Here is a 113,519-nt window from a genome sequence, read left to right as displayed (position 1 = left end):
GCCGTTTACACGGTGGTCTCCGATCTCGACGTGTCCGTCGTCCTGCGGCAACTGGTCGCCGCGGCCGTCCGCCTCGCCGACGCCGAATACGGTGCGCTGGGATTGCTGCCGGACGATGACGGCGTCGAACGGCGGCTGGCCGAATTCGTGCAGGTCGGCATGGACGAGGCGACCGTGCGGCGGATCGGGCACTGGCCGCAGGGCGGCGGCGTGCTCGGCGCGGTCCTCGCGGGCGAGGACCCGGTCCGGCTCACCGACCTCACCACCCACCCGGCCTTCGAAGGCTGGCCCGCGGGGCATCCCGACATGCGCAGCTTCCTCGGCGTGCCGGTGCGGATCCGCGGGCGACTGCTCGGCGACCTGTACCTCGCCAACAAACGCGGCGGCGGGCGGTTCACCGCCGAGGACGAGCGGATCATCGAGGCGCTCGCGGTCATCGCCGCCGCGAAGATCTCCAATGCGCGCATGCACGAGCAGGTGCAGCTGGATGCGATACGGCGGCAACGGGATTCGATCAAGATCGCGCTCATGGAGGACCGCGACCGCATCGCCCGCGACCTGCACGACACGGTCATCCAGCGGATCTACGCCTCCGGACTCGCCCTGCAGGGCGCACTGCGGCTGGAACCCGCACCCGAGGTCGCCGAACGACTGGAACGCGTCGTCACCGCGCTGGACGAAACCATCCAGGACATCCGCGCCACTATCTTCTCCCTGCAATCCGCCACCGGCGGATCCGGCGGATTACGCAGCGAGATCGCCGAATTGGTGACCACCGCGGCCCGCCACCTGGGCTTCACCCCGACCCTCCGCCAGCGCGGCCCGATCGACACCGCCGTCCCCGAGGAAACCGGCCGGCAAGCCGTGGCCGTCCTCCGCGAATCACTCTCCAACGTCGTGCGGCATGCCGACGCCACCCGCATCGACGTCGCCGTCACCGTGGATCCCGACGAACTACGCATTTCGGTGGCCGACAACGGAATCGGCGTCGGCGACGCCCACCCCCGCGGCGGCCTCCGCAATATCGCAGACCGCGCCACCGCCCTCGGCGGCATCCTCGAACTCGGCCCCGGCCTCGACAACCGTGGCACCGCCCTCCTCTGGCGCGTCCCTATCCGCCGGGACTGAACAGGCGGCCCGGGCTCGGACCGATTCGCCACGTACGGAACACAGCGGCCCGGGCCGTGAAGGCCCGGGCCGCTGCGGGTTACCGGTCGAGAGTGGGCCACCGTCTGCGGACGGAGTGGCGATGGTGCGACGAACCGGTGGGTCAGTACTGGTGGCAGGTGTCGACGACCTGGCTCAGCTTGGCGCTGAACTCCGGGTTGGCGGTGGCCGAGACGCCCGCCTTCTGCTGATCGGCGACCAGCTGCTGGAAGGCAGCGCGGCGCTGATCGGCCGGCTTCTCGTACGCGGCCTGAATCGCGGACTTCTGCGCCGGAACCGCGTCGAGCTGCGCGGCCGTATCCGGCGCCACCTGATGCAGTGCGGCGTCGACCTGCGCGAACGAGCAATTCGAGCTCAGCAGCGGTTCGAGATCACCCATCGGATCGGCAGTGGCGGCGCCCGCACCGAAAACCGCGGTGGCGACGGCGAAACCGTAGACGGCCGCCGCAGCGCCGATTGCGTACCGCGTACTGATCAAATTCATGAACGAAACCTCTCCTACCTCTGGATCAGTGGTTGGCGACCGGACCACGGCTGGACCGGACAGGAGAGTATCGGAGCGGAGTCCCGATCGGATTGGTCCGAAACACACGCGATTACGCCACCCCCTGCGAACAAGGGGCGGCGTGATCGGGTCGGGTTGTCGCCCCGCCGAGGCAGGGGCGGTCGAGCGGTTCCCGTCTAGTTGGCCGGGTTCGCTTGCGCCGCCTGGGTGGGCGGCACGGCCGGCGGCGGCGTCGGGACCGTACTGGTCTTGTCCGCCCACTTGGTGGTGCCCGCGGGCGCGTTGAGGGTGTTCAGCAGGTCGAAGCCGGAGGCGATCAGCGTCGGGCCGCCAAGGGCCACGGTGCCGATGATGCCGCCGACGCCGGCGCCGGTGACGAGCCCCGCGACACAGCCCGCGGCAATGGTCGCCACACAGCCGATGGTCGCGCCGAGCGCGGTACCGATGAAGGTACCGACGGCGGTCGCCAGACTGAACTGGGTGGTGAAGTCGTTCTGCGCGCGCTGGTTCTCCAGCTGGGAGGCGATCGGCTGCACCGTGACCGGCTGCGTGAAGGTCAGACCGGCCGGCTTGTCCGGGGTCAGGCGCAGCACCGTGCCGTTCTGCTCGACGGCCGGCTTCACCGGAATGTCGATCGGGCCCAGGTGGACCTCGAGCGGCAGCGTGAGTAGCACGTGGCCGTCATCGTCCTTCACATCGACCACGTTCACGACCTTGGCCGGATCGACAGGCGTGCCGTCCGCGGCGACGGCGACACCGTCGCGCTGCGCCAGGCGTTGCGTACCGCCCGCGGCCAGATCACTGTCGAGAGCCTGAGATAGTGCGAAGGTGCCGCCCTTGAGAGTGGTGACGACCGTCTTGTCCACCAGCTTCGCCGAATAGGCGATGTGCGGGGCAGGGGCGGGGTCGGCAGACGCCGAACCGGCCAGGACGGTCGATGCTGCCCCCTGAACTACGAGGGCGCCGATCACCAGGGAGGCTGCCGCGGTGGTGCTGCGGAACTCCATGCGGTATCCAATCCGATCATCAGGTGTAGGGCAGATCCAAACAGTGGAGCTTAACGGAGACCGTGGCATCCAGAACTGTTGGATCGCAATATGTCCGGTCTAAACAATCGATCAACTATCCGAGAATTATTCGCCCGCGGGGGTTAGCCACGGCGTCGCCAACTCTAACGCCCGGCGATACATGTGTCCGGGGAACGAGGCAGACTTCAGGAATGAGCCTCAGGTACAGCGCCGGCGTCCTCCTCTTCCGCCGATCCCCCGACCTGGAAGTACTGATCGGCCACATGGGCGGCCCCCTCTGGGCCCGGAAGGACGCCTCCGCCTGGTCCATCCCCAAGGGCGAATACGAACCCGTCGACGAGGAACCGCGCGCCGCCGCCGCCCGCGAATTCGGCGAAGAGCTGGGCCTTCCCGTCCCCGCAGGCGAGTGGATCCCGCTCGGCGACGTCGAATACGGCTCCGGCCGCAGCCGCAAACAGGTCACCGTCTGGGCCGTCGAAGGCGACCTCGACCCCGCCGACGTGGTACCCGGCACCTTCGAAATGGAATGGCCCCCACGCTCCGGCCGCAAAGCCGAATTCCCCGAAATAGACCGAGCCGCCTGGTTCACCCCGGATATCGCCACCGAAAAACTCGGCAAAGGCCAGCGCCCATACCTCGACCGCCTCATCGCCCACCTCGCCCTCTGACCCCCGACCCGCGAGCGGGCACTGGTGGTGGCGGCTTCTCGCGAAACGCTTTCACCAGTGCCCTCTCGATCCTTGCCGCATCAGAGGCGGGGGTCGACGGGTTCGGTTTCCAGGGCCAGGACGGTGAAGACGGCCTCGTGGACGTGCCACAGGGGTTCCGCGGCTACGAAGCGGTCCAAGGACTCCAGGCCCAGGGCGTATTCGCGGAGGGCCAGCGAGCGCTTGCCGCCCAGGCCGCGTTTCCGCAGCTGACGGAGATTTTCGGGGCGCAGGTACTCCGGGCCGTAGATGATCCGGAGGTATTCCGGGCCACGGCATTTCACTCCGGGCTGGACCGGGCGGCCGCTGCGGGAACCCGTGCCCGCGACCAGGGAACCCAGTGGTTTGACCACCATGCCCTCGCCGCCGGCCGTGGTGAGCTCGGTCCACCAAGTGGTTGCTGCGGATTCACTGTCCGGGTCGGACAAATCGACCAGCAGGCGCCGGGTGGGGGTGAAGAGCTCCGGGTCGGCGGCGACCAACCGGTCGATCCGTTCCAGGTGCCAGTCGTGTTCGCGCACGGCGTAGTTCACGCCCTCCGCCGCCAGGAGCTGGAACGGGGCCAGGCGGACACCGTCCAGACCGTCCACCGGCCAGCAGTACCGGCCGTACGCGGTGGTGAAGGCCGCCGCGTCCGCCCGGCGCGCGGACGTGCGCTCGGTGAGGTCACCCACATCCAGGCCACGAGCCGCCGCGGCCGCCAGCATTTCGGCGGCCGAACCCAGTGTGGCCCGCGCCGCGGCGCCGACCGCCGCGTACTGATTGCGCAGCAGTCCCATGGCCTTGGCCGACCACGGCATGAGCTCGGTGTCCAGCAGCAGCCAGCCGGTGTCCAATTCCTCGAACAACCCGGCCCGCTCGGCCGCCGCCCGCACCCGCGCCAGCAGCGCCTCGGTCTGCTCCGGTGAATCGAAGAACGGGCGGCCGGTGCGGGTGTACACCGCGCCCGTACTGCCGTCCGCCACACCGAAACGATCCCGCGCCGCCGCCTGCGATCGCGAAACCGCCACGACCGCACGCGAACCCATGTGCTTCTCCTCGCACACCACCGTGCCGACACCCTCCGAGCGGTAGTACTCGAAGGCCTCCGCCGGATGTTCGAGCAGGCCGTCCAGCGTCGTGGTGGCACACGGCGACATGGTCGGCGGCAGGTACGCCAGCCAGCGCGGGTCCACGGCGAAGCGGCTCATCACCTCGAGCGCCGCGGCGGCCGCGTCCTCCTGCACGCCGACCCGGCCCAGGTGGCGGGTCTCCACCACCCGGCGGCCGGTCACGTCGTCCAGGTCGAGCACGCCCGGATCGCGGTGCACCACACCGGAACTCGTGACGAAACCCGGCGCCTCGAGCGGACGCACCGGCTCGAACCACACCTGCTCGGCGGGCACCGACACCGGCTCCCGCTCCGGGTACCGCAGCGCGGTCAGCTTGCCGCCGAACACCACACCGGTGTCCAGGCACAGCGTGTTGTTCACCCACACCAGCTCGGACATCGGCGTGTGGCCGTACAGGACCAGCGCCTTACCGCGGTAGTCATTGGCCCACGGGTAGCGCACCGGCAGTCCGTATTCATCTGTCTCCCCGGTGGATTCGCCGTACATGGCGAACTCGCGCACCCGCCCGGAGGCGCGACCCTGGTACTGCTCCTTCAGGCCCGCGTGCGCGACCACCAGCTTGCCCTCGTCGAGCACGTAGTGACTGATCAGGCCGCGCATGAATTCGTGTGCGGCCTTGCGGAACTCCGGCTCCTCGGCCTCCAGCTGCGCCAGCGACTCGGCCAGGCCGTGCGCCACCTTGACCTTGCGGCCGTCCAGTGCGCGCACCAGCTTGAACTCGTGATTACCGGTGACGCACAAGGCGTTTCCGGCAGCCACCATGCCCATGACGAGCCGCAGCACGCCGGGAGTATCCGGCCCACGGTCCACCAGGTCGCCGACGAAGACCGCGGTACGGCCCTCCGCATGCTGGGCATCCACCGGGCGGCCGGCGGCATCGCGTTCCAGCGTGTAGCCGAGCTCGCCCAGTAGCGTCTCCAGTTCGGAACGGCAGCCGTGGATGTCGCCGATCACGTCGAACGGGCCGGTGAGCTCGCGACGGTCGTTCCACAGGCGCTCATCCGTGAGGGTCGCGGCCTCGACCTCCTCGACCCCGTGCAGTACATGCACCTTCCGGAAGCCCTCGCGCTCCAGGAATTTTGGGCTTGATAGGCCTCCGCCCAGGCTCCGCCGCAGATCCCGCTGCTGACGGGACATCACGTGCGGGCCCAGATCGGCGCGATCCAGGCGCAGCGCATTGCGCTCCACACAGACCTGCTCCGGCACGTCCAGCACGATCGCCACCGGCAGCACATCGTGCGCACGCGCCAGCTCGACCAGCGCCTGCCGTGCCTTCGGCTGCACATTGGTGGCGTCGATGACCGTGCGCAGGCCGCGCCGCAGTCGCACCCCGGCCACGTGGTGCAGGAGTTCGAAGGCGTCGTTGGTGGCGCTCTGATCGGCCTCGTCATCGCTGACGAGACCGCGGTACGCGTCCGAGGACAGCACCGCCGTGGACCGGAAGTGCTTGTGCGCGAACGTCGATTTCCCGGAGCCGGAACTGCCGATCAGCACGACCAGCGAGAGCACCGGGATGGACAGCTCAGCCATTACGCGGCTCCTTTCTCATCGCTGTCGTTCTGTTCGGTGGTGATTCCGTTGTGTTTGGTGAAGACGGCCATTTGGGTGGACGCACCCCGCTCCGCGTCCTCGGGGCCGACCGGCTCGAATCGCACGGCGTAGCCGTACCGCTCGGCGACCCGGTGCGCCCAGTCCGCGAATTCCGCACGGCTCCACTCGAACCGGTGATCGTGATGCCGGAACGTGCCCGGCGTCATGCCCTCGTAGAGCGCGTTGTACTCGCTGTTCGGCGTGGTCACGAGGACGGCGCCCGGTGCGGCGGAACCGAATACGGACTGCTCCAGCGCGCCGAGCCGGTTCGCGTCGACATGCTCGATGACCTCCATCAGCACCGCCGCGTCGTAACCCTGCAACGAGGCATCGGTGTAGGTGAGCGCGCCCTGCCGCAGGGTGACCCGCTCGGCCTGCCACACCGGCAGCCGGCGCAGTCGCCGCTGCGCGATCCGCAGCGACATGACCGACACGTCCACCCCGACGATCTCATTGAACGAGCGGTCCGTCACCAGCTCGCGCAGCAGCGCACCCGGCCCGCAGCCGAGATCCAGCACCCGGCTCGCGCCCACAGCGCGCAGTGCGCCGAGCACCGCCGCACGCCGCAGCACCGCCAGCGACGGCGGCTTGCCCGGGTCGGGTTCCGTTGCCGCGGTGGTGGATTCGCCCGCCTCGTCGACCGTATCGTCCACCGCGCCCAGCTCCTCCGGCTCCGCATCGTCGAGTTCGGCGAGGCGGGCCAGCGCGACCTGCACCAGAGAATGCCGGCGCGCCAGATAGCGCTGGGTGATCCAGGCGCGCTCCGGGTGACCCGGCAGCCAGGACTCGCCCATGCGCAGCAGCTTGTCGATCTCGGTGGCGTCCAGCCAGTAGTGCTTCGAACCGTCCAGCACCGGCAGCAGGACATAGAGGTGCGAGAGCGCGTCCGCCAGCCGCAGGGTGCCGGTCAATTCGAGTCGCACATAATGCGAATCGCCCCACTCGGGGAAGGCCGGATCCAACGGCAGGGGAGTGGCCGTGACCGTCCAGCCCAGCGGCGCGAACACCCGCTCGGCATACTCCGGCCCGCCCTTGCACGGCACCGCCGGCAGTTCGATACGCAGCGGGAGCGCGGTCCCGGCCAATTCCGGTCGCTGCGCGCAACGCCCGTGCAGGGCGGACCCGAACACCGTGGAGATCGCCACCGCCAGCAGCGACGACGCCGCGTACGGGCGATCGTTCACATACTGACCGAGGCTGAATTCGGTCGTGTTCCGGGACTTTCCGCGGACCAGGCGCACCGGATCGATTTCCAGCAGCAGCGCCGCCGTGCACCGTTCCTCGTCGGCTTCGGGATAGAACACCTGCGCCACCCCGTACGACTGGTCGAAAGTCTGAATGCGCGAAGGATTCTTGTGCAGCAGAAAGCCGAGATCGGTCGCCGCCCAGGCGGCGCCCTCCGGTCGCGTACAAGAAATCGTCAACAGCATCCTGAGATGCTCCCGTACGCAGAAAGGCCCCGCAAACCATTTCCCGTCCAGGAAATTGGTGTTGCGGGGCCCTTCGAGTCGTCAGCGGCCGAGTTGCGCCTGGAAGATCTCCTGATTGAAATACGCCTTGGCCTCGACGATCAACCCGTCCGCGCCGAGTTCGTACACATTGATGCCGGACCAGTTCACGGGTACACCGGTGACCGACACCGCCGCGCCGCTCCAGGACACCGCGACCGAACGACCGACGGTGTGCGCCTGGTGCGGGGTGAGCCCGAGGAACGGACTGAAGTTCGGCAGCACCGAGGCAATGAATTCCCGGATTGCCTTGCGGCCCAGGATCGGTGGCTTCCCCACCGGATCGTGGAAGACGCCGTCCTCGGCGAACGCGGCCGCCCAGCTCTCGGCATCGCCGGACTGTGACGCCCGGAAGAACTGCAGCACCGCTGCGGGCATGGCGGGCATGGTCATGATTGCTCCTTCGAACGGGTACTGCGGAACCGCCTGTCGTAGCGGCCCGCGAGGGGGAGGACGAGACAGCCGAGCGCGGTCAGCGCGGCCTGGAGAGCGCACACGGCGAGCCAGCCCCCCGCGGCGTAGCAGGCCGCTCCGAGCGCGGCGCAGATCGCGCCACTCAGGAAGACCGAGACCATGTACACCGTGTTCGCGCGGCTGCGCGCCGCCGGGAGGTACTCGAAAATCCTGGCCTGATTGGCGATCTGGCTCCACTGCACCGCTATGTTCGCCAGCACGATCGCCACGATCATGGCCGGTAGCAGGTGGCCGCCGAGCCCGTACGCCCCGGCCGCCGCCAGCATCAGCGCCAGTGCCGCGGCGATGATCGGCACCGGTCCGCGCCGATCGATGAACCGCCCGGCCCACGGCGCGGCGATCGCCCCCGCCAGCCCGAGCGCGCCGAACAGCGCCGCCAGCGCGCTACTGAACCCGTACGGCGCGTGCGTGAGTACCAGCACCAGCGAGGTCCACGTTGCCGTGTACGCCCCGAACAGCAAGGCATGCAATGCGCACGAATGCCGCAGCGCCGGTTCGTGAACGAGCAGCCGCGGCAGCGAGGCCAGCAGCGCGGGGTACGCCGGCGGGACGTGCTCGGCCGTGCGGGCCGTTTCGGATACCGCCGTGCCGATAGCGGCCTTCGCGCCTGGCCACGGCTCGGTCGCCGCAGCGCCGGCCGTGGTCTGGACGGTGTGGCGCGCGGTCGCCTTCGTGCGCCGCGGCTCGCGCGGGAGCAGCATGACGGTCAGTGCGCCGGTGGCCGCCGTCAGGAACGCGGCCAGGACGTAGGCTGCCCGCCAGCCCAGCAGGTCACCGACCGTGCCGCCGATCACGCGGCTGCCGATCATGCCGGTGAGCAGGCCGATCTGCATGCCGGCCACGACGGAGGCGCGCCGATCGGGCGTGGCCAGTTCGGCGGCGAGGGGGACCAGTACCTGCGGAATGACGGTCGCGCCGCCGATCAGGGCGGTCGCGGCGGCGAGCAGGGCCAGGTCCGGCGCGGCGGCCGCCAGCAGCAGGGCGGCCACGGTCACCGCCAGCAGGGTCGTCACCAGTGGCCGTCGGCGGCGCACGTCGCCGAGCGGGACCAGGAAGAGAATGCCTGCGGCATAACCGAATTGGGCGCACGTCACCACGATCCCGGCCGCCGAGGCGGTGATCCCGAGGCTGCGGGTGAACAACTCCAGCAGGGGCTGGGCCAGGTACACGTTCGCCACGGTGGCGCCGCTGCAGACGGCCATCACCGGGAACAGCAGCGAACGGGCCCGGCCGGCGCTGGGCGGGCCGATGTCCGGCGGGGTCTGGTGGCTGTGCTGCTCGACGGGCATCGACATCTCGGATCCTTCCGATCGAACTAGTTAGTTCGGAACAGTAGGACGTGACTCGAGCGGCTGTCAAACGAACCAGTTCGTTACAATCGCGGCGTGGCATACGATTCGGCGGCGACCAGGGAACGCATACTCACCGCGGCGGCAACCGAATTCGCCGCTTACGGCGTGGCCGGGGCTCGGGTGGATCGCATCGCCGCCAATGCGCAAGCCAACAAACGCGCCATCTACGACTACTTCGGTGACAAGCAGGCGCTCTTCGCCGCGGTCCTGGAAAAGCTCATGAGCGACCTGGCTCAGGCCGTCCCACCCAGCGAGGACCTCGGCGATTACGCCGGGCAGCTCTTCGACTACCACCGCGCCCACCCCGAGACCCTGCGCCTATTGCTCTGGGAGGCATTGGAACTCGGCGACGACCCCGTCCCGGACGAGGAGAACCGCACCCGCCACTACTTCGAGAAGGTCGCCGCCGCCGAAGCCGCCACGACCGGCGTCGACCCGCGTGACCTGCTGTTCTTCACCCTCGGCCTGGTCGGCTGGAGTATTGCCATGCCGCAACTGCGCCGCATGATCCTCGGCCCGGATCGGAGCCTCGACGACCTGCGCCCCGCCATCGCGGGCGCGGTCGAGCGACTCGCTGCCACGCCCGGCCCCGCCGAGGACTGACACGCCGTGTAGGTTTCGGCGGCGCCGTAAATCCTTGCGGCAGCACCCGATTTCCGGCAGACGGAATCAGACTCGGCGAACAGGAGCGGGAATGCGTGTGGCAGGCACGATCGGCGTGATCGCGGCAGCGGGACTGCTACTTACGGGCTGCAGCAGTAGCAGCAACGACAGCAAGTCCGATCCGACCTTCACCGTCGCGCTGCCGCAGGCCAACGGCAAGGACTGCTCGATCAAGGTCGAGGGCGGATTCGGCCAGGCCCCCAAGATCGATATTCCGGACGGCTGCGAACCGCCGAAGGACCTGTTCACCAAGGACCTCGTCACCGGCACCGGGCCCGGCGCGGCCGCCGGACAGGCACTGAGCACCAACTACACCCTCGTCACCTGGTCGGACAAGAAGAAGCTGGACAGCTCCTTCGACCGCGGTCAGACGCTGCCCCTCAAGCTGGGCGCGGGCCAGGTCATCCAGGGCTGGGACAAGGGCCTCGCCGGCATCCAGCAGGGCACCCGCCGCCTGCTCGTCATCCCGCCGAACCTCGGCTACGGCGACACCCCGCCCCCCGGCATGCACCCGGGTGAGACGCTGGTCTTCGTCACCGACGCCGTCAAGGTCGGGTAACCAGCAGCAGCCCGCCATCACCTGAGACGCGAACCCCCGCACCAGCCGGGATTCGCCTGCCTCACCAGGGCGACCGGTCGACCGACCGGCCGTGGCCCCGCACTGCTGCGCGACCGGTTACACGGCCCTGGGGGCCGTCAACTAACCTGGTCGGGATGCGTTGCGGGGGGAACCTAGACGTCAACCATGAACTACGAACAAGGAGCATGTCCGTGAAGAGCACCGTCGAGCAGCTGAGCCCGACTCGGGTCCGCATCAATGTCGAGGTGCCCTTCGAGGAGCTGAAGCCGGACTTCGACAAGGCGTACAAGGCGCTGGCCTCGCAGGTTCGTATCCCCGGCTTCCGCCCGGGCAAGGCCCCGGCCAAGCTTCTCGAGGCCCGCCTCGGCCGCGGCGCCGTGCTGGAGCAGGTCGTCAACGATGTGCTGCCCAAGCGCTACAGCGAAGCCGTCACCGCTCAAGAGGTGAAGGTCATCGGCCAGCCGGAGATCGAGATCACCAAGATCGAGGACGGCCAGGAACTCGCCTTCACCGCCGAGGTCGACGTGCGCCCGGAGATCACCCTCCCCGACTACTCCACCCTGAAGGTGGAGGTCGACCCGATCGAGATCACCGACGAGGACATCGACCAGCAGCTGCAGTCGCTGCGGCAGCGGTTCGGCACCCTCAAGTCGGTCGAGCGCGCCATCGAGAGCGGCGACTTCGTCTCCATCGACCTGTCGGCCACCGTCGACGGCGCCGAGGTCGAAGAGGCCTCCACCACCGGCCTGTCCCACGAGGTCGGCTCCGGCCAGCTCATCGAGGGCCTGGACGAGGCCCTCATCGGCCTGAAGGCGGAGGAGTCCAAGGACTTCACCTCCACCCTGGTCGCCGGCGAGCACGCCGGCAAGGAAGCCGTCATCACCGTCAAGGTGGGCTCGGTCAAGGAGCGCGAGCTGCCCGACGCCGACGACGAATTCGCCCAGCTGGCAAGCGAATTCGACACCATCGGCGAACTGCAGGACGACCTGAAGACCCGCGTCGAGCGCGTCAAGAAGGTGCAGCAGGCCGGCGAGATCCGCGACAAGGTGCTCGAGGCGCTGCTCGCGGCCGTCGAGATCCCGCTGCCCGAGAAGGTCGTGCAGGCCGAGGTCGACGCCGTCAAGCACGACGCCGTCCACGGCTTCGACCACGACGAGGCCAAGCTGGCCGAGGCGCTCGAGGCCGAGGGTTCCTCGCTGGACGAGTTCAACAAGGACACCCAGGAAGCCGCCGAGAAGTCGGTCAAGACCCAGCTGCTGCTGGACGCCGTCGCCGAGGCCGAGAACACCCAGGTCGGCCAGGACGAGCTGTACGAGCGGATCATCTTCCAGGCGCAGCGCTACGGCATGTCGCCCGATCAGTTCATCCAGCAGATCCAGCAGGCCGGTCAGCTCGGCGCCGTCTTCGCCGACGTCCGCCGCGGCAAGGCCCTCGCCGGTGTCGTCACCCAGACGGTCGTCACCGACACCGCCGGCAACGCCGTGGACACCGCCGAAATGTTCGGCACTCCGGCCGAAGAGGCCGAAGAGGTTTCCGCCGAGGAGCTCGCCGAGGTCGCCGACGCCACCGAGGCCGAAGCGTAATAGCGTAAGTTTTGCGCTGTGAGCGAAGCAGGGCGGTACCGGGAGTTCGGTGCCGCCCTGCTTCGTTAGGGTTTGTGTCAGCGCTGGAACTTCCGAAGTGATCAGTAGGGGCTTGTAACCGAGCCGTTGAGAGAGGGCAGGTATCCGTGACAATTCATCAGGCAGGGGTGCGTATGACATCCGGGACTGCTGGTCTGAACCTCAGTGATTCGGTGTACGAGCGCCTGCTGCGCAACCGCATCATCTTCCTGGGCACGCAGGTCGACGACGACATCGCGAACTGGCTCTGCGCGCAGATCCTGCTGCTGTCGGCCGAGGATCCGACCAAGGACATCTCGCTCTACATCAACTCGCCCGGTGGATCGGTGACGGCCGGCATGGCCATTTACGACACCATGCAGTTTGCCGAGTGCGATATCCGCACGGTCGGTATGGGTCTCGCTGCGTCGATGGGTCAGTTCCTGCTCGCCGCGGGCACCAAGGGCAAGCGCTACGCGCTGCCGCACGCGCGGATCATGATGCACCAGCCGTCGGCCGGCATCGGTGGTTCCGCCGCCGATATCGCCATCCAGGCCGAGCAGTTCGCCTACACCAAGCGTGAGATGAACGAGCTGCAGTCGCAGTTCACCGGCAAGTCCGTCGAGCAGGTGACCGCCGACGCCGACCGCGACCGCTGGTTCACCGCGGCTGAGGCTCTGGACTACGGCTTCATCGACAACGTCGTGTCGCACGCGAGCCAGACGAACGGCAACTAGGTCCGCAGCCCACCACACAGACTTTGGAGACATCTATGTCCAACATGATCGATCCGCGGGCCGCGGGCATCACCTTCGCCGCCGCCGGCGCCCAGCTGCCGCAATCGCGGTACATCCTGCCGTCCTTCGTCGAGCACTCGAGCTTCGGCGTCAAGGAGTCCAACCCGTACAACAAGCTGTTCGAGGAGCGCATCATCTTCCTCGGCGCGCAGGTGGACGACACCTCCGCGAACGACATCATGGCGCAGCTGCTGGTGCTGGAATCCCTTGACCCGGACCGCGACATCACCATGTACATCAACTCGCCCGGTGGTTCCTTCACCGCGCTGATGGCCATCTACGACACCATGCAGTACGTGCGCGCCGATGTCGCGACCGTCTGCCTGGGCCAGGCCGCCTCGGCCGCCGCCGTGTTGCTCGCCGCGGGCGCCCCCGGCAAGCGGGCCGCGCTGCCGAACGCCCGGGTGCTGATCCACCAGCCGTCCACCTCGGGCGGTATCCAGGGTCAGGTTTCCGATCTGGAGATCCAGGCCGCGGAGATCGAGCGCATGCGTCGTCTCATGGAGACCACGCTGGCGCGGCACACCGGTAAGGACGCGGATGTCATCCGCAAGGACACCGATCGCGACAAGATCCTCACCGCGCACGAGGCCAAGGATTACGGCCTCATCGACACGGTGTTCGAGTACCGCAAGCTCAGCGCTCAGAAGTAGTTCGCACGGCGCGCAGGAAGTTCGCGAGGCGGCGGGATCGTCAAGGGTCCCGCCACCTGCGGCAGGGGTGAGAACACACACTGTCCGTCGAGAAACGTGCCCAACTTGTCGACCTCGGTCGCGTACAGCGGGTACGGTCACTCTAGGGACCTTTGCTCGTGGTTGTCGGCTCTGCCTTTGGATAGAAAAAGCCGAATCGCCGGATCCGCAAACTCAGGGGTCGCGGCTTACGCTCGAAGAAGGCAGCTCGCCGGCAGCCGGGGACAGACGGTTGCACGCGGACAAGGAAGTAGGGACCCAGGAGATGGCGCGCATCGGTGATGGCGGCGATCTGCTCAAGTGCTCGTTCTGCGGAAAGAGCCAGAAGCAGGTCAAGAAGCTCATTGCGGGACCGGGGGTGTACATCTGCGACGAGTGCATCGACCTGTGCAACGAGATCATCGAAGAGGAACTCGCGGAATCGAGCGAGGTCAAACTCGATGAGCTGCCGAAGCCGCAGGAGATCCGGGACTTCCTCGAGCAGTATGTGATCGGGCAGGACCCGGCCAAGAGAACCCTGGCGGTCGCGGTCTACAACCACTACAAGCGAATTCAAGCCGGCGACAAGGGCCGCGACTCGCGCGGCGAGGCCGTCGAGCTGATGAAGTCCAACATTCTCATGCTCGGACCGACCGGTTGCGGCAAGACCTATCTGGCGCAGACGCTCGCCAAGATGCTGAACGTGCCCTTCGCGATCGCGGACGCCACGGCGCTCACCGAAGCCGGTTATGTCGGTGAGGATGTCGAGAACATTCTGCTGAAGCTGATCCAGGCCGCCGACTACGACGTGAAGCGCGCCGAGACGGGCATCATCTACATCGACGAGGTCGACAAGATCGCCCGCAAGTCGGAGAACCCGTCCATCACCCGTGACGTGTCCGGTGAGGGCGTGCAGCAGGCGCTGCTGAAGATCCTGGAAGGCACGCAGGCGTCGGTGCCGCCGCAGGGCGGTCGCAAGCACCCGCACCAGGAGTTCATCCAGATCGACACCACCAACGTGCTTTTCATCGTCGCGGGTGCGTTCGCGGGGCTGGAGCGGATCGTTCAGGATCGGGTCGGCAAGCGCGGCATCGGTTTCGGTGCGGAGGTGCGCTCGAAGTCGGAGATCGACACCGCCGATCACTTCGCGGACGTGATGCCCGAGGATCTGATCAAGTACGGTCTGATCCCCGAGTTCATCGGCCGCTTACCGATCGTCGCCTCGGTCACCAACCTGGACAAGGAATCCCTGGTCCGGATTCTGGCCGAGCCGAAGAACGCGCTCGTCAAGCAGTACGTGCGGCTGTTCGAAATGGACGGCGTGGACCTGGAATTCAGCCAGGACGCGCTGGAAGCCGTTGCGGACCAGGCGATCCTGCGCGGCACCGGGGCGCGTGGCCTGCGGGCCATCATGGAGGAAGTCCTGCTGCCGGTCATGTACGACATCCCCAGCCGCGATGACGTGGCCAAGGTGGTCGTGACCGCCGAGACCGTCAACGACAATGTGCTGCCGACCATCGTGCCGCGCAAGCGTCAGTCCGGTCCGGAGCGCCGCGAGAAGTCGGCGTAACCCTCCGCTATGACGAACGGCCCTGCGAGATCCTCGCGGGGCCGTTTTTCTTTGCCTGTCAGAGCTGATGTGGGGATCGCCGTTGATCCTCGGATTCGCCTTTGAATCTTTTGCTCCGCTACTCCGGAAATCGGTGCGTGGACTTCACCTGTTACGACGGTGCCGCGGGCCGGAATTCATCGGCGGCGGGGGAATCTCAGCGTGAAGGGCGCCGGCTCGGGCACCGGGATGCGTTCCCGCGGCGCCACCAGCAGGCAGGCCAGGCCCAGCGCCGGAAGCGCCAGCGCACCAATGAGACTGCAGACGAAACTGGTCGTCCCGAGGTCGGCGGGCCGGTGGAAGAGGTGGTAGATGAAGTGCGGCACCCCGAACACCACCCACCCGAGCCCCGCGATCCGGGCCACCACACTGTCGCGGAACCACAGCGCGGCCGCGGTCATCACGCCCATGGCGAGGAAGAACGCCCCCACGTCACCGGTCAGGTGATGGTTGTAGGGGCCGTCCACGCTCACCCAGTGCACCCCGAATCCGGGGAAATTGTCATAGAAGGACATCGGCCCGAAGATGGCCCACAGCCCGATGATGATCGCCTGGGCCGCGAGTATTCCCAGCATGATCCAGAGCGCCACCCACCGCCGGCGGTTCATCTCCAGCCGCATCCGCACGTGCACGCCATCCCCCGTGCCCCGCAACGAGATCCGCATCGGCCCTCCCACCTCTCCCGGCTCGACTTGCAGTCACCGTAGAGCGGCGGCGGGCGCCGGGCAAGAGCCCGCGCCCGGCGCTACGTCGTCAGATGTCTTCCATCCGCATATCGTCCGGCCCCCAGTAGGCCTTCATGCTGACGATCTTCCCCTCGTCGTCGAATTCCATGATGTCGATGGGCGACAACGTCATCTGCTTGTCCCCGAACTTCGTCACCAGCGTGAACGACACCGCCGCGTGCTTCCCCGCCGACCGCACCGCATGCAGCTCGGTGCTCCGCTCGAGGTTCTCCAACGTCGCGTACATCTCCCGAATGGCGTCATGCCCCACCCGAGCCGCACTCCCGATCGGATCCTCCACCACAGCCCCCTCCGCATACAGCGAAAGAATCTGCTCGGTAGGCCCCGACCCCACCAACTTCACATACTGTTCCGCCACGTCACGAGGCTGCGCTGCCATGAGAACTCCCAACAAATTGAAACCCGTTCCACCCGCACCCTAGCAGCCGATCATCCCCGAAATCCCCCTCGACCCCACTCTCCGAGACCGGGAATCTCAGCGCTTTACGCGGTCTGGGGTGGAGTAGATGTTCATGGTGTTGCCGCGGAGGAAGCCTATGAGGGTGAGGGTGGTTTCGGTGGCCAGGTCTACGGCTAGGGAGCTGGGGGCGGAGACTGCGCCCAGGAGGGGGATGCCGGCCATGGCGGCTTTTTGGACCAGTTCGAAGGAGGCTCGGCCGCTCACCATGAGGATCAGGTTGGGGGAGAGGGCGTTTTCGCGGAGGGCCCAGCCTATTACCTTGTCTACGGCGTTGTGGCGGCCGATGTCTTCGCGGACTGCGAGGGCGGTGCCGTCGGGGGTGAAGAGGCCGGCGGCGTGTAGGCCGCCGGTGGCGTCGAAGACTTGCTGGCGGGCTCGTAGTTCGGTGGGGAGTTTCGCGAGGGTATCGACGTCTATCAGTGGAGTCGGATCGGGTAGAGGGTGGGGGAGGCGGGTGCGGACTTCGTCGAGGGCGGTTTTGCCGCAGAGGCCGCAGGCGCTGTTGGTGAGGAAGTTGCGGGGGGTGATGGGGGTCGGGTGGCGGAATTGGATGTCTAGGACGTTGTAGGTGTTGCGGCCGTTTTCGTCGGTGCCGGCGCAGTAGCGGGCGGTGACTATGTCCTCGCGGGAGGTGATGAGGCCTTCGGTGAGGAGGAAGCCGTGGATGAGGTCGATGTCGGCGCCGGGGGTGCGCATGGTGACCGTCAGAGACTTTCCGGCGGTGCGGATTTCGAGGGGTTCCTCGACGGCGAGGGTGTCGGGGCGTTGGATGGCGCCGGCGGGGGTTATGCGCAGGGTGGGGCGGCGGGCGGTGACTCTGCTCATGCGGTGTGCACGTGCCGTTCCAGGCGGATGGTGACGGCCTTGGAGACGGGCGTGTTCGAGCGGCGGGCCACGTGGTCCAGGGGCACCAAGGGGTTGGTTTCGGGGTAGTAGGCGGCGGCATTGCCGCGGGGGGTGGCGTAGGAGACCAGGCGGAAACCGGTGACGCGGCGCTCCTGGGGAGCGGCGTCGGGGGATTTCTCGTCGGTCCATTCCGAGATCAGGTCCACGAGATCGTCTTCCGCGAAACCGAGTTCGGCGATGTCCTCCGGGTTCACCAGTACGACGCGGCGGGCATTGTGGATGCCGCGGTAGCGGTCGTCGAGGCCGTAGATGGTGGTGTTGTACTGGTCGTGGCTGCGGAGGGTCTGCAGGATCAGGCGGCCCGCGGGGACCGGCAGCCAGTGCAGGTCGTTGACGGCGAAATTGGCCTTGCCGGTGCTGGTCCGGAATTCGCGGGCGTCGCGAGGCGGATGCGGGAGCTGGAAACCGTTGCGGCCGCGCACCTTCGCGTTGTAGTCGGTGCAGCCGGGCACGACATCGGCGATGGCGTCGCGAATACGGTCGTAGTCGCGGCGGAAGTCCGCCCACGGCACCGGATGTGCCGGACCGAACAGTTCCTGCGCGAGCTCGCACACGATGGTGACCTCGCTGCGCAGCTGATCGCTGACCGGCTGCAGGCGGCCGGTGGACAGGTGCACCATGGACATCGAATCCTCCACCGAAACCTGCTGGCGCACACCGTCTTGCAGGTCATCGTCGGTGCGGCCCAGGGTCGGCAGGATCAACGCGGTCCGGCCGTGCACGACATGACTGCGGTTGAGTTTCGTCGACACGTGCACGGTGAGTTCGCAGGCGCGCAGCGCGGCCTCGGTGACATCGGTGTCGGGGGTGGCGGAGACGAAGTTGCCGCCCATGCCGAAGAACACCTTGGCGCGCCCGTCCCGCATGGCGCGAATGGAATCGACGGTGTCCCAGCCGTGTTCGCGCGGGCTGCTGATGCCGAACCGCTTGTCCAGCGCGTCGAGGAAGGTGTCCGGCATCTTCTCCCAGATGCCCATGGTGCGGTCGCCCTGCACATTGGAATGCCCGCGCACCGGGCACACGCCCGCGCCGGGCTTTCCGATCATGCCGCGCACGAGCAGCAGGTTGGTGGCCTCCTCGATGGTGGCGACGCCGTGCACCTGCTGCGTCAAACCCATTGCCCAGCAGATGATCACGGCCTTGGACGAGGCCAGCAGCGCCGCGGTCCGATCCAGGTCGGGACGGGTGAGCCCGGTGGCCTCCTCGACCACGGCGAGGTCGACCGCCCGCATCTGCTTCTCGTATTCGGCGAATCCGGCGGTGTGCGCGTCCACGAAGGCGCGGTCCATCACGGTGCCGGGCGCCCGGTCCTCGGCCTCGAACAGCAGTTTGCCGAGCCCCTGGAATAACGCCATATCGCCGCCGAGCCGGATCTGCAGGAAGTCGTCGGCAATGGTGGTGCCGCTGGTGAAGCCCTTGATCGTCTGCGGGTCCCGGAAGCCGATGAGCCCGGTCTCGGGCAGCGGGTTGACCGCGATCACCTTGGCGCCGTGCGCTTTCGCCTCGCTCAGCGCGGACAGCATGCGCGGGTGATTGGTGCCCGGATTCTGCCCGGCCACGATGATGAGGTCGGCCTTCTTGAAATCGTCGATGGACACCGAGCCCTTGCCGATGCCGATGGACGCGGTCAGTGCGGCGCCGGAGGATTCGTGGCACATGTTGGAGCAGTCCGGCAGATTGTTGGTGCCGTAACTGCGGACGAGTAGCTGGTAGAGGAAGGCGGTCTCGTTGGCGGTGCGGCCGGAGGTGTAGAAGAGCGCCTCGTCGGGCGAGTCCAGTTCGCGCAGCTGGTCGGCGATGATCCGGTAGGCGTCGTCCCAGGCGATGGGCGAGTAGTGGGTATCGCCGGCGCGCAGCACCATGGGGTGGGTGAGCCGCCCCTGCTGGCCGAGCCAGTACCCCGACTTTCCGGCGAGCTCCTCGACCGAGTGCGTGGCGAAGAATTCGGGTGTGACGGTCCGCAGCGTCGCCTCCTCGGCAACCGCCTTGGCCCCGTTCTCACAGAACTCCGCCGGCCGCCGCATACCGGTCGGTTCCGGCCAGGCGCAGCCCGGGCAGTCGAAACCATTGCGGTGATTGACCCGCGCCAGCGTGCGCGCGGTCCGCAGCACGCCCATCTCCTCGACCGCCCGTTCCAGGGCCACGGTCACCGCCTTGACCCCCGCCGCCTGCGTTTTCGGTGTGGTGACCGAGAGCGCGGATTCGTCGATATCGGCTTTCGGGGCGGCGCGATGCATGGTGACCATTGTCCTCTCTGACGCACAGCTGTCCGGGCGGACCCCTTCGATCGTATGTCCGGTTTCGCCGGAGCCACGAATGTTGCACACGGCATCCAGCGGGTAACGCCTGAACCGGATGGCCCCGCAGGCGGGCCGCCGGACTTACCATCGAAATCAGCGAGGTCACACCGGATGACCATCCAGGCGCACCCCGCCGCAACATGCGCACTCACCCAGCGAGGGAATCGGCGTGGAGGTGCGTACGAATGACCGACGGGGGAGCAACCGAGGCGGACATCGCCCGGGTGCGGGCAGCACTACCGGAGTACGACGTCGACCGTCCGGCCGGGCGTGGCGGATGCGGGGTCGTACTGGCCGGACGGCAGCGACGATCGGGCCGCAGGGTCGCGATCAAGCAACTGCCTGCGCAATTCGCGGCCGAGGCCGCGGTACGGCAGCGATTCGAGACGGTCGGGCAGGCGTTGACGGCGTGGGAACACCCGCATCTGGCGCCTGTGTACGAGTGCGTCGAACATGAAGGCCTGTACCTGCTGGTGAGTGAGTACCTGTCGCGCGGGACCGTCGAGAGACGGTTCAGCACAGCCGGTTTCGACGCGCCCGCGGCCGTCGCGGTGGCGCTGTCGGCCGCCGCGGGGCTGGATGCGGCGCACCGGCGCGGGGTACTGCATCGCGCGGTGAAACCGGGCAATCTGCTGTTCGCGGCGAACGGCACACTCAAACTCACCGACCTCGGTATCGCCGAGATCGTCGGCGGTGACGAGACGCCCGCGACCCGCGCCGGTGAAATCGTCGGCACGCCCGCGTATCTCGCCCCGGAACAGCTGCTCGGCCTGCCGCTTTCGCCCGCCACCGATGTGTACGCGCTGGTGACCATGCTCTATCAGCTGCTGGCCGGGGTGCTGCCGTTTCCGCCCGGCACCGACCCGCTCGATGTCCTGTTCGGCCACGCCTACGGTGATCCGGCGCTGCTGTCGACGGTGGCGCCGGCGGTCCCGGCGCCGATCGCCGAGACCGTCATGCTCGGCCTCGCCCGCGACCCGGCCGAGCGTTTCGACTCCGCCGAATCCTTCGGCATCTCCCTCGCTGACGCCGCAGCACACTGCTGGGGCACGAATTGGCTGCTGCCCGTCGGTATTCCGGTCCTCGGCGCGGACACGATAGTCGCCGCAGCCACCGGTATCTTCCGCGGCGGCCGGCCGCAGCCCCGGGATCCGGACGCACCCCCCGAACAACCTCGTAGCACCCTGCCTACCGGGACGCAGGCAGGTGGGAAAGGCACGAGCAAGCCGAGCAGCACGCGGGTGCGGCCGCGGCAGCCGTTGCGGCAGGGCGGGATTCGGCTGGTGGACGTGCAGCCGAACGACCTGGTCCCGGCGCAGCGGCTGGTGGCCCTCCCGTCGCCGCGGCTGCCGTTCGTGATCGCCGCGGTGCTGGCGGTGGTGGCGGTCCTGGTGGCGGTGTTCGGGCTGGGGGTGGGGCCGACGCGGGCCGCGCCGCCGATCGGATTGATCCAGGTGAACGGTGTCGATCCGGCGCGCGTGGATCGGGTTCCCTTGGATCTGTCGGAGCCCGTGCTGCTTTCGGTGAACGGCACGACCGCGGATTCGGCAGAGCTGTCCCTCGATGTGCTGGGCGTGAACATCGGCGATGTGAGCACGCCCTTGTCGCCGGGCGGGCCGGGTGTCGCGACCGCGCTGCCGGTGCCGCTGGATCCGCATGTGCTGGCCGGTGACGTCACAGCGGAGATCACCTTGTCCCGCAATGGATCCACGACCGCGGTCTACCGGTTCCCGGTGCATACCGCGCAGCGGCCGCTCATCACGGTGACGGCGGTCGGTGTGCTGCTGTTGATCCTCCTGGCCGTCGTCTACGCCGAGGCGTCCGTGCGCGGTTTGTGCGGTGGTCGGGCGGGCCGGGCCGCGACGGTGGGGCTGTCGGTGAGCACCGCGTTGCTGGGCATCGGCGCGGTGGGGGTGAGCTGGATTCTGTTCGGCCGTGAACCGACACTGGTCGCGCTGTTGCTGTGTGCGGTGGTGGGCGCCGGGGCCGGCGTGGTGTCGGCGGTCGGCTGCCGTCGGGTGGGCCGGCGGTACCGGTATGTGCGGGCGCGGCCCGCGGCTCGGTGAATCTGGTCGTTCGTTGCGCAACACGGGGTGTGGACCGATATACCGAGGAATGTCATCGGCGGCGGGTGACGGCGTGGAGGGGAGGGCGCGGAGATGGTGGGGCGGCCACTGATCGAGATACGGGAATGGGGTCGCCCAGCGCGACGGAAGGAACTGGACGGTCCCCTCATATTCGGGCGGGAGGGCGCCCACGAATCACTCGCGGACAGCGGCGTTTCCCGCCGGCACCTGCGCCTCGTCCCCACTCCGACCGCTCTCTCGGTCGTCGACCTCGGCAGCCGGAACGGCACCACCGTCAACGGCCTCACCCTGTCAGGACGCCGGGTGCTCACCACCGGCGACGTCGTGCGCCTCGGCCGCAGCGAAATCATCGTGCTGCACACACCCACGGCCGAACCCGCCGAATTCGACGCCGACGAAACGTATCGCGGAACCCAGGGCGCCACCGCACCGCCGCCACCCGTCGACCGGCCGCCGTCGCGCGGCGTGCGCTGGAGCGAACGCATCCTCGGTATCGACTCCACCGGCACCCGGAATCTGTTCCCCGCCTTCACCGAACTGCCCTCGCGAGTGCCGCTGCCGGTGTGGCAGGCCGTGCGGGTGGTGAGTATCGCGGCGTATTTCACCGTCATCGTGCTGCTGTTCGTGCGGCCCGCGGCGGGGTTGTTCGTGTTCTTCAAGGTGATCGCGCCGCTGTTGCCGGGACTGTTCCTCATCGCACCGGGTTTGTGGCGCAATGTGTGCCCGCTGGCCGCCACCAATCAGCTGCCGCGATTGCTGCGGTTCAGTCGCGCCGCGACCGTGCCGAATTGGTTCCAGCAGCGCGGGTATCTGATCGCGGTGTTGTTGTTCTTCGGCATTGTCGGGTCGCGGCTGGCGGGGCTGGATCGCAATGGAATCACCACCGGTGCGGTGCTTTCCGCGGTCATCGCGGCCGCGTTCGCGGGCGGGGTGGCGTTCAAGGGCAAGAGCGGCTGGTGCAGCAGCATCTGCCCGTTGTTCCCGCTGCAGCGCGCGTACGGGCAGACGCCCTTCGTGACCGTGGCCAACAATCACTGTCAGCCGTGCGTGGGATGCGCCAAGAACTGTTTCGATTTCAAACCGCGCGCCGCCTATCAGGCCGACCTCGCCGACCCGGACCGCGGTTGGAGCGCGCCGCGCAAGCTGTTCGCGGCGGCGCTGCCCGGGTTCGTCATCGGGTTCGTGGTGGTGGCGGGGAATCCGAATATGGTGCTGCCGCAACGGTTCGTGGTGCTGGGGCTGGCGATGGTGGTCGCCGTGGGGTTGTTCTTCGTGGTGGAAGCCGTGACCTCGGTGAGTCAGGCCATGCTGTCGGCGGGGTATGCCGTGGTGGCGTTGAACGCTTTCTACTGGTTCGGGGGCACGGTGCTCGCCGCGTCCTTCACCACTGTGACAGGGGTGGCGGCGCCGGGGCTGCGGTGGGTGATCAGTGCGGTGGTGCTGGTGGCGACCGCGTTGTTCCTGGCCCGCACCAGGGTCAGCGAACTGCAGTACGCGCTCACCACCGGGGCACGGACCGCGCCGGTGCTGCTGCCCTTTCCCCGGCCACGCGCGCCGCAGGAAAAGCCCGTTGCCGCAGCGGCATCCGTGCTGTTCGAGCCCGGTACTGCGCGTCTGCCCGCCGAGATCGGCGCGAGCCTGCTCGATATCGCCGAGCAGGGTGAGCAGCCGGTGGAGGCCGGTTGCCGGATGGGCGTGTGCGGCGCGGACCCGGTCGCCGTCCTGGAGGGCGCGGACCGGCTGTGCGAACCCACCGCCGATGAACGGAACACGCTGCAGCGACTCGGATTCGCGGACAACACCCGTATGGCGTGCTGTGCCCGGCTCACCGGGGGTGAGGTCCGGGTATCCCTCACCCCGGAACCCGGTCGCGGAAATACCGCCACCCCTGTGCATTTCGATCGTGCTCTGGTGAGTGTGGTCGTCATCGGTAATGGGATCGCGGGCGTCACGGCCGCCGATTTCATCCGGCGCGGCCATCCGGACTGCGAAATCCATCTGATCGGACGGGAATCGCACGGCTTCTACAATCGGATGGGCATCTCCCGGTTGGTGTACGGGCGTTCCGCCATGCAGGGCCTGCACCTGCTGCCCGACCAGTGGTATACCGATCATCAGGTCACGCCCTGGCTCAATACCCTTGCCACTCGCCTGGATCCGCGCGCCCAGCGCGTGCATCTCGGCACCGGGGATGTGCTGCCCTACGACCGCCTGATCCTCGCCATGGGCGCGGCCGCCGCCCTCCCCGAGATCGAAGGACTGGATCGGCCCGGCAGTTTCGTACTTCGCGAAGCCGCCGACGCCCTGCGCATCCGAGCCTACGCACAACGGCATTCGTGCGCTCGCGCCGTGGTGGCGGGCGGTGGACTGCTCGGCCTCGAGGCCGCGTACGCCCTGCACCAGCTCGGCCTGCAGGTCACCGTCCTGGAGCGCGGAGACCGCCTGCTCGGCAAGCAACTCGACCAACGCGCCTCGGCGCTCGTGCACGCGCACTTCGCCCGCGCGGGCATCGTGGTCCGCACGCACGCCGAAACTGACCGCCTCGTGGGCGATCCCGGCGTCAAAGGTGCCCTCCTGAAATCCGGTGCGACCCTGCCCTGCGAGGTGTTCCTCACGGCCACCGGTATCCGCCCGAATATCGAACTCGCCCGCCGCGCAGGACTTCCCGTCCGCCGCGGCATCCTCGTCGACGACCACATGCGCACCGCCGCCCCGCACATCTACGCCGCCGGCGATGTAGCCGAACACCGCAACCAGGTCCTGGGCCTTTGGCCCATCGCCGCCGACCAGGCCCAGGCGGCCGCCGTCAATGCCCTGGGCGGCGACCATCCCCTCACCGCCGAAACGCCCGCCACCATCCTGAAAGGCGTAGGCCTGGAACTCTTCACCATCGGCCGCGTCGACCCGGCCCCCGGCGATGAGGTGATCGTTCTCGACGTCCCCCGATCCCACTCCTATCGCCGCCTCATAATCTCCAGGGACCGCGCCGTGGGCGCCACCATCCTCGGTCACCACCCCACCGATGTAGCCGCCGCTCAGCAGGCCATCCGCACCGCCACCCCCATCCCACCCACCGCCCGCCCCGCTCTCCACGCCGGCGATTGGTCCGCGCTCCGATAACACCTGCCGCGCAGGCCGGTGATGGCCCTCCACGGCGATGCGGATCCAGCCGATGCGCGCGAGTTGTCACGCGCTGCAATGACTGCGGCCGATGCGCGCGGCAGATCGACCTACGCCGTGACGAAGAGGCCGCTGATCGTTCCGTCCGGCGGCGCCGGCGTCGCACGGATCGAGGTCCGTGCGCTGCGGTCCGTGGGAGATCAGGCGGGGCCGAGGTCGGTGCGGTAGGTGAAGATGCGCTCGCCTATTCGCAGGCTCCAGCCGCGCTGGAGTTCGACGGGGCGCTGTCCGACGCGCATCCACTCGGCGGCACCCGGCGCGGCCATGAAGGTGCCGCCGGGGGTTCCGGCGTCGCGCACGAAAACCGTTGCGCCGCTGACTGTCAGATGCGCGTGCACGCGGGAGACGTGGCGGTCGCGGGGTATCACGATGGGCGAGGCCTGGGCTCGCCGCACCGAATCGTCGATCATCGGGTCGCGGCCGATCACGTATGGCCGATCGAGCGGATATCGCGCGCCGTCCGGGCTGACGAGTGCTCCGGCCTGATACGCGACCGTTTCCATGGGTGCCGCGCCCGCGGACCGCGCTGCCGGCTCGGCAGGCGATGCCTGCGAGGGCTGCGGTGCCGGCGCAGGTTGCGGTGCCGGTGTGGACTGCGGCCTCGGGGCGGACTGCGGTGGAGGCGTCGACTGATGTGATGGGATGGGTTGCGGTGCGGGGTGCGGGCCCGGCGTGGATTGTGGTGCCGGCGTGGGGGATTGCTTGCCATCGTCCTCCGCGGCGGCGGCCTCGGCGTCGAAGGCGGCGGTGGGTGGTTGATCCTCCGGATCGGGGCGGCCCTCCCGGGCGGGCTTGCTCGACCTCTGGTTGTCCGGATGTCGCGGTGTCCGCGCCGGTTCGTCGGATTTCTCCGGCTTCGATTTCGCCGCATCCGTTGATTTGCCCGGTTCGATCGCCGCTGTCGCGGGCGGGTCGTCCGCCTGCACGGCGGGGGCTTGGGGCATTTCGGTGCCGCCGACCGGGAAGGTGGCGGCTCGGCGGTCGTAGACGGGTGGCGGGTCACCGGCCTGCCTGCCGGATTGGGGTGGGGCGCTGGGGGATTGGATAGGCACGCGGATCGGTTCGGAGCCGAAGCGGGTGTGGGAAGGGGTGGGGAGTGGGGCTCGGCGCGTGAGGTCGGCGGCGGAGGGTTGCGGGGGATAGAGTTCGGGGCTGGTGTCGGAGGGTCTGCGCGGGCGTCCGCTCAGCCCGGTTGCGGGTGCGTGGAGGACGAATCCGCCGGCGGAGGCCACTCCCGCGCGCAGGTCGGTGTGCGGGATCGAGCTGGCGGCGGAGCCTTCGGTGCTCACCGAGATGCGGCGCACCGGGTCGCGGATGATTTCGTCGGCCCAGGTCATGGCGCGTTCGCCGGAGAGTCGACGCGTGCCTTCCGGGCCTTCGACGACCGCCAGGACGGGACCGTGCAGCAGCACCAGGATGCCGCCCGCGGTCGGCGCCACCACGCCGAAGGCGGGAGGCTGTCCAGAGCCGCCGCTGAATACCGTCGCCGCCAGGCGTTGGGCGATGGCCACGCCCGGATCGGCGGCGGTGGCCGCGGTTTCGGCCGCGCCCAGAATCCGTTCCGTGGAGGGGCTTTCGCCCGCGACCACGATGCACACTGCTCCGAATCGCGCGACCAGGCCGTCCCCGCGCGTCAATGCGACAGTGGTCGGTATGCGTCCCATGCGCGCCTCCCTCTCCCGGCGCTCGCCATATCGCAGCCAAGCATAGGACCGGTGGCGTTCGGGCGGTACGGGCCGACGCGACTCGCCAGATTGTGGCAATACGCCTCGCGGGGGCGCATCGGGCGGAAGGATCGGGGCATCGTGCCGGCGCACCGGGCCCGGCAGGACCGACGAGGACCGCACCATGACGGGCACGATCATCAGGAACAGGACTACGACTCCGGCACTTCGCACCCGCCGCCTGCGGTATCTGACCGGCGCGCTCGGCCTGTCCGGGCTGGCCGCCGTGACGGTGTGCGCCGCGCCCGCGCAGGCCACCGCGACCCGGGTCGGGGCGGAACCCGGCATCAGTTTCGGGATGGCGTCGAATTTCGGGACGAGTTGCTCGTACACGATCAACGGTTACGTCGACGATCCGACGACCCCGGTCGTGTTCTACGACAATGGGATTCCCTTCGCCTGGTCCGCGCCGTCGGGCTGGCTGGCCCAGGTGCCGTGGACGCCTGCTACTCCCGGCCGGCACCGCATTCAGGCGGTCCAGCACAGTCAGCCGGGTCCGGATGTCTTCCCGTATGTCGATGTGCACGTGGGTATGGGCCTGAACTCGGGGTCCGGCTGCCTCGTCATCAACTGACGCGCACCGGGAATGCGCTGGGCGACAGACCGGTTGCTTCGATCCGAGCAGAGGAGTCGAGAATGGCGCAGACACGGGCCCTGGTACTGGGCGGCGGAGGCGTGGCCGGAATCGCCTGGGAAACCGGGGTCATCGCGGGACTCGCCGACGCCGGAGTCGACGTCACCGGCGCCGACCTGCTGCTCGGCACCTCCGCCGGGGCGAATGTGGCCGCCCAGGTGGGCAGCGGACTGCCCCTCGAGGAACTGTTCCGGCGGCAGACCGAACCCGCCCTGCAGAGCCGCGAACTGGCGCCATCCGGCAACCCGCTGCTCGACCTCGGCACGCTCTGGGGCGAAATCGTCGTCGAAGCCGCCGGTGATCAGGCGAAAGTGGGCCGCCGCCTGGGTGAACTGGCCGGCGCCGCGCATACCGTGCCGGTCATCGCCCGCTACGCCGTCATCGAAACCCGCCTGCCCGTACACGATTGGCCGGACCGCACCGTGCGGGTCGTCGCCGTCGACGCCGATACCGGCGAACCGCAGATCTTCGACCGCGCCTCCGGCGTATCGCTGATCCACGCGGTGGCAGCCAGTTCCGCGGTGCCGCTGGTCTGGCCCGTGGTCCCGATCGGCGGCGCCCGCTACATCGACGGCGGCGTCCGCTCCAGCAGCAATTCGGATTTCGCCGCGGGCCACGACCGCATCCTCATCCTCCTACCCACGCCCGACCCCCGCGTGGACGAAGAAGTAGCCGCCCTCACCGCCGCCGGCTCCCGCGTCGTGGTGATCGCCCCGAATGAGGCCACTTTCGCCGCCATCGGCGACAACCCCCTCGACCCCGCCACCCGCACGCCCGCAGCCGAAGCCGGCCGCGCCCAGGGCCGCGCCGAAGCGGCTCGCATCGACCGACTCTGGAACTGACGAAGTCCTACTGCTCGAAGGCGGCCTTGGCGGCGGGTTCGGCGGCGCGGCGGTCGTCTTCGACGAGGCCGATGCGGGTGCGGCGGTCCAGCAAGTCGTCGATGTCCAGGGCGCCCTCGGCGCGGACGGCGAAGACGAATTCGGCTGCTGTGACATCGATTCCGGGGGCCACCGGCGCGGCCAAGGCCGGATCGCGCTCGGCGAGCTCGAGGATGGCGGTGGCTTCGCTGCCGTAGCGTTCGACCAGGCGGGCCGGGGCCGGGATGCGGTCGCGGGCCGCGCCGGAGACCGCGCCGACGAGGGGGAGACGCTTTGTGCGGCAGGGGGATGCGGTCAGGTGGGAGTGGGTGACGGCCGCGTCGACGGCGTCCTCGGCCATCTTGCGGTAGGTGGTGAGCTTGCCGCCGACCACCGTGATCACGCCGGTCGGCGAGGTCAGGACGGCGTGCTCGCGGGAGATGTCGGCGGTGCTGTCGCCGCCGGTGCGCAGTAGTGGGCGCAGGCCCGCGAAGGTGCTGCGGATGTCGTTGCGAGTCAAGGGTTCCCGCAGGACGGTGTTGACGGTGTCGAGCAGGAAATCGATCTCGGAGTCGGTGGCGTGCGGCACGTCCGGCACCGGGCCGGGCGCTTCCTCGTCGGTGAGGCCCAGGTACACGCGATTGTGCGCGGCGGGGAACGCGAAGATGAAACGACTGGTACTGCCCGGAATCGGCACCGTCAGCGAGGCCGTGAGCCCGCCGAAGGCCGCGGCGTCGAACACCAGGTGCGTCCCGCGTGAGGGCCGCAATTCGATGCTCGGATCCACCTGATCGGCCCACACGCCGGTCGCATTGATGACCGAACGCGCTGTGACGGTGAGGGTTTCGCCGGTCAGCTGATCCACCAGTGTGGCCTGCTCACCGGAAACCTCGGTCGCCGCCACGCGCGTGAGAATCGATGCCCCGTGCGAGGCCGCCGTGCGTGCGATCGCCACCACCAGCCGCGCATCGTCCACCAGTTGCCCGTCCCAGGCGAGCAGTCCGCCGCGCAGCCCGGCCCGCCGCACGGTCGGCGCCAGCCGCAGCGCCTCGGCCGCCGCCACCCGCCGCGACCGCGGCAGCACCGACGATGAGGTCCCGGCCGCCCGCCGCAGCACATCACCGGCCACGAATCCGGTCCGCACCAGCAGCTTCTGCGCCGCACCGATATTCGGCAGCAGCGGCACCACCTGCGGCAGTGCCCGGGTGAGATGCGGTGCGGTGCGGGTCAGCAGGATGTCGCGTTCCACCGCGCTCTCGTGCGCGATGCCCACCCCGCCGCTGGCCAGGTACCGCAGCCCGCCGTGCACGAGTTTGGAACTCCAGCGGCTGGTGCCGAACGCCAGGTCGTGCTTCTCCACCAGTACCGTGCGCAATCCGCGCGCGGCGGCATCGAGGGCCACACCCACCCCGGTGATACCGCCGCCGATCACCAGTACGTCGATGGCCGCGCCGTCGCCGAGCGCCCGCAGTTCCCGCTGCCGTCGCGCGGCATCGAGCACGGAGTCGGAGTGGACTGAATTCCCGGTCATGGGGAGACCTTTCGACGAGGCGGAGAGCTATTTGCTGGGAGCCAGGTAGGCGTGGAGCGCGTGCGCGAGTTCGGTATCCAGCTGGCCGGAATCGAGGACGGGCGCGATGGTGCCGGCCGATTGCACCGCGGACTGCCCGATGAGCAGCACCATGCCCGCCATGCGTTGCGGATCCCCGGCGCGAATCGACCCGTCCGCCTGCCCTTCCCGGATCCCGTCGCCGAACAGTTCGAGCAGCGCCCGCTGATTGCGGCCGAGCCGTTCGAACACGTACGTCAGCATCAGGTCGGCGTCCGCGCGGAAGATCTTGGCGAAGAGCGGGTTCTGCCGCATGGTCGCGCCGCCGCCGACGATCGCGCCGACCAGTCGTTCGCGTGCGCTGCCCGCGGCGGGCACGGCCTCGGCGATGATCTCGCGCAGTTCCCGGACCAGCAGGTCGGCGACGAGTGATCCGGTGTCGGGCCAGCGCCGGTAGACGGTGGGCCGGCTGACGCTCGCGCGGCGCGCGACTTCGGTGAGGGTGGTGCGGCGTACGCCGAATTCGGCGACGCAGGCGCGGGCCGCGTCGAGGATCGCCCGATCGACGGCGGAGGGGGTTTCGGTCGAGGTCACGATTGCCACCACCGGAGAGTAGTTCCGTTACTGCTTGACATTATATGTCAGACTGTAACGCATGGTCGACACTCGAGCAGCCTCCGCATCGACAGCAAACCCGGGCGAGCCGCAAGCCCGCGCGAGTATGGTGTGGGACGCCTGGGGCTCCCCGTCCGGACACAAACCGCTCCCGGAACAGATCCGGGGACTGCTCGGTCAGGTGTTCGGGGTGTCCGGTGAGCCGGCGACCCGTCGCGATGAGGGCGACGTGCCGCTGCGCGCATCGGCCCTCACCCCCGAACAGCACGCCGGGCTCGTCGCGGTGGTCGGCGCCGGCAATGTCTCCGCCGATCACCGCGATCGCCTGCGGCACGCGGGCGGCAAGTCGACCCCCGACCTGCTGCGCCGCCGCGCGGACGGGGAACAGGACGCACCCGACGCCGTACTCTTCCCGGCCGATCACGCCGAAGTCCTGGCCCTGCTGGAGTACTGCTCCGCCCATGCGATCGCCGTCGTCCCGTTCGGCGGCGGCACCAGCGTCGTCGGCGGACTCGACCCCGTGCGCGGCGCCTTCGACGCCGTACTCGCCGTGGACCTGCGCCGCCTCGACACCCTCACCCGGGTCGACCCGGTCAGCAGCACCGCCACCCTCGGCGCCGGCCTCACCGGACCGCAGGCCGAGGAACTGCTGGGCGCACACGGACTTTCGCTCGGCCACTTCCCGCAGAGCTTCGAATACGCCAGCATCGGCGGTTTCGCCGCGACGCGCTCCTCGGGTCAGGCGTCGGCCGGTTACGGCCGCTTCGACGACATGATCCAGCACCTGCGCATCGCCACCCCGCAGGGCACCCTCGACCTCGGCCGCGCTCCCGCCTCCGCCGCCGGACCCGATCTGCGCGAACTCTTCTCGGGCTCCGAAGGCACCCTCGGCATCATCACCGAGGTCACCCTGCGCGTGCACCCCGTCCCCGAGACCACCGCCTACCAGGCCTGGTCCTTCCCCGACTTCGCCACCGGCGCGGCGGCACTGCGCTCGGTCATCCAGGCCGGCGCCGCCCCCACCGTCATGCGCCTCTCCGACGAGGCCGAGACCGGCCTGAACCTGGCCCGCGCCGGCGATATCGGCGGCGCACCCGTCGGCGGCTGCCTCGCCGTCACCACCTTCGAAGGCACCGCGGCCCATGTCGCGGCCCGCAGCGCCGAGGCCGCCGGCCTGCTGGCCGCCGCCGGCGGCACCGCGCTCGGCGAAACCCCCGCCAAGGAGTGGGAGCACGGCCGCTTCTCCGCCCCCTACCTGCGGGATGCGCTGCTGGACGCCGGAATCCTCTGCGAGACCCTCGAAACCGCCACCAGCTGGTCCAATCTCGCCGAACTGAAGGCGAAAGTGACTGCGGCGCTCACCGAATCGCTGGCCGTGCAAGGCGCTCCGGTGCTGGTCATGTGCCATATCTCGCACACCTACCCGACCGGCGCCTCGCTGTACTTCACCATTGTCGGCAAGCAGGCCGACGACCCGATCGCCCAGTGGGCCCAGGCCAAGCAGGCCGCCGGTGACGCCATCATCGCCGCCTCCGGCACCATCACCCACCATCACGCCGTCGGCGCCGATCACCGGCCGTGGATGACCGCCGAGATCGGCGACCTGGGTGTCCAGGTGCTGCGCGCGGTGAAGCAGACGGTCGACCCCGCCGGAATCCTCAACCCCGGGAAGCTGATTCCGTGACCCAGATCAGATCGGTCGCCCTGGTGACCAACCCGCTGTCCGGCCAGGGCAAGGGCGAACAGGTGGCCCGCGAGGCCGCGCGGCTCTTCGCGGCCCGCGATATCGCCGTGAACGAGATTCTCGGCAGCTCCGCGGCCGATACCGCGCTGCTGGTCCGCAAGGCGCTGGCCGACCCGGCCACCCGGCCCGACGCCGTGGTGGCGGCGGGCGGCGACGGACTGGTGTGCGTCACCCTGCAGGCCCTGGTAGGCCAGGGCGTGCCGCTCGGCCTGGTGCCCGCGGGCACCGGCAATGACCTCGCCCGCGAGGTCGGCGTCCCCGACGAGACCGCCGCCGCGGTGGACGTGGTGCTCGGCGGCCGCACCCGCACCATCGACCTCGGCACCGTCGAAACCGGTGATTCGAGCACGCCGATCTGGTTCGCCACGGTCACCGGCACAGGTCTCGACGCGCGAGTGACCTTGCGGGCCAACAGCATGCGCTACCCCAAGGGGCCGCTGCGCTATACGGTGGCCGCGCTGCTGGAGCTCGCCGGCAAGCTCGACGTCCCCTACCGCATCGAACTGCAGGGTTCCCCGGATCATCCGGACGGCACCGTCATCGAACTGGACGCGGTCATGGTCGCGGTCGGCAATACCCGCACCTACGGCGGCGGCATGCTGATCTGCCCCGATGCGCTCATCGACGACGGCCTGCTGGATCTCACCGTGGTCGGCGCCATGTCGCGGTTCGACATGCTGCGCCTGCTCCCGACCTTGTCGTCGGGCAAGCGCATCGATCATCCGGCCGCGGTCGGCTACCGGGCGGCCACCATCACCCTCACCGCCCCGGGCGCCCCGGCTACCGCGGACGGCGACCCTGTCGGCCTGCTGCCCGCCACCTTCCGTACGCACGCGGGTGCATTGGACGTCCTCGTACCCTGAGCGCGATTCCCTGCGCGCCGATCCGCGCATACGACTGCGCCCCTCGCCGAACAGGCGAGGGGCGCAACGTCTTCAGGGTCTCACCACTGCTGGAAGACGATCAAACCCTGCGTATCGAGCAGTACGTCCACCTGCCCGCCGGGCCGGGATGCGGCTTCGCCGACGATGTCGTTCAGTCCGGCGTAGACATTGGAATTGTCCTGGGGGAGAGCGGAATCCGGCTGAATGCCCACGGTCACCGCGGAATGCGGGACGAACCGATCCACGAGTGCGGGCAGCGGGCTGTTGGCCAGCGATTGGGTTTCCCCGTGTGAGAGTTCCAGTCCGTAGGCCCCGAACTGCGGAATCGCGATCGGTGTTGCGGCGGAGGCGGTTCCGGCCGCCAGCAGTCCGGCGGCGGTGGCAGTGGCGAGAGCGGCGGTGACGATGAGGACGCGAGCACGCATGATGACTCTCTTTCCCTCAGCGAGACCGGATCGGCCTGCGGTGGTGGAGGTGTCTCGGAACTGCGTATGGGAAGTGGTAGCGACTGGCGCCAGCCGGACACCAAGGACACACCAGCGGCGATAGCCGTGACAAGAGGAATGCCGCCATGCTCACGAAGCACGGGTCCTGTGATCCAGGACACGGCCTCCGACCGGGCGATCCGCCAAGGCTAGGCGTGCCGGGCGACGAGCAGGTGGCCGGGGATGGGCTTCCGGTCCAGCGTCCGCTGTTCCACGGTGAGTCCCGCGCTCTCCAGCGCGGCGACCACTTCCGGGACCGGTCGCAGCCGGAATCCGTGTGCGGTGAAGGGCATCCGCGCCATGGTGTCCGGATCGCCGATACCGATGACAGCCCGCCCTTTGGGCCGCAGTACTCGCGCCAGCTCGGCGCAGACCCGGTCCAGTTCGGGCACGAAGTACACCGTATTGAGGGTGATCACCGCATCCAGTGACGCATCGTCCAGCGGCAGTTCGGTCAGCGAGCCCTCTTGCACCCGCAGTCGCCCGGTGGCGATATCGCCGCGGAAGCGTGATCCGGCTCGTTCCAGCATTTCCCGGGACAGTTCGACGCCGATCACCGACCCGTTCGGCCCGACGCGATCCAGCAGCAGTGAAATCCCTGCCCCGCCACCGAATCCGAGGTCGGCCGCCACATCGCCCGGCGTCACCTCGGCGGCCGTGACCGCGCCTTCGATCATGAAGAGGTTCGCGCGATCCAGTAGTCGCGCCACCACGCTCTTCCCGAGCAGGCCGTGCGGCTTACCGAGTTGCCCGGCGACGGTGGACATCACCTTCGTGACAATGGCGTTCACATCCTGCAGGTTACCGCCGATTCTGCGCGGGGGCTGTGTGAAATCACAGTGGAAAGCGGTCGGTTCTGTGCGCTCGATGCAACGTGGATGCAACGAATTGTGCTCTAGCCTGGCGCATTTGGGCCGGAAGCTGAGAATTCGATGTGGGTTCGGAGAAGCTGCGCGAAAAGGCGGTAATCTAGCCTTCGAGGGCGGGGTTCTCGGTGTCCCTCATCCGCCGAGAGCCCCGCTCTTCGGCTGTGTAAAACCCGGTAGGGACCGTCGAATCACAGCAATTAGAATCGCACGGTGACCAGCGCAGCCTCTGAGACCCCACGCAATCGTGCCGATGCCCTCCCCAAGAGCTGGAACCCCGGCGAAGTAGAGGTCGACCTGTACGAGGGCTGGGTAGCCGCTGGATACTTCACCGCCGACGCGAGCAGCGGCAAGCCCCCCTATTCGATCGTGCTCCCGCCGCCCAATGTGACCGGCAACCTGCACATGGGTCATGCCTTCGATCACACCCTCATGGACCTGCTGACCCGCCGCAAGCGCATGCAGGGCTACGAGGTGCTGTGGCTGCCCGGCATGGACCACGCCGGCATCGCCACCCAGTCCGTGGTGGAGAAGCAGCTCGCCGTCGACGGCAAGACCAAGGAAGACTTCGGCCGCGAACTCTTCATCGAGAAGGTGTGGGACTGGAAGCGCGAGTCCGGCGGCGCCATCCAGGGCCAGATGCGCCGCCTCGGCGACGGCATCGACTGGAGCCGCGACCGCTTCACCATGGACGAGGGCCTGTCCCGCGCCGTGCAGACCATCTTCAAGCGCCTCTTCGACGCGGGCCTCATCTACCGCGCCGAACGCCTGGTGAACTGGTCGCCGTCGCTGGAGACCGCCATCTCCGACGTCGAGGTGAAGTACGAGGACGTGGACGGCGAGCTGGTCTCGCTGCGCTACGGCTCGCTGAACGACGATGAGCCGCACGTGATCGTGGCCACCACCCGCGTGGAGACCATGCTCGGCGACACCGCCGTGGCCGTGCACCCCGACGACGAGCGCTACCGGGCCCTCGTCGGCACCACCGTCTACCACCCCATCACCGGCCGCCAGATCCCGATCGTGGCCGACGACTACGTGGACCCCGAATTCGGTTCCGGCGCAGTCAAGATCACCCCCGCGCACGACCCCAACGACTTCGAACTCGGCCTGCGCCACGGCCTGCCCATGCCCACCATCATGGACAAGACCGGCAAGATCGCCGACAGCGGAACCGAATTCGACGGCATGGACCGCGTCGAGGCGCGGCTGAAGATCCGCGAACGCCTGGAAGCCGAAGGCCGCGTGGTCGCCCGCAAGTTCCCGTACGTGCACAGCGTCGGCCACTCCGAGCGCTCCGGCGAACCCATCGAACCCCGCCTGTCCATGCAGTGGTGGGTGAAGGTCGAGACCCTCGCCAAGGCCGCCGGTGACGCCGTCCGCGAGGGCGACGTGCAGATCTACCCGGCCGGCCAGGAACCGCGCTGGTTCGACTGGGTCGACAACATGCACGACTGGTGCATCTCACGCCAGCTGTGGTGGGGCCACCGCATTCCCATCTGGTACGGCCCCGAGGGCGAAACCGTCTGCGTCGGCCCCGACGAGCAGGCCCCCGAAGGCTGGGTGCAGGACCCGGACGTCCTCGACACCTGGTTCTCCTCCGGCCTCTGGCCCTTCTCCACCATGGGCTGGCCCGACGCCACCCCGGAACTGCGGAAGTTCTATCCCACCAGCGTCCTCGTGACGGGCTACGACATCCTGTTCTTCTGGGTGGCTCGCATGATGATGTTCGGCATGTTCGTGTCCGACGACCCGGTCATCAATGCCGGCAAGGACGCGCAGCAGAAGCAGGTCCCGTTCGAGGATGTGTTCCTGCACGGCCTGATTCGCGATGAATTCGGCCGCAAGTACTCCAAGTCCAAGGGCATCGGCGTCGATCCCCTGGAATGGATCGACGAATACGGCGCGGACGCAACCCGGTTCACCCTGGCCCGCGGCGCGCAGCCCGGCTCCGACCTGTCGGTGGGCACGCCGCACGTGACGGCCTCGCGCAGCTTCATCACGAAGCTGTTCAATGCCAGCAAGTTCGCGCTCATGAACGGCGCCGCGCCGGGCGAACTGCCCGCCCGCGACACCCTCACCGACACCGACCGCTGGATCCTGGACCGCCTCGACGAGGTGCGCGGTGAAGTGGACGCCGCGTTCGACCGCTACGAATTCGGCAAGGCCTGCGAGGCGCTCTACCACTTCGCATGGGACGAACTCTGCGACTGGTACCTGGAATTGGCGAAGGTGCAGTTCGCCGAGTCCGAGGAGCGCGCCGCGAGTACCCGCATCGTGCTCGGCAATGTGCTGGATTCGGTGCTGCGCCTGCTGCATCCGGCGATCCCGTTCGTCACCGAATCGCTGTGGCAGGCACTCACCCAGGGCGCCGAGGGCGAATCCATCGTCATCGCCGAATGGCCGCAGGCCAGCGGCATCGCCACCGATGCCGTGGCGGCCCAGCACATCTCGGACCTGCAGAAGCTGGTCACCGAGATCCGCCGCTTCCGCAGCGACCAGGGTCTCGCCGACAAGCAGAAGGTTGCGGCCAAGCTGATCGGTATCGGCGACGCCGGTCTGTCCGGTCAACTTGCCGAGATCGCCAACCTGGCCCGGCTCACCGATGCGGAGGCCGATTTCGCCGCGACCGCCTCGCTCGAGGTGCGCCTCGCCGGCGGCATGGTGACGGTCGAGATCGATACCTCCGGCACCGTCGACCTCGAGGCCGAGGCGCGCCGCCTCGAAAAGGACCTCGCCGCAGCGCAGAAGGAACTGGCCGGCACCACCGGTAAGCTCGGCAACGAGGCCTTCCTGGCCAAGGCCCCCGACGATGTGGTGGCGAAGATCAAGGCGCGCAAGGAGATCGCCGAGTCCGAAGTCCACCGTATCCAGGCCCGGCTGGCCGAGATCGCGAAACTGGCGGAGCGCAAGTGAACGACGAACCCGAACGTCAGCAGTACGCGCACGACATCCCGCTGACCACCGGCACCTCGCCGGTGGATCTGGCCGAAATGGCGCTGGTCGAGGCCGAACTCGACCAGCGCTGGCCGGAAACCAAGATCGAGCCGTCGCTGGCCCGCATCGCCGCGCTCATGGATGTGCTGGGCTCGCCCCAGCAGAGTTACCCGTCCATCCACATCGCGGGCACCAACGGCAAGACCTCGGTCACCCGCATGATCGACTCGCTGCTCACCGCGCTGCACCGGCGCACCGGGCGCATCACCAGCCCGCACCTGCAGCTGGCCACCGAGCGCATCGCCATCGACAATGCCCCGATCACCCCGGGCCGCTATGTCGAAACCTTCCGGGAACTGCAGCCTTTCGTCGAGATGATCGACAAGCAGTCCGAAGCGGCGGGCGGCCCGGCCATGAGCAAGTTCGAGGTGCTCACCGCCATGGCCTACGCGGCCTTCGCGGAAGCCCCGGTGGATGTGGCGGTCGTCGAAACCGGGATGGGCGGCCGCTGGGACGCCACCAATGTGATCGACAGCCAGGTCGCCGTCATCACCCCGATCGGCCTGGACCACACCGAATACCTGGGCCCCGACCTCACTTCCATCGCGGGGGAGAAGGCCGGGATCATCAAGAAGGCCCGCGAGAACGAGCTCGTCCCGGTCGATACCGTGGCGGTCATCGCGCAGCAGGAGCCCGAGGTCATGGAAGTGCTGCTGCGCCGCGCCGTCGAGGTGGACGCGGCTGTGGCACGCGAAGGTTCGGAGTTCCAGGTGCTCACCCGCCGCGTCGCCGTCGGCGGGCAGGTACTGGAACTGCAGGGCCTGGGCGGCGTCTACGAGGACATCTTCCTGCCCATGCACGGTGAGCATCAGGCCCGCAATGCGGCGCTGGCGCTGGCCGCGGTCGAGGCGTTCTTCGGTGCGGGCGCCTCCCGCCAGCTCGATATCGACGCCGTGCGAGCCGGTTTCGCGAGCTCGGTCAGCCCGGGCCGGATGGAGCGCATGCGCAGCGCGCCGACCATCTTCCTCGACGCCGCGCACAACCCGCACGGGGCGGCGGCGCTGGCGGCCACGCTGACAAGCGAATTCGACTTCCGCAAGCTGGTCGGCGTGATCGCGGTGCTGGGCGACAAGGACGCCGGCGGCATCCTCGATGCCCTCGAACCCGTCTTCGACGAGATCGTGGTCACCGAGAACGGTTCTCCGCGCGCCATGCCCGTGGACGATCTCGCCAACCTCGCCGTGCAGCGCTTCGGTGACGAACGGGTCGCCGTCGCACACGATCTCGCGGATGCCATCGAGACCGCCATCGCGCTCGCCGAAGGGGGAGAGGATGCTGAACTCATCTCCGGTGCGGGCATCGTCATCACCGGATCGGTCGTCACCGCCGGTGCTGCCCGGAGTCTGTTCGGAAAGGATCCCGCATGACGGACCACGCTGACGGTGGTGGCAACGCCGAGGCCGAGGTTCCGCCGCCCGCGACCGACCCGTGGAAGGGCCTGCGCGGTGTGATGGCGGGAACGTTGGTCCTGGAGGCCATCACGGTCCTGCTGGCGTTGCCGGTGATCAGCGCGGTCGGTGGCGGCCTGAAGTGGTGGTCGATCCTCTATGTCGTGGGTCTCGCCGTGGTCATGTTCCTCGGCGCGGGTCTGCAACGCCGGTCCTGGGCGATCCCGTTCAACCTCGCCCTGCAGGTCCTGCTGCTGCTCGGTGGTTTCATCCACCTGTCGATCCTGGTCATCGGCGTCGTCTTCGTCGCGGTATGGCTGTTCATCCTCTTCCTCCGCGCGGACGTGAAGAAGCGCATGGACGCGGGCCTGCTGCCCAGCCAGCGGATACCCGGCGCGTGAGCGTTCGTGGCTTCGGCGACAACTGGTTTCGCTGCGACCGGGGTAACTCGTCGGGTACGACCAAAATCGGTTCGGCACCCGGCCGCCGGCCCGCATGCATGACCGGCTACGGCTCCCAGGCCGTGCGCTGAAGTTTCGGGGAGGCGGTACCGGGTTTCGGGGAGGCGGTACTGTTGCGCCGTGACTGAGCAGACGTTGGTACTCATCAAGCCGGACGGCGTGGCCCGGGGCCTGGTCGGGGAGATCATCACCCGCATCGAGCGCAAGGGTCTGAAGCTCGCGGACCTGAAGCTCGTGAACGTGTCCGAAGAGCTCGCCGCCCAGCACTACGCCGAGCACGCCGAGAAGCCGTTCTTCGGCTCGCTGATCGAATTCATCACCTCGGGCCCGGTCCTCGCGGCCGTGCTCGAAGGCCCCCGCGCCATCACCGCCTTCCGCCAGATCGCCGGCGGCACCGACCCGGTCGAGAAGGCCGTCCCGGGCAGCATCCGTGGCGATTTCGCCCTCGAGACCCAGTACAACCTCGTGCACGGCTCCGACTCGCCCGAGTCCGCCAAGCGTGAGATTTCCCTCTGGTTCCCCGAATTCGCTCTCTAGAGCAGGCTCGGGAGTTATACCCCTGAACGCCTTGTCGCAGGAGGTCTGGGGGTCGCACCCCCAGACCCAGGCGCGACCCCGGGCTGCGCTCAGACCCAGCTGAAAGCGGGTCCGAGCCGCCCGGCAGCGGCCGGAAGCGGCCCTCGGAGTCCCGGAAAGACCGGGATCGACCGGCCCCGGACCCGCCAAAAATCGCTTGACGCCCTTCCCGGGGCGTGCGCACGACAGCCCGCCGAGCCGGGCAACCACGCGTCGCGGGCGCGACGCCTCCGGCGCGTGTGGGATACTGGCTCTGGAAGTGGCCGACGCCCGTCATTAGCGGCAGGTGGCTGCCACCTTCGATTGACACCGCGGCACGACGGACGATCATCGCTGCCGCCGACGGCTTCCAAGACTCGGCTGTCGGCTGGCACGCTGGATGAACGCTCGGGCCGTGGAGTTGAGCCAACCAGCCAGGCGCCACGTGACCAGTTAGCCCGAACGACGAGAACAAGGTGATAACGGGCCACACGGCGCGAAGACTTACGATCTCGTGCCCCGGTGGGGTGCGAGGCCAACTAATTGCCCCCGCGTCGGCCGCGGTCACTCTCAGGAGGGACGCGCCCGGGGGCCCGAGGAGAATTCGTGGCCGATCAAGAGCCGCAGGATGCATCGCAGGTGAATGGTGTTGGGGAGGCTTCGGACACCACCGGGGCTGCCGAACAGTTGCCGGAACGGATCCGAGTGCACGCACTGGCGAAGCTGCTGGGAGTCACCAGCAAACGTATCCTGGCCCACCTGACCGAGATGGGCGCGCAGGCGCGTAGCCCGCAATCCAGCCTGGACCGCAATGTCGCCGAATCGGTGCGCGACGCCTTCGGGCCGCGTGACGTCGAATCCGGCGAACCCGTACCGGCGGCGCCCGCGCCGATCGCCGAGACCACCGTCGACGCGGCCATCGCCGCCGGCGACGACCGCGCGGCCGACGAACTGGCCGCCATCGAGGTCGAGGCCGCCGAGGCGGCGATCGCGGACACCGGCACCGCCGCGGCGAAGTCCGTGGCGCCGCAGCAGTCGCTGTTCACCAGCCCGTTCCAGGCGCCCGAGCCGGCGCCCGCCGAGCCGGTGACCTACCAGCCCGCCGCCATGGTGGCCGGGCCGCTGTTCCTCGCGCCGGACGCCACCGCCGTCGAGGAGACCCGCCGCAAGCGCCGGGCCGAACGCAAGGCCCGCTTCGACGAGGCGCCCGAGGAGAAGCCCGTCGCCGCCGCGCCCGTCGAGGACAAGCGTCCGCAGCCGCAGCCGCAGCCGGTTGTCACCGAGGAGACCGCGGCGGACGACGCCGAGGACACCGAGGACGACGGCGACTGGGAGGACGGCCAGGAGCAGCAGCGCGGCGAGAGCGGTTCGCGCCGCCGCCGTCGTGGCCGTCGTGGCCGGGGTCGGGGCCGGGGCGAACAGCACGGCGAGAACGATGCCGATGACGAGGATCAGCGTCCGCAGTCCGAGGACGAGTCGGCCGACTCCGCCGACAACGATGCCGAGGACGACGACGAGTCGGACGCGGTGCCGGAGGGTTCGAGCAGCCGTCGCCGCCGTCGCCGTCGTCGCCGCAAGGGTGGCGAGGACAACGAGCCCGAGGTCGCCGAGGACGATCCGCCGAACACGGTCGTGCACGAGCGGGAGCCGCGCAGCAAGCGCCGCGCCGCCGCGGCCGCTGCCGCCTCTTCCTCCGACGAGGTGCAGGGCATCAGCGGTTCGACGCGGCTCGAGGCCAAGCGTCAGCGTCGCCGGGACGGCCGGGAGGCCGGTCGCCGCCGCCCGCCGATCCTGACCGAGTCGGAGTTCCTGGCCCGCCGCGAGGCGGTGGACCGGGTGATGGTGGTGCGCGAGAAGCACTTCCCCGATCACCCGACGTCCACCACGCAGGTGGCGGTGCTCGAGGACAACATCCTGGTCGAGCACTTCGTGACCTCGACGGGTTCGGCGTCCATGGTCGGCAATGTGTACCTGGGCAAGGTGCAGAACGTGCTGCCGTCGATGGAGGCCGCGTTCGTCGATATCGGCCGTGGCCGCAATGGCGTGCTGTACGCGGGCGAGGTGAATTGGGAGGCCGCCGGTCTGGGCGGCAAGGAACGCAAGATCGAGCAGGCGCTCAAGCCCGGCGACACCGTGCTGGTGCAGGTCTCGAAGGATCCGGTGGGGCACAAGGGTGCTCGCCTGACCACGCAGATCAGCCTGGCCGGTCGCTTCCTGGTGTACGTGCCGGGCGGTACGTCCACCGGTATCTCCCGCAAGCTGCCGGATACGGAACGCAAGCGGCTCAAGGAGATTCTGCGCGATATCGTCCCGCAGGACGCCGGCGTCATCATCCGGACCGCGTCGGAGGGTGTCTCCGAGCCTGAGCTGGCCCGCGATGTCGAACGGCTGCAGGCCACTTGGCGCACCATCGAGGAGCAGGCCAAGAACGGCTCCGGCGCGCCGAAGACGCTGTACGAGGAGCCCGACCTGCTGGTCAAGGTCGTCCGCGACCTGTTCAACGAGGACTTCTCCAAGCTGGTCATCGAGGGCGATCGCGCCTGGACCACCGTCGAGAACTACGTCCGCACAGTGGCTCCCGACATGCTGGCCCGCGTGGAACGCCACGAGAGCGGTGCTGGTTCCCACCCCACCGCCCCCGCCGGCGTCGACGTGTTCGGTGCCTTCCGCATCGACGAGCAGCTGGCCAAGGCCCTCGACCGTAAGGTGTGGCTGCCGTCCGGCGGCACCCTGGTGATCGACCGCACCGAGGCCATGACGGTCATCGACGTCAATACCGGCAAGTTCACCGGTTCCGGCGGCTCGAACCTGGAAGAGACCGTCACCCGCAACAACCTGGAGGCGGCCGAGGAGATCGTCCGCCAGATGCGCCTGCGGGATATCGGCGGCATGATCGTCGTCGACTTCATCGACATGGTGCTGGAGTCCAACCGGGATCTGGTGCTGCGCAGGCTGACCGAGGCCCTGGGCCGGGATCGCACCCGCCACCAGGTGTCCGAGGTGACCTCGCTGGGCCTGGTCCAGATGACCCGCAAGAAGCTGGGTACCGGTCTGGTGGAGGCGTTCTCGACCACCTGCGAGACCTGCCACGGCCGCGGCATCCTGGTGCACAACTACCCGGTGGAGTCCGCTCCGGCCGCCAGCGGCGGTGACGAGGGTGCGGGCCGTCGTGAGGGTTCGCGCCGCCGCCGCAAGGACCGCGGCAAGGACACTGCGGCAGAGGCGGTTCCGGCCGTCGCCGAGGCTCCCGTCGAGGAGCACGACGAGGAAGAGGAGACCAGGGTCGCCGCCAAGCGCGCCCACCCGGTCGCCCTGGCCATGGCCGCGCATCAGGCCGAGGAATCCGCGCATTCGGCGGACGAGGATGCCATCGCCGCCGCCGATGCGGCGAATACGATTCTCGCGGAGGGCGATACCGCGAGCACCGCGGAGGTCACCGCGGCGGTGGGCCGCATCGTGACCGAGGCGGAGAACGCTGCCGCCGAGGCCGCGCTGGCAGTGGGCGCGATCGAGAAGATCGAGGCCGCCACCGAGGCGGACGCGGAAGCCGCTGCGGCACAGGCCGCGACGACTGCCGCCGAATCGGGTGGCGTGGTGTCCGCGCAGACCCTCGAGCTCGCCGAGCCGTCCTCGAACGGGACGGCGGCGCGGGTCGCGAGCGAATCCGCGCGGGCTGCCGGTGCATCCGCGCAGGCTGCCGCCGATGCGGTGGTCGCGGGTGAGGCCGTGGCCGATGCGGCCGAGGTGTCGGTCGTGGTGACCGAGGCGCAGGCCGCGGCGGATGTGCAGACGGCTGCATCGCTTTCCCGTGATGCTGCGTCGCTTTCGGGTGATGCGGCGCCTGCCCGTCGTCCGGGTCGTCGCCGGGTGGCTCGTACGGCGGCCGCTCCGGCCTCCGACAGCAAGGGGGCGGTGTTCGTGCTGTCCAGTTCGGATCAGCCGCAGACGCCGGCCCTCAACCTCGAGGACCTGGCTCCGGCCGAGGTGCCCCCGCGCAGTCGTCCGCGTCGCCGTGCGGCCGGTCGTCCGGCGGGCGCTCCCGAGGGCGGTAACTGACCTGTAGGGCAGAAACGTGAGTGGCCCCGCCGGTTTCGCCGGCGGGGCCACTCACGTCTGTTCCGGGTTCAGGGGAGTTCGTAGTCGAACCAGATCCGGTGGGTGCCGTCCGCGTCGACGAGGAGGTCGCCCTTGCCGGTGATGCCGGCGAGTTCTCCGGTGCCGCTGCCGGTGACGATCGCGAAGTAGCCGTCGGTGCGCGTGGCGCCGTCCGTGGTGGCGGAGTGGACGAAGTTGAAGGCGCCCGCCTTGCCGTCCAGTGTCCCTTCGAAGGACTCCATGGCCAGATAGGTGCCTATCCCCTTCTCCTGGTCGAAGGCGGCGGTGAAGACGGTGGCGGAGCGTCCGGCGATCTCGCCTTCGAAGAGCTTCTCCATGAGCGCCGTGCCGACCGGTAGCCCGGTGCTGATGGCCGGGTCCGGCGCGATATCGGTGGGTACGAAGGATTTGACGTTGAAGGTCCCGCTGGCTCGCATGGGTCAGACCGTATCGGACCTGCTGGTATCTCTCTTGTAAGAAAGCGACAGTTGCTCCGGTCACCCCAGTTTGGAGGGGGTTGGCCTGGTCCTGTAGTCTTGGCCAGTCGCTGCCCCATGCGACGGCACTCTGTTGTGACTAGTGCTGTGAGAGTGGGCCCCGGTTCGGTTTGAGAGCCAACGGCCCCGAGGCGGCGGTGAATACCCCAGACCAGTCTGCGGCGGTTTCCGATGTTAGTCGGAAGCCCGCCGTGTGAGCAGAGTGCCGAGCATTTCGAGCACTCGAACAGAAAGAAGGGCAGCCGACCGATGGCAACGTACGCGATCGTCAAGACCGGCGGAAAGCAGTACAAGGTCGCGGTCGGTGACCTGGTGAAGGTCGAGAAGATCGAGGGTGAGCCGGGCACTGCGGTGTCGCTGTCGCCGGTGCTGCTTGTTGATGGCGCCGAGCTGACCACCGATGCTGACAAGCTGGCGAAGGTTTCCGTGTCCGCCGAGGTCGTAGAGCAGACCAAGGGCCCGAAGATCCGGATCCACAAGTTCAAGAACAAGACCGGCTACCACAAGCGTCAGGGCCACCGTCAGAAGCTGACGGTCCTGAAGGTCACCGGCATCAAGTAATCCGACTTGGGGTTCGTCACCCCGGCACGAGGAGTTTGACATGGCACATAAGAAGGGTGCATCCAGCTCGCGCAATGGTCGCGATTCGAATGCCCAGCGGCTCGGCGTGAAGCGCTTCGGCGGTCAGGTCGTCAAGGCCGGCGAGATCCTGGTTCGCCAGCGTGGCACGCACTTCCACCCCGGCGTCAATGTCGGCCGTGGCGGCGACGACACGCTGTTCGCCCTCGAGGCGGGCGCGGTCAAGTTCGGCACCAAGCGTGGCCGTAAGACCGTCAACATCGTGGTTCCGGAGCCGGTGAACGCCTGACCGGCGCACCGGAGTCCTCTCCACTTACTTCCGAAGCGGGTCAGGGTGTACAACCCTGGCCCGTTTTGTGTTTTTTGATACGCCGGATCACGGCATACGAGTCCTGAAGGAGGATGATCACCGACATGTCCAAATTCATCGACCGTGTCGTGCTGCACGTTCGTGCGGGCAAGGGTGGCCACGGGTGCGCCTCGGTGCGCCGGGAGAAGTTCATGCCGCTCGGCGGTCCCGACGGCGGGAACGGCGGTAATGGCGGGGATGTGATCCTCGAGGTCGACCCGAACGTCCACACGCTGCTGGATTTCCATTTCCATCCGCATGCCAAGGGCGGTAACGGCAAGCCCGGTGAGGGCAGCAACCGCAGTGGCAAGCAGGGTGAGGAGCTGCTGCTGAAGGTGCCGTCGGGCACGGTGATCATGAGCGAGGACGGGGAGGTGCTGGCCGATCTGGTCGGCGCGGGTACCCGGTTCATCGCGGCGCAGGGTGGTCGCGGTGGTCTCGGCAATGCGGCGCTGGTGTCGAAGGCGCGCAAGGCGCCCGGTTTCGCGCTGCTCGGCGAGGACGGCCAGGAGCGGGATCTCGTTCTGGAGCTGAAGTCGGTCGCGGATGTGGGCCTGGTGGGTTTCCCGTCGGCGGGCAAGTCGTCGCTGGTGTCGGTGCTGTCGGCGGCCAAGCCGAAGATCGCGGACTACCCGTTCACCACGCTGGTGCCGAATCTCGGTGTGGTGCAGTCGGGCGATACCACGTTCACCATCGCCGATGTGCCGGGCCTGATTCCGGGCGCGAGCGAGGGGCGTGGCCTGGGCCTGGACTTCCTGCGGCATCTGGAGCGGACCGCCGTGCTCGCGCATGTGGTGGACTGCGCGACGCTGGATCCGGGCCGGGATCCGATCTCCGATGTGGATGCGCTGGAGGCCGAGCTGGCCGCGTATCAGCCTGCGCTGAAGGCCGATACCGGCCTGGGCGAGCTGGCGGACCGGCCGCGCGTGGTCATTCTCAACAAGACGGATATCCCGGATGCGGACGAGCTCGCCGATATGGTGACCGCGGAGTTCGAGTCCCGGGGCTGGCCGGTGTTCAAGATCTCGGCGGTCAGCCGGGAAGGCTTGCGGCCGTTGACATTCGCGCTCGCGCAGATGGTGCTCGAGTATCGCGCCTCGCAGATCGTGGTGGAGCCGAAGCGGCCCGTGCTGCGGCCGGTTGTCAAGGGCGACAGTGGATTCCGGGTCGTGCTCGATCCCGAGATCGAGGGCGGGTTCATCGTGCACGGTGAGCGTCCGGAGCGCTGGGTGGCGCAGACCCAGTTCGACAATGACGAGGCCGTGGGCTACCTGGCGGACCGCCTGGCCCGCCTGGGCGTCGAGGACGAGCTGGTGAAGCTGGGCGCGGAACCGGGCGCCTCGGTGACCATCGGCGATTACGTCTTCGATTGGGAGCCTTCGATTTCCGCGGGCGTGGAGACGCTGCTGACCCGCCGCGGTGTGGATCCGCGACTCGAGCAGACCGACCGTATCGGCGCCGCCGAGCGCAAGCATGCCTCGCGGGTGCGCCGTGGTCTGCTGTCGGAGGACGAGGAGTAGTAGCGCGCGGCGATACCCTCGTGCGCAGTGCGGCGGGCGGGGGTGCCGCGAGTGAGAACGGAAGTGCGGCGATACTTTTCGTATCGCGAGCGAATTGAGGTGTGGTGCAGGTGAGTTCGGGTATCACGCAGGCGGAGGCCGGAGTGACCGGTGCGAGCGAGGTGAGCGAGGCACGCCGGGCGATCGCGACGGCGCGCAGCGTGGTCGTGAAGATCGGCTCCTCGGCGCTGACGAGCCTCGAGGGCGGGCTCGATACCGGCCGGCTGGATGCGCTGGCCGATGCGGTGGAGACGCGTATGCGCGCCGGATCGGATCTGGTCGTGGTGTCCTCCGGCGCGATCGGCGCCGGCATCGCGCCGCTCGGATTGTCCAAGCGCCCCAAGGATCTGGCCACCAAGCAGGCCGCCGCGAGCGTCGGCCAGCTGGCTCTGGCGCACGCGTGGGGCACGTCGTTCGCCCGCTACGGCCGTGTGGTCGGCCAGGTGCTGTTGAGCGCCGGTGACTTCGGCCGCCGCGAACAGCACCGCAACGCGCAACGCACCCTGGACCGCCTGCGCTCCCTGCACGCGATCGCCGTCGTCAACGAAAACGACACTGTCGCAACGGAAGAGATCCGTTTCGGCGACAACGACCGCCTGGCCGCCCTGGTCGCCCACCTGGTCGGCGCCGACGCCCTCATCCTGCTGTCCGATGTCGACGGCCTCTACGACGGCGACCCCCGTAAGGGCGCAGCCAATTTCATCCCCGAGGTCCGCAGCAGCGCCGACCTGGACGGCGTCATCGCCGGCAGCGGCGGCGCCCTCGGCACGGGTGGCATGGCCTCCAAACTCTCCGCTGCCCGCCTGGCCGCCGACGCCGGCGTGCCCGTGCTGCTGGCGGCGGCTTCCGATGCGGCAGCAGCCCTTTCGGGCGCTACGGTGGGCACCGCTTTCGCGGCCCGCCCGGTCCGCTTGTCCGCCCGCAAGTTCTGGGTCCGCCACGCCGCCGACCCGCACGGCGCGGTCCATCTCGACGCCGGCGCGGTCCAGGCCGTCGCCGAACGCCGCCGCTCCCTCCTGGCCGCCGGCATCACCCAGGTAACCGGCCACTTCTACGGCGGCGACGTCATCGACCTCGTCGCCCCCGACGGTCACGTAGTGGCCCGCGGCGTAGTCGCTTACGACAGCGACGAACTCGACTCCATGAAGGGCCGCTCCACCTCCGACCTCCCCGACAGCATGCAGCGCCCGGTCGTCCACGCCGACGATCTCGTGAAGGTCTAGCCGCCGCGCGCCGGCGGTTCGCGGAGCGGAACTGCCTCGCAACGATTTTCGATCCGCGGCGGCGCAGCTCGGCTGCGTCTCGCTTGCGAGGCCGGACGGTGCGGAGAGTGGCAATCGCGCTGTGGATTCGGCATCCGGAATGTGCAGTGTGGGTGGTGGGCACGGATATCCGATGGGAATCCTACTGGGCGGGCGGTTTGGTTTGTGGGCGTGTTGGTGGGCGCGCGGGGGGATGGGCGGGGGAAAGGCGTGGAAAGGGCAGTGGGCGGGCGGGCTGTCCGGCGCATCCTGGAATGGCACCCGGCGCCGCATCGAGATGTGCCCTTCGCCGATAGCGATTGCCTGGATCCGGCGCGGTCCGCCCTTGCCGCGTCGGGCTCGCGGTCCGGTGATCGCCCGCGGCGCCGGGTGTGCCCGCACCGCCGTGGGAGGTAGGTATGTACGTACCGCAACCGGATAACACACAGTTGTGGCGGGCGAGCGGCCGTGACAACAGTTTCGAGATTCGCCCCCTGCTACCCGACTGGCACGAACTGCTGGCCGCCTTCTGCGGCCATATCGGGGACCAGCCCGAGGACCATCCGGTCACGCGCTGGGCCCGTACGCTCGCCGAACTGCATCTGCAGCGCCGCAACCACTCCGGCGACGCCGGTGGCATCGACGAGCTACGCGCGCAAGTGGTCCGCTTCATCGATGAGTGGGTGGCGAATCGGGCGCTGCGGAGGGGTGCAGCGCGTGGTGAGTCCCTGGGGTCGGTGGTGGATGCGATGGCCGCCGCGCATGTGCGCGCGGTGTATCTGCTGAAGACCGTGGAGAAGGTGTCCGACGAACAAGTGCACGCGGCGTGGTTCATGCTGGCGCAGATGGCGGACGGCTGGACCGATCGTGCCGCCCAGGTGGTCACTCCGCACGCCCGCCGCACCGCGTGAGCGCCGGACCGCCACTTCCGGAGACGTCCCGGCCGGCCGAGCGCAGGCTCGCCGGGGCCGCGGGGATGCGGGTCGCCCGAGTGCCGTGATCCGGTGCTCGGGCGGCCCGGCGCGGTGATCGGCGCAGGGGGCCGATCACCGCCCGGGGGTGTTCTTACCAGGCGGGGTGCGCTTCGAGAATGCTGTCGGGCCCCGCGGTGGGGATGATGCGGCTGAGGGTGAAACCGCTGCGCGACAACAGGGTTCCGAAACTGTGCGCATCGCGTTCCCGGCCGGTCGCGTTCACCAGCATTTCGAGATCGGTGAACTTGCCGACGTGCGGGCGCCCGTGCTCGGGCAGCACGATATCGATGAGCAGCAGACGCGCGGCGGGATCCATCGCTTCGCGGACCGTGCGCAGGATGCGTTCGGCGTCTGCGTCGGACCAGTCGTGGATGATGTGTTTGAGCAGGTAGGCGTCGCCGCCCTTGGGCGCGGTCTCGAAGAAGGACCCGGTTTCGATGGTGAGCCGGTCGGCGAGACCGAGATCGGGCAGCTGCATGGCGAGCTCCGCCACCACTTCCGGCAGATCGAAGACCACCCCACGGGTGGAGGGTGTGCGCCGCAGCAGGTCGGTGAGCAGACTGCCCTGTCCCGCACCGATATCCACGATGGTCCCGAACTGCCCGAAGTCGTAGGCGGCCAGCAACGTGTCCACCGAGAGCCCGCTGACGGCGGTCATGGCGCGGTCGAACAGCTCGCCGATCTCCCGGTTGGTGGCCGCGTATTCGAAGAAGTCCATGCCGTCGAGCGCCGGGCCGACCGACTTCCCGGTGCGCACCGCGTCGGCGAGATGCCCCCAATGGGTGCGGTGGTATTCGGATCCGAAGAACAGGAACAGGTCTCGCAGCGATACCGCGCCCTCGCCGCGCAGGGCCTGGGACATCCGGTTCAGCTGGTAGCCGCCGTCCCGCCGCTGCTCGAAGATGCCGAAGCTGACGAGCAGCCGTAGCAGCCGCCGGAGTGCGTCCTCGTCGACGCCGAGCTCCCGCGCGAGCTCACCCGGCTGCCGCGGTCCCCGGGCCAGTGCGTCGGCGATGCCGAGTTGTGCCGCCGCGCTGATGGACTGCGACAGGAAACCCATCATGTGTAGTTCCAGCAGCGCGATGTGACCGGGTACCAGCCGCCGGTGCAGGGCCGCCAGTCCGTCGCGGAACCGGCCGACGGCCCGGACCAGTGGGAGCGGCGGGACCTTGGGTGCTGCGGACGCCATGAGGAACTCCAAAGGGTCGTGTGGCGGCTGCTCGGGGATATGTGGAGGGTACGCGGAATGTAGCTGGCGAATAGCGAAATTCGGGCGCGGGGCGTCAGGCGGAGAAGGCGGCGGCGTTCTCGCGGGCCCACTGGGCGTAGCTGCGGGCGGGAACGCCGAGCAGGGATTCGGTGGTATCGGCCACGGGTTGCGGCGTGTCGGCGAGCGCGGCCCACGCGGTGAGCAGAGCGTCGACGATGAAGGCGGGCATGGTGACCGACATCTGGCGGGCGGCCTGCTCGGGGCTGACCCGGACGACCGGGATCTCGCGGCCGAGCGCCTCGCCCAGCAGCGCGATCTGACGTTCGAAGCTGACCGCTTCGGGTCCGGTGAGACTGACTGTGCGGCCACGCAATTCGGGGCCGGTGAGGGCGGCGACGGCGATATCGGCGATGTCGCCGGGATGGATCATCGCCAGGGCGGCCTGCGGATAGGGGAGTTCCACGGGCTGCTTGTCGACGATGGTGCGGGCCCAGGAGAGGGAATTGGAGTCGAAGCCGCCGGGCCGCAGCACCGTGGTGAGGATTCCCGAAGCGGCGAGGGCCTTTTCGACCGCGAGGTGGCGGGCGCCGATCGGATTGTCCGCCGCGGTGGGGCTGTCGACGGCGGAGGAGGAGAGCAGCACGATGTGGTCGACTCCGGCCGCGCCGGCCGCGGTGACGAAGGCGTCGATCCCGGCGGGCTCGGCGTAGAGGAAGACCTGGCGGACTCCGTCGAGGGCGGGGCCGAAGGTCTCCGGCGCGTCGAGCCGCAGTTCGGCGACCTCGACGCCGGCGGGCACGGTGAGTTCGGCGGGGGCCTTGCTGGCGGCGCGGACCGGCTGGCCGGCGGCGTGCAGCCGGTCGAGGACCGTGCGGCCGACCTGGCCGCGGACGCCGGTGATGAGGGTGGTCATGGTGGATCTCCGTTCCGGAAAATCTATGTCACGAGACAAATAGATGCTGTCATGCACATAATTGGGCGTCAACACATATGTTCACGGAGGCATGCATATGATGTGTCCATGACCGCGAAGGACGAGTACACCGCCGACGAGCTGCTGGATGCCGTGGGCCCGGCGTTCGGCAAGTTGCGCCGCGGCGTCCTGCGCGAGGTGGAGAACCCCATGTCCGCCAAGGACATGTCGCGCACGCTGGTGTTGAATATCGTTGCGGAGCAGAGTGTCTCGCCGGAGACCGAGGTGACGGTCGGCGGTCTCGCCGAGCATCTGTGCACCGATCCCTCGGTGGCCAGCCGCATGGTGACCGACAACATCAAGGCCGGCTACCTGATTCGCGTTCCTTCCCAGCAGGACGGCCGCCGCGCCGTCCTGCAGCTCACCCCCGCCGGTCAGGACCTCATCGCCCGCTTCCGCCGTTTCCAGCGTGAAGCCTTCGAATACATCACCGGCGATTGGCTCGAACATGATCGCCTGGAATTCGCCCGCCTCATGATCCGGTACGTGGATTCGATAGAGCGACTTCGTGATCGCCGCACCGCCCGAGAGGCCGCGACGGACGCGGATCAGGGCTGAGCGGACCCCGCCGGGTCAGGCGGGGGTGGCGAGGGCGAAGGGGAGGACCGCGTCGGCGCCGGCTGCGCGTAGGGCGCGGGCCGCCATGGTGAAGGTCCAGCCGGTGTCGGTGAGGGCGTCCACCAGGAGGATGGGGCCTTCGATGTCGGTGAGATCCGGTGTGTCCCAGGCATTGTGGAGGGCGGCTACGCGGAGGGCCGAGTTTGCGGCGGAGATCGGCGGGAGGTCGGGGCGGAGGGGGAGGACGCCGAGGTCGCGGAGACGGCCCACCTCGGCGAGGCGGGCGGCGAGCGATCGGGTGAGAAGCGGGTGGCGCGGGGATTCCAGAGCCAGGACGGCGGTGGGCCGCTCGGTCCAGGTCCATTCGCGCAGCACGGTTGTGCAGGCGCGGAAGACCTCGTCGGGGACGGGGGCGTCGGGGCCTTCGATGAGGGTGCGCAGGCGCTGGCCCCAGCCGATATCGCTGAGGCGGCCGAGGACGCGGCCGGTCTCGGCGCCGCCGGTGATCTTGCCGGACAGGGAGATTCCGAGTTTGGCCATGCCGGTGGGCCATTGCTTGCGCGGGGCGAGGTCGATGCCGGGGCGGTCCAGGCGGGTGCGGATGGCGGCCAGGTCGGCGGTGTCCACGGCGGTGTCGGCGCGGGTGCCGGTGCAGTTGTCGCAGCGGCCGCAGCCGGGGGCGCCGGCGGTCAGGCCCGGATCGTCGAGCTGGGCGCGCAGGAAGTTCATCCGGCAGGCGGTGGTGGACTGGTAGTCGATCATGGCCTGCTGCTCGGCTTCCCGGGCGACGGTGAGGCGTTCGTAGCGTTCGGTGTCGTAGGTCCAGGGCCGGCCGGTGCCGATCCAGCCGCCGCGCACGCGGCGGACCGCGCCGTCGACATCGAGGACCTTCAACACCATTTCGAGGCGGGAGCGGTTGAGTTCGACCTGCGGTTCCAGGGCGGCGGTGGAGACGGCGCGATCCGAGTCGAGGGCCGAAAGCACCGAGCGGACAATGTGTTCGCGCGGGAAGGCCACCGAGGCGAAGTAGCTCCAGATGCGGCGGTCCTCCGGCCCGGGGAGCAGGATGACCTCCGCGCGGGCCGTGCCACGGCCGGCGCGGCCGACCTGCTGGTAGTAGGAGATGGGGGAGGAGGGCGCGCCGACGTGCACGACGAAGCCGAGATCCGGCTTGTCGAAACCCATTCCGAGCGCGGAGGTGGCGATGAGCGCCTTCACCTCGTTGCCGAGCAACGCGATTTCGAGGGCTTCGCGTTCGGTGGGGTCGGTCTGGCCGGTGTAGGCGGCGACGTGATGGCCGTGCGAGTTCAGTACGTCCGCGAGGTCGTGCGCGGCGGCGACGGTGAGGGCGTAGACGATGCCCGAACCGGGCAGCTCGTGCAGGCGCTTGCTCAGCCAGGCGGTGCGTGCCACGGCGTCGGGGATGCCGACCACCGACAGGTGCAGTGATTCGCGGTCCAGGGTGCCGCGCAGCACCAGTGTGTCCGTGCCGATCTGGGTGGCGACGTCGGTGACGACGCGGTCGTTGGCGGTGGCGGTGGTGGCCAGTACCGGTACCTCGGAGCCGAGATCGGCGATGAGCGTGCGGATCCGGCGATAGTCGGGCCGGAAATCGTGCCCCCAGTCGGAGACGCAGTGCGCTTCGTCGATGACGACGAGTCCGGCGTCGGCGGCGAGCTTGGGCAGTACCGAGTCGCGGAAGTCGGGGTTGTTCAGCCGTTCCGGGCTGACCAGCAGCACGTCCACCTCACCGGCGGCGACGTGCGCGTGGATCTCGTCCCACTCGGTGACATTGCCCGAATTGATGGTTGCCGCAACGACTCCCGCGCGTTCGGCGGCCGCCACCTGGTTGCGCATGAGCGCCAGCAGCGGTGACACGATGACCGTCGGCCCGCGCCCCTGCGCACGCAGCAGCTTCGCGGAGATGAAGTAGACCGCGGACTTACCCCAGCCCGTCCGCTGCACCACCAGTGCCCGTCGCCGCTGCACCACCAGTGCCTCGATGGCGGTCCACTGATCTTCCCGTAGCCGCGCGTCCGGTCCGGCCAGCTCGCGCAGCAGTCGTTCCGCGTCCTCCCGGAGGCCGGGTGCGGTCGAGGTCGAGGTGTCGGAATCGGTCGAGGTCACGCACTCCAGCATGCCCCACCCCACCGACACCCCACCCCCCCGCACCGCAACTTCGCACCCCCGCAACCTCACACCCCGCCCGGCATGCTGCGCCTCCGCCACCGCTGTCGCGTTCGTCCGAGGTCAGCCCGCCGCGGCCAAGTGGGCTTCGACCAGGGTGCGTACGAGGTTTTCGAGGGGTGGCCAGGGGAAGCTGGGGCGGTCCTGGCGGAGGGTGATGAGGCCGTGCAGGGCTGCCCAGAGGCAGGAGGCGGTGGTGGTGGGGTCGGGGCGCTGCGCCCGCGCATCGCGGTGCCCATCCACTACGCGTTCTCCAGCGGCCCGCTCGGTGACCGGATCATGACCAAATCCGATAAGCAGGGCCCGGAGCGTTTCCTCGTTGCCGCAGCGGATCTCGCGCCGGACACGGTGGTGCAAATACTCCCAACCGGACGGTCGCTGGCCGGGTGAAACTCCTGTTGGGAGCGCCTTGATTGCGGTGCAGTCAAGATCGCGCAGAATCCCGCGGCGGGACGGACAATGGGGGTCCGGGCACGAAGGGCGTCCCGGGGGTGCGCAGGGAGACGAGGATGCCGGAGAAGTTCCCATCGCCCGCGGGCTGGTCACCGCCGGGGGCGCAGTTCCGTAGCAAGAGCAATACTTCCAGAACTGTGACCGGGACACTGGTCGGTCTTATTCTCACCCCGATCGGCATCGCGTTCGCCGCGCGCGGCGCCGCCGGCACCAGGCAGTGGGTCATTCTCGGCAATCTCAGCGACCGCCTGGGCTCGACCTTCGAAATCCTGCTGGGCGCATTGATTTTCCTGATCGTGGCGGCGCTGGCCGCCTACTCGCCGCCGGGCACGCTGATCGCGGGACTGGTGTGGGGCGTGCTGCCCGGCGTCACCCATCTGATCTTCCCGGACGACACCTTCCGGTTGATCGGCGATATCCCGAAGATCTCGTCCGATATGCAGGTGGCGTTGTTCCAGTGGCTGCAGACGGGTTTCCCGCTCATTGTCGGCATCCTGCTGGTCGGGGCGGGAACAGCGGCGACCTTGCGCCGCCGCTGAACCACCCGTCCGCGAACCGGATCAGCCCTTCACGCACAGGACCTGGCGGAGCGTGGCAACGATATCCACCAGGTCCGCCTGCACGGCGATGACCTGGTCGATGTCCTTGTACGCCGCCGGAATCTCGTCCACGACCCCGGCATCCTTCCGCGACTCCACGCCCTCGGTCTGCGCGATCAGATCGGCTACCGTGAACTGCTTCTTGGTCGCATTCCGGCTCATCCGCCGCCCCGCCCCGTGCGACGCCGACTGGAACGAGGCCGCATTCCCCTTGCCCCGCACCACATACGACCGAGTCCCCATCGACCCCGGAATGAGCGCGAGATCCCCCGCCCCCGCCCGCACCGCGCCCTTCGCGAGGCATACTATTGAATGCCCTTGTTAGACCGAGCCATTCCGCTTGCGCCAGCGCCTGAGGTTGACACTTTGCACGGTTCTACCGAGTAGCTGCGCGGTCTCTTTGATGGGCCGGTCGAACAGTATCGCGTCTTCCTCGGGCATCCATTTCTTCTGTGTGTGCCCGAATCTGGTTGTGGGCGGTGTCCATTCGAGGATTTCGTTTGCGGCTGCTCGCTTCCGTGGCATTGCAAGTGTGCCTGGCTGGTAGCACCATCGTGCGAGGTCGACTGCGGCTCCGTTGGCGACCATGATGTTGTAGACACCGTCACGGTTATTGCGTCGCGCGGTGCGCTCGACGGCACAGACGGTGCTGATTTCAGCGCAGATGTGCTGTGCGAGATAGGGACTGGCGGTGACGGCGCTCACGAACGGGTAGCCCTTCGCGGTGAATCCGAGTGAGCCGTCGCCATCGATGATGCCACGGAGGTGGTCAGGTCGGGAGTACTCGTAGTCGGGTGGACGGATCGTTTCGGACTTCTTACCGATCGGAACGCCGAAACGCTCGAAGTCCTTGTGTATGGATACTCAGGATCCGAGTGACGTAACCGGTCTTGAAATTCGTGTCGCGTGTTCGAGTGCTGAGAGTCGACTTCCCTGGGATGTGTCTCTGTAGTTCTTCGAGCAACGCTGCGTCACGCTCTGCCGGCTCGATCGATAAGCGTCCCCTTCCTCGTGAATAGCTGGAGTGTGTGCCGTCCGTCTGGAACAGGCCGACCATGTATGAGACCTCTGCGCGAGTCAGATCGAGCATGCCTCGATGATCACCGGCAAGCTCTCGCACGCATGTGCGAGTCTCCGATTCTGTCTGTTTTACGCGGTTTTTCGCGGCGTGTCTTTCGCGGTCCGCGCCTGTGCCTGGTCATCTAGGGGTCGAACCTGTAGCGGCTCAACGAATTTGGCCAGAGCCGCTGCCCGGCGGCCTCAGGGTTCGACGAAGTCGGCGGCGAGGCCGCAGAGTTTCCAGGAGCCTTCGCGGCGGACCATGGTGCCGGTGTAGTCGATGTCCTTGAAGTAGCCGCGGTATTTGTCGGGGACGTTGGTGAAGGCTTCGTGGAAGGCGAAAGTGGCGTTGTTCGGGTCGGTTTGGGTGACGCCGGTGACGGTGTTGGTGAAGCCGGCGGATTTCACTTCGGCGCCGAGGGTTTTGTCGTATTGCGGGGTGTATTGCAGGACGATCTGGTCGATTTCGTCGGCGGTCTCGGGGCAGACGAGGGAGCGGAAGCCTTCCCAGTCGCGGGCATTGGAGGTGGCGGTGACGGCCTTGGTGGTCTGCACCAGGTCGGCGTCGAGGGTGGTGGGGTCGCCGGGTTCGACGGCCCGGTCGGGGGCGTTGAAGACGACGGGTTCGGGTAAGGGCACGTAGCCGGTGGCGGCCAGGTTGCCTTCCAGGAAACGGCGCCAGCTGCCGTCGTCGATCATCATGCGCACGATGGCGGTGATGCGGGTCTGCAGGTCGAGATCGCCCTTGCGGATGCCGATTCCGTAGCGTTCGCGGGTGAAGCGGTGCCCGGCCACGCGCAGCATGCCGGGGTGTTCGTGGGCGAAGCCGGCGAGGATGACGTCGTCGGTGCTGACGGCGTCGGCGGTGCCGGAGATGAGGTCGGCGACGCACTGCGTGTAGGTGTCGCGGGTGCTGAGCTTGACGTCCTGGGCGAAGCTGCGCCGGATCTTGTCGGCGGAGGTGGAGCCCTCGGCGGTGCAGACGGTGCGTCCGTCGAGGTCCTCGGGCCGTTCGATGTCCTTCTCGCTCTGCCGCACCAGCAGGTCCTGCCCGGTCATGAGATAGGGCCCGGCGAAGGAGACGAGTTGCTGGCGGCCCGCGGTGATGGAATAGGAGGCGACGACGAAATCGACTGCGCCGGAGTTCAACAGGTTTTCCCGCTGGTCGGATCTGGCTTCTTTCCAGGTGATGTGATCGGGGGTGACGCCGAGTTTGGCGGCGATATAGCGGGCGGTGTCGATATCGAATCCGTGCGGGGTGCCGTCCGGTGCGCGGACGGAAAGTCCGGGTTGGTCGAATTTGATGCCGATGGTGAGCGTTCGCGGTGGCGGTAGCGGCTGCTGGGGGATCGGGGTTGTCTGCTGGCCGCAGGCTGTCAAGGTCAGACCGGCCGTGAGGGCGACGGCACGGAACGCACGCAGCATCGAACCTGATCTCCTGTCATCGACGCAGTGGAATAACGGGAAGAACAAGCCGGGCCGGGGCGCCGGAATGGCGACCGCTCAGCACATGCGTGCATCCAATCACCCGCGATGACGAAACGTGTGCACATTCGCAATCAGCGTGTGCTGAACATTTGCGGCTAGCGGGTGCGCAACCCGTCGACCATGACGGCGAAGGCGCGGGCGTGAATTCCGGGATCGGCCCCGCCGTCGTGGATGGCGAGGAACAGTCCCTTCAGAATTGCCATCAGATCGTCGATGCCGATATCGGTCCGCACCGCGCCCGCCCGTTGTGCGGCGGTCAGCAATTCGCCTATGGCGCTTTTCATTTCGAAGGTCTGTGCCAGGAAGTCCTGGGCGCGCCGGGGTCCGATGGCGTCGGCGAGGTCTCTTTTGACGCCGCCGTCGGCGGCCATCTGTGCCAGGTAGTCGAAGAACGCGCCGCCCGGGTCGTCGGTTTCGGCGCCCGCCCGCGCGATGGCGGTCATGCGCTCGACGCGGTCGAGCATGGCGGCTTCGAACAGGGCTTCCTTGGTGGGGAAGTGCCGGTACACGGTGCCCGCGCCGACTCCCGCGCGGCGGGCGATCTCGTCCAGTGGCACGGAAATGCCTTCGGTCGCAAAGGCTTCCTGTGCGGCGGCCAGGACGCGGTCGCGATTGCGGCGGGCGTCGGCGCGCAGTGGACGGTCGGTCATCTCCGGAAGCCTACCCGGCCATTGACAAGCGGGGCGAGCGCCCCGAATACTAACCGGGTCCTACGTTCCGTTTTTGGAGGCAGCAATGTCCACTCCCGTAACCACCCCTCGTGACCTGGTCGAACAGCTTTTCACCGGGCTGCCCTCGCGCAATGCCGGCGGTTTCGCCGACCTGATGGCCGAAGACGCGGTGTTCGAATTGCCGTTCCGGGTGCCCGGCATGCCGGCGCGGCTGGAGGGCCGGGATCAGATCCGCGAGTATCTGGCGAACCGCTGGACGGGCATGTCCGGCTTGGAGATCCACGGCATCACCCCGCACATCTACGAGACCACCGATCCCGGGGTCTTCGTGGTCGAGAACGACGTCGACATGACCCGCCCCGGCCAGGAGCGGCGTTCGGTGCGCAGCTCGGTCAATGTGGTCCACGTCCGGGACGGCCAGGTCACGCTGTTCCGCGACTACATGGACACGGCTCGGCTGCTGAGTCTGGCCTTGTCGCAGCTGTGACGGTTATTACCCACCGGATCGCGGACAAACAGTTAGTGCGTTAACTATTGTTGCCCTAACGACGATGATCGAGGAGGGCCGGCACATGGCATCGGAGGCCGAGGATCCGCTGCGGCTGGACCGGCAGGTCTGCTTCGCGCTGGCGGTCGCCAATCGCGCGGTGCTCGCGGTGTATCGGCCACTGCTGGAACCCATGGGGCTCACCCATCCGCAGTATCTGGTGATGCTGGCGCTGTGGGGGGAGGCGCCGATGTCGGTCAAGGACATCGGCGAGGCCATTCAACTCGATTCGCCGACGCTGTCGCCGCTGCTCAAGCGGTTGGAGGCCGCCGGGCTCATCACCCGGCGGCGGGACAGCAACGACGAACGCAATCTCGTCGTCGATCTGACTCCGGAAGGCCGGGCGCTGCGCACCGAGGCGGAGAAGATTCCGCCCGCCGTGGTGGAACGCCTTGGTGTGAGCCTGGCCGATCTGGAGGAACTGCGCGAGGTGCTGAATCGCGTCAACAACGCGGCACGTCGCTCGGTGCCGGCGGAACCGTCGAAGGGAACCCGGAAGTGAAGCGTCCCAACCCCATTCAGTGGATCGGCTACTCCTACGGTCGCAAACTACCCGACGACCTGCGGGATTGGGTCCGCCACGATCTCACCGGAACCTTCGCGCTGCCCCGGCACATTGTGCGCGGGCTGTTCCCGCTGACCCCGATCTTCGCGCTGTTCCTGCTGTTCCCGGGCGAACTGTGGTTGCGCGGCGCCATGATCCTGCTGGCCGTACTACTGGCGGTGTTCTACATCGTGGCCTACATGCCGATGAACCGCGCACACCGCTTGGCGAAACACGGCTTCCCCCAAGACCTGGAGAACCCCGCCCGCGCCACCCGCCGCGCCGCCGAGCGCGCCGCTTACGAGGCGCGCTACCCGCACTGAGTGGTTACTGCGCGTCGGGGCCGCAGGCGGAGGTCACGACATGCGCGGGTTGGGCTTGGGCGCTGCCGAGGTCCGGGAAGGGCGGGTTGCTCTGGCCGAGGCTGGTGACGGCGGCCTGTTCGGCGTCGCCCTTGCTGCCGCCGGTGGCCCAGCCGAATTGGCCGTCCGCGCCCTGGGCCACGGCAGCGCAGCCACCCGTGAAGTGCAGGACTATCTCGCAGTCGTAGTTGGAGCAGTCGCGGATGACGGCGGCGTCGGCGGCGGTCTTGCTGGGCAGGCCCGCGTCGACCACGGCGGAGTTCTTCAGCCGTGAGACCGCGATGGCGCCGTAGTACTGGCCGGGCTGGTCGGCGGCCGCCGTGCCGGCCGCGCCGATCGTGCATCCGACAGTCATGGCCGCGGTGAGAGCGGCCATCCGTGCGAGAGACAAGAGCTTCCCCGAGACATCTGAAGATCAACTGACCTTCGCGATGCTACGCAAATCGGGCGTGCGTGAACAGGTTTCGCGCTGGGATTCGGCTGTGAAGCGGGTGATGCCGTGGTCAGCGGGCCTCGGACCTGGTGTGGGCCAGGGCCCGGCGCAGCGCGTCGAAGGCGGCGGCATTGGCCTGCCGGGTTTCCCGGAGGTGGAAGGCCATGGTCATGAAGCCGTGCACGGTGCTGTCCCAGCGGTGGATCTCCACGGGCACACCGGCGGCCTGCAATCGGTGGCCGTAGTCCTCGCCTTCATCGCGCAAGGGGTCGAATTCCGCGGTGGCGATGTGGGCGGGCGGGAGTCCGGTCAGGTCGGCGACGAGGGGATTGGCGTAGGGGTCGGACCGTTCGGCGTCCGAGTTCAGGTATTGCTGCCAGTACCAGCGGATGTGCGCGGCGGTGGTGAAGTAGCCCTCGGCGTTCTCGGTGTGGGAGCCGTTGTCGCAGAACGGATTCAGCAGCGGATACATGAGCAGCTGGAACACGAGGTCGGGGCCGCCGTTGTCGCGGGCCTGCAGCGCGGCGACGGTGGCCAGATTGCCGCCCGCGCTGTCACCCGCGACGGCCACCCGCTCCGGATCGCCGCCGAGGGATTCGGCATTGTCGGCGACCCAGCGCAGGACGGCGTAGGCGTCGTCGGCGGCGGCGGGGAAGCGGGCGTCGGGTGCGCGTCGGTAGTCCACCGACGCCACGATGACGCCCGCCGCGTTGGCCATGGTGCGGCAGAAGCGGTCGTGACTGTCCAAGCCGCACAGCACGAATCCGCCGCCGTGATAGAAGACCACCACACCCGGTGTCCCCTCGGTATCGAGCGGCCGGTAGAGCCGGACCGGCACCTCGGGCGCGTCCTCCGGGCCGGGCACCAGCCAGTCCTCCACGCCCGCAATGGGAATCGGCTCGATCGGCGCGGCGGGCCGGGCGGCCAGGAAGGCCCGCGCCTCCCCGGCATCGAGCACCTCGGTGCCGAGTTTCGGGAAGGCGGCACTGGCGGCGTCGATGAAGGCGCGCCATTCGGGGGACAGCGGCATCGTGAATTCCTCGGGGAGACCGGTCGATCGGTGGATTACATGCCGCGCGGAATGAACTTGCCCGCGGCCAGACCGCCGTCGACCGAGACTTCGGCGCCGGTGATGTAGGCGGCGGCGTCGGAGGCGAGGAAGGCGACGAGTTCGGCGACCTCTTCGGGCAGGCCGGAGCGTTCCAGCGGGAGGGTGGGGAAGCTGCCCGGGCCGGTGGTCAGGTACGGCACCATCGGGGTGGCGATGGGGCCGGGATAGACGGAGTTGACGCGGATCTGGTTGAGGCCCAGCTCCAGTGCGGCGACCCGGCTCAGGCCGCGCAGGGCCCACTTGGAGGAGCCGTAGGCGGCGTGGTTCATCAGGCCCTCGAGGCCGGACTGCGAGGAGATATTGACGATCGAGCCGCCGCCCGCCTCGATCATGGCGGGGACCGCGGCCTTGATGCCGTTGAAGGCGCCGATCAGGTTCACCTTCAGGATGCGTTCCAGCTCTTCGGAACTCGTCTCCATGATCGGCTTCATGGTGTAGATGGCGGCATTGTTCACCAGGACGTCGAGCTTGCCGAAGGCGGAGACGGCCGCGCCGACGGCGGCGGCCCAGCTGTCGGTGTCGGTGACGTCGTGGCGGACGAAACGGGCGGCTGCGCCGAGGGATTCGGCGAGTTCCTTGCCTTCGGTGTCGAGCACGTCGGTGATGACCACCTGTGCGCCGCGTTCGACGAACAGGCGCGCCTCGGCGGCGCCCTGGCCGCGGGCGGCGCCGGTGATCAGGGCGACTTTGCCGGTGAGATCAGCCATTTCGACTTCCTTCTACTTGTTTCGACGGTGTTGGTTTTCACGAAAGTGGGGGATGACCTTGTCCCCCCATTGACGGATGGTTTCGAGGCAGGCCGCTTGCGGCACGGTCCCCATCTGGATCAGGCACAGGATCTCGTCGGCCCCGGCCTCCTGCAACCGCTCGACGTACGCGATGGCGTCGTCGGCATTGCCGTAGGCGTGTTCGGTATTGAAGATGGCGGTGGAGCCGGATTTCACGGGAATCCTGGCTTCGTGCAGGTAGGCGACGTGGTCCTCGGCGGCCTGCCGGATCTTGGCGACCTCGTCGACGGCGGGGTCGACGGCTTCGTCGGGGACCGGGCCGGCGCCGTAGTAGTGCTTGATGGATTGGGCGAAGAATCGCTGGCCGCGTGCGCCGATCTGCTGGGCCTGTTCGCGATCGTCGAGCACGATGGTCGGGCACAGGGCCGCGAAGTGGTCGTTCACCACCGTGGACACGAAGCGTTCGCCGGTGCGGGCGGCAATGGCGTCGTCGTAGATGCCGCGCAGTTCGGCGATCTCCTCGATGCCCGCGAATCCCAGTACGAGAGCCCCGATTCCGTAGTCGGCGGCGAGTTTCAGGGTGTCCTTGCGGGTGCAGGCCATGAACAGCGGCGGATGCGGGCGTTGCACCGGCCGGGGCAGCAAATGGTGCGGCGGAATATCGAGAAGCTCACCGTGGTACTCGAATTCGCCTTCCGGGTCCTGCCAGGCGGCGGCGATCATGCGCAATGATTCCTCCACCTCCTGGTACGTACGCGCGGGATCGACTCCGCACATGGAGGTTTCGACCTCGGTGGCGCCGCGGCCCGCGCCCAGGTTCAACCGGCCGCCGGAGAGCACGTCCAGCATGGCGGCGCGTTCGGCGGCCCGCACCGGGTGATTGAAGTTGAACGGCATGCAGACCACGCCGTGCCCGATGCGGACGCGCGAGGTCTTGGCGGCCACCCAGGTGAGGAAGATTTCCGGTGCGCTCATGTGCGCGTACCACTTGAGCCCGTGATGTTCGACCGCCCAGACGGCATCGAATCCGACCTGGTCGGCCAGCACGGCCTGGTCCACGCAGTCGCGCAGGACCTGCGCCTCGTGTGCGGCGGTCGGGTCGGTCATCTGCGCTTCGAAGATCATCGAGAACTTCATCCGGGCTCCCTGTTCCTGGGGCGGCGAACCGCGAGTGCCGCCTGCGTCCGGCGCATCCGGGCGTCTATGCCTAAACGGAATACTTCTGTACCCATAGCCTCAGGTCATGCGCTTGTCTCAGTGGCCGGGACCACACGGTGCCGGTGCGCGCATCACCGCCTTAGCGTCGGATTCATGGAATTCGAATTCGATGTCGTTGTCGTTGGTTCCGGCGCGGCGGGTATGACGGCCGCGCTGACCGCGGCCTATCGCGGGCTGTCGGTGACGCTCATCGAGAAGAGCCGGCTGTTCGGCGGCTCGACCGCGCGTTCCGGCGGCGGCGTCTGGGTGCCGAACAATCCGGTGCTGCAGGCGGCGGGCGTGCCGGACAGCCCGGAGATGGCGCGGACCTACCTGAAAGCCGTTGTGGGCGATCGGGTTCCGGAGGCGAAGCAGCGGGCGTTCCTGGACCACGGCCCGGCCATGTTCCAGTACATCGGCGCGCGGTCGAAGTACTGGGACTTCGTCTACGACCGCGGCTACTCCGACTACCACCCGGAGTACCCGGGCGGGCTGGCGCAGGGCCGCAGCATCGAGCCCAAGCCGATCGACGGGCGGCTGCTCGGCGGGGATCTGCACAAGATCAATCAGCCGACCATGTCCGCGCCCAAGGGCATTGCCATCACGGTCAGCGACTTCCACGACCTGAACATGATCGCGCGCACCTGGAAGGGCAAGAAGACCGCGCTCAAGGTGGGTGCGCTGACCGCGCTGAACCTGATCAAGGGCGCGCTGCCGTTGAGTCTCGGCAAGGCGCTGGCCGCGCGGCTGTGGTTGTCGCTGCGCGATGCGGGCGTGCCGATCTGGCTGAACACGCCGCTGACCGAGCTGATCATGGAGGGCGACACCGTGGTCGGCGTGCGCGCCGAGCACGAGGGCCGGCCGGTGGTCATCAAGGCGCGGCGCGGTGTGGTGCTGGCCGCGGGCGGTTTCGAGCACAACCTGGAGATGCGCAAGCAGTACATCTCCGGTCCGCAGAACACCGCGTGGACCGTGGGCGCCACCGAGAATGTCGGTGAGGGCATCGTGGCGGGCCAGAAGGCCGGCGCCGCAGTCGATCTCATGGACGACGCGTGGTGGGGTCCGTCGGTGCGCAACCCCGACGGCCCGCCGTTCTTCTGCCTGGCGGAGCGGTCGCAGCCGGGCGCCATCATCGTGAACGCCAACGGTGAGCGGTTCGTCAACGAATCCGCGCCGTACGTGAATGTCGTGCACAAGATGTACGAGGTGGAAGCGGAAGTGCCGGGCAGCATTCCGGCGCATTTCATCTTCGATCAGAACTTCCGCGACCGGTACCTGTTCCTCGGCAACTTCCCCAAGCGGCCGCTGCCGCAGAAGTACTTCGACGCGGGGATCATCAAGCAGGCCGACACGCTCGCCGAACTGGCCGCGAAGCTGGGCGTGCCGGCGGATCGGCTGGCCGCCACCGTGGAGCGCTTCAACGGTTTTGCGCGCAAGGGGCGTGACGAGGACTTCCTGCGCGGCGATTCCGCTTACGACCGCTACTACGGCGACCCGACCGTGAAGCCCAATCCGACCATGGCGCCGCTGGAGCGCGGCCCGTTCTACGCGGTCGAGATGGTGCCCGGCGATCTCGGCACCAAGGGCGGCCTGGTCACCGACGAGCACGCCCGCGTGCTGAACGATCAGGGCGCGGTCATCGAGGGTCTCTATGCGGCGGGCAACAACTCCGCCGCGGTCATGGGCAACGACTACGCCGGCGCCGGCGCGACCATCGGTCCCGCCATGGTGTTCGGCTACATCGCCGCCAACCACCTCGCCGATCAGGAGACCGCCGAAACCGTTGCGGCGCCGGCCAAGCGGCCCGGTCGTCGCGCCGCGCAGAACCAGGAGAAGTGATATGGGACGGGCCGGCAGCAAGGTCGTGATCGTCACCGGCGGTGCGCGGGGCATGGGCGCGGCATTCGCGCGCACGCTTGCGGCCGAGGGGGCGAAGGTGGTCATCACCGATGTGCTCGTGGAGCAGGGGCAGGCGGTAGCCGCCGAGATCGGTGACGCCGCACTGTTCCTGCCGCTGGATGTGATCGACGAGGCCGCGTGGAACGATGTGGTCGCGCAGGCCGAGGCGAAGTTCGGGCCGGTCTCCGGGCTGGTCAACAATGCGGGCATCGTGCACGTGGATCCGATCGAGAAGCTCGCGGAAGCGGACTACCGCAAGGTGATCGACGTCAATCAGGTCGGCGTGTTCTTGGGCATGAAGGCGGTCATCGGGTCGATGCGGCGGGCCGGTGTCGGTTCGATCGTGAACATCTCCTCGACCGGCGGCCTGATCGGGTACTCGAACATCCTCGGCTACGTGGCGTCGAAGTGGGCGGTGCGCGGCATGTCCAAAACTGCCGCACAGGAATTCGCCGCCGACAATGTGCGCGTCAACTCCGTGCACCCGGGAATTGTCGCCACCGAAATGGTCGCGACCTCCGACCGGTCCGCTTCGATCGCCGCCAATCAGCCCATCGCCCGCCCCGCGTCCCCGCAGGAACTCGCCGACTTGGTGCTGTTCCTGATCTCGGACGAGTCCTCCTACAGCACCGGCTCGGAATTCGTAGCCGATGGCGGCTTCACCAGTCAGTAACCGGCCCTAACTCTCGGGGCTCTCAGGGGCAAGCCCCTGAAACCCCTTTTCCCGCTGCAAGACAGGAATATGGCAATGAAAGACTTCCGCGGCAAAGTCGCCGTCATCACCGGTGCGGGCGCCGGCATCGGCCGGGCCGTGGCCCTAGAACTGGCCCGGAACGGCGCGCAGCTGGCGTTGTCGGGCCGCAATCTCGACAGTGTGGCCGAGACGGCCGCACTGTGCGAGAAGGAGGGCGCGAAGGCGCGGGCGTACAAGCTCGACGTCACCGACCGTGCCGCGGTGTACGCGCACGCCGATGAGGTGGTCGCGGATTTCGGGAAGGTCAATATCGTCGTCAACAATGCGGGCGTCTCGCTGACCGCCAATATCGAGGACGTGACCTGGGAGGACCTGGAGTGGATCTTCGGCATCAACTTCTGGGGTACCGCGCACGGCACCAAGGCGTTCCTGCCGCACGTCATCGCCTCGGGTGACGGCCATATCGCCAATGTGTCCAGCATGTTCGGCCTGGTGGCCTGCCCGAGCCAGGGCGGCTACAGCTCCTCGAAGTACGCCATGCACGGCTTCACCGACGCCCTGCGCCAGGAAATGATCATCGCCGGCTACAACGTCGGCGTCTCCAGCGTCCACCCCGGCATGATCAAGACCGAGATCGCCTGGAAGGCACGGGCTTCGGCCAACCGCGACCGCGACGCCCTGGCCGCCAACTTCGACAAACTGGCCAAGACCACCCCGCAGCAGTGCGCCCACACCATCGTCGAGGGCATGCGAAAGAACAAGCCCCTCATCCTGATCGGCTCCGATGCCAAGGCCATGAACTGGATGCGCCGTCTCCTCGGCTCCGCCTACATGAAGCCCCTGACCGCCCAGATGCGCAAAGAAATCTGACTCCGGCGCCCGCCGCGATCCCGGCGCCGGACGACGACCACCGCCCCGCACCTCCTGGTACGGGGCCGGTGGTCGTCAATCCGCCTTGCGGAGCAGGTGTTTGGCGACCTTGCCGCCGGCATTGTGCGGGAGCGAGTCGATGAAGACGACCTCGCGGGGCACCTTGTAACCGGCGAGACGGGAGCGCGACCATTCGATGACCGCGGCCGGATCGAGGGTGGTGCCGTCGCGCGGGACGATCACCGCACGACCCACCTCGCCCAGGCGGGGGTCGGGGATGCCGATGACGGCGACGTCGTGGATGTCGGGGTGTTGCAGGAGTATTCGCTCGATTTCGGCGGGGTAGGCGTTGAAGCCGCCCACTATGTACATGTCCTTGAGACGGTCGGTGATGCGGAGGTAGCCCTCGTCGTCGAGGGTGCCGATATCGCCGGTGTGCAGGTAGCCGTCGGGATCGATGGCGGCGGCCGTGGCTTCGGGGTCGTCGAGGTAGCCCTGCATGACATTCGGGCCCTTGACGGTGACCTCGCCGGGCTCGCCGGGCGGGACGGGGACGCCGTCGCGGTCGAGGAGGCGGATTTCGGTGCCGGGGAGGGCTTTTCCGACCGTGCCGGCGATGAGGTCGGCGGGGGAGTCGGGCGGGCAGACCGTGACCACGCCGATGGATTCGGTGAGGCCGTAGGCGGTGAAGACGTAAGGGACGCGGAGGTCTTCGCGGATGCGTTCCACCAGTTCGGTGGGGACCGGGGCGCCGCCGGTGCCGGCCAGCCGGAGGGACCCGAGCATGTAGTCCTGGTGGCCGGCCTGCAGGAGATCGGTGAAAACCGTTGGCGGACCGGCCAGGACGGTGATGCGCTCGTTCTCGATGAGTTGCAGGGCGCGAGCCGGATCGAAACGTTCGATCGGGACCATGGTCGCGGTTTTCAGCAGGCAGGCGAGGATGCCGGCCTTGTAGCCGAAGGTGTGGGAGAAGGGGTTCACCAGCAGGTATCGGTCGCGGGCACGCAAGGTGACCGCATCCGCCCACAGGGAGAAGACCTCCAGGGTCTGCTGATGGGTGGCCAGTACGCCCTTGGGGGCGCCGGTGGTACCCGAGGTGAAGAGGATGTCGGAAATGGCGTCCGGCGCAATCTCGTCCAGGCGCTGCCGCACGGCCTCCGGGGGAATCGTGGTGCCGGGGGCGAGGAATCCGGCCCAGGAGCTGATGTCCCAGTCGGCGTCGCCCGCGCCGACCGCGTCGTCGAGCAGGATCAGGTTCTCCAGATCCGGTAGCGGACGCCCGGATTCGGCGAGCATGGCCGGGTAGTCGGCGCCCAGGAAGGTCTGCACCGTGCACACCGCCTTGGCGTGACTGCGGGCCAGCACCTCGGCGGTTTCCGGGCCGCGCAGGCGGGTGCTGATCGGGACCAGGGTCGCGCCCGCGCCGAGCATGCCCAGTGCGGTCACGATCCAGCGCAGGCCGTTGGGCGCCCATATGCCCACCCGGTCACCGGTTTCGAGGCCCGACGCCATGGCCGCCCGGGTCACCTCGTCCACCCGATCGGCCAATTCCGCGAAGGTCAACCGCCCTGCCGGCCCGGCGATCGCCACCGCGTCCGGGTACCGCCGTGCCCGGTCCGCCACCAGCGCCGGAACGGTCGTCACCGGGGCTGCGGGGGCTCGGGGGCTCAGCCGCCGATCCATGCGCCCATCCTGCCGTACCACCCCTGCCTCATTGCCCGTTTTCCCCGTGCCATCCCGCTGACCGGGCGTGCCAAGAGCATGTCCGGGCGGGTTCCGCTGATCGGGATGCGGCTTGGGTGTGCGGGCCGTCACGCGGCACGCTCGATAGATGTTCCCGAGGTGGGGTTCCGGGATGGGGATGAGTCCACGACATCGAAGGAGTGACATGACCGCCGAACTTGCGCAGCGACCCGGCAGCGTGGCGGATGCTGCCGCAGCGGACGTCGCCGTGGTCGAACTCGACGGCGCCTGCGGGCTGTCCCGCGAGAAGATCGGCGGCAAGGCGTGGAGCATCGACCACATGCGGGCGCTCGGCCTGCCCGTGCCCCCGGCCTTCGTGCTCACCACCGATGCCTGGGCCGATTACACCCGGCGCGGCGTGCTCGCCGACGAGATCTGGGCGCAGGTGCTGGCCGGGATCGCCGTCATCGAGCGCGGCACCGGGCGGCGCTTCGGATCCGCGGAACGGCCGCTGCTGGTGTCGGTGCGGTCGGGCGCGGCCATCTCCATGCCCGGCATGATGGACACCGTCCTCAATCTCGGTATGACCGATGCGGTGCAGCAGGCGCTCGCCGACGAGACCCGTAATCCCGCCTACGCCAATGACACTCGGCAGCGGTTCCTGCACCAGTACCGGGAAACCGTGCTCGGCGATCCGGCCGGGGCGGTGCCCGCGGATCCGTGGGAGCAGCTGCGCGGCGCGATCGAGGCCGTGTTCCGGTCGTGGGACTCGCCGCGCGCCAAGACCTATCGCGCCAATCGCGGGGTGTCCGGCACGCTCGGCACCGCGGTGACCGTGCAGGCCATGGTGTTCGGCAATCTGGACGAATGCTCCGGCACCGGAGTGCTTTTCAGTCGCAACCCCAATACGGGTCACGGGCCTGTCTACGGCGAATGGCTGGTCGGCGGGCAGGGCGAGGACGTGGTGTCCGGACGCACCACCCCGCGCCCGCTCGACGAACTGGCCGCCACCCAGCCGGAGGTGCACGAGCGGTTGATCGCCGCCGCACAGCTGCTGGAACAGGACGGCCGGGATATCCAGGACGTCGAATTCACCGTGGAATCCGGGACGCTGTGGCTGCTGCAGTCGCGGCCCGCCAAGCGGTCGGCGCGGGCCGCGGTGCGCGCCGCCGTTGCCATGGTGGCCGAGGACCTGATCAGCACGGACGAGGCGCTGCGCCGCATCACCGCCGACCAGGTGCGCGAGGTCCTGCGCCCGGCCTCCGGCGATACGACCGGACACGAGCCGCTCGCGCGCGGCGAATCCGCGTGCCCCGGACTGGCTTCCGGCATTGTCGTGACCGATCCCGACGAGGCCGAGACCCGCGCGGAGGCGGGCGAGGACGTCATTCTGGTGCGCCCCACCACCAGCCCCGACGATCTGCACGGCATGATCGCCGCCCGCGCCATCGTCACCGAATTGGGCGGCACCACATCGCATGCCGCGCTGGTCAGCCGCGAACTCGGCCGGCCCTGCGTGGTCGGCTGCGGACCGGGTGTCGTCGAGGCCCTTACCGGCAGGACCGTGACCGTCGACGGTGGGGCCGGCCTCGTGCTGCCCGGCGCGGTGGCGGGCAAGCCGGTCGAGCAGGCCGTGCTCGACGATGTCGCGCAACTCGGTCAATGGGCCGGCGTGACCGGTGAGCAGCTGGCCGACCGGCTGGAGAGTCGCAGTGCCGCAACGGAAAACAGTGAGCACGAAGAGGTTTCCGTGGACGCACCCGTGACCGAGCTGGCGCTGCTGCGCCTGGTCGGCATCAAGGGCCGGGTCAATGCCGACAACCTGGCCGCGAGCCTCGGCGCGGAGGCGAGCGAAATCGTCTCCCGCTGTGACGAATTGGTCGGCGCCGGGCTCTGCGCCACCACGCCCGCCGGCTTCCGGCTCACCCCCGAGGGCCGCCCGCGCCTGGAACTCCTCCTCACCGAGGAGCGTCGAACCGTCGACGCGGCCGCCCTGACCGCCGCCTACGACGAATTCTGCGTCTACAACGCGGATCTCAAGGTGATCATCACCGACTGGCAGATGAAGGACCCGGCCACCGTCAACGACCACGCCGACCCCGAGTACGACGCCGGCGTCCTGACCCGCCTCACCGCCACCCACCAGCGTCTGCGGCCCCTCATCCGGCGACTGGGCGGCCTCGCACCGCGCCTGGTGCGCTACACCGACCGTCTGGACCGCGCCGTCGAGCGCATCGGCGAGGGCGATCACACCTATGTGGCCCGCCCCATCATGGACAGCTACCACACGGTCTGGTTCGAACTCCACGAAGACCTCATCGGTCTGTGCGGCCTGACCCGCGCGGAAGAAGCGGCGGCCGGCCGTGCCCACTGAATCCCGCTGGGTCGACTTCGACCAGATCGACAATGTCCGCGACCTCGGCGGGCTCCCGGTGATCGGCGGCGGAACAACACGTTTCGGCGTGGCCTTCCGTTCGAGCACGCTGCAACAGGCCACCTGCGAGGACCTCACCCACCTCACCGGCGCCCTGGGCCTGCGTACTGTCATCGACCTGCGCCTGGCCGACGAAATCGAGCGCGAGGGCTATGGCCTGATCGGCACGGCCGACCTGCACATAGCCAACCTGCCGATCCGCAAATCGCCCCAATCCTCGCTGGCGGCAAGGGATCTGGTACCTGACAAGACCAGAGTGGACCTGGCCGACCTCTACAGTCAGCTGCTGGCGGGCAGTCCGGGCCATATCGTCGACGCTGTCCGCCTGGTCATCGATCCTGATCGCCACTCGGTCCTGTTCCATTGCGCCGCAGGCAAAGACCGGACGGGCGTCCTCGCCGCAGTCCTCCTGGACGCGGTGGGCGTCCACCTGACGGCCATCGCGAACGACTACGCCCTCACCAACGAGCGCATGCAACGCGTCCGCGACCGCCTCGACGCCCTTCCCTCCTACGCGGGCCTCCCGCCCGCCAATACCGGCATCCTCGCCGTCACCCCCGAAGTGATGCTCCGCTTCCTGGAAAACCTCTACGCCGATTACGGTGGCGCCGCCAAATGGCTTCTCTCCAATGGCCTCTCGGAAGCCGAGCTCGACCGGCTCCGCGAAGTACTGGTCGCTCCCTGATCGATCTCATTGCCGATCGATGATGACCTTGCCGTCGGCATCGGTGATGAACGGCAGGAGCTTTTCCGCCTCCTCGATGACGGCGGCTTCGTCGGCGGGGGAGAGCGGGTGCCACGGGGTCACCCGGATGGTGGAACCATCCAGGTCCCAACGGCCGTGGACGAAGCCGTCGACCAGGTACATCGGGACGCCGCCGGAGGCGATCTTGTTGATTCGTGCTCGATCCTCGTCGCTGATCATGCGGCGGCGGTCGCGATGGGCGAGCAGCGCATTGTCGAACGCGGGCAGGAAGCGGACCGGCGCCGGGGCGTCGGCGGGGGCCAGCGGGGCGTCCGGGACATCGAAGAGTTCGCGGCCGGATTCGTCCCGGAAGACACGCAGCCGCGGGCGGAGCCGGGTGATCACCTCGGCCAGGCGGGTCACGCCGGCCCAGGCCTGGATGTCGGCGGTGGTGGCCGGGCCGAAGGCGGTCAGGTAGCGGAGGATCATCGTTTCCGGCTGCGGGCCGGCGAGTGGTGTGTTCATCCACTCCTCGGCGAGGGAGACCGAGACGGAGTAGGAGCCCCAGGCGTTCCAGCGTCCCGCCTCGTTGTCGTGGACCAGGGGGTGGAGGTGGCCGAGGATGTGGACGAGGCGGCCGGGGTCGCGGTGCGGGAAGCGGTCGATGAGGGCTCGTCCGAGTTCGCGGCGGGCGACGGTGCGACCGGTGAGCAGTTCTTTTCCTGCCCCGGCGAATTCGCCGATGTCCAGGCCGGCGAGGGTTTCGCGGAAGTAGATGGCGCCGAGGGCCGCGCCCGGGTCGGGGCGGACCGTGGGGTAGAGCCAGCGGTAGTCGTCGGCGGCGGAGAGGTGGACGGTGCGGCGGATCGTGGTGGCGCGCACCACTGTTCGATCTTCCAGCAGGGTGGAGAGATCTTCGTGGCGGAAGCCGGTCAGGCGGGTCCACAGGCCCACATAGGGCCAGTTGGGGTCCTGGCCCTGCACGGCGACCAGGTGGCGGATCAGGTCGAGGGCGGGCATCGAGACCCGGGCGGCCAAGTGCTGGCGGAGCAGCAGGGTTCGGTTGAGCTCGCGCAGCGACAGTTCCTTCATGGGAACAGTGTCGGATCCATATAGGTCAGTTTCGGTCCTACATGGATCGGCGGCGGGGGACTATATGTGAGGAAGGGAGGACGTATGGCGCGGTCGGTGCAGGCGGGTGGCTTCCGGCGGATCTACGATCCGAGCGAACCGGGCGTGCCCTGGTACATCAACGATCACACGGTGATCCGCGGGCGGGACGGGCGGTGGCATCTGTTCGGGATCACGCACGCCGAGCCCGCCGACCCGTGGGATGAGCGCGAGTTCGCGCACGCTACCGCCGCGGACCTGCACGGGCCCTGGACCAAGCATCCATCGGTACTGACCGTGGACCGCGATGCCGGTGAGACCCATCTGTGGGCGCCGTTCGTGGTCGACGGCGGTGACCGGTATTTCATGTTCTACGACGGCGGTGGAACCGACCGCACGGCAACGGGAATCCATCTCGCCACTTCCACCGACCTCTTCGAATGGACCAGGCATCCGGGCAATCCGGTCTTTCGAGACGGCTACGACGCGCGCGACCCCATGCTCTTGCGACTCGGCGAGCAGTGGGTCATGTACTACTGCGCCACCAGCACTCCGGCGGGCGGTAATCATGTGGTCGCCTACCGGACCAGCACCGATCTGCTGAACTGGAGTGATCGCCGCATCGCCTACACCGATCTGCTCACCGGTACCGGCGCGGGCAATACCGAGTCACCTTTCGTACTGCGGCACAGGGATTCCTGGTACCTGTTCCTCGGCCCCCGCCCGGACTATCTCGGCACCGAGGTCTTCCGCAGTGACGACCCGTTTCACTTCGACCCCGCCGGCCGGGCCGGACACCTCCCCGCCCATGCCGCGGAGATCGTCGACGACGGCCGACTCTGGATCACCAGCGCCGGGTGGGGACAGGGCGGAGTCGCACTGGCTCCCTTGATCTTCCCGGGTTGATCGATTCTGCGGATTTCGGGCGTGGCGGGCGGGGTGAGCTGGAATTCTGGACCCCGAGTCGAGAGTCCACCCACTGCGGGAGGCAGGCATGGCCCGGATCGGCGTGATCAGTTTCTCCGACGGCCGCGACTACGTGCACGGCGGCATTGTCGGATTCATTCGGACGGTGGAGGATCGGCTGGTCGCCGAGCTGACCGCGGCCGGGCACACCGTGATTCGCGGGGTCGAGCCGGTCGCCGGCAATGACCAGGCGGTCGCGGTGGCGCGGCAGGTGCAGGCCGCGGGCGTCGATCTCACCGTGCTGCACTACGCGGTGTGGGCGTTCCCGCACTTCACCATGCTCGCGGCCGGGCAGTTGAACGGCCCGCTGCTGTTGCTGTCGAATATCGATCCGGTGCAGCCGGGCATGGTCGGCATGCTGGCGGCCGGCGGCGCGCTCGATCAGATCGGGCGCGCGCACGCCCGGCTGTGGGGCGATCCCGCCGATGCGGAGCTGATTGCCGCGGTCGGCGCGCGGGCGCGGGCCGCGGCGGCGGTGGCGAGCCTGCGCGGCAGTACCTTCGGGCGCATCGGCGGCCGGCCCATGGGCATGAACACCGCGGTCGCCAATACCGATCAGTGGCAGCGGCTGTTCGGCATCGATGTGGAGGAGATCGACCAGTGGGAGATCGTCCGCCGCGCCGAGCAGGCCGACGCCAAGGAGGCGGGCGCGGCGCGGGAATGGCTGGAACGCAGCACCGCCGGCGTCCACTACGACGGCCGCAAACTCACCCCCGAACTGCTGGAACGGCAGCTGCGCTCCTATCTGGCCATGCGGGATCTCATCGCCGAATGGCATCTGGACTTCTCCGGCATCAAGGGTCAGCCGGAGCTCACCCAGTACTTCGCCACCATGGACATCACCGAGGCCTTCCTCAACGACCCGTACGACTGGAACGGGCCCAAGGCCCCGCACGTGTGCGCCACCGAGGCCGATATGGACGGCGCGCTCACCATGCAGCTGCTCAAGCAGATCTCCGGCACCCCGGTGCTTTTCGCGGATGTCCGGCACTACCACGCCGACCGCGACATCTGGGATCTGTGCAATTCCGGCCAGCACGCCACCTGGTTCGCCGCTCGCAGTGACGATCCGGCGGAGAACCTGGCGCGCGTGCACCTGTATCCGGAGGTGTTCTTCTTCCCGGCGGGCGGCGCCTCCGTGCATCATCTGGCCGCGCCCGGGCGGATGACACTGGCCCGGCTCACCCGCAAGGCGGGCGACTACCGGATGCAGTTGATGCTCGGCGATTTCGAGACCTACGACGACGACACCAACGAGGCCTTGATGAAACAGTCCACCCGGGAGTGGCCGCACGCCTTCGCCCGCCTGGACGCCGAGGCGGGCGACTTCCTGAACCGCTTCGGCGCCAACCACATTCACGCGGTGCCGGGGGACCAGCGGGCGACCGTGCGGATCGCCTGCGAGCTGCTGGGCGTCACCCTCGACGAATTCTCCAGGGCGGGCTGACATGCTGCTCGGCATCGATATCGGCACCTCGGGCTCCAAGGGCGTGCTCGTCGACCGGAACGGCATGGTCGCCATGCGAGCCGAACGGCCGCACCGGGTTTCGACCCCGCGGCCGGGCTGGGTGGAACACGATGCCGAACGGGTGTGGTGGGCCGACTTCGTCACCATCGCGCGGGAACTGGTGGCCGCCGCCGACGGCGAACCCCTGGACGCGCTCGCGGTGAGCGGGATCGGGCCCTGTCTGCTACCCGCGGACGCCGACGGCAATCCGCTGCGCCCGGCCATCCTCTACGGCGTCGACACCCGCGCCGGCATCGAAATCGCGGAACTGGACGCGGAATTGGGCGCCGCGACGGTCCTGGAACGCTCCGGATCCCCGCTCACCAGTCAGGCGGTGGGGCCGAAACTACGCTGGCTCATCCGGCACGAGCCGCGCGTGTGGGCGGACACCCGCATGCTGCTGATGGCGAGTTCGTTTCTGGTGCACCGCCTCACCGGCCGCTACGTGCTCGATCATCAATCCGCCAGCCAATGCGTGCCCATGTACGACCTGATGGAACGCACCTGGGCGTGGGACTGGGCGGAGTCGGTCGCGCCGGGCCTGCGATTACCGGAGCTGGCCTGGCCCACCGAGATCGCCGGCCGGGTCACGCCCGAGGCCGCGGCCGCGACGGGCCTGCCCGCGGGATTGCCGGTCACCACCGGCACCATCGACGCGTGGGCGGAGGCGGCGGGCATCGGCGTGCGCGCGCCCGGCGACATCATGCTCATGTACGGCACCACCATGTTCCTCACCCAGGTGCTCACCGAGCCGACCCCGCATCCGGGCCTGTGGACCACCTGCGGAACCTGGCCCGGCACTTACACTCTCGCCGCCGGCATGGCCACCTCCGGCGCGGTCACCGATTGGCTGCGCACGCTCACCGGCGGTGATTTCACCGATCTGGTCGACGAGGCCGCGCAGGTGCCGCCGGGCAGCCGCGGTCTGCTGGTGCTGCCGTATTTCGCGGGGGAGCGGACGCCGCTGTTCGATCCGGAGGCGCGCGGCATGATCGCCGGGCTCACCCTGAGTCATGGCCGGCCCGAGCTGTATCGCGCTGTGCTGGAAGGCATCGGCTACGGGGTGCGCCACAATCTGGAGGCCATGGCCGCGGCGGGCGGGCAGGCCACCCGGCTGGTCGCGGTGGGCGGTGGCACCAAGGGCGGGTTGTGGACGCGCATCGTCTCCGATATCACCGGTCTGCCGCAACAGCTTCCGGCCGATACGGTGGGCGCCGCGCTCGGGGACGCGCTGCTGGCCGCGGCGGCCGTGGGCCTGGATACCGCCGGATGGAATCCGATAATCGCGACCATCGAACCGGATCCGGCGCGGACCGCGGGCTATGCGCACTACTACCGGCACTATCGCGCGCTGTACGAATCCACCCGTGCCACCGCGCATTTCCTGGCGGCGGAGCAGCATCGGGCGGCGGCGCGTCCCGGGTGTGGGTGAGGACACCTATCACCGTATTGGAAGGGATGCTCTAATTCATATGGAAGGTTCATTCCATATGAAAGGTGACATGCGATGACCATCGTCAATGTCCACTCCCGCCGCCTGCCCGTCCCCGCCGAGAAGGTCGGCGAGCTGGTGGAAACCTTCGGCGCACCGGGCGACCGCATCTGGCCGGGCCCGCCCTTCCCGGCCCTGCACATGGACGGCCCCCTCGGCGTCGGCGTCTCCGGCGGGCACGGCGGTAAGCGCTACACGATCATCGGCTACCAGCCGAACCGCTGGGTGCGCTTCGAATTCGAGCCCGGCGACCTGACCGGCTTCCACGAATTCACCATCCGGCCCATCGATGACGACCTCACCGAACTCCGGCACACCACCGTGCTCACCCTGAGCGGCACGGCCCGCCTACTCTGGCCCGCCGTGATCCAGTGGATGCACGACGACTGCCTCGAAACACTGCTGGACCGCGCCGAACGTGAACTCACCGGATCGGTCCGCAACCCGCACCCGGGCGACCGCTACGCCCGGCTGCTGCTGAACACCCGCGGCCTGCTCGCGCCGCGGGGGCTCCGGCTCTAGAACGTCAGTTCTGCCAGCGCGTGTTGTTGTAGCGGCGGTGGTGCGCGAACACGAAGAAGAACACCGGGAACAGGAAGAACGGCACGAAGTGCGTGGTCACCCCGACCGCGACGCCCAGCACGAGCAACGCGATCAGAATGAGCGGCACCGGCGTGCGCGGCCGGTACCCGCCCTGGGCCATCCGCCGCTGCGCGAGCGGCGGTGGCGGCGCGGGGATGGGCGCCGGGGTGGGCGTGGGCAGATCGGTGAACAGGGGCGTCAGTTCACCCACGGTCTTGGCCGCATAGGCGCGGCCCACCCGTTCGTCGTATTCATCGACGTCGAGCCGCCCGGCTGCGAAGTGCTTGCCCAGCGCCTCCGCGGCCTGCTCGCGTTCCGCAGTGCCGACGCGTAGTCCGGGCGCGCCGAACATCGCAGGGTTGAAATCGGTCATTGTGCCAACCGCCTAATCCGGGGACCAATCACGCTGTCCCCCAGCGTAGGCGCGTTTCGGGGGACGCGCCTGCGCCGGTTTGCGTATCCCGGCGTACGCCGGGCGGCGTACGGCCGATCGGGGATTGCACGGATGCTGCCTGCCCCCGGATTCGTGCGGGGGCTATTCGGAATCCGGCAGGTCGAGGCCCAATGTGCGGGCCAGGACGGCGATCTGGTCGGCGTAATGCGTGATGAATTCGGGCGAGCGGGGATCCACGCCGCAGACCCCCTCGACGACCTGCGGCAGCGTGGTCGGGGCCATGGCCGCGGACATGAGCATGACCAGCAGGCAGGCCGGATCCAGTGCGGCCGGGAAACGCCCGGCCGCCTGGAGTGCGCGCAGATCGGCCACGCCGGCGTCGAGCATGCGATTGCGCGCCTCGTGATCGGGATCGTCCGCGGGGCCGGTGTATTGCAGGCCGCTCCAGGCGAGCAGGCGTGCGCCCTCGGGATTGCGTTCCGCCTCCAGCGCGTATCGCCGCAGCTGTTCGGGCAGTGCGGTGCCGGGCGGGACCAGCTCGCGCTGCCGTTCCTGCCACAGCTGTGAAACAGCCTGGTAGAGGCCCTCTTTGCCGTCGAAGTAGTAGGAGATCAGCTGCACGTTGACGCCCGCACGGGCGGAGATGGCGCTGATGCGCGCGCCGGCATAACCGTGGGCGCCGAATTCGGCGACGGCCGCGTCGAGGATCAGCTTGCGGGTGCGCTCGGGATCGCGCTGCCGTTCCTGGGGCTTGGGTGACCTGCGAGGTTTCGACGACACGGCTGGATCGTACCGCTTTCCAGCAAAATCATGTATGAGGTTGAGTTAATCAAACAAACACTTGACAACGTTCAGTGATCGTTTGACGATGGGAGGGCGCCGCAGGTCGGCGGCGCACTTCACTCCTATGACAAGGACGGTCGAAATGTCGAAGCGCACCCGAGTGCTGATCGCGGGCGGAGGGATCGGCGGCCTCGCGCTGGCCCAGGCTCTATATCGGGACGGGCTGGATGCCGTCGTCTACGAACGCGACGCGGCCCTGCGGGCCCGCAATCAGGGCTACCGCATCCACATCAACCCCGACGGCAATGCCGCCCTGCGCGACTGCCTGCCGCCCGGCGTGTTCGACCTGGTGCGCGACACCAGCGGTAAGAACACCGAACTGGTCGCCGCCTACACGCACCGGATGGAACAGGTGATGGCGCAGACCTTCCCGGATCCGGGGCCGGACTTCATCACGCACGTGGACCGGGAGACCTTCCGGCAGGGCCTGTTCCACGGCCTCGACGACATCGTCCGATTCGGGCGGTCGGTGGCGGGCTACACGATCACCGAATCCGGCCGGGTGCGAGTGGAGTTCGCCGAGGGTGGCACGGACGAGGGCGACCTCCTGGTCGGCGCGGACGGGGTCGGTTCGGCCGTCCGCGGACAGCTGCTGCCGCATGCCGAGCCGCGCGATCTCGGACTGCGCTGCCTCTACGGGCGCATGCCCATCACCGAGGTCACCGAACCGCTCGTTCCGGCCGATTTCGAGCGCGGCTTCTGCTGGGTCGGCGACGAGCACGGCTGCGGATCGGGATTCGCGCCGCAGCGCTTCCGTACGAGACCTGAAGGGCGCGGGGACTATCTGATGACGACCCTTGTCGCGACCGTTGAACGGCTCGGCATCCCGGACGACAAGCTTTTCGCGCTCACGCCGGAGGAGCTGTGGCGGCTCACCCTCGACTCCAGCGCCGACTGGGACGACTCCGTGCGTGCACTGTTCGCCCACGCCGATCCGGAGACGTTCTGCCCCATCACCATTCGCGTGGGCGATCGCATCGAGCCGTGGCGTTCCGGCCCGGTCACCGTGCTCGGCGACGCGATCCACGCCATCTCCCCGACGGGCGGCATCGGCGCCACCACCGCGCTGCAGGATGCCGCCACCCTGGCCGGGGAACTGGTGGCCGCCGACCGTGGCGAGAAGCCGCTGACCGCGGCCGTCGCCGACTATGAAAGCGTGATGCTGCCCCGGGGTTTCGGCAATGTGGAGATGAGTGTCGCCATGGCCGCCCAGCTGTTCGGCCAGGCGGTCTGACCTCGCCTAAGGTTCCGCCTATGACGCGTTATCACCGCATCGCCGCGCAGGATCTGGGCCGCCTCGGCGCGCTGAGCGACGGCATCTTCGCCGTCGCCATGACCCTGCTGGTGCTGGATCTGCACGTGCCGGCCGCACAGGCCTGGAACGAGCGGGTGCTGTGGTCGGGTGGCGCGGTGTCCGCGGAGGAACCGGTGTGGCATGCGCTGACGCATGTCGGGCCGCAGTTCCTCATCTGTTTCCTGGGGTTCCTGACCCTCGGGATGTTCTGGATCGGCCAGCAGACCCAGCTGAATCTGATGGTGCGCGCGGATCGCACGCTGGCCTGGATCCACATCATGTTCCTGTTCGGAATCTGCCTGGTGCCCTTCGCCACCGCCCTGCTGGCGGCGTTCCCGCAGTCGCGGCTGGCGCTGCTGGTCTACTGGGTGGATCTGCTGTATCTGGGGCTGGTGCAGCTGGTGAGCCTGCGGTACGCGCGGCGGGCGGATCTGCTCTCCGAGGCCACCACGCCGGAGGACACGATGGCGATCCGGAAGCGGATCGCCATCGTCCAGGTGCTCTACGCGGTGTGTGTCGCGCTGTCCCCGATCAGTACCTATCTGAGCATCGGCCTGATCATCGCGTTGCAGCTGAATTCCGCTGTGTCGCCGCCGATCCGGCCGCTCAACCGGTTCTGATCAGACGGTGTCCAGCGGCGGCGGCTGCCATTTGTCAGGCCGGGTTTCCGCGAGCCGCCAAGGCTGCGCCGGGGGCGAAGGTCAGGGTGGTGAAGCGGTCGCCCATGAGGACGTGGGTGGCGGCGTCGGGATGGAGGCGGTCGGGGAGGGGGTGGGCTGCGGCGTCGGGGGCGCCGTAGATGTCGAGGCCGTTCAGGTAGTGCAGGTTGGGGTCCTCCTGGGCGCGTTCGGTGACGATGCGGGACAGTTCGGTGCGGATTCGGGTGAGGGTCAGGCGGGTGGGGTCGGTGGGGTCGCCGGTGGCGCGGAAAAGGATTGTGCCGTCGACGATTTCGGGGGCGATGGGGCCGGGGGTGTCCTCGTGGATGGGGCAGAGGATGGGGGAGACGATGAGGAGCGGGGTGGTGGGGTGGCCATCCCGGATGGTGTCGAGGAAGCCGTGCACGGCGGAGGTGAAGCTGCGCATCCGCAGAGCGTCGGCATTGACGAGGTTGATGCCGATGGCGAGGCTGATCGCGTCGGCGGGGGTGTCGCGGATGGTGCGGGCCACGAACTGATCGAGCAGGGCGTTGCCGCGCAGGCCGAGGTTGATCAGGTTCACGCCGGCGCGGCGGGCGGCGATGGCGGCCCAGGTCGCGGTGGGGCGTTCGGCATTGGAGCCGTGGCTGATCGAGCTGCCGTAGTGCACCCAGGTCCGCTCGGGGGCAGGCGCGGGTTCGACCGGCGCGTCGGTGCGCAGGGCGATGAGCTCGGCGGTCTCGGTGTGCGGCAGCCAGATCTCGACGTTCTTCATGGTGCCGGGCAGGTCGGTGAAGCGCACGGCGCCGGCGGGGCCGGCGTCGGTGGTCATCGCTCCGGTGGCCGCGTCGATGGTGTGCAGGATGCCGGTGGAAATGCTTGCCGCGCCGGACAGTTCGCCGTCGACGACCATTTCGTAGACGCCGAGCGGGAGGCTCAGGCCGTTGCTGTAGGCGATCCGGGTGGGGAGCGCCTCGAGCTCGATGACGGTCGCGCGGGTCCGGAAGGCGACGCGCACGCCGGTGGGCTGCGCCTCGACCATGGTGAGGAAGCCGTCGGCGAACTGCCGGCGAGCCCCGGCGGGCAGGCGATGGGGTTGTACGCCGTGCGCGGTGCGCTCGAGTTCGATGGCGCCGCGGACGAGTTTCTCGTCGATCGGGGTGGTGATCAGGTCGGTCATGATGTCCTCGGGTATCGGTGTCAGGGCGCCAGGCGGTAAGTGCGCCGGGCGGTTTCGGAGAAGAGCGCGGACAACTCGGTGTCCGAGGCTCCGGAGGCGAGTCGCTTGAAGGTGTTCCACAGCGTCGCGTAGCCGGTGCCCATCTTCTCCACGGGGAAGTTGCTCTCGAACATGCAGCGTTGCGGCCCGAAGGCGTCGATGCACACGTCGAACCACGGCTGCCACAGGGCGGCAAGCTCTTTCGAGGTGGGCGGCACGGATGCCCGCGGATAGTCGTAGGCCGCCGCGCAGCCCAGAATGCCGCCGAGCTTGCACACCACAGTGGGCCGCCGTGCCAGCGCGCGAATTCCGCGCTCCCACACGGCGAAATGCTCGTCGCGATCGCTCGCGTACGGGCCGAAGCCGAGCGGGCCGCCGCAGTGGTCGAGCACCAGTCGCGCCGCGGGCGCCGCGTCCGCCAGCGCGGCGGCGTCGGCCAGTTGCGGGGACAGCAGCCACAGGTCCAGGGCGAGACCGGATTCCGCGACCGTGCGCGCGCCCGCTTGGATTCCGGGCTCGGTGAGCAGGTGCGGCCGATTGGCCGGCGGTCCCAGCTGTATCCGCGGGTCGGCATCCCAGGCGGCATTGAACCGGACTCCGCTGAACCGGCCCTGGCCGGCGATGACGTGCTGTTCCAGCACCTCGGCGACGGCCGCGCCCAGTCCGAGATCGGCGGAGCCGATGATTCCGGCCGCCACGCGTGTCGGACCGCCGGCGGCGTCGCTCGCCGCGGCCAGTGCCGCGATGTGCTCGGTTTCGCCGACCGGCCGCAGGTGCTGCGGTCCGTCGGTGCGGTAGGCGGAGTGGCATTCCGCGTGCACGGTGGTCGTCACGCGGTGGCCGCTGCCGGTGTCGGCGGCGAATTCCGCCGGGAGGTAGCGGAATCCGGGGGTGTCCCAGAGGTGGTGGTGCGGATCGACGATGGGCAGGTCCGGGAGCAGGATCTCCTCGCGCTCCTGCTGAGCGAGCCAGGGCTCGTCGGGCGGGAAGATCCGGCCGAAGTCGGTCGGTCGTGCGTTCATGAGACAGGACAGTAATCCACCTAGAGGTTCTAGGCAAATTACTTGGAGAACTATGCGATAAGCTCGGCACCGTGGTGAAAACACGAGTGACCGCCGAGGCGCTGGTCGTGGCGGCGGCGGACATGGCCGACGAGGTCGGGTTCGACAACGTCACCGTCATCGCCTTGGCGCGGCGCTTCGGGGTGAAGGACGCGAGCCTGTACTCGCACATCAAGAATGTGCGGGAGCTGCGTGAACGGGTGGCGGCGCTGGCCCTGACCGAGCTCGCAGACAAGGCCGCCGACGCGCTGGCCGGGCGGGCGGGCAAGGATGCGCTGATCGCCTTCGCGGGCGCTTATCGGGACTACGCCAAGGCGTATCCGGGCCGGTATGCGGCCGGTCAGCTCGATATCGACGCCGATTCCCCGGCGGTGCCCCCGGCCCGCCGGCATGCCGAGCTCACCCGGGCCCTGCTGCGCGGCTACAACCTGGCCGAACCCGGCGAGACCGATGCCGTGCGCTTCCTGAGCGGCGCCCTGCACGGCTATGTGAGCATCGAGAAGTCCGGGGGTTTCCGGCATTCCGCTCGCGATGTGGACGCGTCCTGGGCGCGCTCGCTCGACGCGCTGGATGCCGTACTCCGGAATTGGCCGTCCGACTGAGGGCAGAATGCTGAGGATGAGCGACTGGAACACGAACATCATCGAGGAGTTTCGCGCTAACGAGGGACGAGTCGGTGGCCCGTTCGAGGGTGCGCCGATGGTGCTGGTGCATCATCGCGGGCGCAAGTCCGGCAAGCAGTCGGTGACGCCCATGATGTACCTGCAGGACGAGCAGGATCCGGGTCTCGTCTACATCTTCGCGTCCAAGGCCGGCGCCCCGACCAATCCCGACTGGTACTACAACCTCACCACGGCGGGGTCGGGTGATGCGGAGATCGGCACCGAGACCTATCCGGTGACGGTCACCGAGGTGACGGGCGCGGATCGGGATCGCATCTATGCCGAACAGGCGCGCCGCTTCCCGGGTTTCGCGGAGTACGAGCAGAAGACCGCGGGGATCCGGACGATTCCGGTGCTGGCCCTGCATCGTTCCTGATAGATACCGGGCGGTCGTCCAAGGATTCTGGAACGTAAGGCAAATTTCGTATCCGGATGGTATGACTTGCGCGTGGCATGGACTTTGCGGCTCAGCGAGGACGAAGAGGCTGCGCTGAGCGCGCAGGCGGTGGTCGAAGGGCGATCCAAACAGGAGATCACCCGGGACGCCATCCGTACCTACCTGACCAGACAGCGCACCTGGGACGACTACCTGTCGGAAGGCCCGGTCGTCTTCGGATAGGTAATCGTCCGGGGATGCTCAGGGGTAGTACGCATCCCGTATCTCGGCATACCGCTCGCGCACGGCCGTGCCGATACCCGCCGCGAGCGGATGGAATTCGGTGCCCGCCGGGCTGGCCCAGCGCGGCGGCACCGGTCCGCCGCGCAGCGCCCACGCGGCCTGGCGGGCCGCACCCAGCGCGACGTACTCGCCCGGATGGGGCACCGTCACCGTGCGCCCGAAAATCGTTGCGGCGGTATGGGAGATCAAGCGTGACCGCGCCGCGCCGCCGATGAGCAGAATGCGCTGCGGCACCGTCGGCAGCCGATCGAAGGATTCGGCGATATTGCAGAGCATGCCCTCGATGGCGGCCCGCGCCAGATGATGCGGGCGCATGGTGTGCGGCCGCAGCCCGTGCAGGCTGCCGGTGGCATGCGGCAGGTTCGGGGTCCGCTCACCGGTCAGGTACGGGAGCATGGTGAGCCCGTCCGCGCCCGCCGGGGATTGTGCGGCAAGGAATTCCAATCCCGACAGGTCGGTTCCCAGCAGTGTCGCGGTGGCCTCCAGCACGCGCGCGGCATTCAGCGTGCACACCAGCGGCAGGAACGCCCCGGTGGCATCCGCGAAACCGTTGACCGCGCCCGAGGGATCCGCGCTGGGCGAGGCGGCCCGGGTGAACACGGTGCCGCTGGTGCCCAGCGACACCACCACATCGCCCTCCTCGATGGCCAAACCGAGTGCGGCCGCGGCATTGTCGCCGGTGCCGGCCGCCACCAGCCGCCCGCCCGGGGTGTGCCCGGCGATCTCCGCGGGCGCCAGCACCCGGGGTAGCACGGGCGTCCGGCCGCGGAAGGCCAAGGACAGCAGGTCCGTTCGGTAGTTCCCGCCGGCGGGCGACCAGTACCCGGTCCCGGAGGCGTCGCCGCGGTCGGTGGTGGGTTCGGTGGCCGGATCCCCGCCGCGCAGTTGCCAGGTCAGGTAGTCGTGGGGGAGCAGTACCCGCACGGTGCGGTCGGCGAGTTCGGGTTCGTGGTCGGCGAACCAGCGCAGTTTGGCGACGGTGTGCGCGGCGAGCGGGACGCTGCCCACGGCATCGGCCCAGGCCTGCGGACCGCCCAGTTCGACGACGAGTTGCTCGGCCGCCTCCGCCGAGCGAGTGTCGTTCCACAGCAGCGCGTCCCGCACCGGATGCCCGGCCGCGTCGAGCACGACGAGGCCGTGCTGCTGCCCGGCCACCGCGATGGCCTCCACATCGCGCATCATGCGATCGGTGGCCGCGCGCAAGGCCTCCCACCACATATCGGGTGGCACCTCGGTGCCGTCGTGGTGCGGGATCTGCCGCTGGCGCAGCACCGTTCCGGTGTCCGCGTCGCACACCACGATCTTGCAGGACTGCGTGGACGAATCCACTCCGGCAACGACCGTCATTGGCCCCTACCCGTCTTATCGTGCCGCCCGTCGGGGATGCAGCTGGATCTTGCGGCCGGTGCCCGCGCGGAAGGTCCGCAGGGCATCGCCGAATTCGTCGAGCGCGAAGTCGTGGGTGATCACCGTGTCGGCGTCGATGACGCCTTCCCCCATGAGGTCCACCGCGCGCCCGAAGCTGTGCAGGACCGCCATGGAGCCGACGATGGTGATCTCGTCGTTGTAGATGCGGAACGGTGAGATGGCCGCCCGCGCCGTCGCCGCGGCGACGCCGAATTGCTGATACGTGCCGCCGCGGCGCACCCGCGACAGCCCGTCCTCGATGGCGCCGACCGCGCCGCTGCATTCGATGACGATCTCCCAGCCCTGCGGCCGGTCCATCTCGTCGGCGGAGCTGGTGGCGGCGTCCGCGCCCAGGGTGCGGGCCATGGCCAGCCGGTCGGGATTGGCGTCCACCATGGACACCGAGGCCGCGCCGGCCGCGATGGCGAGCTGCAGCATGAGCAGGCCCATGGTGCCCGCGCCGTAGATCAGATAGTGGGTGCCGAGTTGCCGTGGCAGCACGTCGAATCCGTGGACGGCGCACGAGAGCGGTTCGACCAGTGCGCCTTGCGCGGCGCTCAGGTGCGCGGGCAGCCGATAGCAGTTGGCGGCGGGCACTTTCACGAATTCGGCCATGGCGCCGTCGACGGTGTCGCCGATGGCTCCCCAGTTCTCGCACAGGTTGCCGCGGCCGATGGCGCAGTAGTGGCAGCGCCCGCAGAACAGCGAGGGGTCCACCGCGACGCGGTCGCCGACGCGCACGCCCGACCCGTTCTTCGCGATCACCGGCTGGGGGCCGAGAGCGACCACCTCACCGGCGAATTCGTGGCCCGGGATGATGGGATAGGGCGTCGGCGGGAATTCGCCTTCCACGATATGGATATCCGTACCGCATATCCCGACGGCATCGACTCGGATGACGGCTTCGCCGGTACCCGGTGCCGGGTCCGGCACCGTGTTCACCGAGAACTGTCCAGGCTTCTCGACGAGCAACGCGCGCATAGCAATACCATGCACCCGCACCGGTGCTATTCGATGCGTTTTACCCAATCGCAATCGCAGAATTGATGTGGGTGGTTCACGGGAGTGCGTGGTACCACAGTGCCGTACTGGCGATGTGCGCCTGCTCGAGCGGCAGGTAGTGCCCGTCCTCGCGCCAGCCGAGCGCCTGCACGGTGACCCGCAGGGAGTCCTCGAAACAGATGGGATCGGGAATGTGCCAGCGGTACATGCCGAAACGCTGGTGCGGTTCGTAGATTCGATGCGGCGGGATCACCTGCACCATGCCCAGATAGGGGGTGGAGTAGGGGCGATAAGCGCCTTCGAGATCGAAATTCCAGGCGCCGCCGAAATAGTCCTCGGTGCCGGTGCCGCAGATGGTCGGGTATTCGGCATCGTCGTCGAGATAGAACTTCAGTTCGCCCTCGCCCCACCAGCCGTCGGCGCGCGGTTGCACGGCGAGATACGTTCCGGCGTACCGGCCGGGACCGCCGCCGGTCTCCAGGATGGGATGGACGGCCGGGGCGCCGAGCGGGTCACTGCAGCGCCAGGTGGCGTGCAGATAGCCGGATAGGTCCGGAATGTCTTCCTCTACATAGGTGATCTGGTAGTAGACCGGCACGTGCCGGTCGGCGCCGTTGTGCAACGTGACCAGCGCATGCGAATGGAAGGGCATGGGCCAGTAGCTGTTCAGCCCGCCCGCCGGCGCCACCACGATCTGCTGCGAATTGACCAGCGCCAGCTGATCCCAGCCATTGCAGAAGAAGTCGCCGAGCGGGACCGCTATCGCGGGTTCGGGCGCGCCGTCCCAGTACATCTGCAAGGTGAAGTCCCGCAGGATCGACCGATCCGTGGTGAGCCACAGATGCCGGATCACCCCGGGCCCGGAAATGTCTGCGAGGGTGACGGTTTCGCCTGGTCCCAGATCTATCGAGGGCGAGACCTTCCAGCCGCGGCCCAGTCCGGCGGCGGCGAAGGCGCCGGTACCGGCAATGGCTCGCCCGCCCGCACCGGGCTCACCGGTGGGGTTCTCCGCGCTGATCGAGCGCGTCCGTCGCGTGTCGAGATGCCAGATCTCCTGCACCACGCGAATTTTGGCATGTTAAACGGGTCTGTGTATCGGACATGGCCGTGTCCCGGCATAAGAATGCCCGGCACTTCCCGCGGCTCCACCTCCCCGCGCCGGAGTGCCGGGCATCGGAAATCAGATCATCAGCCCAGTAGCTTGGCCTTCAAGGCACTCACGGTGCCGCTGTCGATGCCCAGCCCCTGCGACAGGAAGTTGTCGAAGGAGCCGAAGCTCTGTCGCACCTGCTCGTCCGCGGCGTTCAGGAAGCTCGCGTCCACGCCCAGGATCGGGTCGAACAGTTTCGGGTCGGTGACCAGGCCCTTGGCCACCAGCGCGTCCATCTCCGCCTTGTTGGAGGCGGCGAGCAGATCGTTGGACTCCAGGTAGTTGGCGTAGATGTCCAGCTTCGAGGCGCCCAGCGCCTGCAGCAGGATGGCGGTCATCCAGCCGGTCCGGTCCTTGCCGGCGCTGCAGTGGTACATGACCGGGCCGTTGTCGCCGGCGATCTCCTTCAGCGTGGCCGCGAACTGGCCGCGTGCGGTCGCATCGGTGACCATCCACTTGTAGTAGTCGATCATGATCTGCCTGCCCTTGCCGTCACCCAGCTCCTGCTGCTGCACGGTCGGGCCGCCCTCGATGGCCTTGGACACGAAGACGTAGAAATCGTTGGCGGGGTCGTAGATCGGGAGCGGTTCGTCCGGAATCGAGGACGGCACCTGATCGGGGCTCGCCGCCGCTTCGGTCGGGCTACGGAAATCGATGATCTTCACGATGCCCGCCGAGACCAGCTTCTGCTGATCGTCGGAGGTCAGCGCATTGAGGGCGTCGGAACGGAAGACGGTGCCCGCCTTGATATCGCCCCCGTCGACATGGATACCGCCCAGATCCCGGGCATTGGGTGCACCGGACAGGCCCATGACATTGCCCTGCGAGGACTGCATCATGGGCGCGGCGGGCGCCGCCAGCGCGGGGGTGAGGGTGACCGGGGAAACGGCGATGAGCGCGGCGGCCACACCGGTCAGTGTGCCGCGGACTACGCGCGAAATCGTCACTACTTGTATTTCCTTTCCTTCTCGGACCGGAGCAATGGGTCTCCGGTCCGGGTTCTGCGCACGACCCATCGCGCGGCGGCACCCGGTCACGTGCCGCCGCGGCGATTGCCGTGAAGCTCTTGCTATTCCACGTCGGCGAGCAAGGTGATGACGCCCGTGGCGCCGTCCACCCGGACGCGCTGGCCGTCGGCCAGGCCGGTGCTCGCGGTCTTGGTGTCGACCACGCAGGGGACGCCGAACTCACGCGCCACGATGGCGGCGTGCGAGGCCGCGCCACCGATATCGGTGACCACCGCGCCCGCGTAGGCGAACATGGCGGTGTGGCCGGTATCGGTCACCGAGGCGACCAGGATGTCGCCGGGCTCGATATCGTCGTCGATGGTCAGCACCCGTTTGACGGTGCCCTCGACCACGCCGGGGCTGACGCCCAGGCCGGTGATGGTGTCGCCCACCGCGATCGCGCCGGAGACCTCCTCGGGCTCCCAGGCGTCGACCACCAGGTCCGGCATGCGGATGCCCTGCAGGCGGGTGCGTTCCGCCCGGCGGCGGGCCACGCGATCGGTGAGATCGGCGGGCGCCCAGAGGATCTCGTCGAGGGTGAGGAAGGCGGAATCCTCGATCTCGGTGAGCTTGCCCGCCTTCACCAGGCGGGCGGCCCGCTCCTGGGTGGCCAGGCGCAGGCAGTTGGTGATGCGTACGACCGCGTCGCGGGCGCGCTCGCGGTAGACGGTCGCGCCGACGGCCATCTTGGCGGTGCGGCTGCCCGGTTCCGGCACCGGTTCCCGGTGCGGGGCGGGCATTTCCGCGGCGCGGGCGGCGGCGGTCACCAGCAGTTCCGGCCGGTCGCCGAAGGTGGCGTTGATGAGCTCGCACTCACCCGGGCCGCGGTGGCCGACCTTGGCCAGCTCCTCGTCGAGGGCCTGCGAGAATTCGGGGGAGGCCGCGCGGGCCGCCTTCACATCCCCGGCCTTGGCGACCCGTTGGAGCTCGGAATCCTTGCGGCACAGGGCCGCCAGCCGCTCCACGGCGAGCATGGGTTTGGCCGATTCCAGGCGGTTCAGGTCGATCTTCACCTCGCCCTTGTGGGTGGCCGCGGCCGCGCCGGTCAGCATGACGCCGATGGAGGCGGCCTGCCAGCCCTGGTTGAGGCGGTCCCGCCACAGCAGTGCGCGTGCGTGCAGCTGCTCGTCGGTGAGTTCGGAGATCCGGTCGCGGGTCAGCGCTTCCGCATGTGAGGCGGCATTGATGAGCTCGGCGGTCTTGCGGTAGCTCAGCGCCGTGGCCGCGACCCGGCCGGTGGCCTTGAAGGTGCCGAGCCGGCCCGCGAGACCCTCCGGCATGGGCGGGCGGCCCTTGGGCTGCAACGGCACCTCGGGCGGGATGGAGCCGTAGACGTCCTTGCGGATGGTCTCCTCGTCCCAGCCGGGCATGTTCTCCGCGGCCAGCACGCCGATCGAGGCATTGATGTAGAAGCTGTGGCCCAGCACCGAGGTGACGCGGGAAACCCAGTGCTCCAAGGCGATGCCCTCGAGCGCGATCATATGGCCCATGGCCTCGTTGCCCAGCCGGATGGCGCCGGCCTGCAGATCGATGGTGAGCGGGGTGAGCGGGCCGGGCAGCGCCTCGGAGGTATTGGTGGCGGTGAACACCGGGATGCGCTCGTCCACCAGATCGTCGAATTCGCCCTGCAGGCCTTCGGGCGCACCGGATTTCAGCGCGTGACCGTCGGAGGTGAGCGCGTTCTGCGGCACCAGGTGGGTGGGCAGCGGGATGGCGCCGGCGCGGGTGCGGAAGCCGGAGCCGTCGGCCTTGCGGCCGGGCAGGCCGCGTGCGATATCGGCGACCACCTCCTGCGCGGTCCAGCCGTAGCGGAAGCCCCACTCCTCGCGGGCGGCGGCGGTGTCCACGGTCGCGAGCGTGGCGGGCGACTTGTGCAGCCACGCAGCGTATTTGATGCCCGCGTCCTTCAGGATGCGGCGCACGTCGTCGCCGGACACCGAGCCCGGCGCGGCCAGGCCGATGGTGCCGCTGCGCTGGGAGAGCGCGGCCAGCACCAGGAATCGCTCCAGGTCGTCGTAGTGCAGCACCTGCAGCGCGGTGCTGCCGTGCGCACCGGCCAGGCTCTCCAGCGTGCGCCAGCTGTCACCGTCGATGCGGCGGCCGCCCACGACGGGCGTGCGCACGATCAGCGCGTCCACGCCGCTGCCGGACACGATCTGCTCGATACTCGAACCCTGGCCCACCGCAACGGGAACCACCAGGCGCGTGCCCGCATCCGCTGCGGCCCTGGCGATTCCGGCGACGGCGCTGCCGGCCAGATGCACGACGGCATCCGCACCGGCCACGGCCCGCGCGCAGACCCGCGCATCGGACAGGTCGCCGACCGTCACCTCGACGCGTGGGTCGACGTATCGGTGCCGCTGCCGGTCCACGCCCGCCACCTCGTGGCCGGCCGCCAGCAGCATGCGCGCGACGGCACGTCCACTCGGTTCGGTGACTCCGGTGACCAGAATCCGCATTGACTCTCCTCCTCATGCCGGCGACCCCAACCACAGTGACGCCGTTCACACACCATCCCCAGTGGCGAGCGACCGGCTCCGCCGCAGTCCCGGTCAACGGGATCCGAGAATCATTGAGCAAGATGCTGCGCTAGGTACTCGCCCGTAGACCGGGAATGTCGATGTCATGACAGTGCGGAATTCGGTGGCGCCCCGGGCGGCGGACACGGTGGACCGGTACGACATCGAGACCGATGTGCTGGTCGTCGGCTACGGGGCCGCGGGCGCGTCCGCCGCCTTCGAGGCCGCGCACGCGGGCGCCGCGGTGCTGGTGCTGGACCGGGCGGGCGGGCCCGGCGGGGCCTCGGCCATGTCGGGCGGGGAGATCTATCTCGGTGGCGGAACACCGATTCAGCGCGCCTGCGGCTACGAGGACAGCCCCGAAGCCATGGCGGCGTTCCTGACCGCGGCCCTCGGAATCGGCGCGGACACAGCCAAAATCGACGAATACTGCGCGGGCAGCGTGGAGCACTTCCACTGGCTGGCCGATCGCGGCGTGCCGTTCAAACCGACCATGTGGGACGCGCCCACCTGGGTGCCGCCCACCGACGACGGGCTCATGTGGCTGGGCGAGAACAGCTGGCCCTTCACCGAATCGGCGCGACCCGCACCCCGCGGGCATCGGCCTACCGCCAAGGACTTCGGCGGCAAGCTACTGATGGAATGCCTGTCCGGCGCGGCCGAATCCGCCGGCGCCACCGCCATGTTCGATACCTACGCCACGACGCTGATCGTCGCGGGCGACGGGTCCGTGGCGGGAGTCGTTGCGCGGCAATACGGTAAGGAGATCCTGATCCGCGCCCGCCGCGGCGTCGTCCTCACCACCGGCGGCTTCGTCGACAACGACGACATGCTCGCCGACCACGCTCCCCAGCTGCTCGGCCACACCAAGGTCAGCGCCGGCACCGACGACGGCAGCGGCATCCGCATGGCGCAGGCGGCGGGCGCGGCGGTCCGCCACATGGCATCGGGCCAGGTCGGCATGTCCCTCATCCCCGGCCTGGCCGCCCGCGGCATGGTGGTGAACGCCCTCGGCCGCCGCTTCATCAACGAGGACACCTACCCCGGCCGCATCGGACAGTCGGCATTGTTCCGGCAGAACACGGGCGGCAGCTGGGCGGGCGGCGACACCGCGATATGGGTGATCGTCGACGAGACCGGCTTCGAGGATGTCCCCGAACCCCAGCGCTGGGGCGTACGACCCACCCACGTCGCCGAGACTCCGGCGGAACTGGAACAACTCACCGGCCTGCCCACCGGCTCGCTCACCGGCACCATTCACCGCTACAACGAATTCGCCGCGCAGGGAACGGATCTCGACCATCACAAGTCCGCCCGCTGGCTCCGCACCCTCGAACCACCCTACGCCGCCATCGATGTGAAGGCCGGAATCCGTCCACCATCCGAAGCCGGTGACCGCCGCGGTACCGGCGCATCGGTCTTCACCCTCGGCGGCCTGCACACCGACCTCGACGGCCACGTCCTGAATTTCGACGGACGACCGATCCCCGGTCTCTTCGCCGCAGGCCGAGCAGCCAACGGCCTGCACGGCTTCGGCTACATCAGCGGCACCTCACTGGGCGACGGCACCTTCTTCGGCCGCCGCGCGGGCACCGCCGCCGCCCGTAGGCGTTGAGTTATCGGAGGTAGGGGACGGCCTGTACCCAGTGGAAGCCGCGGGAGACGACCGGATAGGTGTCGAGGTCGACTCGATCCAGTTGCATGTGGACCGGGCGGCCGGCGAGCTGGCCGGTCAGGGTCAGGCGATCCGGTTGCGGCTGTTCGTAATTGAGGGTGGCGATGGTCCAGTGCTGGGCCAGGTCGCCCGAGAGGCGGATGGTGTGGGCGGTGGTGTCGATGTGGGCCGGGATGCTCAGCAGTGAGTCGTTCATGCGCTGGGCGGTGACCACGTCCGGGGTGTCGAAGAGGATGCGGCGGAAGCGTTGCCGGCCGATCGCGGCATTGTCCGGTGTGGCGGTGTCGAAGTCGACCAGGGGCGGTAGTTCCGTTCCGTCGACGGCGTATTCGGTGACGTTCCAGATGCCGTAGAGCGGTGAGTGGGGGCGGGCGCTGCCCCAGGTGTGCCAGGCGTCGTAGCCCTGATCGATCGTGTCGTAGACCATCAAAAGGCCGAAGATCACTTGGGCGATCAGCAGGATCCGGAGGCCGCGCGCGGAGGTGAGCAGCGGCTCGCGGGTGCGGGCCGGGACGGCGTGGCCGAGCAGCGTGCGCACGATGCGCAGGATGTCGGGGGCGGCCAGGATCGCCGCGTACAGGAACAACTGGCCGGAGAAGAGCTTCACCGGGACATCGAAGGTGAGGTTCAGCAGGAACACCTGCATGGCCACGATGAATGTCAGCACCGCGCCGAGGCCCGCGGTGAACGGCAGGATCAGCAGCAGGGCGGCGGTGACTTCCGCTGCGCCCAAGGCCATCTCGTACGGTTGCGAGAGGCCGCTCTGCGCCCACAGCACCGCCATGGGGCTCATATCCCCGAACGGCTCGACCAGGCGTTCCAGGTTGAACGACATCTGCGAGGGCAGGATCTTGATCATGCCGTAGAGCAGGAAGCCGGCGATCAGGGTGGCGCGCAGCAGCAGCCGGAACCACGCGTACAACCGCGGGTAGGCGCGCCGGCGATCGATCCCCGACCAGACGACGGTGACCACGATCGCGACCAGCAGCCAGGTGAACACCGAAATCCAGTGTGCGGCAGTGTCACCGCTGCCGGTCTCCCGGTAATCGACCCGCACGCCGAAGAATTCGCGCCCCACCCAGTCGGTGAGCGGGTGCAGGGCCAGCCACTTCGCCACCACGGCGACCGATTCGCGCGGCACCCGGATGGCGACCAGCAGCACCGGCGCCAGATACGTCGCCGCCATGCCGATACCAACGAAGACGAAGGCGAACCGGAAGAGCACGCGTAGCACCGGATGCCATCGCGGGTCCGGCTCCCGCCGCCCGGGGCCGGGCTCGCGGGCGTCATCCGCGCGCACTGCCTCGGCCACCGATTGTCCTACCATGTCGCTTATTCCCCCTGCACCACCGCTGATTCCCATCGGGCGACGACGTTATGGGAGCGGGCGGTCCGGTCGTATCCGGCAAATCCTGTGCCCCGACCACCACTGCCCCGACCCCTCGTGCCCCGGGAAACCGGGTTGTCCGCCGTCTTCGCGTGTCGTGCCGCGTGTCGAACCGAGCGGCCCCGGTGCCTCGTGCGGAAGACTCAGCCCTATGACTGTCGAACCACCCCACCCCTCGGCCACCGAGCCGCCCGAGCCCCCGGACCGGCCGTCGGCCACGGCAGAGTCCGAGCAGCCGGTCGCCCCCGAGGAGCCGGTTTCCCCGGAGCAGGCGATCGAGCCTGGGCCGACGGTCGCATCGGAGCCGGTGGCCGAGGGTGGGAAGGCAGCCGACGCGGCACCGGTGGCCGAGGGTGGGAAGGCGGCCGAGCCGGCACCGGTCGGTGCCGTCGCGGGCGTCTTACGGCGGGTGTGGCGGGCGCTGCTGGCGGGCGAGGAGGCCATCAAGCCGAACTATCCCGGCGTGCTGGTGGCGGCCGTGTTCTTCGCGTGGTCGGTGTCGCCGTCGTTGCTGCCGCGCACCTGGTTGTTCCAGGGACTGGTGAGTGGCGTGAGCGCGGCCATCGGGTACGGCGTGGGGTGCGTGATCGGGTGGGCGGTCGGGAAGTGGGTACTGCCCAGGCTGCCCGCGGAGGCGGGGGTGCTGAGCAGTCTGTGGCGCCCCTCGCGGACCACGCGGGACGTGAGCAAACTGGTGATCATCATCGGCGTGATCGTGGGCGCGGCGGTGATGCTGGCGCGGTCGGCGCGCTGGCAGCAGGATCTGGAAGTCCTGATGGGGATGCAGCCGACCACCACCTCCAGTTATCTGCGCACCGAACTGCTCGCGGCGGCGACGCTGGCATTCGTCATCGGGGTCTTCCGCGCGCTGCGCTGGCTGGTGCTGCGGATCGTGCGGGTACTGAGCCTCGATCTGAAGATTCCGCGGCGCTTCGCCCTGCCCGCCGGGATCGCATTGGTACTGGTGCTGTGTGTACTGCTGGTGCAGGGCGTGCTGGCGAGAGCCTTCTTCTCCGTAGCGAATTCGGCGTTCAGCGCGCGCAACGGTCACACCTCGGCGGCGGCGCTGCAGCCGCAGTTGCCGGAGCGATCCGGTAGCCCGGATTCGCTGGCGCCGTGGAAGACGCTCGGCTCGGAGGGCCGCTGGTTCGTCTCGTACGTGCCGACCGCCGCGCGTATCACGCAGGTCACCGGAAAGCCTGCGCGCGAACCGATCCGGGTGTACGCGGGCCTGCAGACCGCGAAGACGCCGCAGGACATCGCCAATGTGATCGTGGACGAACTGGATCGGACGCACGCCTGGGATCGCAAGGTGCTGGCCGTGGTCACCACCACCGGCACCGGCTGGGTCGACTCCACCACCGCCGAGGCCCTGGAATTCATGTACGGCGGCGATACCGCCATTGCCGCGACGCAGTATTCGTACCTGCCCAGCGTGCTGTCCTTCCTCTCGGACAAGGCCAAGGCCACCGAGGCCGGAAAACTGCTGGTGCACACCGTGCATGCGCGCTGGGCGCAACTGCCGCCGGAGCATCGGCCGAAGCTGCTCGTGTACGGCGAGAGTCTCGGCTCGCAGGGTTCCGAGGGCGCGTTCAACGGCCTCGACGACATTCGCAGCATGGTGGACGGCGTGCTGTGGGTGGGACCGCCGAACTCCAACCGCATCTGGAGTCAGCTCGAACAGCGGCGCGATCCGGGCACTCCGGAGATCCTGCCCATCTATGCCGACGGGCTGATCGTCCGCTTCGGCGGCAAGCCCGAGGATCTGAAGAACCCGCCGCGGCCCTGGACCTCACCGCGCATCGTGTACCTGCAGCACGCCTCCGACCCCATCGTGTGGTGGTCGCCGGATCTGCTGTTCACGCAACCGGATTGGCTGCAGGAACCGCGCGGCTCCGACGTCTCGAAGTCCATCCGCTGGTGGCCCATCGTCACCTTCTGGCAGGTGAGTGCGGATCTCGCACACGCCCAAGGGGTTCCGGCCGGTCATGGTCACAAATACGGCACCCAGGTCCTCGACGCGTGGGAGGACGTCGCCCAGCCGCCGGACCTCACCCCCGACCTGACCGAACGCATCCGCGTGGCCCTCGACGAGGACATCGACTGGGAGTACACGCACAAGTAGCCTGCTCGCCAGCAGTGTTCGCGGCCCCCTGCTGCACCAGCAGCAGGGGGCCGTGCCTTCTTCTGACGGAACGTGAAGTTCCGTTGACCGGGACTTTTCCGGCTGACATATGCCTCCTGCTCATAGCGTCGACAGCAAGACGCACGCACGAGGAGGAATCAGCCGCATGACGAACAAGGTGCTCGATCGGGTTCGCGATCTGCTGCCCGCGATCCGGGAACGGGCGGTCCAGGCCGAGGAGCAGCGGCGGGTCCCCGACGCCAGCATCGCCGAACTGACCGAGGCCGGTGTCTTCCGCATGCTGCAGCCCGCGCGCTTCGGCGGTCTGGAGGAGTCGCCGGTCGCCTTCTACGAGGTGATCCGCACCATCGGGACCGTATGCCCGTCGACGGCGTGGGTGTCCTCGGTGCTGGGCGCGCACCCGTGGCAGCTGGCCCTGTTCGAGGATCGGGCGCAGCAGGACGTGTGGTCCGCGAACCCCGACACCCTGGTGTCGTCCTCGTACGCGCCGACCGGCAAGCTCACCCCGGTCGAGGGCGGCTACGAGATGTCGGGCCGCTGGGCCTTCTCCTCCGGCTGCGACCACGCCCAGTGGGTGTTCCTCGGCGCGCTGGTGCCGACCGCCACGGGCATGGACTACTACACGGTGCTGGTGCCGCGCACCGATTACCGGATCGAGGACACCTGGAACGTGTCCGGCCTGTCCGGCACCGGCTCCAACGACATCGTGATCGAGCAGGCGTTCGTGCCCGCGCACCGCGCCTACTCGGCCACCGATCAGTCCAACCTGATCGGCCCGGGCCAGGAGGTGAATACCGCACCGCTGTACAAGATCTCGTTCGGCGCGCTGTTCTCCAACACCATCACCGCGCCGATCATCGGCGCCGCCCAGGGCGCCTACGACGCGCACATCGAACGGCAGCGCGAACGCGTGCGGCTGTCGTACGGTGGCCAGAAGGTGTCGGAGGATCCCTTCGCCCAGGTCCGGATCGCCCGCGCCGCTTCGGAAATCGACGCCGCGGTGCTGCAGATGGAGCGCAATATGAGCGAGCAGCTGCGCTACGCCCAGGCGGGCGAGGAGATTCCGTTCGCGCTGCGCCTGGCCACCCGCCGCGATCAGGTGCGCGGCACCGAGCGCGCGCTGGAGGCCATCGACCTGCTGTTCAAGAACTCCGGCGGCCACGCCATCCGCCGCCCCAACATCATCGAGCGCAACTGGCGCGACGCCCACGCGGGCAGTGTGCACGTCATCAATGACGTGGAACGCGCACTGGCCATGTTCGGCAAGGGCGCCATGGGCCTCGAGGTCGAGGATCGGATGCTCTGATGACCTACACCCTCGAGAACACCACCCGCTGGGTCACGGTCGGCGGCCACAAACTCCGCTATCACGAGGCCGGCGCGGGCGCACCGCTGGTACTGCTGCACGGCTCGGGCGCGGGTGTGTCCGGCTGGGCCAACTTCGGCGGCAATCTGGAAGTACTGGCACAGCATTTCCGCTGCCTGGTCCTGGATCAGCCCGGCTTCGGCGAGAGCGGCCGGCCGGAGGTGTACGAGCAGAACTATCTGCGCATCGCCTCGGACGCCGTGATCGGCATGCTCGACGAGCTGGGCATCGAGAAGGCGCACCTGCTCGGCAATTCCATGGGCGGCGCGGTGGCGACCATGACCGCGCTGGACCATCCGGGACGCGCCGACAAACTGGTGCTCATGGCTCCCGGCGGGGTTGGCGTCAATATTCTGGGACCCGAACCGTCCGAAGGCATTCGGCGGCTCATGCAGTTCAATGTCGATCCGACCGAGCAGAACGCGCTCGGCTTCCTGCGCTCGATGGTCTTCAACGAGGCGACACTCACCCCGGAGCTCATCGAGACGCGGCTGCAAGCGGCCTCGGATCCGAAAGCCATTGCGGCCATTCAGGATGCGTACGCCACCTTCTACAACCCGAAGTTCGCCGAACCGCTCCCGCTGTGGGCGCGGCTCAAAGGTCTGCGGCACGAGGTTCTCATGCTGTGGGGCCGCGACGACCGCGTCACCCCGGTCGAGGGCGCGCTGTTCCCGGCGCGGCAGCTGCCCAATGCCGATCTGCGCACCTTCGCGCGCTGCGGGCACTGGGTGCAGATCGAACGCAAGGACGCCTTCGAGCGTGCGGTGATCGACTTCCTGCAGCACGGCCTGTAAACCGCTCGAAACCTGCTGCCGGGTGGCGGTAGATTCCGGTGATGACGTGGATCGCACCGGAAATCGACCGCACCCGGCAGCTCGTCGTCGGTGACGAGCGTGCCATGCTCGACTCCTTTCTCGAACACCAGCGCGGGACCCTGCTGCTGAAATGCCAGGGCCTCAATGGAATCCAGCTGGCCATCCGCAGCGCCGAGCCCTCCTCGATGTCACTGCTCGGCTTGATCCGGCACATGACCGAAGTGGAACGCGGCTGGTTCCGTCAAACCGCGGGCGGGGAGCGCGTGCCCTACGCCTACTGCGCCGACGACAATCTCGACGGCGACTTCGACGATGTCCTGGCGCTCGCGGCGGAGCACGATCTCGACCGCTATCGCGAGGAAATCGCCTTGTGCGCCAAGGTCGTAGCCGATCTGCCGCTCGAGCAGACGTTCACGCATCCACGCAGCGGCAAGGAACTCTCGCTGCGCTGGATCTATCTCCACATGATCGAGGAATACGCGCGCCACAACGGGCACGCCGATCTGCTGCGCGAGCGCATCGACGGCGTGACCGGCCTATAGCCTCACAGCTCGTGTTCGTGCACCCACGCGGCCAGCTGCGTGCGGGACGTCAGGCCGAGCTTGGTGAGAATGTGCTCGACATGGGTTTCCGCGGTGCGGACGGAGATCACCAGTTCGGCCGCGATCCGCTTGTTGCTGTGCCCGGCCGCCACCAGCCGGGCCACATCCCGCTGGCGCCGGGTGAGCAGGCTGGTCTCGGTGAGCGTCGCGGTGGCCGATCGCGCGACGCGTTTGAACGGGGCCGGTACCGCGATCGGTTCCGGCTCGGGCGGGGTGCGGCCCAGTGCGTAGTCGATGGCTTCTTCCAGCGGCAGGTTCGCGCCCGCACCGAAGGCGGCGCGGAAAGCGTCCTCGCCGAGGGCTTCCCGGACCTTGCGGCGTTCCTTCTCGCCGACCGCCGCGGTGATGGTGTGCGCCAGCCGAATGGTGCTGCGCTGCAAGCTTTCCGCCGCGCCGAGCAGCCGCGCCGCGCGTTCGAAGTTGCCGCGGGCCGATACCGTCCAGGCCAGTCCCTCGAAGGCGGAGGACAGCCAGATGCACCGTTCGAACAAGGCCAGCTGTTCGATTGCGCGACTGTGGAATTCGGCGGCCTCGTCGAGTTCGCCGCGCCGCCAGTGGTCGATGCCGACCGTCCACAACGCCAGCCCGCCGAGCAGGTGTGACCCGCTGTCGGTGGTGAGCTCCAGGAAGCGTTCGGCCAGTTCGGTGCGGCCGGGGGCCTCCAGCACCATGGCCGCCATGAAGGAGAAGGCGTGGCTGTCCATTTCGATGGCGTGCTGACCATCGGCGGCGGCCAGCGCGATGGCGGTGCGTCCCAGTTCGAGGGAGTGCTCGCGATCGTCGTCGGCGAAGGCCAGCAGCGACCGGTCCAGCGCCACCTCGGCCATGATGTCTTTATCGTCCAGTGCCGCAGCGAGTTCCAGGCATTCACTGACCAGCCTCGCGGCCGACGCGCGATCACCCAGCAGCGCCGCCAGCGAGGCCGCCGAGGACAAGGCCTTGGCGCGTTCCGGCGTGGCCTCCGGATTGTGGTCCAGCGCCTCGGTGAGCCAGCGGAAGCCCTCGGACAGGAAGCGATTGTGCTCCCAGAACGGGCGCAGCACCGTCACCGTCGCCAGCGTGGGCAGTGGCTCGTCCGCCAGTCCCGAGCGCAGGGCGGCGCGCAGGTTCGCGTGCTCGCGGCTCAGATCGCGGAACCAGGCGACGTCCTCGTCGGTCCAGTAGGCGGTCTGCCCGCGCATGGCCAGCTGCCGGTAGTACCCGCGGTGGCGGGCCCGGACCGCTTGTGCCGCACCGCGTTCGGCGAGCCGGTCGGCGGCGAACTGGCGGATGGGTTCGAGCATGGAGTAGCGCGCCACCATACCGTCGAAGCGCAGCATGACGACCGACTTGTCGACCAGTCCGGTGAGCGCCTCCATGAGCGAGGCGGGGCCGAGTTCGCAGACGGCCTCGGCGGCATCGATGTCGTAGCCGCCGGCGAAGACCGAAAGCTGTTCCCAGAGCAGCTGTTCCGCGGGCGTGCACAGGTCGTAGCTCCAGCGGATGGCGCCCTCGATGGTCTGCTGCCGTTCGGGGGCGGTGCGCGGTCCGGCGCTGAGCAGGCCCATGGTGTCGTCGAGCCGGTCCAGGATCTGTTCCGGGGTGAACATGCGCAGCCGCAGCGCCGCCAATTCCAGTGCGAGCGGCATACCTTCGAGCCGGCGGCAGATCTCGGCCAGCACCGCGCGATTGGCGGGGGTGGCCCGGAATCCGGGATTGGCGGCGCCGGCGCGTTCCACGAAGAGCTGCAGCGCGTCGCCGTCCTCGGCGTCCTGCGGCACGGCCAGCGGCGGTACCGGCATGACCTGTTCGCCGGGGATGCCGAGCACTTCGCGGCTGGTAGCCAGCACACGCACGTCCGGCGTGGTGGCGATGATCCGGCCGACCAGGGCCGCGCACGCCTCGATGAGGTGCTCGCAGTTGTCCAGGATCAGCAGTAGCCGCTTGTCGGAGAGGAATTCGGTGAGCCGGGGGAGCGGCGCGGTCGATTCGTCGCGCAGGTTCAGGGCTTCGGCCACGGTGAGCGTCACCAGGCTGGGGTCCTGCAGGTCGGCGAGTTCGACGAGCCAGATGCCGTCGGGGAAGGCGCGCGAGACGAGCTGGCCGATCTGCCGGGAGAGCCGGGTCTTGCCCATCCCGCCCGGTCCGAGCAGGGTCAGCACTCGGGTGGTGGGCAGCAGCCGCTTGGCGGTGGCCATTTCCTCGCGGCGGCCCACGAATGAAGTCACCTCTTCAGGGAGGTTTCCATTGACCCGCCGTGCCATACGCTACAACCTATGTGATCTGTCGCATTGCCTGCCAGCTGCTCGACATAATGCCTGGTCGTGGCGTGCTCGACTGTGGGCGGCGATACACTCGACCGCGTGTCGAGCAGAATACGCCGGGCCCGGGCGGCGGACATTCACGAGCTGGCCCAGGGTATGCCGCACGTGACCGTCGTGGAGGGGTCCGCGGAGAATCCCGTCTATCAGGTGGGCGGTAAATCCTTCGTCTTCTTCCGCACGCCGCGACCGGATGCGGTCGATCCGGAGTCCGGGGAGAAGTATCCGGATGTCGTGGTCTTCTGGGTGCCGTCCGAATCGGACAAGCTCGCGCTCGTGCAGGATCCGGATTCGCCGTTCTTCACGACGAAGCATTTCGACGGGCATCTCTCGGTGCTGCTGCGTACTTCCCGGGTGGGGGAATTGACGATTCAGGAACTGACCGAGGTCGTCCAGGACGCCTGGCTGTCCCGCGCCTCGCCGACGCGCGCCCGCAAATGGCTCGCGGAGAATTCGGCCTGACGGCCTCGCGGAGAATTCGGCCTGACGGCCGGGCCACGGATGCGCGGCCCGGCCCGGTCGTGCTTACTGGCCGTTGCCCGCGCTGGCGCTGAGGCTGCTCAGCAGGGTGCTGAGCAGGTTGCTCAGCGCGCCGTTGCCGCCACCGCCGCCGGCGGGCGCGTCGGTCACCGAGACGGTGACCGGGCCCAGCCAGACATTGTTGCCGGGTTCGGCGACGGAGGCGGTGATCTGGTGGGTTCCGTCGGTGGTCGGCGTCCAGTTGAGGGTGGCCGTGCCATTGCTCGGCGTGATGCTGGGCGAGCTCTGACCGCTCGGGACGATGGCGGTGCCATTGTCGTAGAACCAGACATTCACCGCGTCGGTGATATTCGAGATGTTCGCCGTGACGGTGTAGGCGGTGTTCGAGTAGAAGTTGCTGCCCGCCACCGTCAGATTGTTGTTGGTCGTATCGGCCAGCGCGCCCGGCGCGGCGATGACCGCTACCGTGGCCATGGCCGCGAATCCGGTGATGCCGATCCCCGCCCGACGGATTCGTGAGTTCTTCACCTGGTTACTACCCTTCGATATGCCATGCGTGTGGATGGGCGCCATTCGGCGCCCCTCACGCACAGTAGGGTGCCTCCGGGGGAATTCGCGCGCCGAGCAACATTATTCGCAGCTAATGCGGAGTGCGTTCCGCGCGTAGCTGGTTCACGATGAGGGCGCGGGCGGCGCGGCCCTCCACGGTCGGCGTCAATGGATAGACGTGCACCAGGTGCTCGCCCTCGTGGTATTCGAGGTCGACGCCTGCGGCGCGGGCCTTGCCGATCAGCAGGCGGGCATCGGGATTCAGGATGTCGCGGGTGCCGCTGAATACGGTCAGGGGGCCGAGACCCTCGAAGGTCGCGAAAAGCGGGCTGACCCAGGGATGGTCGATGGGAAACGCGCCGCGCCAATGCTCGCCGAGAATCAGGCCGCCGTCCCGGCCCAGCCACGGATCGATGCGCTGCACGACGGGGATTTCCGGATTGCTCATCGACAGGTCGAGCGCGGGCGCGATGAGGATGGTGCGCGGAATTCGCACCTCGTGTTCGTCGCGCAGGGCCACCGCCGTCGACAGCGCTATCTGACCGCCCGCCGAATCGCCGCCCAGCCGGACCTCGCCGTAGCGGGAACGGTTGGCCAGCACCAGATCCACCATGTCCGGAATCACCTTGTCGGCGGTGCCGAACGGGATGAGCGGATAAATGGGCAGCGTGACCGTGGTGGCGCTGCCGACGGCGATATCGGCCGCCAAACTCCAATGCTGCGGCTGGATTTCATTCACCCAGCCGCCGCCGTGCGCGTACACGACATTCCCGGACGGCAGGCCGGTGCGCGGGGTGAGCGTGTAAACCGGCCACCCGCGCCATTTCTCGACGGATACCTGGACATCGCGGCGCAGTAATCGCGGCGGGCCGTACGGTTGCGGCCGGATGCTGCGCTCGCGAATGTGTTTCCGCGCGCCCTCGGCGGTCACGAACGGTTCGTTCGCACGCACGACCCGCAGATAGACCGGCACCATCCGGCTGACCAAACTCGGCATCGTTGCCTCCTCGCAAGCACATCCCGATGCCGCGACCATACCCGGGCGTCACGACATCAGGCGTGTTCCACGGCGGCTCCGGTGAGGAAGGCCGACATGGCGGCGGCCACCGCCCGCGGCTGGTCCAGCATGGACAGCACGTACGCGTCGTCGATCTCGACCAGCCGCGCCTTCGGAATGAGCTCGGCCAGCCGGCGCCCGTGCTCGGGCGGCATCACCTTGTCCTGCGCGGACCACAGGATCAGGGCGTCGCCGGAAAAGCCGCGCAGCGCTTCGGTATTCGCGATGTACGCCTGCTTGTCGATATCGATCCCGGCATAGCCGAGCAGATCCCGGCGGATCCGCTTGTCCCGGAGTCCCGGTTCGGTCCAGCCGCGCACCAGCTCGTCCGGCAGCGGCTTCCGCGCCATCCACCCGAACATGAGCGGGGTCCGGCGAATCCATCCGATCCGGAACTGCCGCAACGCCATGTACACCCCGCCCGGCAGTATCGGGAGCAGCTTCGCGGTCTTCCCCGGCAATCCCGGCGGGAAGTTGTCGAACGCCTCGCACGGCATCACGATCAACCGCCCGACCCGCTCGTCCAGCCCATAGGCGGTGAGGAACAGCGCCCCGCCCCAATCGCTGTGCACCAGCGTGACATCCCGCAGCTCGAGGGCTTCGAGGAAGTCCGCGACGAGCTGATTCATCCCTCGCATGCTCAGATCGGCGTCCGCCCGCAACGGCTCCGGATGCGCCCCCAACGGCAGATCCGGCAGCACGTACCGGAATCCCGTCGGCAGCAGTTCGAGCACCTGATCCCACAAGGTGTGGTTCATCAGCAGCCCGTGCAGAAACACCACCGCGGGCCCCTCCCCACGCTCCGCATAGTGGATCCGACCTGCAGGAATCTCGACAACAGCCATGATCACCTCCGATAGAGCAAACGCTCTAGTGCATTTGCTCTAGTCTGATGGTGTGGCCGAGAAGATGTCAACCACCACCCGCGACCGCCTCATCACCGCAGTAGGCGAACTCATGCGCGTCAACGGCTACAGCGCCGTCACGGTCAAACAGATCACCGCCGCCTCGAACGCCCCGATGGGCTCGCTGTACCACCACTTCCCCGGCGGCAAGCCGCAGATAGCCGCCGAAGCCCTCCGCACCTCCGGCGCGGCCTACATCCAACTGCTCCCACTACTGATGGACGCCCACGACGACCTCCAGGTGGCAATCCCCGCCGCCTTCGTCGCCGCCGCCGAAACCATCGAAGCGAGCGGCTGGATGAACATGTGCCCCGTCGGCACGGTCGCCGGCGAAATCGCCGACTCCGAACCCGCCCTCCGCGAGGTCGCCGCCGAGGTCATCAACTCCTGGATCGACCAGGGCACAACCTATTTCGTGAGCCGCGGCCTCGCGGAATCCGAAGCGCGTGAGCTGATTCTCGCGGTGTTGTCCGCTCTCGAAGGCGCTTTCATCCTCAGCCGCACCCTGCGCACCGCCGAGCCGCTGCACGCCGCCGGGCGGGCAATGGCCGCGACAGTCAGTGGAATCCGACTGCGGGCTCGACCTCGGTGAGGTGGTGGCGCATGCGGTCGCGCTTGGTGCGGAGGTAGCGGACGTTGTGTTCGGTGGGCTGGGTTTGCAAGGGAATCCGGGAAGACACGGGGAGACCATGGGTTTCGAGGCCGGATTGCTTGGCCGGGTTGTTGCTGAGCAGGCGGACGGAAGTGACGTCGAGGTCGTGGAGGATGCGGGCGGCGGCGCGGTAGTCGCGGGCGTCGATGGGGAGTCCGAGCCGGACGTTGGCGTCGACGGTGTCGGCGCCCGCGTCCTGGAGTTCGTAGGCGCGCAGCTTGTTCAGGAGGCCGATGCCCCGGCCTTCCTGGCCGCGGAGGTAGACGATGATGCCGTTGCCCTCGGCGGCTACGGCGGCCATGGCGGCGTCCAGTTGCTCGCCGCAGTCGCAGCGGAGGGAGCCGAAGGCGTCGCCGGTGAGGCATTCGGAGTGGATGCGGGTGAGGACGTCCGCGCCGGTCGGATTGCCGTGGATGAGAGCGAGATGTTCTGTGCCGGTGTGCTCGTCGGCGTAGCCGAGGACGCGGAAGTTGCCGTGGGGGGTGGGGAGGCGGGTTTCGACGACGCGGGAGATGCCGTGTTCCAGGCTCTTCCGGTGCTCGATCAGGTCGGCGATGGAGATCAGGGGGATGTCCCACTCCTTCGCGAAGATTCGGAGTTCCGGGAGGCGGGACATGGTGCCGTCGTCGTTGACCACTTCGGCGATGACGCCGGCGGGGCGGAGGCCGGCCAGGCGCATGAGGTCCACGGCCGCCTCGGTGTGGCCCGGGCGGCCCAGGACGCCACGGGGATTCGCGCGCAGGGGGAAGACGTGGCCGGGGCGGGTGAGCTCGGCGGGGGTGGTGCGGGGGTCGGCCAGGAGGCGCGTGGTGCGGGCGCGGTCGGCGGCCGAAATGCCGGTGGTGACACCGGAACTCGCGTCCACCGAGACCGTGTAGGCGGTGCCTTTGGGGTCCTGGTTGTGCGCGGTCATGGGTGGGAGGTCGAGGCGGTCACAGTCCTCGCCGGTCAACGGGACGCAGAGGACGCCGCTGGTGTGGCGGATCAGGAACGCGATGGTCTCGGTGGTCGCCAGTTCGGCGGCCAGGATCAGGTCGCCTTCGTTCTCGCGATCCTCGTCGTCCACCACCAGCACCGGGCCGCCGCGGGCGAGCGCGTGCACCGCAGCGGTGATGCTGTCGAGTCCTTCGGTCATCGTCGACCACCTCCTCGGCCGAACTGTGTCGGCCCTATTTCAAATAGAAATATGCCGCGCGGAGAACATCGAGGTGGCGTCCCGCTCACCGGAAGGCGAACGATATGGAAAAGGCCCGGAGGCGGCAAGCCTCCGGGCCTTTTCCGGCCGTCAGTGCGCGGCGCCGCCGGTCGCGGCGGTCCGGCCGTGCTTCATGATCAGCGCGCCGATCAGGGCGATGGCCGCCGAGATCGCCACGAAGTAGAAGCTGATCTCATATCCCTTGTCCGCGTACAGGAGTGGGATGTCCTTGGTGACCGAGGGCGCGCCCGCCACCGACACCACGGCCTTCACCGGATTGGCCGTCAGGAAGGCGGTGGCCACCGCGAGGCCGATGGCCGCGCCCATGGCCTGCATGACGCCCAGCATGCCCGCGCTGATGCCTTGCTGCTGCGCCGGAACCCCTTCCACTATGAGGTTCGGCGTCGAGGCGTAGTACAGCGCGAACGCGATGCCGTACACCGCGCTGATCAAGGCCTGCGTCTGCCAGCCGTGTGACAGTGCCGCGTAGGCCAATCCGCTGCCGACGAAGATCACCAGCGCGGTCACCAATGGCCAGCGCGCACCCGAGCGCCGGATCCAGAGTCCGCCGATGAATCCGAAGACCATGGCTATCAGCGATTGTGCGAGGGTCACGTGCGTGGCGAACTTCAGCAAGGTGAAGTTGTTGCCGTAGCTGTAGCCCGGATCCAGCTTGACGTTCACCATGTTCGGCGGCAGCTGCGAGTACACGGCTTCCGGCGGCACCTTCACCGCACCCGGCGGCAATTGCACGCCCGGCGGCAGTTGAGACTTGGCCTGTGCTTCGGCCTGGGCCTGCGCCTGGGCCAGCGCACCGGCCTTCACCTGGGTCCAGGTGGCGTCCTTGACCTGCGAGACCACCTCGGAGGCGGGTGGCGACTGCGTCATGTAGCCGGTGGCGTAGGACTGGTATCCGATCATGAACGAGGCCAGCAGACCGATGAAAAGCAGCACGGCCACGCGCGGCGTGAACAGCAGCTTCATATCCATGATCGGGTTCTTGGCCCGCATTTCCACCAGCGGGAACAGGGCCAGCAACACCAGGCCGGCGATCAGCCAGATGAGCGTGGAGAACTTGCCCCAGCCCCAATCCTGGCCCTTGTCCAGGTAGATGAGCGTGAGCGTCGCGCCCGCACCGAGCAGCACCACGCCGATGAGGTCCAGCCGCTGCGGCGTGCGCAGCTTGGATTCCGGCACCACGATGATGAGCAGCGGAATCATGATCAGCGTGAAGACGAACAGGAACCAGAACAGCGCACGCCAGCTGTAGTGATCGGTGATGTAGCCGCCGATGAGCGGCCCGGCCAGCGCGGAGACGCCGAGCCCGGTGGAGGCGATGCCCAGTCCGATGGGAACCAGCCTGCGCGGCATGAGATCCCGGATGAGCCCGTAGGAGACGACGGTCGTCGCGATGGCGGTCGCTTCGAACGCGCGCCCGATCAGGAAGACGGCCCAGTTACTGGTGATCGCGCACATGGCGGTGCCGATCAGGAACAGCACACCGCACAGCAAGAACATCTTCTTCTTGCCCCAGATGTCACTGAGCTTGCCGATCAACGGTGAGACGGCGGCGCCGACGATGCCGAAAACAATGATGGCCCAGTTGATGTTCGCGCCTTCGCTGGGGAAGGTGGGCGCGATCTGCCGCAGGGCCGAGGCGACCATGACGTACTGCATCGGGGAGACCTCGGTGAACAGCACGATAATGGCGAGAACCGACCATATCCTCAGGTTCGAGGCGCCGTCGAGACGGCCGGATTCATCGGACGCGGGGCCGGGCGGCACCGCGGTGTCGACGGAGGTGGACATGGGGCGTCCTCCAGTAGAGATGGGTAACACGATTTGTGAACCGTGTCACCGCCGGAGGTTGCCGCCTATGGCGAAGTCCGTTCAGTGGGAATCTTCGGAATTCTGCTTTGCCGCAGGCTTGCGGCGGCTACGCTTCCGCGCCAGTTTGTCGAGGTCGTCCAGTAGATCCTGGGCGAATTCCCGCTCCGCTTCGTAATGCCTTACACACCAGCGCAATACGGCGCTGGGATAGGCCCAGTCCGGATTGGCGTCGGAGCCCTCGGCGTCGGCGGCGGCGCGGCGGCGCATCTGCTCGGCGTAATCGATGTGCTGGGTGAGGATTTCCCGCATGCGGTCGGGTTCGGCGAGATGCCCGAGCCAGGCCCGCAACATGACGCTGTGCTTGAGCACCGGCACTTCGACGGGGGAGTGGTTCACCCAGTGGGACGCGGCCTCCCGGCCGCTGTCGGTAATGGCGTACATACGTTTACCACGCATACCGTCTTCCGACACCACGGTGCGCGAGGTCGCATAACCGTGTTTCTCCAGTCGTTTCAGTTCCGCGTAGATCTGACTGAACGACGGACTCCAATAGAAGAACTGCAGACTCCAGTCCGCCCATTTCTTCAGGTCGTATCCGGAGAGCTCCTCGGCGTGCGAGAGCATGCCGAGCACGGCCCACGCCGTGGTGGGCAACTCCGGAACTCCTTGCCGCTCATCGGAACGAGCGGGCTCGGCGCCCTCGGTCACGGTCGAACTGTTTCGCCCCCGCATAGGGATTCTCCGCTCAGCGCCAGTGTGCACGACGTGGGAACAGGGTACGGCCGGCCTCGTGGGCGACCTCGAGCACGACCCGGGCCAGCCGGTCGTAGCTCATGCCGTCGGCGCGCCCGGAGAGCGACAGCGCGGCGGGTGCGGTGCCGCGGCCGCGCAACGGGGCTGCGACGCAGGCGATTCCGGCCACCGCTTCCTCGCGGTCGATGGCCACGCCCTGGCGCAGGCGGATCTGCTGCAGTTCGCGGGTGAGCGCCTCGGGCTCGCACAGGGTGCGCGGGGTCAGGCGCGGCAGCCGGGTGCGCAGCGCGGCCTCGGCGATATTGGGTTCCAGACAGGCGAGCATGGCCTTGCCGAGAGCCGTTGCGTGCGCGGGCATCCGGCCGCCGAGGCGGGTGGGCAGGCTGGCGGCGAAACGCCCGCCGGCCTTGTCCAGGTAGACCACGTCGCGGCCGTCCAGGACGGCGAGGTGGCCGACCATGCCGGTGCGCTGGCTCAGCTCGTGCAGCAGCGGGGAGACGGCATCGCGGATCTCGTTGTGGTCCGCGGTGAGTCCGCCCAGCTCCAGTGCGCGCATGCCGAGGCGGTAGCCGCCGGAGGTGTGCGCGAGCCAGCGCAGTTTGATCATCTGGTCGAGGATCCGGTGCACGGTGGACCGCGGCAACCCGGTGCGTTCGACCAGGCCGAGCAGGGTGAGCGTGGGGGTGGAGGCGTCGAAAGCGTCCAGGATCAAGGTCATCCGCTCGATCATCGAGACGGGGACTTCGGCGGTGTTGGCGCGGGCATCCTTGGAACGCATGGGGCTGTGGGTGTTTCGAGTCTCCGCCGGGGGGAGCAGGGCGACGGACATAAAGACCTCCGTTGGTTCATATCCAGTCTAGGAGTATGCCGATTAGGCATGTGCCAGATTCGGTGTCACAGCTCACTGTGCCCCGGCCCACAGGCGGCGGAATCGGGAGAACTACGTAAAAGCCGGCCTACGTATCCCGATCAGCGAACCACGATGTTGACGCCTCCCGGTCGCCACCTGCTGTCATGACTGACAGCTATATTTCGAACCGAAATAAAGGAGGCGCCGTGGACCCGGTGCTGGATCAGGTTCCGGCCATCGACGCGACGGCTTTCAAGACTGTGCTCGGGCGGTTCTGCTCGGGCGTCACCGTGATCACCGCCCTGGACGACGGCGCGCCCGTGGGCTTCGCCTGCCAGTCCTTCGCGTCGCTGTCGCTGGATCCGCCGCTGGTGAGCTTTTTCCCGGCGCGCACCTCGAGCACCTGGCCGCGCATTCGCGCCGCGGGCCGGTTCTGCGTCAATATCCTCGCCGACGATCAGACCGAGGTGTGCCGGCAACTGGGCCGGCCCGGCCCGGACAAGTTCAGCGGCATCGAGTGGATCCCCTCCGAGAACGGCTCGCCGCTGTTGTCGGGTGCGCTGGCATCCATCGACTGCGCACTGCACGACGAGGTCGACGGCGGCGACCACACCATTGTCATCGGCCGCGTGACCAGCCTGAACGAGCATTCCGAGGCCACGCCGCTGCTCTTCTACCGCGCGGCTTTCGGGCGTCTCGCCCATCAGTAGCTACCTCCCGGCCAGTGAGACTGCGGTGTCACCGCCGTCACATCGGCCGCAACCATCGAAGCAAGGCATAGGGAGAGGAATTCACATGACCACCACGGAAAGTGCTGAGACATCAACCGATGTGCGAGTTATCGACGCGGGCGCTCCGCCCACTCGATTCGCCCGCGGCTGGCACTGCCTGGGCCTGGCCGACTCCTTCCGCGACGGAAAACCGCACACCGTCAAGGCTTTCGGCACCGAGATCGTGGTGTTCGCGGCCGAGGACGGCAGCCTCAACGTGCTCAACGCCTACTGCCCCCACATGGGCGGCAACCTGGCCGACGGCACCGTCAAGGGTGATTCCATCGCCTGCCCGTTCCACGACTGGCGCTGGAACGGCAAGGGCAAGTGCACCGGCATCCCCTACGCGCGCCGCGTCCCGCCGCTGGCCCGCACCAAGGCGTGGCCGACCCTCGAACAGAACAAGCAGCTCTTCGTGTGGAACGACCCGGAGGGCAAACAGCCCCCGGCCGAACTCGACATCCCGCGCGTCGACGCCGCCTTCGACGACGAGTGGACCGACTGGACCTGGAACTCCATGATCGTCGACGCCAACTGCCGCGAGGTCGTCGACAATGTGGTGGACATGGCGCACTTCTTCTACGTGCACTACGGCTTCCCGACCTTCTTCAAGAACGTCTTCGAGGGCCACACCGCCAGCCAGTACATGACCTCCATCTCCCGCGAGGACATGATGGGCGCCACCGCGAAAGCGCTGGGCGGCAAGAACGTTCTCCAGTCGGTGGCCTCCTACTACGGGCCCTCCTACATGATCGACTACCTGAAGAGCGAGAGCCCCGGGCTCACCGTCGAGGGCTACCTGATCAACTGCCACTACCCGATCAGCGAGAACCAATTCGTCCTCATGTACGGCGCCATCGCCAGGAAGCCCGCCGGCTTGCCGCCGGAACAGGCGCAGGAGATCGCCGAGAAGTTCGTGGGCGGCCTGGGCCGCGGCTTCGAACAGGACGCGGCCATCTGGAAGCGCAAGTCGCGCATCAACAATCCGCTGCTGTGCGAGGAGGACGGCCCGGTCTACCAGCTGCGCCGCTGGTACGAGCAGTTCTACACCGACGTGGCGGACATCAAGGACGAGATGACCGACCGCTTCGAGTACGAGGTCGACACCACCCGCGCCGTGACCGCCTGGGAGGCCGAGGTCGCCGACAACCTCGCCAAGCGCGCCGCGAGCGAAGCCGACGCAGCAGCACACGCCTGAAAGGCAGAGGGATGGACAAGGTTTCGTGCCGGTCCTGCGGGACCTGCGTGCTGGTCGAGAAGTACAGCGACCAGCACACCAGCGTGCAATGGAACAAGGCGGCCGAGGCGGCCTGCACCGAGCTCGCGGCGGGCGGGCTGCGCACGCACACCTGCCCGGCCCTGCGGGCGAGCATCGACGCGGCCGTCGCCGCGGGCGATCTGACCGTCAGCACGCGCGATATCGACGTCCGTACCCGCGGCCGCACCCTGGCCTGAGCACGGCGGAACAGACAGCACTGGAATGGAATTGGTGGGACGGATGACGGTGACGGAGATCGAACCGGATTCGGCGGAGCTCGAGGCCTCGGCCGCAGTGGAGACCGCGCAGGCGGCGGGTGGTATTGCCGCCGTGCGGGTTTCCCGGGTGGTGCGGGAGACCGCGGATGCCGTGTCCTTGGAGCTGACTCCGGATCCGGCGCATGCGGCGCGGTTCTCCTATCGGCCCGGCCAGTTCCTCACGCTGCGCATTCCGAGCGACCTGACCGGCTCGGTCAGCCGCTGCTACTCGCTGTCCAGCGCACCGCACGAGGACGGCCCGCTCAAGGTCACCGTCAAGCGCACCGCGGACGGGTACGGCTCGAACTGGCTGTGCGACAACGCGGCCGAGGGCCTCGCCCTCGACGTGCTGCCGCCCGCCGGGCTGTTCACCCCGGCCTCGCTGGACACCGATCTGCTGCTGTTCGCCGGCGGCAGCGGGATCACCCCCGTACTGTCCATCCTGAAATCGGTGCTGGCGCAAGGCTCCGGGCAGGTCGCCCTGATCTACGCCAACCAGCACGAGCAAGCCGTCATCTTCGCCACCGAACTCGCGGAACTGGCTGCCGCGTATCCCGACCGGCTGGTCGTCCTGCACTGGCTCCAGTCGGTGCAGGGCCTGCCGGCCGTGGATCAGCTGGCCGCGTTGGCCCGTCCGTGGGCGGGCCGGGAGACGTTCGTCTGTGGTCCCGGCCTGTTCATGGACGCGGTCGCGGCGGCGATGACCGCGCTCGGCGCGGACCGCAAGCGCGTGCACATCGAGAAGTTCGTCTCGCTGTCGGGCAATCCGTTCGAGATCGACACCGCCGCCGAGGTCGACGAGGACGGCGACACCGCCACCGTGCGGGTCGAACTCGACGGTGAGAACCACGAATTCGCCTGGCCCCGCGCGCAGGTCCTGCTGGACGTGCTGCTCGCCAAGGGCGTCGACGCGCCCTACTCCTGCCGCGAGGGCGCCTGCAGCGCCTGCGTGTGCCGGGTGGTGTCCGGCGAAGTGACCATGCGCCGCAATGAAATCCTGGAGGACGCCGACATCGCCGACGGCTATGTGCTGGCCTGCCAGGCCGTTCCGGTGACCGACGACGTCTCCGTCACCTATTCCTGATCACCCCGATCACGCGAGGAGTTTCACCATGGCTGCGTTCGCCTCTCTCGGCTACGTACGGGCCCATATCGCGGATGTCGCCGCCTGGCGCGAATTCGCCTTCGACACCATCGGATTCGCGGAGGGCAGCGGGCCCAATCCGGACTCGGTCTACCTGCGGGTGGACGAGCACACCTACCGCCTGGAACTGGTCCCCGGGGAGCGCGACGCGGTCATCGCGGTGGGCTGGCAGGTGGCCGACAGCCGCTCGCTCGGGCTGGTGCGCGAGATCCTGGAGAAGGCCGGAATCGCCGTCACCGCACTGACACTCGCCGAGGCCGCGGGCCGGCATGTCGAGGAGGCCATCAGCTTCGTCGATCCGGCCGGATTCACCATCGAGGTCTTCCACGGACCACTGCTCGACCACAGCCCGGTGATCGGCAAGCACGGCGCCACCTTCGTGACCGGTGACCTGGGCCTGGGCCATGTGGTGCTGCCGGTGCCGGATATCGAGGCGGCGCGCAAGTTCTACACCGAGGTGCTGGACTTCAAGTCGCGCGGCTCCTTCCGCGTCGGCCCGCCCGAGCACCCGA

At 68.4% G+C, this 113,519-nt stretch carries 101 protein-coding genes and 2 pseudogenes (2 of these 103 only partly in view); 55 read left to right on the top strand and 48 right to left on the bottom strand.

Annotated features, from left to right (window positions below; genetic code table 11):
• Positions 1-1,128, top strand: the 3' portion of a protein-coding gene (locus tag ACH438_RS10735; protein WP_397003567.1) for a GAF domain-containing sensor histidine kinase. The gene continues 84 nt to the left of window position 1, outside the view; 1,128 of the gene's 1,212 nt are visible here — the last part of the coding sequence; its start codon lies off the left edge, out of view; the stop codon is at positions 1,126-1,128.
• Between the two features lie 142 nt (positions 1,129-1,270).
• Here the strand turns inward: ACH438_RS10735 and ACH438_RS10730 are convergent, their stop codons facing one another.
• On the bottom strand, positions 1,271-1,651 hold the full coding sequence (locus tag ACH438_RS10730; protein WP_397003565.1) for a hemophore-related protein: 381 nt from the start codon (positions 1,649-1,651) through the stop codon (positions 1,271-1,273).
• 197 nt (positions 1,652-1,848) lie between these two features.
• Positions 1,849-2,679 carry a hypothetical protein gene (locus tag ACH438_RS10725; RefSeq protein WP_397003563.1) on the bottom strand — a complete coding sequence of 277 codons (831 nt, stop codon included), beginning with the start codon at positions 2,677-2,679 and terminating at the stop codon, positions 1,849-1,851.
• Positions 2,680-2,891: 212 nt separating this feature from the next.
• Between ACH438_RS10725 and ACH438_RS10720 the strand changes: the two genes are divergently transcribed.
• Positions 2,892-3,368 carry an NUDIX domain-containing protein gene (locus ACH438_RS10720; protein WP_397003561.1) on the top strand — a complete coding sequence of 159 codons (477 nt, stop codon included), beginning with the start codon at positions 2,892-2,894 and terminating at the stop codon, positions 3,366-3,368.
• An 80-nt stretch (positions 3,369-3,448) separates the two neighbouring features.
• Here the strand turns inward: ACH438_RS10720 and ACH438_RS10715 are convergent, their stop codons facing one another.
• The 4 genes from ACH438_RS10715 to ACH438_RS10700 form a co-directional block, all read right to left on the bottom strand.
• Complete coding sequence (locus tag ACH438_RS10715) at positions 3,449-6,049, bottom strand: polynucleotide kinase-phosphatase (protein ID WP_397003559.1); 2,601 nt, start codon at positions 6,047-6,049, stop codon at positions 3,449-3,451.
• Positions 6,049-7,539: a 3' terminal RNA ribose 2'-O-methyltransferase Hen1 gene (locus ACH438_RS10710; RefSeq protein WP_397003557.1), complete on the bottom strand. Its 1,491-nt coding sequence runs from the start codon at positions 7,537-7,539 to the stop codon at positions 6,049-6,051. The genes ACH438_RS10715 and ACH438_RS10710 overlap by 1 nt, the downstream gene beginning before the upstream one ends.
• 81 nt (positions 7,540-7,620) lie before the next feature.
• Entirely contained in the window at positions 7,621-8,010 is a 390-nt protein-coding gene (locus tag ACH438_RS10705) for a nuclear transport factor 2 family protein (protein ID WP_397003555.1), read from the bottom strand.
• The gene (locus tag ACH438_RS10700; RefSeq protein WP_397003553.1) at positions 8,007-9,386 is read right to left on the bottom strand and encodes an MFS transporter; all 1,380 of its coding nucleotides are present in this window, start codon (positions 9,384-9,386) and stop codon (positions 8,007-8,009) included. The genes ACH438_RS10705 and ACH438_RS10700 overlap by 4 nt, the downstream gene beginning before the upstream one ends.
• Positions 9,387-9,476: 90 nt before the next feature.
• On the opposite strand from ACH438_RS10700, the gene ACH438_RS10695 reads away from it, so the two are divergent.
• From ACH438_RS10695 to clpX, 6 genes are all read left to right on the top strand, one after another.
• On the top strand, positions 9,477-10,046 hold the full coding sequence (locus tag ACH438_RS10695; RefSeq protein ID WP_397003551.1) for a TetR family transcriptional regulator: 570 nt from the start codon (positions 9,477-9,479) through the stop codon (positions 10,044-10,046).
• A 91-nt stretch (positions 10,047-10,137) separates the two neighbouring features.
• The gene (locus ACH438_RS10690; protein WP_397003549.1) at positions 10,138-10,665 is read left to right on the top strand and encodes an FKBP-type peptidyl-prolyl cis-trans isomerase; all 528 of its coding nucleotides are present in this window, start codon (positions 10,138-10,140) and stop codon (positions 10,663-10,665) included.
• A 212-nt stretch (positions 10,666-10,877) separates the two neighbouring features.
• Positions 10,878-12,269, top strand: a complete 1,392-nt coding sequence (gene tig, locus ACH438_RS10685) for a trigger factor (protein WP_397003547.1) — start codon at positions 10,878-10,880, stop codon at positions 12,267-12,269.
• A 173-nt stretch (positions 12,270-12,442) separates the two neighbouring features.
• Positions 12,443-13,024 (top strand): ATP-dependent Clp protease proteolytic subunit, encoded by a 582-nt coding sequence (locus tag ACH438_RS10680; protein ID WP_397003545.1) that lies wholly within the window; start codon positions 12,443-12,445, stop codon positions 13,022-13,024.
• Positions 13,025-13,068: 44 nt separating this feature from the next.
• Positions 13,069-13,737 (top strand): ATP-dependent Clp protease proteolytic subunit, encoded by a 669-nt coding sequence (locus ACH438_RS10675; protein WP_397003750.1) that lies wholly within the window; start codon positions 13,069-13,071, stop codon positions 13,735-13,737.
• A gap of 304 nt (positions 13,738-14,041) precedes the next feature.
• Positions 14,042-15,325, top strand: a complete 1,284-nt coding sequence (gene clpX, locus ACH438_RS10670) for an ATP-dependent Clp protease ATP-binding subunit ClpX (RefSeq protein WP_397003543.1) — start codon at positions 14,042-14,044, stop codon at positions 15,323-15,325.
• 176 nt (positions 15,326-15,501) lie between these two features.
• Here clpX and ACH438_RS10665 read toward each other — a convergent pair whose 3' ends face one another.
• The 4 genes from ACH438_RS10665 to ACH438_RS10650 all read right to left on the bottom strand — a co-directional run bounded on the left by ACH438_RS10665 (position 15,502) and on the right by ACH438_RS10650 (position 19,713).
• Positions 15,502-16,029, bottom strand: a complete 528-nt coding sequence (locus tag ACH438_RS10665) for a hypothetical protein (RefSeq protein ID WP_397003541.1) — start codon at positions 16,027-16,029, stop codon at positions 15,502-15,504.
• A gap of 88 nt (positions 16,030-16,117) precedes the next feature.
• Entirely contained in the window at positions 16,118-16,489 is a 372-nt protein-coding gene (locus tag ACH438_RS10660; protein WP_397003539.1) for a nuclear transport factor 2 family protein, read from the bottom strand.
• A 96-nt stretch (positions 16,490-16,585) separates the two neighbouring features.
• Positions 16,586-17,395 (bottom strand): formate dehydrogenase accessory sulfurtransferase FdhD, encoded by an 810-nt coding sequence (gene fdhD / locus ACH438_RS10655; protein ID WP_397003537.1) that lies wholly within the window; start codon positions 17,393-17,395, stop codon positions 16,586-16,588.
• A complete protein-coding gene (locus ACH438_RS10650) occupies positions 17,392-19,713 on the bottom strand; it encodes an FdhF/YdeP family oxidoreductase (protein WP_397003535.1) in 2,322 nt (773 codons plus the stop codon). The genes fdhD and ACH438_RS10650 overlap by 4 nt, the downstream gene beginning before the upstream one ends.
• A gap of 248 nt (positions 19,714-19,961) precedes the next feature.
• Between ACH438_RS10650 and ACH438_RS10645 the strand changes: the two genes are divergently transcribed.
• Together ACH438_RS10645 and ACH438_RS10640 are read left to right on the top strand one after the other, a co-directional pair.
• A complete protein-coding gene (locus ACH438_RS10645) occupies positions 19,962-21,842 on the top strand; it encodes a serine/threonine-protein kinase (protein WP_397003533.1) in 1,881 nt (626 codons plus the stop codon).
• Positions 21,843-21,935: 93 nt separating this feature from the next.
• Positions 21,936-24,983 (top strand): FAD-dependent oxidoreductase, encoded by a 3,048-nt coding sequence (locus ACH438_RS10640; protein ID WP_397003531.1) that lies wholly within the window; start codon positions 21,936-21,938, stop codon positions 24,981-24,983.
• 200 nt (positions 24,984-25,183) lie between these two features.
• Here ACH438_RS10640 and ACH438_RS10635 read toward each other — a convergent pair whose 3' ends face one another.
• Positions 25,184-26,707 carry an FHA domain-containing protein gene (locus tag ACH438_RS10635; protein ID WP_397003529.1) on the bottom strand — a complete coding sequence of 508 codons (1,524 nt, stop codon included), beginning with the start codon at positions 26,705-26,707 and terminating at the stop codon, positions 25,184-25,186.
• Positions 26,708-26,891: 184 nt separating this feature from the next.
• Here ACH438_RS10635 and ACH438_RS10630 point away from each other — a divergent pair, with 184 nt between their 5' ends.
• Together ACH438_RS10630 and ACH438_RS10625 are read left to right on the top strand one after the other, a co-directional pair.
• Positions 26,892-27,341, top strand: a complete 450-nt coding sequence (locus tag ACH438_RS10630) for a hypothetical protein (RefSeq protein ID WP_397003527.1) — start codon at positions 26,892-26,894, stop codon at positions 27,339-27,341.
• A gap of 62 nt (positions 27,342-27,403) precedes the next feature.
• Positions 27,404-28,243, top strand: coding sequence for a patatin-like phospholipase family protein (locus tag ACH438_RS10625; protein ID WP_397003525.1), 840 nt, complete (start codon positions 27,404-27,406; stop codon positions 28,241-28,243).
• A gap of 7 nt (positions 28,244-28,250) precedes the next feature.
• Here the strand turns inward: ACH438_RS10625 and ACH438_RS10620 are convergent, their stop codons facing one another.
• Positions 28,251-29,792 carry a glycerol-3-phosphate dehydrogenase/oxidase gene (locus ACH438_RS10620; RefSeq protein ID WP_397003523.1) on the bottom strand — a complete coding sequence of 514 codons (1,542 nt, stop codon included), beginning with the start codon at positions 29,790-29,792 and terminating at the stop codon, positions 28,251-28,253.
• 27 nt (positions 29,793-29,819) lie between these two features.
• Positions 29,820-30,413: a TetR/AcrR family transcriptional regulator gene (locus ACH438_RS10615; RefSeq protein ID WP_397003521.1), complete on the bottom strand. Its 594-nt coding sequence runs from the start codon at positions 30,411-30,413 to the stop codon at positions 29,820-29,822.
• Between the two features lie 118 nt (positions 30,414-30,531).
• Between ACH438_RS10615 and ACH438_RS10610 the strand changes: the two genes are divergently transcribed.
• Together ACH438_RS10610 and ACH438_RS10605 are read left to right on the top strand one after the other, a co-directional pair.
• Complete coding sequence (locus ACH438_RS10610; RefSeq protein ID WP_397003748.1) at positions 30,532-32,109, top strand: FAD-binding oxidoreductase; 1,578 nt, start codon at positions 30,532-30,534, stop codon at positions 32,107-32,109.
• Positions 32,106-33,032, top strand: coding sequence for a YegS/Rv2252/BmrU family lipid kinase (locus ACH438_RS10605; protein WP_397003519.1), 927 nt, complete (start codon positions 32,106-32,108; stop codon positions 33,030-33,032). Before ACH438_RS10610 ends, ACH438_RS10605 begins: the two co-directional genes overlap by 4 nt.
• 80 nt (positions 33,033-33,112) lie before the next feature.
• On the opposite strand, the gene ACH438_RS10600 is transcribed toward ACH438_RS10605, so the two are convergent.
• Both ACH438_RS10600 and ACH438_RS10595 read right to left on the bottom strand, forming a co-directional pair.
• Positions 33,113-33,478, bottom strand: a complete 366-nt coding sequence (locus ACH438_RS10600) for a hypothetical protein (RefSeq protein ID WP_397003517.1) — start codon at positions 33,476-33,478, stop codon at positions 33,113-33,115.
• Positions 33,479-33,687: 209 nt separating this feature from the next.
• Entirely contained in the window at positions 33,688-34,329 is a 642-nt protein-coding gene (locus ACH438_RS10595; RefSeq protein ID WP_397003515.1) for a class I SAM-dependent methyltransferase, read from the bottom strand.
• A 288-nt stretch (positions 34,330-34,617) separates the two neighbouring features.
• On the opposite strand from ACH438_RS10595, the gene ACH438_RS10590 reads away from it, so the two are divergent.
• The 5 genes from ACH438_RS10590 (at position 34,618) to ACH438_RS10570 (ending at position 43,861) form a co-directional block, all read left to right on the top strand.
• A complete protein-coding gene (locus ACH438_RS10590) occupies positions 34,618-37,320 on the top strand; it encodes a valine--tRNA ligase (protein WP_397003513.1) in 2,703 nt (900 codons plus the stop codon).
• A gap of 77 nt (positions 37,321-37,397) precedes the next feature.
• Positions 37,398-38,768, top strand: coding sequence for a bifunctional folylpolyglutamate synthase/dihydrofolate synthase (locus tag ACH438_RS10585; RefSeq protein WP_397003746.1), 1,371 nt, complete (start codon positions 37,398-37,400; stop codon positions 38,766-38,768).
• Positions 38,765-39,190, top strand: coding sequence for a DUF4233 domain-containing protein (locus ACH438_RS10580; protein ID WP_397003510.1), 426 nt, complete (start codon positions 38,765-38,767; stop codon positions 39,188-39,190). The genes ACH438_RS10585 and ACH438_RS10580 overlap by 4 nt, the downstream gene beginning before the upstream one ends.
• A gap of 180 nt (positions 39,191-39,370) precedes the next feature.
• Complete coding sequence (gene ndk, locus ACH438_RS10575) at positions 39,371-39,787, top strand: nucleoside-diphosphate kinase (RefSeq protein ID WP_397003508.1); 417 nt, start codon at positions 39,371-39,373, stop codon at positions 39,785-39,787.
• 624 nt (positions 39,788-40,411) lie between these two features.
• The gene (locus ACH438_RS10570) at positions 40,412-43,861 is read left to right on the top strand and encodes a translation initiation factor IF-2 N-terminal domain-containing protein (protein WP_397003506.1); all 3,450 of its coding nucleotides are present in this window, start codon (positions 40,412-40,414) and stop codon (positions 43,859-43,861) included.
• Between the two features lie 68 nt (positions 43,862-43,929).
• On the opposite strand, the gene ACH438_RS10565 is transcribed toward ACH438_RS10570, so the two are convergent.
• A complete protein-coding gene (locus ACH438_RS10565) occupies positions 43,930-44,337 on the bottom strand; it encodes a DUF3224 domain-containing protein (protein WP_397003504.1) in 408 nt (135 codons plus the stop codon).
• Between the two features lie 309 nt (positions 44,338-44,646).
• Between ACH438_RS10565 and rplU the strand changes: the two genes are divergently transcribed.
• From rplU to ACH438_RS10540, 5 genes are all read left to right on the top strand, one after another.
• Entirely contained in the window at positions 44,647-44,958 is a 312-nt protein-coding gene (gene rplU, locus ACH438_RS10560; protein ID WP_397003502.1) for a 50S ribosomal protein L21, read from the top strand.
• Between the two features lie 40 nt (positions 44,959-44,998).
• The gene (gene rpmA, locus ACH438_RS10555) at positions 44,999-45,265 is read left to right on the top strand and encodes a 50S ribosomal protein L27 (protein ID WP_397003500.1); all 267 of its coding nucleotides are present in this window, start codon (positions 44,999-45,001) and stop codon (positions 45,263-45,265) included.
• A 125-nt stretch (positions 45,266-45,390) separates the two neighbouring features.
• Positions 45,391-46,845, top strand: coding sequence for a GTPase ObgE (obgE, locus tag ACH438_RS10550; protein ID WP_397003498.1), 1,455 nt, complete (start codon positions 45,391-45,393; stop codon positions 46,843-46,845).
• Between the two features lie 161 nt (positions 46,846-47,006).
• Complete coding sequence (proB, locus tag ACH438_RS10545) at positions 47,007-48,107, top strand: glutamate 5-kinase (protein ID WP_397003744.1); 1,101 nt, start codon at positions 47,007-47,009, stop codon at positions 48,105-48,107.
• Positions 48,108-48,544: 437 nt separating this feature from the next.
• Positions 48,545-49,036 carry a DUF4254 domain-containing protein gene (locus ACH438_RS10540; protein WP_397003496.1) on the top strand — a complete coding sequence of 164 codons (492 nt, stop codon included), beginning with the start codon at positions 48,545-48,547 and terminating at the stop codon, positions 49,034-49,036.
• A gap of 154 nt (positions 49,037-49,190) precedes the next feature.
• On the opposite strand, the gene ACH438_RS10535 is transcribed toward ACH438_RS10540, so the two are convergent.
• A complete protein-coding gene (locus ACH438_RS10535; RefSeq protein WP_397003494.1) occupies positions 49,191-50,288 on the bottom strand; it encodes a methyltransferase in 1,098 nt (365 codons plus the stop codon).
• Positions 50,289-50,382: 94 nt separating this feature from the next.
• Positions 50,383-51,222 (bottom strand): SDR family oxidoreductase, encoded by an 840-nt coding sequence (locus ACH438_RS10530; protein WP_397003492.1) that lies wholly within the window; start codon positions 51,220-51,222, stop codon positions 50,383-50,385.
• A 108-nt stretch (positions 51,223-51,330) separates the two neighbouring features.
• On the opposite strand from ACH438_RS10530, the gene ACH438_RS10525 reads away from it, so the two are divergent.
• Positions 51,331-51,840: a MarR family winged helix-turn-helix transcriptional regulator gene (locus tag ACH438_RS10525; RefSeq protein WP_397003490.1), complete on the top strand. Its 510-nt coding sequence runs from the start codon at positions 51,331-51,333 to the stop codon at positions 51,838-51,840.
• Between the two features lie 15 nt (positions 51,841-51,855).
• Here the strand turns inward: ACH438_RS10525 and ACH438_RS10520 are convergent, their stop codons facing one another.
• Together ACH438_RS10520 and ACH438_RS10515 are read right to left on the bottom strand one after the other, a co-directional pair.
• The gene (locus ACH438_RS10520) at positions 51,856-53,979 is read right to left on the bottom strand and encodes a RecQ family ATP-dependent DNA helicase (RefSeq protein ID WP_397003742.1); all 2,124 of its coding nucleotides are present in this window, start codon (positions 53,977-53,979) and stop codon (positions 51,856-51,858) included.
• A gap of 111 nt (positions 53,980-54,090) precedes the next feature.
• Entirely contained in the window at positions 54,091-54,270 is a 180-nt protein-coding gene (locus ACH438_RS10515) for a hypothetical protein (RefSeq protein ID WP_397003488.1), read from the bottom strand.
• Between the two features lie 266 nt (positions 54,271-54,536).
• Between ACH438_RS10515 and ACH438_RS10510 the strand changes: the two genes are divergently transcribed.
• Positions 54,537-55,019: a hypothetical protein gene (locus tag ACH438_RS10510; RefSeq protein ID WP_397003486.1), complete on the top strand. Its 483-nt coding sequence runs from the start codon at positions 54,537-54,539 to the stop codon at positions 55,017-55,019.
• Between the two features lie 21 nt (positions 55,020-55,040).
• On the opposite strand, the pseudogene ACH438_RS10505 reads toward ACH438_RS10510, so the two are convergent.
• From ACH438_RS10505 to ACH438_RS10490, 4 genes and pseudogenes are all read right to left on the bottom strand, one after another.
• Positions 55,041-55,376: pseudogene (locus ACH438_RS10505) on the bottom strand (RtcB family protein); the annotation flags it as partial.
• Between the two features lie 24 nt (positions 55,377-55,400).
• Entirely contained in the window at positions 55,401-55,784 is a 384-nt protein-coding gene (locus ACH438_RS10500; protein WP_397003484.1) for a hypothetical protein, read from the bottom strand.
• 555 nt (positions 55,785-56,339) lie between these two features.
• Entirely contained in the window at positions 56,340-57,563 is a 1,224-nt protein-coding gene (locus ACH438_RS10495) for a glutamate ABC transporter substrate-binding protein (protein ID WP_397003482.1), read from the bottom strand.
• Positions 57,564-57,721: 158 nt separating this feature from the next.
• On the bottom strand, positions 57,722-58,276 hold the full coding sequence (locus tag ACH438_RS10490) for a TetR/AcrR family transcriptional regulator (RefSeq protein WP_397003480.1): 555 nt from the start codon (positions 58,274-58,276) through the stop codon (positions 57,722-57,724).
• 85 nt (positions 58,277-58,361) lie between these two features.
• Here ACH438_RS10490 and ACH438_RS10485 point away from each other — a divergent pair, with 85 nt between their 5' ends.
• The 3 genes from ACH438_RS10485 to ACH438_RS10475 all read left to right on the top strand — a co-directional run bounded on the left by ACH438_RS10485 (position 58,362) and on the right by ACH438_RS10475 (position 59,711).
• A complete protein-coding gene (locus ACH438_RS10485; RefSeq protein ID WP_397003478.1) occupies positions 58,362-58,784 on the top strand; it encodes a nuclear transport factor 2 family protein in 423 nt (140 codons plus the stop codon).
• An 85-nt stretch (positions 58,785-58,869) separates the two neighbouring features.
• A complete protein-coding gene (locus tag ACH438_RS10480; RefSeq protein WP_397003476.1) occupies positions 58,870-59,346 on the top strand; it encodes a MarR family winged helix-turn-helix transcriptional regulator in 477 nt (158 codons plus the stop codon).
• Positions 59,343-59,711 carry a DUF5313 family protein gene (locus tag ACH438_RS10475; protein ID WP_397003474.1) on the top strand — a complete coding sequence of 123 codons (369 nt, stop codon included), beginning with the start codon at positions 59,343-59,345 and terminating at the stop codon, positions 59,709-59,711. Before ACH438_RS10480 ends, ACH438_RS10475 begins: the two co-directional genes overlap by 4 nt.
• 4 nt (positions 59,712-59,715) lie before the next feature.
• On the opposite strand, the gene ACH438_RS10470 is transcribed toward ACH438_RS10475, so the two are convergent.
• From ACH438_RS10470 to ACH438_RS10455, 4 genes are all read right to left on the bottom strand, one after another.
• Positions 59,716-60,126 carry a DUF4189 domain-containing protein gene (locus tag ACH438_RS10470; RefSeq protein WP_397003472.1) on the bottom strand — a complete coding sequence of 137 codons (411 nt, stop codon included), beginning with the start codon at positions 60,124-60,126 and terminating at the stop codon, positions 59,716-59,718.
• A gap of 127 nt (positions 60,127-60,253) precedes the next feature.
• Entirely contained in the window at positions 60,254-61,213 is a 960-nt protein-coding gene (locus ACH438_RS10465) for an alpha/beta hydrolase (RefSeq protein ID WP_397003470.1), read from the bottom strand.
• A 35-nt stretch (positions 61,214-61,248) separates the two neighbouring features.
• Entirely contained in the window at positions 61,249-62,001 is a 753-nt protein-coding gene (locus tag ACH438_RS10460; protein WP_397003468.1) for a glucose 1-dehydrogenase, read from the bottom strand.
• A 12-nt stretch (positions 62,002-62,013) separates the two neighbouring features.
• A complete protein-coding gene (locus tag ACH438_RS10455) occupies positions 62,014-63,159 on the bottom strand; it encodes an LLM class flavin-dependent oxidoreductase (protein WP_397003466.1) in 1,146 nt (381 codons plus the stop codon).
• 174 nt (positions 63,160-63,333) lie between these two features.
• On the opposite strand from ACH438_RS10455, the gene kstD reads away from it, so the two are divergent.
• The 3 genes from kstD to ACH438_RS10440 all read left to right on the top strand — a co-directional run bounded on the left by kstD (position 63,334) and on the right by ACH438_RS10440 (position 66,682).
• Positions 63,334-65,058, top strand: a complete 1,725-nt coding sequence (kstD, locus tag ACH438_RS10450) for a 3-oxosteroid 1-dehydrogenase (RefSeq protein WP_397003464.1) — start codon at positions 63,334-63,336, stop codon at positions 65,056-65,058.
• Between the two features lies 1 nt (position 65,059).
• Entirely contained in the window at positions 65,060-65,791 is a 732-nt protein-coding gene (locus tag ACH438_RS10445) for a glucose 1-dehydrogenase (RefSeq protein WP_397003462.1), read from the top strand.
• 75 nt (positions 65,792-65,866) lie between these two features.
• On the top strand, positions 65,867-66,682 hold the full coding sequence (locus ACH438_RS10440; protein ID WP_397003460.1) for an SDR family NAD(P)-dependent oxidoreductase: 816 nt from the start codon (positions 65,867-65,869) through the stop codon (positions 66,680-66,682).
• A gap of 75 nt (positions 66,683-66,757) precedes the next feature.
• Here the strand turns inward: ACH438_RS10440 and ACH438_RS10435 are convergent, their stop codons facing one another.
• Positions 66,758-68,365, bottom strand: coding sequence for a FadD3 family acyl-CoA ligase (locus ACH438_RS10435; RefSeq protein WP_397003458.1), 1,608 nt, complete (start codon positions 68,363-68,365; stop codon positions 66,758-66,760).
• 205 nt (positions 68,366-68,570) lie between these two features.
• On the opposite strand from ACH438_RS10435, the gene ACH438_RS10430 reads away from it, so the two are divergent.
• Positions 68,571-70,739 (top strand): pyruvate, phosphate dikinase, encoded by a 2,169-nt coding sequence (locus ACH438_RS10430; protein ID WP_397003455.1) that lies wholly within the window; start codon positions 68,571-68,573, stop codon positions 70,737-70,739.
• Positions 70,729-71,484, top strand: a complete 756-nt coding sequence (locus tag ACH438_RS10425; RefSeq protein WP_397003453.1) for a tyrosine-protein phosphatase — start codon at positions 70,729-70,731, stop codon at positions 71,482-71,484. Before ACH438_RS10430 ends, ACH438_RS10425 begins: the two co-directional genes overlap by 11 nt.
• A 6-nt stretch (positions 71,485-71,490) precedes the next feature.
• Here ACH438_RS10425 and ACH438_RS10420 read toward each other — a convergent pair whose 3' ends face one another.
• Positions 71,491-72,576 carry a winged helix DNA-binding domain-containing protein gene (locus tag ACH438_RS10420; protein WP_397003451.1) on the bottom strand — a complete coding sequence of 362 codons (1,086 nt, stop codon included), beginning with the start codon at positions 72,574-72,576 and terminating at the stop codon, positions 71,491-71,493.
• A gap of 84 nt (positions 72,577-72,660) precedes the next feature.
• Here ACH438_RS10420 and ACH438_RS10415 point away from each other — a divergent pair, with 84 nt between their 5' ends.
• The 4 genes from ACH438_RS10415 (at position 72,661) to ACH438_RS10400 (ending at position 77,081) form a co-directional block, all read left to right on the top strand.
• Entirely contained in the window at positions 72,661-73,500 is an 840-nt protein-coding gene (locus ACH438_RS10415; protein WP_397003449.1) for a glycosyl hydrolase family 32, read from the top strand.
• Positions 73,501-73,588: 88 nt separating this feature from the next.
• Positions 73,589-75,007: an L-fucose/L-arabinose isomerase family protein gene (locus ACH438_RS10410; protein ID WP_397003447.1), complete on the top strand. Its 1,419-nt coding sequence runs from the start codon at positions 73,589-73,591 to the stop codon at positions 75,005-75,007.
• A gap of 1 nt (position 75,008) precedes the next feature.
• Entirely contained in the window at positions 75,009-76,499 is a 1,491-nt protein-coding gene (locus ACH438_RS10405) for an FGGY-family carbohydrate kinase (protein WP_397003445.1), read from the top strand.
• 75 nt (positions 76,500-76,574) lie between these two features.
• Positions 76,575-77,081 (top strand): SRPBCC family protein, encoded by a 507-nt coding sequence (locus ACH438_RS10400; RefSeq protein WP_397003443.1) that lies wholly within the window; start codon positions 76,575-76,577, stop codon positions 77,079-77,081.
• 4 nt (positions 77,082-77,085) lie between these two features.
• Here ACH438_RS10400 and ACH438_RS10395 read toward each other — a convergent pair whose 3' ends face one another.
• Positions 77,086-77,514, bottom strand: coding sequence for a DUF1707 domain-containing protein (locus ACH438_RS10395; protein ID WP_397003441.1), 429 nt, complete (start codon positions 77,512-77,514; stop codon positions 77,086-77,088).
• Positions 77,515-77,676: 162 nt separating this feature from the next.
• On the bottom strand, positions 77,677-78,315 hold the full coding sequence (locus ACH438_RS10390; RefSeq protein ID WP_397003439.1) for a TetR/AcrR family transcriptional regulator: 639 nt from the start codon (positions 78,313-78,315) through the stop codon (positions 77,677-77,679).
• A gap of 145 nt (positions 78,316-78,460) precedes the next feature.
• Between ACH438_RS10390 and ACH438_RS10385 the strand changes: the two genes are divergently transcribed.
• Complete coding sequence (locus tag ACH438_RS10385; RefSeq protein ID WP_397003437.1) at positions 78,461-79,612, top strand: FAD-dependent oxidoreductase; 1,152 nt, start codon at positions 78,461-78,463, stop codon at positions 79,610-79,612.
• Between the two features lie 20 nt (positions 79,613-79,632).
• A complete protein-coding gene (locus ACH438_RS10380) occupies positions 79,633-80,292 on the top strand; it encodes a TMEM175 family protein (RefSeq protein WP_397003435.1) in 660 nt (219 codons plus the stop codon).
• A gap of 34 nt (positions 80,293-80,326) precedes the next feature.
• Here the strand turns inward: ACH438_RS10380 and ACH438_RS10375 are convergent, their stop codons facing one another.
• Entirely contained in the window at positions 80,327-81,490 is a 1,164-nt protein-coding gene (locus tag ACH438_RS10375) for an SGNH/GDSL hydrolase family protein (RefSeq protein ID WP_397003433.1), read from the bottom strand.
• Positions 81,491-81,510: 20 nt separating this feature from the next.
• The gene (locus ACH438_RS10370; protein ID WP_397003431.1) at positions 81,511-82,551 is read right to left on the bottom strand and encodes an amidohydrolase family protein; all 1,041 of its coding nucleotides are present in this window, start codon (positions 82,549-82,551) and stop codon (positions 81,511-81,513) included.
• Between the two features lie 71 nt (positions 82,552-82,622).
• Here ACH438_RS10370 and ACH438_RS10365 point away from each other — a divergent pair, with 71 nt between their 5' ends.
• From ACH438_RS10365 to ACH438_RS10355, 3 genes are all read left to right on the top strand, one after another.
• Entirely contained in the window at positions 82,623-83,192 is a 570-nt protein-coding gene (locus ACH438_RS10365; RefSeq protein WP_397003429.1) for a TetR/AcrR family transcriptional regulator, read from the top strand.
• A gap of 7 nt (positions 83,193-83,199) precedes the next feature.
• Complete coding sequence (locus tag ACH438_RS10360) at positions 83,200-83,628, top strand: nitroreductase family deazaflavin-dependent oxidoreductase (RefSeq protein WP_397003427.1); 429 nt, start codon at positions 83,200-83,202, stop codon at positions 83,626-83,628.
• A 72-nt stretch (positions 83,629-83,700) separates the two neighbouring features.
• Positions 83,701-83,871: a CopG family transcriptional regulator gene (locus tag ACH438_RS10355; protein ID WP_397003425.1), complete on the top strand. Its 171-nt coding sequence runs from the start codon at positions 83,701-83,703 to the stop codon at positions 83,869-83,871.
• 18 nt (positions 83,872-83,889) lie between these two features.
• On the opposite strand, the gene xylB is transcribed toward ACH438_RS10355, so the two are convergent.
• From xylB to ACH438_RS10330, 5 genes are all read right to left on the bottom strand, one after another.
• Positions 83,890-85,278, bottom strand: coding sequence for a xylulokinase (gene xylB, locus ACH438_RS10350; RefSeq protein ID WP_397003423.1), 1,389 nt, complete (start codon positions 85,276-85,278; stop codon positions 83,890-83,892).
• Between the two features lie 15 nt (positions 85,279-85,293).
• Positions 85,294-86,319 carry a zinc-dependent alcohol dehydrogenase family protein gene (locus ACH438_RS10345; protein WP_397003421.1) on the bottom strand — a complete coding sequence of 342 codons (1,026 nt, stop codon included), beginning with the start codon at positions 86,317-86,319 and terminating at the stop codon, positions 85,294-85,296.
• A gap of 76 nt (positions 86,320-86,395) precedes the next feature.
• Positions 86,396-87,400 carry a glycoside hydrolase family 172 protein gene (locus tag ACH438_RS10340; protein ID WP_397003419.1) on the bottom strand — a complete coding sequence of 335 codons (1,005 nt, stop codon included), beginning with the start codon at positions 87,398-87,400 and terminating at the stop codon, positions 86,396-86,398.
• A 128-nt stretch (positions 87,401-87,528) separates the two neighbouring features.
• Positions 87,529-88,437 (bottom strand): tyrosine-protein phosphatase, encoded by a 909-nt coding sequence (locus tag ACH438_RS10335; RefSeq protein ID WP_397003417.1) that lies wholly within the window; start codon positions 88,435-88,437, stop codon positions 87,529-87,531.
• 122 nt (positions 88,438-88,559) lie between these two features.
• Positions 88,560-90,956 (bottom strand): PEP-utilizing enzyme, encoded by a 2,397-nt coding sequence (locus ACH438_RS10330; protein ID WP_397003415.1) that lies wholly within the window; start codon positions 90,954-90,956, stop codon positions 88,560-88,562.
• A 166-nt stretch (positions 90,957-91,122) separates the two neighbouring features.
• Between ACH438_RS10330 and ACH438_RS10325 the strand changes: the two genes are divergently transcribed.
• The gene (locus tag ACH438_RS10325; RefSeq protein ID WP_397003413.1) at positions 91,123-92,631 is read left to right on the top strand and encodes an FAD-dependent oxidoreductase; all 1,509 of its coding nucleotides are present in this window, start codon (positions 91,123-91,125) and stop codon (positions 92,629-92,631) included.
• A 1-nt stretch (position 92,632) separates the two neighbouring features.
• On the opposite strand, the gene ACH438_RS10320 is transcribed toward ACH438_RS10325, so the two are convergent.
• Positions 92,633-94,003 (bottom strand): DoxX family protein, encoded by a 1,371-nt coding sequence (locus ACH438_RS10320; RefSeq protein ID WP_397003411.1) that lies wholly within the window; start codon positions 94,001-94,003, stop codon positions 92,633-92,635.
• Positions 94,004-94,229: 226 nt separating this feature from the next.
• On the opposite strand from ACH438_RS10320, the gene ACH438_RS10315 reads away from it, so the two are divergent.
• The 4 genes from ACH438_RS10315 to ACH438_RS10300 all read left to right on the top strand — a co-directional run bounded on the left by ACH438_RS10315 (position 94,230) and on the right by ACH438_RS10300 (position 98,947).
• Entirely contained in the window at positions 94,230-96,203 is a 1,974-nt protein-coding gene (locus ACH438_RS10315; RefSeq protein ID WP_397003409.1) for an alpha/beta-hydrolase family protein, read from the top strand.
• Between the two features lie 166 nt (positions 96,204-96,369).
• A complete protein-coding gene (gene hsaA, locus ACH438_RS10310; protein ID WP_397003407.1) occupies positions 96,370-97,530 on the top strand; it encodes a 3-hydroxy-9,10-secoandrosta-1,3,5(10)-triene-9,17-dione monooxygenase oxygenase subunit in 1,161 nt (386 codons plus the stop codon).
• Positions 97,530-98,384, top strand: a complete 855-nt coding sequence (locus ACH438_RS10305; protein ID WP_397003405.1) for an alpha/beta fold hydrolase — start codon at positions 97,530-97,532, stop codon at positions 98,382-98,384. The genes hsaA and ACH438_RS10305 overlap by 1 nt, the downstream gene beginning before the upstream one ends.
• A 41-nt stretch (positions 98,385-98,425) precedes the next feature.
• Positions 98,426-98,947: a DinB family protein gene (locus tag ACH438_RS10300; RefSeq protein ID WP_397003403.1), complete on the top strand. Its 522-nt coding sequence runs from the start codon at positions 98,426-98,428 to the stop codon at positions 98,945-98,947.
• 2 nt (positions 98,948-98,949) lie between these two features.
• On the opposite strand, the gene ACH438_RS10295 is transcribed toward ACH438_RS10300, so the two are convergent.
• Positions 98,950-101,214: a LuxR C-terminal-related transcriptional regulator gene (locus ACH438_RS10295; RefSeq protein ID WP_397003401.1), complete on the bottom strand. Its 2,265-nt coding sequence runs from the start codon at positions 101,212-101,214 to the stop codon at positions 98,950-98,952.
• A gap of 192 nt (positions 101,215-101,406) precedes the next feature.
• On the opposite strand from ACH438_RS10295, the gene ACH438_RS10290 reads away from it, so the two are divergent.
• Positions 101,407-101,769: a hypothetical protein gene (locus tag ACH438_RS10290; RefSeq protein ID WP_397003740.1), complete on the top strand. Its 363-nt coding sequence runs from the start codon at positions 101,407-101,409 to the stop codon at positions 101,767-101,769.
• Between the two features lie 63 nt (positions 101,770-101,832).
• Here the strand turns inward: ACH438_RS10290 and ACH438_RS10285 are convergent, their stop codons facing one another.
• The 3 genes from ACH438_RS10285 to ACH438_RS10275 all read right to left on the bottom strand — a co-directional run bounded on the left by ACH438_RS10285 (position 101,833) and on the right by ACH438_RS10275 (position 104,238).
• On the bottom strand, positions 101,833-102,315 hold the full coding sequence (locus ACH438_RS10285) for an Ig-like domain-containing protein (protein WP_397003399.1): 483 nt from the start codon (positions 102,313-102,315) through the stop codon (positions 101,833-101,835).
• A gap of 112 nt (positions 102,316-102,427) precedes the next feature.
• Complete coding sequence (locus ACH438_RS10280; protein ID WP_397003397.1) at positions 102,428-103,333, bottom strand: alpha/beta hydrolase fold domain-containing protein; 906 nt, start codon at positions 103,331-103,333, stop codon at positions 102,428-102,430.
• Positions 103,334-103,389: 56 nt separating this feature from the next.
• Entirely contained in the window at positions 103,390-104,238 is an 849-nt protein-coding gene (locus ACH438_RS10275) for an alpha/beta fold hydrolase (RefSeq protein WP_397003395.1), read from the bottom strand.
• A 52-nt stretch (positions 104,239-104,290) separates the two neighbouring features.
• Between ACH438_RS10275 and ACH438_RS10270 the strand changes: the two genes are divergently transcribed.
• Positions 104,291-104,890, top strand: coding sequence for a TetR/AcrR family transcriptional regulator (locus ACH438_RS10270; protein WP_397003393.1), 600 nt, complete (start codon positions 104,291-104,293; stop codon positions 104,888-104,890).
• Here ACH438_RS10270 and ACH438_RS10265 read toward each other — a convergent pair.
• The 4 genes from ACH438_RS10265 to ACH438_RS10250 all read right to left on the bottom strand — a co-directional run bounded on the left by ACH438_RS10265 (position 104,856) and on the right by ACH438_RS10250 (position 109,506).
• A complete protein-coding gene (locus ACH438_RS10265; RefSeq protein WP_397003391.1) occupies positions 104,856-106,085 on the bottom strand; it encodes a bifunctional 3,4-dihydroxy-2-butanone-4-phosphate synthase/GTP cyclohydrolase II in 1,230 nt (409 codons plus the stop codon). The two genes, ACH438_RS10270 and ACH438_RS10265, sit on opposite strands and share 35 nt — an antisense overlap.
• 150 nt (positions 106,086-106,235) lie before the next feature.
• Complete coding sequence (locus tag ACH438_RS10260; RefSeq protein ID WP_397003389.1) at positions 106,236-107,954, bottom strand: MFS transporter; 1,719 nt, start codon at positions 107,952-107,954, stop codon at positions 106,236-106,238.
• A gap of 81 nt (positions 107,955-108,035) precedes the next feature.
• A complete protein-coding gene (locus ACH438_RS10255; protein WP_397003387.1) occupies positions 108,036-108,683 on the bottom strand; it encodes a PadR family transcriptional regulator in 648 nt (215 codons plus the stop codon).
• Positions 108,684-108,720: 37 nt separating this feature from the next.
• Positions 108,721-109,506, bottom strand: coding sequence for an IclR family transcriptional regulator (locus ACH438_RS10250; protein WP_397003385.1), 786 nt, complete (start codon positions 109,504-109,506; stop codon positions 108,721-108,723).
• Positions 109,507-109,784: 278 nt separating this feature from the next.
• Here ACH438_RS10250 and ACH438_RS10245 point away from each other — a divergent pair, with 278 nt between their 5' ends.
• The 5 genes and pseudogenes from ACH438_RS10245 to ACH438_RS10225 form a co-directional block, all read left to right on the top strand.
• On the top strand, positions 109,785-110,288 hold the full coding sequence (locus tag ACH438_RS10245; RefSeq protein WP_397003383.1) for a flavin reductase family protein: 504 nt from the start codon (positions 109,785-109,787) through the stop codon (positions 110,286-110,288).
• 85 nt (positions 110,289-110,373) lie between these two features.
• Positions 110,374-111,546 carry a Rieske 2Fe-2S domain-containing protein gene (locus ACH438_RS10240; RefSeq protein ID WP_397003381.1) on the top strand — a complete coding sequence of 391 codons (1,173 nt, stop codon included), beginning with the start codon at positions 110,374-110,376 and terminating at the stop codon, positions 111,544-111,546.
• Positions 111,547-111,557: 11 nt separating this feature from the next.
• Positions 111,558-111,803: a hypothetical protein gene (locus ACH438_RS10235; RefSeq protein ID WP_397003379.1), complete on the top strand. Its 246-nt coding sequence runs from the start codon at positions 111,558-111,560 to the stop codon at positions 111,801-111,803.
• A 43-nt stretch (positions 111,804-111,846) separates the two neighbouring features.
• Positions 111,847-112,947, top strand: a complete 1,101-nt coding sequence (locus tag ACH438_RS10230; protein ID WP_397003377.1) for a 2Fe-2S iron-sulfur cluster-binding protein — start codon at positions 111,847-111,849, stop codon at positions 112,945-112,947.
• Between the two features lie 28 nt (positions 112,948-112,975).
• Positions 112,976-113,519 (top strand): annotated as a pseudogene (locus tag ACH438_RS10225) (VOC family protein) (its annotated part continues 351 nt past the right edge of the window); the annotation flags it as partial.

Source organism: Nocardia sp. NPDC020380 (genome assembly GCF_044386975.1).
In the GTDB taxonomy this organism is placed as follows: Bacteria; Actinomycetota; Actinomycetes; order Mycobacteriales; family Mycobacteriaceae; genus Nocardia.
Note: the sequence above shows the minus strand (reverse complement) of the source record. Positions and strands in the feature narration are given on the sequence as shown.

Excerpts from the sequence above, each read along its gene's own strand:
- ACH438_RS10630 (WP_397003527.1), top strand. The coding sequence starts at position 26,892 with ATGACGGGCACGATCATCAGGAACAGGACTACGACTCCGGCACTTCGC.
- ACH438_RS10600 (WP_397003517.1), bottom strand. The coding sequence starts at position 33,478 with ATGCGTGCTCGCGTCCTCATCGTCACCGCCGCTCTCGCCACTGCCACC.
- ACH438_RS10375 (WP_397003433.1), bottom strand. The coding sequence starts at position 81,490 with ATGACCGACCTGATCACCACCCCGATCGACGAGAAACTCGTCCGCGGC.
- ACH438_RS10610 (WP_397003748.1), top strand. The coding sequence starts at position 30,532 with ATGGTGTGGGACGCCTGGGGCTCCCCGTCCGGACACAAACCGCTCCCG.
- ACH438_RS10325 (WP_397003413.1), top strand. The coding sequence starts at position 91,123 with ATGACAGTGCGGAATTCGGTGGCGCCCCGGGCGGCGGACACGGTGGAC.
- ACH438_RS10435 (WP_397003458.1), bottom strand. The coding sequence starts at position 68,365 with ATGGATCGGCGGCTGAGCCCCCGAGCCCCCGCAGCCCCGGTGACGACC.
- ACH438_RS10440 (WP_397003460.1), top strand. The coding sequence starts at position 65,867 with ATGAAAGACTTCCGCGGCAAAGTCGCCGTCATCACCGGTGCGGGCGCC.
- ACH438_RS10490 (WP_397003480.1), bottom strand. The coding sequence starts at position 58,276 with ATGACCGACCGTCCACTGCGCGCCGACGCCCGCCGCAATCGCGACCGC.
- kstD (WP_397003464.1), top strand. The coding sequence starts at position 63,334 with ATGGAATTCGAATTCGATGTCGTTGTCGTTGGTTCCGGCGCGGCGGGT.
- ACH438_RS10360 (WP_397003427.1), top strand. The coding sequence starts at position 83,200 with ATGCTGAGGATGAGCGACTGGAACACGAACATCATCGAGGAGTTTCGC.
- ACH438_RS10625 (WP_397003525.1), top strand. The coding sequence starts at position 27,404 with ATGGCGCAGACACGGGCCCTGGTACTGGGCGGCGGAGGCGTGGCCGGA.
- ACH438_RS10730 (WP_397003565.1), bottom strand. The coding sequence starts at position 1,651 with ATGAATTTGATCAGTACGCGGTACGCAATCGGCGCTGCGGCGGCCGTC.
- ACH438_RS10470 (WP_397003472.1), bottom strand. The coding sequence starts at position 60,126 with ATGGCCGCTCTCACCGCGGCCATGACTGTCGGATGCACGATCGGCGCG.
- ACH438_RS10520 (WP_397003742.1), bottom strand. The coding sequence starts at position 53,979 with ATGCTGGAGTGCGTGACCTCGACCGATTCCGACACCTCGACCTCGACC.
- rplU (WP_397003502.1), top strand. The coding sequence starts at position 44,647 with ATGGCAACGTACGCGATCGTCAAGACCGGCGGAAAGCAGTACAAGGTC.
- ACH438_RS10495 (WP_397003482.1), bottom strand. The coding sequence starts at position 57,563 with ATGCTGCGTGCGTTCCGTGCCGTCGCCCTCACGGCCGGTCTGACCTTG.
- ACH438_RS10705 (WP_397003555.1), bottom strand. The coding sequence starts at position 8,010 with ATGACCATGCCCGCCATGCCCGCAGCGGTGCTGCAGTTCTTCCGGGCG.
- ACH438_RS10230 (WP_397003377.1), top strand. The coding sequence starts at position 111,847 with ATGACGGTGACGGAGATCGAACCGGATTCGGCGGAGCTCGAGGCCTCG.
- ACH438_RS10370 (WP_397003431.1), bottom strand. The coding sequence starts at position 82,551 with ATGAACGCACGACCGACCGACTTCGGCCGGATCTTCCCGCCCGACGAG.
- xylB (WP_397003423.1), bottom strand. The coding sequence starts at position 85,278 with ATGACGGTCGTTGCCGGAGTGGATTCGTCCACGCAGTCCTGCAAGATC.
- ACH438_RS10715 (WP_397003559.1), bottom strand. The coding sequence starts at position 6,049 with ATGGCTGAGCTGTCCATCCCGGTGCTCTCGCTGGTCGTGCTGATCGGC.
- ACH438_RS10305 (WP_397003405.1), top strand. The coding sequence starts at position 97,530 with ATGACCTACACCCTCGAGAACACCACCCGCTGGGTCACGGTCGGCGGC.
- ACH438_RS10345 (WP_397003421.1), bottom strand. The coding sequence starts at position 86,319 with ATGCGCGCGTTGCTCGTCGAGAAGCCTGGACAGTTCTCGGTGAACACG.
- ACH438_RS10275 (WP_397003395.1), bottom strand. The coding sequence starts at position 104,238 with ATGGCTGTTGTCGAGATTCCTGCAGGTCGGATCCACTATGCGGAGCGT.
- ACH438_RS10530 (WP_397003492.1), bottom strand. The coding sequence starts at position 51,222 with ATGACCACCCTCATCACCGGCGTCCGCGGCCAGGTCGGCCGCACGGTC.
- ACH438_RS10395 (WP_397003441.1), bottom strand. The coding sequence starts at position 77,514 with ATGACCGATTTCAACCCTGCGATGTTCGGCGCGCCCGGACTACGCGTC.
- ACH438_RS10620 (WP_397003523.1), bottom strand. The coding sequence starts at position 29,792 with ATGACCGGGAATTCAGTCCACTCCGACTCCGTGCTCGATGCCGCGCGA.
- ACH438_RS10250 (WP_397003385.1), bottom strand. The coding sequence starts at position 109,506 with ATGCGTTCCAAGGATGCCCGCGCCAACACCGCCGAAGTCCCCGTCTCG.
- ACH438_RS10260 (WP_397003389.1), bottom strand. The coding sequence starts at position 107,954 with ATGTCCACCTCCGTCGACACCGCGGTGCCGCCCGGCCCCGCGTCCGAT.
- ACH438_RS10480 (WP_397003476.1), top strand. The coding sequence starts at position 58,870 with ATGGCATCGGAGGCCGAGGATCCGCTGCGGCTGGACCGGCAGGTCTGC.
- ACH438_RS10330 (WP_397003415.1), bottom strand. The coding sequence starts at position 90,956 with ATGCGGATTCTGGTCACCGGAGTCACCGAACCGAGTGGACGTGCCGTC.
- ACH438_RS10510 (WP_397003486.1), top strand. The coding sequence starts at position 54,537 with ATGCCGGAGAAGTTCCCATCGCCCGCGGGCTGGTCACCGCCGGGGGCG.
- rpmA (WP_397003500.1), top strand. The coding sequence starts at position 44,999 with ATGGCACATAAGAAGGGTGCATCCAGCTCGCGCAATGGTCGCGATTCG.
- ACH438_RS10675 (WP_397003750.1), top strand. The coding sequence starts at position 13,069 with ATGATCGATCCGCGGGCCGCGGGCATCACCTTCGCCGCCGCCGGCGCC.
- ACH438_RS10635 (WP_397003529.1), bottom strand. The coding sequence starts at position 26,707 with ATGGGACGCATACCGACCACTGTCGCATTGACGCGCGGGGACGGCCTG.
- ACH438_RS10420 (WP_397003451.1), bottom strand. The coding sequence starts at position 72,576 with ATGAAGGAACTGTCGCTGCGCGAGCTCAACCGAACCCTGCTGCTCCGC.
- ACH438_RS10725 (WP_397003563.1), bottom strand. The coding sequence starts at position 2,679 with ATGGAGTTCCGCAGCACCACCGCGGCAGCCTCCCTGGTGATCGGCGCC.
- ACH438_RS10415 (WP_397003449.1), top strand. The coding sequence starts at position 72,661 with ATGGCGCGGTCGGTGCAGGCGGGTGGCTTCCGGCGGATCTACGATCCG.
- ACH438_RS10485 (WP_397003478.1), top strand. The coding sequence starts at position 58,362 with ATGTCCACTCCCGTAACCACCCCTCGTGACCTGGTCGAACAGCTTTTC.
- ACH438_RS10465 (WP_397003470.1), bottom strand. The coding sequence starts at position 61,213 with ATGCCGCTGTCCCCCGAATGGCGCGCCTTCATCGACGCCGCCAGTGCC.
- ACH438_RS10645 (WP_397003533.1), top strand. The coding sequence starts at position 19,962 with ATGACCGACGGGGGAGCAACCGAGGCGGACATCGCCCGGGTGCGGGCA.
- ACH438_RS10430 (WP_397003455.1), top strand. The coding sequence starts at position 68,571 with ATGACCGCCGAACTTGCGCAGCGACCCGGCAGCGTGGCGGATGCTGCC.
- ACH438_RS10280 (WP_397003397.1), bottom strand. The coding sequence starts at position 103,333 with ATGCCGAGTTTGGTCAGCCGGATGGTGCCGGTCTATCTGCGGGTCGTG.
- ACH438_RS10460 (WP_397003468.1), bottom strand. The coding sequence starts at position 62,001 with ATGGCTGATCTCACCGGCAAAGTCGCCCTGATCACCGGCGCCGCCCGC.
- ACH438_RS10300 (WP_397003403.1), top strand. The coding sequence starts at position 98,426 with ATGACGTGGATCGCACCGGAAATCGACCGCACCCGGCAGCTCGTCGTC.
- ACH438_RS10265 (WP_397003391.1), bottom strand. The coding sequence starts at position 106,085 with ATGACCGAAGGACTCGACAGCATCACCGCTGCGGTGCACGCGCTCGCC.
- ACH438_RS10290 (WP_397003740.1), top strand. The coding sequence starts at position 101,407 with ATGCCGCACGTGACCGTCGTGGAGGGGTCCGCGGAGAATCCCGTCTAT.
- ACH438_RS10565 (WP_397003504.1), bottom strand. The coding sequence starts at position 44,337 with ATGCGAGCCAGCGGGACCTTCAACGTCAAATCCTTCGTACCCACCGAT.
- ACH438_RS10720 (WP_397003561.1), top strand. The coding sequence starts at position 2,892 with ATGAGCCTCAGGTACAGCGCCGGCGTCCTCCTCTTCCGCCGATCCCCC.
- ACH438_RS10240 (WP_397003381.1), top strand. The coding sequence starts at position 110,374 with ATGACCACCACGGAAAGTGCTGAGACATCAACCGATGTGCGAGTTATC.
- ACH438_RS10315 (WP_397003409.1), top strand. The coding sequence starts at position 94,230 with ATGACTGTCGAACCACCCCACCCCTCGGCCACCGAGCCGCCCGAGCCC.
- ACH438_RS10665 (WP_397003541.1), bottom strand. The coding sequence starts at position 16,029 with ATGCGGATCTCGTTGCGGGGCACGGGGGATGGCGTGCACGTGCGGATG.
- ACH438_RS10445 (WP_397003462.1), top strand. The coding sequence starts at position 65,060 with ATGGGACGGGCCGGCAGCAAGGTCGTGATCGTCACCGGCGGTGCGCGG.
- ACH438_RS10400 (WP_397003443.1), top strand. The coding sequence starts at position 76,575 with ATGACCATCGTCAATGTCCACTCCCGCCGCCTGCCCGTCCCCGCCGAG.
- ACH438_RS10690 (WP_397003549.1), top strand. The coding sequence starts at position 10,138 with ATGCGTGTGGCAGGCACGATCGGCGTGATCGCGGCAGCGGGACTGCTA.
- ACH438_RS10700 (WP_397003553.1), bottom strand. The coding sequence starts at position 9,386 with ATGTCGATGCCCGTCGAGCAGCACAGCCACCAGACCCCGCCGGACATC.
- ACH438_RS10710 (WP_397003557.1), bottom strand. The coding sequence starts at position 7,539 with ATGCTGTTGACGATTTCTTGTACGCGACCGGAGGGCGCCGCCTGGGCG.
- obgE (WP_397003498.1), top strand. The coding sequence starts at position 45,391 with ATGTCCAAATTCATCGACCGTGTCGTGCTGCACGTTCGTGCGGGCAAG.
- ACH438_RS10540 (WP_397003496.1), top strand. The coding sequence starts at position 48,545 with ATGTACGTACCGCAACCGGATAACACACAGTTGTGGCGGGCGAGCGGC.
- ACH438_RS10585 (WP_397003746.1), top strand. The coding sequence starts at position 37,398 with ATGGCGCTGGTCGAGGCCGAACTCGACCAGCGCTGGCCGGAAACCAAG.
- ACH438_RS10535 (WP_397003494.1), bottom strand. The coding sequence starts at position 50,288 with ATGGCGTCCGCAGCACCCAAGGTCCCGCCGCTCCCACTGGTCCGGGCC.
- ACH438_RS10650 (WP_397003535.1), bottom strand. The coding sequence starts at position 19,713 with ATGCATCGCGCCGCCCCGAAAGCCGATATCGACGAATCCGCGCTCTCG.
- hsaA (WP_397003407.1), top strand. The coding sequence starts at position 96,370 with ATGACGAACAAGGTGCTCGATCGGGTTCGCGATCTGCTGCCCGCGATC.
- ACH438_RS10680 (WP_397003545.1), top strand. The coding sequence starts at position 12,443 with ATGACATCCGGGACTGCTGGTCTGAACCTCAGTGATTCGGTGTACGAG.
- ACH438_RS10385 (WP_397003437.1), top strand. The coding sequence starts at position 78,461 with ATGTCGAAGCGCACCCGAGTGCTGATCGCGGGCGGAGGGATCGGCGGC.
- fdhD (WP_397003537.1), bottom strand. The coding sequence starts at position 17,395 with ATGAGCAGAGTCACCGCCCGCCGCCCCACCCTGCGCATAACCCCCGCC.
- ACH438_RS10380 (WP_397003435.1), top strand. The coding sequence starts at position 79,633 with ATGACGCGTTATCACCGCATCGCCGCGCAGGATCTGGGCCGCCTCGGC.
- ACH438_RS10405 (WP_397003445.1), top strand. The coding sequence starts at position 75,009 with ATGCTGCTCGGCATCGATATCGGCACCTCGGGCTCCAAGGGCGTGCTC.
- ACH438_RS10580 (WP_397003510.1), top strand. The coding sequence starts at position 38,765 with ATGACGGACCACGCTGACGGTGGTGGCAACGCCGAGGCCGAGGTTCCG.
- ACH438_RS10640 (WP_397003531.1), top strand. The coding sequence starts at position 21,936 with ATGGTGGGGCGGCCACTGATCGAGATACGGGAATGGGGTCGCCCAGCG.
- ACH438_RS10525 (WP_397003490.1), top strand. The coding sequence starts at position 51,331 with ATGACCGCGAAGGACGAGTACACCGCCGACGAGCTGCTGGATGCCGTG.
- ACH438_RS10235 (WP_397003379.1), top strand. The coding sequence starts at position 111,558 with ATGGACAAGGTTTCGTGCCGGTCCTGCGGGACCTGCGTGCTGGTCGAG.
- ACH438_RS10660 (WP_397003539.1), bottom strand. The coding sequence starts at position 16,489 with ATGGCAGCGCAGCCTCGTGACGTGGCGGAACAGTATGTGAAGTTGGTG.
- clpX (WP_397003543.1), top strand. The coding sequence starts at position 14,042 with ATGGCGCGCATCGGTGATGGCGGCGATCTGCTCAAGTGCTCGTTCTGC.
- ACH438_RS10455 (WP_397003466.1), bottom strand. The coding sequence starts at position 63,159 with ATGAAGTTCTCGATGATCTTCGAAGCGCAGATGACCGACCCGACCGCC.
- ACH438_RS10410 (WP_397003447.1), top strand. The coding sequence starts at position 73,589 with ATGGCCCGGATCGGCGTGATCAGTTTCTCCGACGGCCGCGACTACGTG.